General features: G+C 38.0%; 93 protein-coding genes, 1 tRNA gene, 1 riboswitch and 1 other annotated feature. Of the genes, 21 read left to right on the top strand and 73 right to left on the bottom strand.

Annotated features, from left to right (window positions below; all coding sequences use genetic code 11):
- Positions 1–548: 548 nt before the first annotated feature.
- The 4 genes from J7E67_RS02695 to J7E67_RS02680 all read left to right on the top strand — a co-directional run bounded on the left by J7E67_RS02695 (position 549) and on the right by J7E67_RS02680 (position 3,606).
- Positions 549–1,244 (top strand): MgtC/SapB family protein, encoded by a 696-nt coding sequence (locus J7E67_RS02695; RefSeq protein ID WP_214716594.1) that lies wholly within the window; start codon positions 549–551, stop codon positions 1,242–1,244.
- 80 nt (positions 1,245–1,324) lie between these two features.
- Positions 1,325–1,397, top strand: a tRNA-Ala gene (locus tag J7E67_RS02690).
- Positions 1,398–1,741: 344 nt separating this feature from the next.
- Positions 1,742–2,068 carry a DUF485 domain-containing protein gene (locus J7E67_RS02685; protein ID WP_214716593.1) on the top strand — a complete coding sequence of 109 codons (327 nt, stop codon included), beginning with the start codon at positions 1,742–1,744 and terminating at the stop codon, positions 2,066–2,068.
- On the top strand, positions 2,068–3,606 hold the full coding sequence (locus J7E67_RS02680; protein WP_214716592.1) for a solute symporter family protein: 1,539 nt from the start codon (positions 2,068–2,070) through the stop codon (positions 3,604–3,606). The genes J7E67_RS02685 and J7E67_RS02680 overlap by 1 nt, the downstream gene beginning before the upstream one ends.
- 53 nt (positions 3,607–3,659) lie before the next feature.
- Here the strand turns inward: J7E67_RS02680 and J7E67_RS02675 are convergent, their stop codons facing one another.
- The gene (locus J7E67_RS02675) at positions 3,660–5,018 is read right to left on the bottom strand and encodes a DEAD/DEAH box helicase (RefSeq protein ID WP_251026526.1); all 1,359 of its coding nucleotides are present in this window, start codon (positions 5,016–5,018) and stop codon (positions 3,660–3,662) included.
- A 193-nt stretch (positions 5,019–5,211) separates the two neighbouring features.
- On the opposite strand from J7E67_RS02675, the gene J7E67_RS02670 reads away from it, so the two are divergent.
- Complete coding sequence (locus J7E67_RS02670; protein WP_214730905.1) at positions 5,212–5,784, top strand: RBBP9/YdeN family alpha/beta hydrolase; 573 nt, start codon at positions 5,212–5,214, stop codon at positions 5,782–5,784.
- 136 nt (positions 5,785–5,920) lie between these two features.
- The gene (locus tag J7E67_RS02665) at positions 5,921–6,832 is read left to right on the top strand and encodes a selenium metabolism-associated LysR family transcriptional regulator (RefSeq protein ID WP_214730903.1); all 912 of its coding nucleotides are present in this window, start codon (positions 5,921–5,923) and stop codon (positions 6,830–6,832) included.
- A gap of 37 nt (positions 6,833–6,869) precedes the next feature.
- Here the strand turns inward: J7E67_RS02665 and J7E67_RS02660 are convergent, their stop codons facing one another.
- From J7E67_RS02660 to J7E67_RS02650, 3 genes are read right to left on the bottom strand one after another with little or no spacing between them, the layout of a single operon-like run.
- On the bottom strand, positions 6,870–8,006 hold the full coding sequence (locus J7E67_RS02660; protein ID WP_214730900.1) for a zinc-dependent alcohol dehydrogenase: 1,137 nt from the start codon (positions 8,004–8,006) through the stop codon (positions 6,870–6,872).
- Between the two features lie 18 nt (positions 8,007–8,024).
- On the bottom strand, positions 8,025–8,384 hold the full coding sequence (locus J7E67_RS02655; protein ID WP_214730899.1) for a spore coat protein: 360 nt from the start codon (positions 8,382–8,384) through the stop codon (positions 8,025–8,027).
- A gap of 14 nt (positions 8,385–8,398) precedes the next feature.
- Positions 8,399–8,608: a spore coat protein gene (locus tag J7E67_RS02650; RefSeq protein ID WP_168245424.1), complete on the bottom strand. Its 210-nt coding sequence runs from the start codon at positions 8,606–8,608 to the stop codon at positions 8,399–8,401.
- 138 nt (positions 8,609–8,746) lie between these two features.
- On the opposite strand from J7E67_RS02650, the gene J7E67_RS02645 reads away from it, so the two are divergent.
- Together J7E67_RS02645 and J7E67_RS02640 are read left to right on the top strand one after the other, a co-directional pair.
- Positions 8,747–8,953: a hypothetical protein gene (locus J7E67_RS02645; RefSeq protein ID WP_168245425.1), complete on the top strand. Its 207-nt coding sequence runs from the start codon at positions 8,747–8,749 to the stop codon at positions 8,951–8,953.
- Positions 8,950–9,273, top strand: coding sequence for a spore coat protein (locus tag J7E67_RS02640; protein ID WP_214716586.1), 324 nt, complete (start codon positions 8,950–8,952; stop codon positions 9,271–9,273). Before J7E67_RS02645 ends, J7E67_RS02640 begins: the two co-directional genes overlap by 4 nt.
- Positions 9,274–9,301: 28 nt before the next feature.
- On the opposite strand, the gene J7E67_RS02635 is transcribed toward J7E67_RS02640, so the two are convergent.
- The 10 genes from J7E67_RS02635 to J7E67_RS02590 form a co-directional block, all read right to left on the bottom strand.
- On the bottom strand, positions 9,302–10,801 hold the full coding sequence (locus J7E67_RS02635) for an acyl-CoA synthetase (RefSeq protein WP_214730898.1): 1,500 nt from the start codon (positions 10,799–10,801) through the stop codon (positions 9,302–9,304).
- A 156-nt stretch (positions 10,802–10,957) separates the two neighbouring features.
- The gene (gene phaZ, locus J7E67_RS02630) at positions 10,958–11,854 is read right to left on the bottom strand and encodes an intracellular short-chain-length polyhydroxyalkanoate depolymerase (protein ID WP_214730897.1); all 897 of its coding nucleotides are present in this window, start codon (positions 11,852–11,854) and stop codon (positions 10,958–10,960) included.
- Entirely contained in the window at positions 11,847–12,869 is a 1,023-nt protein-coding gene (locus J7E67_RS02625) for a 3-oxoacyl-ACP synthase (RefSeq protein ID WP_214730896.1), read from the bottom strand. The genes phaZ and J7E67_RS02625 overlap by 8 nt, the downstream gene beginning before the upstream one ends.
- Positions 12,870–12,887: 18 nt before the next feature.
- The gene (locus J7E67_RS02620; RefSeq protein WP_088089358.1) at positions 12,888–13,067 is read right to left on the bottom strand and encodes a hypothetical protein; all 180 of its coding nucleotides are present in this window, start codon (positions 13,065–13,067) and stop codon (positions 12,888–12,890) included.
- Between the two features lie 12 nt (positions 13,068–13,079).
- Positions 13,080–14,078, bottom strand: a complete 999-nt coding sequence (locus tag J7E67_RS02615; RefSeq protein ID WP_374102991.1) for a branched-chain amino acid ABC transporter permease — start codon at positions 14,076–14,078, stop codon at positions 13,080–13,082.
- Between the two features lie 7 nt (positions 14,079–14,085).
- Positions 14,086–14,946, bottom strand: a complete 861-nt coding sequence (locus J7E67_RS02610) for a branched-chain amino acid ABC transporter permease (RefSeq protein ID WP_168245429.1) — start codon at positions 14,944–14,946, stop codon at positions 14,086–14,088.
- A gap of 18 nt (positions 14,947–14,964) precedes the next feature.
- Positions 14,965–15,672 (bottom strand): ABC transporter ATP-binding protein, encoded by a 708-nt coding sequence (locus tag J7E67_RS02605; protein ID WP_214730895.1) that lies wholly within the window; start codon positions 15,670–15,672, stop codon positions 14,965–14,967.
- Entirely contained in the window at positions 15,650–16,423 is a 774-nt protein-coding gene (locus J7E67_RS02600) for an ABC transporter ATP-binding protein (RefSeq protein ID WP_214730894.1), read from the bottom strand. Before J7E67_RS02600 ends, J7E67_RS02605 begins: the two co-directional genes overlap by 23 nt.
- A 104-nt stretch (positions 16,424–16,527) precedes the next feature.
- Positions 16,528–17,709, bottom strand: a complete 1,182-nt coding sequence (locus J7E67_RS02595; RefSeq protein WP_214716609.1) for a substrate-binding domain-containing protein — start codon at positions 17,707–17,709, stop codon at positions 16,528–16,530.
- A 155-nt stretch (positions 17,710–17,864) separates the two neighbouring features.
- Positions 17,865–21,113, bottom strand: a complete 3,249-nt coding sequence (locus J7E67_RS02590; protein ID WP_214730893.1) for a winged helix-turn-helix domain-containing protein — start codon at positions 21,111–21,113, stop codon at positions 17,865–17,867.
- Positions 21,114–21,298: 185 nt separating this feature from the next.
- Between J7E67_RS02590 and J7E67_RS02585 the strand changes: the two genes are divergently transcribed.
- Positions 21,299–21,442: a hypothetical protein gene (locus tag J7E67_RS02585; RefSeq protein WP_214716579.1), complete on the top strand. Its 144-nt coding sequence runs from the start codon at positions 21,299–21,301 to the stop codon at positions 21,440–21,442.
- A 92-nt stretch (positions 21,443–21,534) separates the two neighbouring features.
- Complete coding sequence (locus J7E67_RS02580) at positions 21,535–24,084, top strand: EAL domain-containing protein (RefSeq protein ID WP_214730891.1); 2,550 nt, start codon at positions 21,535–21,537, stop codon at positions 24,082–24,084.
- Here J7E67_RS02580 and thrB read toward each other — a convergent pair.
- Both thrB and J7E67_RS02570 read right to left on the bottom strand, forming a co-directional pair.
- The gene (thrB, locus tag J7E67_RS02575) at positions 24,077–24,994 is read right to left on the bottom strand and encodes a homoserine kinase (RefSeq protein WP_214730889.1); all 918 of its coding nucleotides are present in this window, start codon (positions 24,992–24,994) and stop codon (positions 24,077–24,079) included. The genes J7E67_RS02580 and thrB overlap by 8 nt on opposite strands.
- A 98-nt stretch (positions 24,995–25,092) precedes the next feature.
- Positions 25,093–26,388, bottom strand: a complete 1,296-nt coding sequence (locus tag J7E67_RS02570; protein WP_214716576.1) for a homoserine dehydrogenase — start codon at positions 26,386–26,388, stop codon at positions 25,093–25,095.
- Positions 26,389–26,676: 288 nt separating this feature from the next.
- Positions 26,677–26,889 (top strand) — a binding site (T-box leader).
- Between the two features lie 63 nt (positions 26,890–26,952).
- On the opposite strand from J7E67_RS02570, the gene serA reads away from it, so the two are divergent.
- Positions 26,953–28,596 carry a phosphoglycerate dehydrogenase gene (gene serA, locus J7E67_RS02565; RefSeq protein ID WP_214716575.1) on the top strand — a complete coding sequence of 548 codons (1,644 nt, stop codon included), beginning with the start codon at positions 26,953–26,955 and terminating at the stop codon, positions 28,594–28,596.
- Positions 28,597–28,641: 45 nt separating this feature from the next.
- Here serA and J7E67_RS02560 read toward each other — a convergent pair whose 3' ends face one another.
- The 11 genes from J7E67_RS02560 to J7E67_RS02510 all read right to left on the bottom strand — a co-directional run bounded on the left by J7E67_RS02560 (position 28,642) and on the right by J7E67_RS02510 (position 42,759).
- Positions 28,642–29,766, bottom strand: a complete 1,125-nt coding sequence (locus tag J7E67_RS02560) for an HAD family hydrolase (protein ID WP_214730887.1) — start codon at positions 29,764–29,766, stop codon at positions 28,642–28,644.
- A 322-nt stretch (positions 29,767–30,088) separates the two neighbouring features.
- Positions 30,089–31,510 carry an NAD-dependent succinate-semialdehyde dehydrogenase gene (locus J7E67_RS02555; protein WP_214730912.1) on the bottom strand — a complete coding sequence of 474 codons (1,422 nt, stop codon included), beginning with the start codon at positions 31,508–31,510 and terminating at the stop codon, positions 30,089–30,091.
- Positions 31,511–31,549: 39 nt separating this feature from the next.
- A complete protein-coding gene (gabT, locus tag J7E67_RS02550; protein WP_308161334.1) occupies positions 31,550–32,920 on the bottom strand; it encodes a 4-aminobutyrate--2-oxoglutarate transaminase in 1,371 nt (456 codons plus the stop codon).
- 28 nt (positions 32,921–32,948) lie between these two features.
- Positions 32,949–34,322 (bottom strand): putrescine aminotransferase, encoded by a 1,374-nt coding sequence (locus J7E67_RS02545; RefSeq protein WP_214716572.1) that lies wholly within the window; start codon positions 34,320–34,322, stop codon positions 32,949–32,951.
- A 25-nt stretch (positions 34,323–34,347) separates the two neighbouring features.
- Positions 34,348–35,841: an aldehyde dehydrogenase family protein gene (locus J7E67_RS02540; RefSeq protein ID WP_214730883.1), complete on the bottom strand. Its 1,494-nt coding sequence runs from the start codon at positions 35,839–35,841 to the stop codon at positions 34,348–34,350.
- A gap of 249 nt (positions 35,842–36,090) precedes the next feature.
- Positions 36,091–38,214, bottom strand: coding sequence for a sigma 54-interacting transcriptional regulator (locus tag J7E67_RS02535; protein WP_214730881.1), 2,124 nt, complete (start codon positions 38,212–38,214; stop codon positions 36,091–36,093).
- Positions 38,215–38,330: 116 nt separating this feature from the next.
- A complete protein-coding gene (locus J7E67_RS02530; protein WP_214716569.1) occupies positions 38,331–38,579 on the bottom strand; it encodes a biotin/lipoyl attachment domain-containing protein in 249 nt (82 codons plus the stop codon).
- 22 nt (positions 38,580–38,601) lie between these two features.
- Positions 38,602–38,892, bottom strand: coding sequence for an SAV0927 family protein (locus J7E67_RS02525; RefSeq protein ID WP_214716568.1), 291 nt, complete (start codon positions 38,890–38,892; stop codon positions 38,602–38,604).
- Positions 38,893–38,924: 32 nt separating this feature from the next.
- Complete coding sequence (locus tag J7E67_RS02520; RefSeq protein WP_214716567.1) at positions 38,925–40,211, bottom strand: Glu/Leu/Phe/Val family dehydrogenase; 1,287 nt, start codon at positions 40,209–40,211, stop codon at positions 38,925–38,927.
- Between the two features lie 206 nt (positions 40,212–40,417).
- Positions 40,418–41,779, bottom strand: a complete 1,362-nt coding sequence (locus tag J7E67_RS02515; protein ID WP_214716566.1) for an APC family permease — start codon at positions 41,777–41,779, stop codon at positions 40,418–40,420.
- A gap of 377 nt (positions 41,780–42,156) precedes the next feature.
- Positions 42,157–42,759 (bottom strand): cell wall hydrolase, encoded by a 603-nt coding sequence (locus J7E67_RS02510; protein WP_214730879.1) that lies wholly within the window; start codon positions 42,757–42,759, stop codon positions 42,157–42,159.
- 361 nt (positions 42,760–43,120) lie between these two features.
- Between J7E67_RS02510 and J7E67_RS02505 the strand changes: the two genes are divergently transcribed.
- Positions 43,121–43,567, top strand: coding sequence for a Dps family protein (locus tag J7E67_RS02505; protein ID WP_214730877.1), 447 nt, complete (start codon positions 43,121–43,123; stop codon positions 43,565–43,567).
- Positions 43,568–43,706: 139 nt separating this feature from the next.
- Positions 43,707–44,972, top strand: coding sequence for an FAD-dependent oxidoreductase (locus tag J7E67_RS02500; protein ID WP_214730875.1), 1,266 nt, complete (start codon positions 43,707–43,709; stop codon positions 44,970–44,972).
- 49 nt (positions 44,973–45,021) lie between these two features.
- Here the strand turns inward: J7E67_RS02500 and J7E67_RS02495 are convergent, their stop codons facing one another.
- Entirely contained in the window at positions 45,022–46,005 is a 984-nt protein-coding gene (locus tag J7E67_RS02495; RefSeq protein WP_214730873.1) for a 2-hydroxyacid dehydrogenase family protein, read from the bottom strand.
- A gap of 232 nt (positions 46,006–46,237) precedes the next feature.
- Here J7E67_RS02495 and J7E67_RS02490 point away from each other — a divergent pair, with 232 nt between their 5' ends.
- A complete protein-coding gene (locus J7E67_RS02490; RefSeq protein WP_214730871.1) occupies positions 46,238–46,327 on the top strand; it encodes a YjcZ family sporulation protein in 90 nt (29 codons plus the stop codon).
- 73 nt (positions 46,328–46,400) lie between these two features.
- Here the strand turns inward: J7E67_RS02490 and J7E67_RS02485 are convergent, their stop codons facing one another.
- The 10 genes from J7E67_RS02485 to J7E67_RS02440 form a co-directional block, all read right to left on the bottom strand.
- A complete protein-coding gene (locus tag J7E67_RS02485) occupies positions 46,401–46,805 on the bottom strand; it encodes a disulfide oxidoreductase (protein ID WP_214716561.1) in 405 nt (134 codons plus the stop codon).
- 2 nt (positions 46,806–46,807) lie between these two features.
- A complete protein-coding gene (locus tag J7E67_RS02480) occupies positions 46,808–47,512 on the bottom strand; it encodes a DsbA family protein (RefSeq protein ID WP_214730870.1) in 705 nt (234 codons plus the stop codon).
- A 277-nt stretch (positions 47,513–47,789) separates the two neighbouring features.
- On the bottom strand, positions 47,790–48,416 hold the full coding sequence (locus tag J7E67_RS02475) for a YesL family protein (protein WP_214730869.1): 627 nt from the start codon (positions 48,414–48,416) through the stop codon (positions 47,790–47,792).
- Between the two features lie 58 nt (positions 48,417–48,474).
- Positions 48,475–49,491 (bottom strand): Gfo/Idh/MocA family protein, encoded by a 1,017-nt coding sequence (locus J7E67_RS02470; RefSeq protein WP_214730868.1) that lies wholly within the window; start codon positions 49,489–49,491, stop codon positions 48,475–48,477.
- A gap of 59 nt (positions 49,492–49,550) precedes the next feature.
- Complete coding sequence (locus J7E67_RS02465; protein WP_214730867.1) at positions 49,551–50,546, bottom strand: LacI family DNA-binding transcriptional regulator; 996 nt, start codon at positions 50,544–50,546, stop codon at positions 49,551–49,553.
- 51 nt (positions 50,547–50,597) lie between these two features.
- Positions 50,598–52,877, bottom strand: coding sequence for a glycoside hydrolase family 127 protein (locus J7E67_RS02460; protein WP_214730866.1), 2,280 nt, complete (start codon positions 52,875–52,877; stop codon positions 50,598–50,600).
- 92 nt (positions 52,878–52,969) lie between these two features.
- Positions 52,970–53,872 carry a carbohydrate ABC transporter permease gene (locus J7E67_RS02455; protein WP_214730865.1) on the bottom strand — a complete coding sequence of 301 codons (903 nt, stop codon included), beginning with the start codon at positions 53,870–53,872 and terminating at the stop codon, positions 52,970–52,972.
- 58 nt (positions 53,873–53,930) lie between these two features.
- The gene (locus J7E67_RS02450) at positions 53,931–54,788 is read right to left on the bottom strand and encodes an ABC transporter permease (protein WP_214730910.1); all 858 of its coding nucleotides are present in this window, start codon (positions 54,786–54,788) and stop codon (positions 53,931–53,933) included.
- Positions 54,789–54,984: 196 nt separating this feature from the next.
- Positions 54,985–56,622, bottom strand: coding sequence for an extracellular solute-binding protein (locus J7E67_RS02445; protein WP_214730863.1), 1,638 nt, complete (start codon positions 56,620–56,622; stop codon positions 54,985–54,987).
- A 573-nt stretch (positions 56,623–57,195) separates the two neighbouring features.
- Positions 57,196–58,137, bottom strand: coding sequence for an arabinan endo-1,5-alpha-L-arabinosidase (locus J7E67_RS02440; RefSeq protein WP_214730861.1), 942 nt, complete (start codon positions 58,135–58,137; stop codon positions 57,196–57,198).
- A 351-nt stretch (positions 58,138–58,488) separates the two neighbouring features.
- On the opposite strand from J7E67_RS02440, the gene J7E67_RS02435 reads away from it, so the two are divergent.
- A complete protein-coding gene (locus tag J7E67_RS02435; RefSeq protein ID WP_214730859.1) occupies positions 58,489–61,044 on the top strand; it encodes a LamG-like jellyroll fold domain-containing protein in 2,556 nt (851 codons plus the stop codon).
- A 154-nt stretch (positions 61,045–61,198) separates the two neighbouring features.
- Here J7E67_RS02435 and J7E67_RS02430 read toward each other — a convergent pair whose 3' ends face one another.
- From J7E67_RS02430 to J7E67_RS02420, 3 genes are all read right to left on the bottom strand, one after another.
- Positions 61,199–62,125: an ArsR/SmtB family transcription factor gene (locus J7E67_RS02430; protein WP_214730857.1), complete on the bottom strand. Its 927-nt coding sequence runs from the start codon at positions 62,123–62,125 to the stop codon at positions 61,199–61,201.
- 242 nt (positions 62,126–62,367) lie between these two features.
- A complete protein-coding gene (locus tag J7E67_RS02425) occupies positions 62,368–64,149 on the bottom strand; it encodes an ABC transporter ATP-binding protein (protein ID WP_214730855.1) in 1,782 nt (593 codons plus the stop codon).
- Positions 64,136–65,905 carry an ABC transporter ATP-binding protein gene (locus J7E67_RS02420; protein WP_214730853.1) on the bottom strand — a complete coding sequence of 590 codons (1,770 nt, stop codon included), beginning with the start codon at positions 65,903–65,905 and terminating at the stop codon, positions 64,136–64,138. Before J7E67_RS02420 ends, J7E67_RS02425 begins: the two co-directional genes overlap by 14 nt.
- Before the next feature lie 248 nt (positions 65,906–66,153).
- Here J7E67_RS02420 and J7E67_RS02415 point away from each other — a divergent pair, with 248 nt between their 5' ends.
- Positions 66,154–67,041, top strand: coding sequence for a helix-turn-helix transcriptional regulator (locus J7E67_RS02415; RefSeq protein ID WP_214716549.1), 888 nt, complete (start codon positions 66,154–66,156; stop codon positions 67,039–67,041).
- A gap of 103 nt (positions 67,042–67,144) precedes the next feature.
- Here the strand turns inward: J7E67_RS02415 and J7E67_RS02410 are convergent, their stop codons facing one another.
- The 16 genes from J7E67_RS02410 to J7E67_RS02335 all read right to left on the bottom strand — a co-directional run bounded on the left by J7E67_RS02410 (position 67,145) and on the right by J7E67_RS02335 (position 86,969).
- A complete protein-coding gene (locus J7E67_RS02410; protein WP_214716548.1) occupies positions 67,145–68,119 on the bottom strand; it encodes an aldo/keto reductase family protein in 975 nt (324 codons plus the stop codon).
- Positions 68,120–68,152: 33 nt separating this feature from the next.
- Positions 68,153–69,529: an MATE family efflux transporter gene (locus J7E67_RS02405; RefSeq protein ID WP_214730851.1), complete on the bottom strand. Its 1,377-nt coding sequence runs from the start codon at positions 69,527–69,529 to the stop codon at positions 68,153–68,155.
- Between the two features lie 101 nt (positions 69,530–69,630).
- The gene (locus tag J7E67_RS02400; protein WP_214716544.1) at positions 69,631–70,596 is read right to left on the bottom strand and encodes a glycoside hydrolase family 43 protein; all 966 of its coding nucleotides are present in this window, start codon (positions 70,594–70,596) and stop codon (positions 69,631–69,633) included.
- A gap of 38 nt (positions 70,597–70,634) precedes the next feature.
- Positions 70,635–71,585, bottom strand: a complete 951-nt coding sequence (locus tag J7E67_RS02395) for a glycoside hydrolase family 43 protein (RefSeq protein WP_214716542.1) — start codon at positions 71,583–71,585, stop codon at positions 70,635–70,637.
- 19 nt (positions 71,586–71,604) lie between these two features.
- Positions 71,605–72,849 carry a sn-glycerol-1-phosphate dehydrogenase gene (locus tag J7E67_RS02390; RefSeq protein ID WP_214716540.1) on the bottom strand — a complete coding sequence of 415 codons (1,245 nt, stop codon included), beginning with the start codon at positions 72,847–72,849 and terminating at the stop codon, positions 71,605–71,607.
- Between the two features lie 48 nt (positions 72,850–72,897).
- Positions 72,898–73,950 carry an aldose epimerase family protein gene (locus tag J7E67_RS02385; protein ID WP_214716604.1) on the bottom strand — a complete coding sequence of 351 codons (1,053 nt, stop codon included), beginning with the start codon at positions 73,948–73,950 and terminating at the stop codon, positions 72,898–72,900.
- A 113-nt stretch (positions 73,951–74,063) separates the two neighbouring features.
- Entirely contained in the window at positions 74,064–75,575 is a 1,512-nt protein-coding gene (gene arfA, locus J7E67_RS02380; protein ID WP_214730850.1) for an arabinosylfuranosidase ArfA, read from the bottom strand.
- Between the two features lie 88 nt (positions 75,576–75,663).
- Positions 75,664–75,936: a DUF6171 family protein gene (locus tag J7E67_RS02375; RefSeq protein ID WP_214716536.1), complete on the bottom strand. Its 273-nt coding sequence runs from the start codon at positions 75,934–75,936 to the stop codon at positions 75,664–75,666.
- A 21-nt stretch (positions 75,937–75,957) separates the two neighbouring features.
- Positions 75,958–77,448 carry an alpha-N-arabinofuranosidase gene (locus J7E67_RS02370; protein WP_251026524.1) on the bottom strand — a complete coding sequence of 497 codons (1,491 nt, stop codon included), beginning with the start codon at positions 77,446–77,448 and terminating at the stop codon, positions 75,958–75,960.
- Positions 77,449–77,684: 236 nt separating this feature from the next.
- A complete protein-coding gene (araA, locus tag J7E67_RS02365) occupies positions 77,685–79,169 on the bottom strand; it encodes an L-arabinose isomerase (RefSeq protein ID WP_214716534.1) in 1,485 nt (494 codons plus the stop codon).
- 114 nt (positions 79,170–79,283) lie between these two features.
- Entirely contained in the window at positions 79,284–79,979 is a 696-nt protein-coding gene (araD, locus tag J7E67_RS02360) for an L-ribulose-5-phosphate 4-epimerase (RefSeq protein ID WP_214716532.1), read from the bottom strand.
- The gene (gene araB / locus J7E67_RS02355) at positions 79,973–81,670 is read right to left on the bottom strand and encodes a ribulokinase (protein ID WP_214716530.1); all 1,698 of its coding nucleotides are present in this window, start codon (positions 81,668–81,670) and stop codon (positions 79,973–79,975) included. Before araB ends, araD begins: the two co-directional genes overlap by 7 nt.
- A gap of 369 nt (positions 81,671–82,039) precedes the next feature.
- Positions 82,040–83,503, bottom strand: coding sequence for an arabinan endo-1,5-alpha-L-arabinosidase (locus tag J7E67_RS02350; protein ID WP_214716528.1), 1,464 nt, complete (start codon positions 83,501–83,503; stop codon positions 82,040–82,042).
- 167 nt (positions 83,504–83,670) lie between these two features.
- Positions 83,671–84,513, bottom strand: a complete 843-nt coding sequence (locus tag J7E67_RS02345; RefSeq protein ID WP_214716602.1) for a carbohydrate ABC transporter permease — start codon at positions 84,511–84,513, stop codon at positions 83,671–83,673.
- A gap of 84 nt (positions 84,514–84,597) precedes the next feature.
- A complete protein-coding gene (locus J7E67_RS02340) occupies positions 84,598–85,488 on the bottom strand; it encodes a carbohydrate ABC transporter permease (protein ID WP_214716526.1) in 891 nt (296 codons plus the stop codon).
- 146 nt (positions 85,489–85,634) lie between these two features.
- Positions 85,635–86,969 (bottom strand): ABC transporter substrate-binding protein, encoded by a 1,335-nt coding sequence (locus J7E67_RS02335; protein ID WP_214716601.1) that lies wholly within the window; start codon positions 86,967–86,969, stop codon positions 85,635–85,637.
- A 696-nt stretch (positions 86,970–87,665) separates the two neighbouring features.
- On the opposite strand from J7E67_RS02335, the gene J7E67_RS02330 reads away from it, so the two are divergent.
- Entirely contained in the window at positions 87,666–88,784 is a 1,119-nt protein-coding gene (locus J7E67_RS02330) for a GntR family transcriptional regulator (RefSeq protein ID WP_214716525.1), read from the top strand.
- 135 nt (positions 88,785–88,919) lie between these two features.
- On the opposite strand, the gene J7E67_RS02325 is transcribed toward J7E67_RS02330, so the two are convergent.
- Together J7E67_RS02325 and J7E67_RS02320 are read right to left on the bottom strand one after the other, a co-directional pair.
- Positions 88,920–90,200 (bottom strand): glycoside hydrolase family 27 protein, encoded by a 1,281-nt coding sequence (locus J7E67_RS02325; protein ID WP_214716524.1) that lies wholly within the window; start codon positions 90,198–90,200, stop codon positions 88,920–88,922.
- Positions 90,201–90,317: 117 nt separating this feature from the next.
- Positions 90,318–91,196 (bottom strand): AraC family transcriptional regulator, encoded by an 879-nt coding sequence (locus J7E67_RS02320; protein ID WP_214716523.1) that lies wholly within the window; start codon positions 91,194–91,196, stop codon positions 90,318–90,320.
- 478 nt (positions 91,197–91,674) lie between these two features.
- Between J7E67_RS02320 and J7E67_RS32210 the strand changes: the two genes are divergently transcribed.
- Positions 91,675–92,271 carry a YesL family protein gene (locus J7E67_RS32210; protein WP_214716522.1) on the top strand — a complete coding sequence of 199 codons (597 nt, stop codon included), beginning with the start codon at positions 91,675–91,677 and terminating at the stop codon, positions 92,269–92,271.
- 120 nt (positions 92,272–92,391) lie between these two features.
- Here the strand turns inward: J7E67_RS32210 and mgrA are convergent, their stop codons facing one another.
- From mgrA to J7E67_RS02255, 12 genes are all read right to left on the bottom strand, one after another.
- Positions 92,392–93,384, bottom strand: a complete 993-nt coding sequence (gene mgrA / locus J7E67_RS02310) for an L-glyceraldehyde 3-phosphate reductase (RefSeq protein ID WP_214716521.1) — start codon at positions 93,382–93,384, stop codon at positions 92,392–92,394.
- Positions 93,385–93,638: 254 nt separating this feature from the next.
- The gene (locus J7E67_RS02305) at positions 93,639–94,967 is read right to left on the bottom strand and encodes a glycoside hydrolase family 30 protein (protein ID WP_214716520.1); all 1,329 of its coding nucleotides are present in this window, start codon (positions 94,965–94,967) and stop codon (positions 93,639–93,641) included.
- Positions 94,964–97,000, bottom strand: coding sequence for a beta-galactosidase (locus tag J7E67_RS02300; RefSeq protein WP_214716518.1), 2,037 nt, complete (start codon positions 96,998–97,000; stop codon positions 94,964–94,966). The genes J7E67_RS02305 and J7E67_RS02300 overlap by 4 nt, the downstream gene beginning before the upstream one ends.
- Before the next feature lie 46 nt (positions 97,001–97,046).
- The gene (locus J7E67_RS02295) at positions 97,047–97,868 is read right to left on the bottom strand and encodes a carbohydrate ABC transporter permease (protein WP_214716517.1); all 822 of its coding nucleotides are present in this window, start codon (positions 97,866–97,868) and stop codon (positions 97,047–97,049) included.
- Positions 97,868–98,827 (bottom strand): carbohydrate ABC transporter permease, encoded by a 960-nt coding sequence (locus J7E67_RS02290; RefSeq protein WP_374197148.1) that lies wholly within the window; start codon positions 98,825–98,827, stop codon positions 97,868–97,870. Before J7E67_RS02290 ends, J7E67_RS02295 begins: the two co-directional genes overlap by 1 nt.
- 85 nt (positions 98,828–98,912) lie before the next feature.
- Entirely contained in the window at positions 98,913–100,190 is a 1,278-nt protein-coding gene (locus J7E67_RS02285) for an ABC transporter substrate-binding protein (protein ID WP_214730848.1), read from the bottom strand.
- A 101-nt stretch (positions 100,191–100,291) separates the two neighbouring features.
- Positions 100,292–101,365 (bottom strand): response regulator, encoded by a 1,074-nt coding sequence (locus tag J7E67_RS02280; protein ID WP_214716515.1) that lies wholly within the window; start codon positions 101,363–101,365, stop codon positions 100,292–100,294.
- Entirely contained in the window at positions 101,362–103,176 is a 1,815-nt protein-coding gene (locus J7E67_RS02275) for a sensor histidine kinase (protein ID WP_214716514.1), read from the bottom strand. Before J7E67_RS02275 ends, J7E67_RS02280 begins: the two co-directional genes overlap by 4 nt.
- A gap of 218 nt (positions 103,177–103,394) precedes the next feature.
- Positions 103,395–105,707 (bottom strand): alpha-xylosidase, encoded by a 2,313-nt coding sequence (gene yicI, locus J7E67_RS02270; RefSeq protein ID WP_214716512.1) that lies wholly within the window; start codon positions 105,705–105,707, stop codon positions 103,395–103,397.
- An 89-nt stretch (positions 105,708–105,796) separates the two neighbouring features.
- A complete protein-coding gene (locus tag J7E67_RS02265) occupies positions 105,797–106,621 on the bottom strand; it encodes a carbohydrate ABC transporter permease (protein WP_251026523.1) in 825 nt (274 codons plus the stop codon).
- Positions 106,621–107,493, bottom strand: a complete 873-nt coding sequence (locus J7E67_RS02260; protein WP_214716511.1) for a carbohydrate ABC transporter permease — start codon at positions 107,491–107,493, stop codon at positions 106,621–106,623. The genes J7E67_RS02265 and J7E67_RS02260 overlap by 1 nt, the downstream gene beginning before the upstream one ends.
- A gap of 151 nt (positions 107,494–107,644) precedes the next feature.
- Entirely contained in the window at positions 107,645–108,958 is a 1,314-nt protein-coding gene (locus J7E67_RS02255; protein WP_214716510.1) for an ABC transporter substrate-binding protein, read from the bottom strand.
- Between the two features lie 153 nt (positions 108,959–109,111).
- Here J7E67_RS02255 and J7E67_RS02250 point away from each other — a divergent pair, with 153 nt between their 5' ends.
- A complete protein-coding gene (locus J7E67_RS02250) occupies positions 109,112–110,959 on the top strand; it encodes a sensor histidine kinase (RefSeq protein WP_214716509.1) in 1,848 nt (615 codons plus the stop codon).
- A 23-nt stretch (positions 110,960–110,982) separates the two neighbouring features.
- Complete coding sequence (locus J7E67_RS32020) at positions 110,983–111,756, top strand: response regulator transcription factor (RefSeq protein WP_214716508.1); 774 nt, start codon at positions 110,983–110,985, stop codon at positions 111,754–111,756.
- Positions 111,757–111,827: 71 nt separating this feature from the next.
- Here J7E67_RS32020 and manA read toward each other — a convergent pair whose 3' ends face one another.
- On the bottom strand, positions 111,828–112,775 hold the full coding sequence (manA, locus tag J7E67_RS02240) for a mannose-6-phosphate isomerase, class I (RefSeq protein ID WP_214716598.1): 948 nt from the start codon (positions 112,773–112,775) through the stop codon (positions 111,828–111,830).
- A gap of 202 nt (positions 112,776–112,977) precedes the next feature.
- On the opposite strand from manA, the gene J7E67_RS02235 reads away from it, so the two are divergent.
- Positions 112,978–114,036, top strand: coding sequence for a lactonase family protein (locus J7E67_RS02235; RefSeq protein WP_214716507.1), 1,059 nt, complete (start codon positions 112,978–112,980; stop codon positions 114,034–114,036).
- 314 nt (positions 114,037–114,350) lie between these two features.
- Here J7E67_RS02235 and J7E67_RS02230 read toward each other — a convergent pair whose 3' ends face one another.
- Positions 114,351–114,470: an anti-repressor SinI family protein gene (locus J7E67_RS02230; RefSeq protein ID WP_214716505.1), complete on the bottom strand. Its 120-nt coding sequence runs from the start codon at positions 114,468–114,470 to the stop codon at positions 114,351–114,353.
- Between the two features lie 28 nt (positions 114,471–114,498).
- Positions 114,499–114,582, bottom strand: a riboswitch (cyclic di-GMP riboswitch).
- Positions 114,583–114,992: the final 410 nt, after the last annotated feature.

The following is a 114,992-nucleotide window of genomic DNA, read 5'->3' as shown; positions in this document are numbered from 1 at the left end:
TTACGTTGGCTTAGTTTCTTAATTGAAACTAAAAATTTTGTTTGTTTGCACGATTTTGTTTGTTTAGTTTTCAAAGATCAATTTCTCATTCGCTCGTAAGCGACTTTATTAATTTATCATATCCAACACCTTAATGTCAACAACTTTTTTAAAATCTTTTTTTTCGTTGGTTGACTCTCTCGATGAGGACGAGATTTAATATAACATGATAAATAAATGTTTGCAATATAATTTTAAAAGTTTTTTTGAAAAGCTCATTCTTATTACTAAGGTAAGGACCATATAAAAAACAGGGAAATGTAAAACTAATTGTTATAGCCTTTTTTGATCCTTCTTATCATATAATAAATAGACAGTTATTGATTAATAGTGAATAATTTCCATAATTTATAAAAATATAAGTTCCCACTTGTTCTTCCATTAGATACTCGTTTATGTGTAGAATCAACATAGGAAAACCTTTAATTTTTTCCAATGCTCTATATTTTCTACCACCACAACAAACAAAACTTCAGTCAACAGACTGTGTAATTGGACGTGAACCTTAGATGAGTAGTATCGATATCCATATATTAATTAAGTTAGGTGTTTCTGCTGTTTTTGGCCTTATTATCGGCCTAGAACGAGAATTAAAAAGGAAACCAGTTGGACTTAAGACAAGTCTGGTTATCTCGGTTGTGAGTTGTTTGCTTACAATTGTATCGATTGAATCGGCGTATATGTTTCCTAATTCGGATAATGTCAAAATTACAATGGACCCTCTTCGCTTAGCAGCACAGATTGTTTCAGGAATTGGTTTCTTAGGTGCGGGTGTTATCCTAAGACGGGGCAATGATAGTATTTCAGGATTAACTACTGCTGCCATGATATGGGGAGCCGCAGGAATTGGCATAGCTGTCGGAGCTGGTTTTTTCATAGAGGCATTTGTTGGTGTTGCACTACTTATGATTAGTGTGGAATTTGTTCCATTTTTAATGAAGATCATTGGTCCGAAACAATTACGGGAAAAAGAAGTCATGTTGCACTTGTTTATTAGAGATCAAAATCAAATTGATAAAGCCATTTCTTTCTTATTAGATAAAAATTATATTGTTCGTAGACTTAAGATTAAAGATTTAGACAACGGGGACCATCTTGTTCAAATCTTAGTTGCAGTGGATTACCGTGAAAAGACAACCGATGTGTATTCCTCTGTATCGAATTTAGAAGGTGTTCAGAAAGTTGAAATCGAAAGTATTGGCTAGAAAAAAATTTATGTTAAATCAAAATTTTCTCTTGCAAGATAATAGCAATACAGATATAATTTTTCTTGTACCAATAAACTGGGGGATTAGCTCAGCTGGGAGAGCGCTTGCATGGCATGCAAGAGGTCAGGGGTTCGAGCCCCCTATTCTCCATATTTCGAAAACCTTTGCGCTGCAAGGGTTTTTTTTATTTCTCTGATTTACAAAATAACATCCAACCCTCTCAATTATTTCTCCTAATAAATATTTTATGGGTATTTTTACCTTTTTTAAAAATTTCCTATTGCAAATTCCCTTCTCAATATAATAAAATCGAAAATGTAATTTAAAAATTTAGAAAAATCTGTATTTAAAGGAGTGAATTGTAAAAAAATTAATTTCTTCCGGTATAATTACCGCCACGATCTATTTTTCCTCAACAAATGACCAATCAGCATTGTCTTTTATTTGACCTCAGATTTGAACAAAGGGTTTTTATATGAGAGGGGGAACTACCATTGGAGGCAAAAAAAACTAAGGTTAATTCTGAAAGCGATTACACTGCAATTGTTCAATCATCATCATTTCAAAAATTACTCTCCGAAAAGAAAAAATTCATCGTGCCAATCACCATATTCTTTTTTTGTTTTTATTTTGCATTGCCTATATTAACTTCCTATTCGACAGTGTTAAATCATAAGTTTATCGGAAGTATAACATGGGCATGGGTCTTTGCTTTCTTACAATTCGTCATGACATGGGTTTTATGTATGCTTTACTCGAAAAAAGCAGCAAGATTTGATGAATTAGCTAATAAAGTCATCCAAGAAGGGGGGACTAACTAATGAATACAGCTGCATTTACTATGTTTCTATGTATCGTTTTTGTCACGTTAGTGATTACATACTACGCTTCAAAACGGACGAAAAATGCAAGTGAGTTCTACACGGCTGGCGGAGGTCTTACTGGCTGGCAAAATGGACTTGCCATCGCTGGGGATTATATGTCCGCTGCATCCTTCCTTGGAATTGCAGGGGCAGTCGCCTTAACGGGATTTGATGGCTTCTTTTATAGCATTGGTTTCCTAGTTGCCTATCTTGTTGTACTTTATTTGGTAGCTGAACCTCTAAGAAACCTCGGAAAATATACCTTTGCAGATATGATTGCTGCAAGATTTGATGCAAAAAAAGTGCGTGGTTTTGCCGCCATGAACACGGTAACCATTTCGATTTTTTACATGATTGCTCAGCTAGTTGGTGCAGGTGCACTTATCAAATTATTATTAGGCTTAGAATATACCACATCCGTTTTAATTGTTGGCGTACTAATGACTGTATACGTTATTTTTGGAGGAATGCATGCAACAAGCTGGGTCCAAATCATTAAAGCCGTTCTATTAATGGGTGGTACCTTAGTCATTTCTATTATTGTCTTTGCCAAATTTAACTGGAGTATTACCGATATGTTTGCACAAATGAAAACTGCAACACCGTTAAAGGAGACCTTCTTAAATCCTGGCGTAAAATACAAAATTGGCCTTGATACGATTTCGTTAAACATGGGACTAGTTCTAGGAACAGCTGGTCTGCCCCATATTCTTGTTCGTTTCTTTACAGTAAAGGATGCCAAAACTGCTCGTTCCTCAGTCGTTTATGCCACATGGATCATTGGGATTTTTTACGTTATGACCATTTTTCTTGGTTTCGGCGCGGCAGCTTTTGTAGGTAACAGTACAATTGTTGCAGCTAATCCGGCAGGAAATATGGCTGCTCCGCTTTTAGCCCAAGCTCTTGGTGGAAATATGTTATTTGCTTTTATTTCAGCAGTCGCTTTTGCAACTATTCTGGCTGTTGTTGCTGGCCTTGTTCTAACAGCTGCCTCAGCGTTTGCCCATGATTTCTATAACGTTATCCTTAAAAAGGGAAAAGCAACAGAAAAGCAGCAAGTGGGTATGGCACGCTGGGCAGCAGTTGGAGTTTCTGTCATATCTATTATACTTGCGTTAGGTGCACAAACTCTTAATGTCGCCTTCTTAGTTTCACTTGCCTTTGCCGTCGCAGCGAGTGCAAATTTACCTGTTATCCTGTATACAATTTACTGGAAACGCTTTAACACAACGGGTGCCGTTTGGGCTATGGTGGTTGGGCTTATTTCAGCAATCGGCTTAGTGCTAGTCAGCCCGAATGTATTCAGCCCTGAAATTGGAAAAGCTATTTTTGTAGGTGAGCCTTGGTTCCCGTATACAACTCCAGGAATTGTTTCTATTCCACTCGGATTTATTGCGGGCTATCTTGGAACTATTTTCTCAAGCCAAAAAGCCGATGTAAAAAGATATGAGGAAGTACTGGTTAAATCGAATACTGGCATTAGAATTGGTAGTTAAATAAGCGAATGGGACTGAATCATTTTCAGTCCCATTTGTTTTAAAAATGTATATTATCTTGGTCCTTTTCTTCCTGGACCTGTTTTCGTACTATTTCTTCCTGACGTAACGGTTTGGGACCTTCTTTCAGAGCTGCCTTTTCCTCCAGACCTATTTTCCCTTCTACCTGTATCGTTTCGATTTCGTGATGTCCTTGATCCTGCTTTAATCATTCCACGTTTATCTTTATGAACTGTATTACGTTCTTTTTTAACGTCTTCTGTTTCGGATTTCTCTTCGCTATTACTCATATTTTGTTTTGGAATAATGATGTTTAACTCTTGTTCAATCGTTTCGAGCATAGGCCTGTCCGCCGAAGAATAAAAGGTAATTGCAAGGCCTGTCATTCCAGCTCTGCCTGTTCGGCCAATTCGATGAACATAACTGTCAGAATCTTCTGGGATATCATAATTAAACACATGCGTGACGCCTTCAACATCAAGTCCTCTCGCCGCCACATCTGTAGCAATTAACAATTGCACTTCGGCATCCCTAAAACGCTTCATCACTCGTTCTCTCTTCGCTTGAGACAAATCACCATGCAATTCATCGCAAGAAAAGCCATTTGCTTTCAGGACATCAAAAAGTTTACTTACTCTTCGTTTCGTCCGACAAAAAACTACTGCTAAATAGGGACGATACATTTCCACTAATTGAATAAGCGTGGCTTGTTTAGCACGATCCGTTGTATGAATCGCAATCTGCTTAACATTTTCAGCGGGTCCTTGTGTTTTTTCTACTTGAATATATTCAGGCTCACGCATATGCTTTTTTGCTAGTTTGCGAATTTCAGGCGGCATTGTTGCTGAAAACAGCATCGTTTGCCTGCTTGCTGGAGTTTCTCTAATAATATCCTCCACTTCATTAAGAAAGCCTATATGGAGCATTTGGTCTGCTTCGTCTAAAACAAGGAAGGATATTTCCGATAAACGGATGGTTTCTCTTCTAATATGATCTAAAAGTCGGCCAGGAGTCCCAACAACAATCTGCATTCCCCTCTTTAATTTTTTTAACTGTTTATCGACATCCTGCCCGCCGTAGACAGCCAGGACATCTACACCGTTAATGTCTGCTATCAATTTTTCAATTTCATCTGTAATTTGCAGTGCTAATTCTCTGGTTGGAGTCACGATAAGCGCTTGAACCTGTTCTGCATCATGATTAATTTTTTCAAGTATCGGTAGAATAAAAGCAAACGTCTTCCCTGTTCCCGTTTGCGCCTGTGCAATTATATCGTTACCATTCATCACAAATGGAATCGCTTGTTCTTGAATTGGTGTCGGTTTTGCTATACCGTGGCCGCGTAATTTATTCACTAATGTTTCTGAAATACCCAATTTTAAAAAATCCGACAAAAAAACCCCTACTTTCATTTTTAACCTATCCATTTATTTTGATTGTTTATCATTCCAATTGCAAATATACTTTTCCTGTCGTTATTCAAAAAAATATATAAATGTTTAGACATTAGTTGCCTTTTTCTTTTAAAACAACTATAATTTTTGTATTACAATACAATACCAACTTATTTCATCGGAATAGTAAACTTTGGAGGTGGAGAATATTATGAACCAAAACAGTTTTCTCATCATGCATGGCCTAGGCGGGAGCGGCCCCGATCATTGGCAAACATGGCTGGCTCAAGAATTAACACAAAGGAATCATCATGTTTGTTACCCAACTTTCTCTAACTTTGATTCACCTAATAAGAATGTCTGGTTGGAGGAACTGTCCGCTACGATGAAGACGATTCCTGAGGAAAATAAATTAACGATTATCACACACAGTCTAGGATGCTTGCTATGGCTTCATTATGCCTCTACTCTAAACAAACAAATTGCCAAACAAGTTATACTCGTTGCACCGCCATCTCCATCACATATTCTCACTGAAGCGAAATCCTTCTATCCGGTACCGCTGGATGGAAACCATTTAATGCGAACATCTGTGGAAACATTATTTGTCCATTCATCCAATGATCCCTATTGCAGTTTGGACGATTCAAAAAACTATTTAAATCTCGGGCTGCCTTCCGTTACCATACCAAATGCTGGTCATATTAATACGAAGTCCGGACACGGGGAATGGCCATGGATCTTAGATTTATGTCTTTCTCGTAAAGAAATTGTTCAATATTGATAAAAAGAAGGAGTGAGACATCACTCCTTCTTTTTATTGACGTTACTTCTATTCTAAGCCATTATATAAATTAATTTTATCTGTTTTATCAATCAAAATTAATCGATTATATAAATATTTCAAGGAGGAAATACATTTGGATTTGCATCAGTTGTATGTTTTTACAAAAGTGGTTGAACACAAAAGCTTTTCAAAAGCAGCAGATGATATTTTTTTAAGCCAATCAACCGTTAGCTCTCACATCCAAGCATTAGAAAAGATGTTAAATATGAATCTTTTTGATCGTGTCGGAAGAGAAAGTATTCTTACTCCTCAAGGGGAACGCTTATATCAGTGGGCACTCAAGCTTTTGCTCATTAAGGACCAAGCATTGCTTGACCTAAAAGAGGGGATAACAGACCTCCGTGGAATGATAAGGATCGCAGCGAGCTCTGTTCCTGGGCAATTTATGGTTCCGCGAATGGTCAAGCAATTTAGAGTACAGTATCCTGAAGCGACGTTTCATATCAATCAATCTTCCTCAAAAATTGTGGCCGAAAAGGTTTTAAATGGATCTGTTGATGTTGGGATACTGGGTGATAAATACGAAAACGATAAACTTCACTATATTCCTTTATTAAAAGAAAAATTAGTCTTAATTACATCGAACCAAAACGAGATTGTGGGACCTGTCAATATCGAGGAAATTTTAGATTATCCATTTGTGATGCGTAATTCTAGCTCAGGAACGAATGCTCTTTTGGAACGTTTCCTTAAGAAAAGTAAGATTCATAAGGACAAATTAAATATCATTGCTTATATAGAAAGCGGTCAGAGTTTAATGCAATTTGTCCTACAGGATATTGGCATTTCGATTATATCTGAAATTGCTGCAAGCGAATATTCCTCTAAAAATATGCTTAAGATGCATGTTATAAATGGCTTTGATGACGAAAGATATTTTTATCTTGTTTACAACATTAATAAAACGCAATCACTCCTATCAAAATTATTTATTGAAGGTGCCTTGGATATGGTTGGCGGTGACCACACAAAGTGGGCTGAGTAAATACTCAGCCTATTTTATTTTATCAAGGAACAGGGTATTACGGTTTCAGGATAACTTTAATACAATCTTCCATTTTTGTATCAAATACTTCATACCCATGTTTTGCTTGGTCCAAGGGCAGTACATGGGTGATAATGTCCCCAGGGTCAAGCTTTCCTCCATTTATCATATCGTATAGGAACGGCATATAAGGAATAACTGGGGCCTGTCCAGTCTTAATATCCACGTTTCGTTGGAAAATATCTCCTAGCGGAAAAGCATTATATCGACCGCCATATGCACCTGTTATTTGAATGGTTCCGCATTTTCGGACTGCTTGACTAGCAATGACAATCGCGCCCATCGACCCACCATGAAGTTTCATGCCCGAAGCAAGAAATTCAAGCGGTGTCCATTTTCCATCCATTCCGACTGCATCAATCACGATGTCTGCCCCGCCTTGGGTAATTTCCTTTAGATATTCTCCAGTGTTAGCATGTTGTTCAAAATTAACAATTTCCACCTTATTTGTTCGTTTGGCATGCTGCAAACGGTAATCAATATAATCAACTGCAATCACTCGTTTTGCACCATTTAACCATGCAAATTTTTGGGCTAGCAATCCCACCGGACCGCAGCCAAGAATAATAACCGTATCACCATCTTTTACACCAGCATGATCAACACTCCAATAAGCAGTTGGAGCTGCATCAGCAAGTAACGCTAGTTTTTCATCTTCCACCTCACAATTTTCTGGAATCTTAAATGGGGTGAAATTCCCATATGGGACGCGCATGTATTCAGCCTGTCCCCCTGCATAACCACCGGTTAATTCAGAATAACCGAAGAAACCTCCAATTTCTCCATGAGGATTGGAATTATCACATTGACTTGTTAGGTCATTAGTACAATACCAACAATGACCGCAACTAACATTGAATGGAATTATCACTCGGTCACCTTTTTTAAGTTTAGTAACTTCTGGGCCAACCTCTTCGACTACTCCCATCGGCTCGTGACCAATAACATAGTCTGTTGGCAAGCTTGGAATCATCGCATGAATTAAATGTAAATCGGAACCGCATATCGCTGAAGAAGTAATTTTCACAATGATATCATCAGCATTTTTTATTTCTGGATCTTTGACCTCTTTTACTTGAACATTTTTTATGCCTTGGTATGTAACTGCCTTCATTCAGTTTTCTCCCTCCTATTATTTGTTTGGCGTCGCGAACATGCCAAGGCGGTCCGTATCGTTAGGGAAAAGGTTTAATTGGGCAATTTGCACGGCTGTTTCAGCAGACTTCAAATCAATCGGGAATTGTTCCTTTAGATTATGAGGATGAAGCCAGCCCTTTTTAACCATTAAGTCAGAAATTTCCGTGTGCAAATCAATCGCTGCTTCCATTTGTTTATGTAAAGCCCTTCTAAGTTCAGGATTGGCGGTTTCGGTTATCGCAAAACCGTAGTTGCGTATTCCTGTTTTCACGGCCAGTAAAAAGTCCATGGCAAAAGCTGAATCTGCCAAGTCCGGCATTCCTTCTGCGTTCCTTGGATCTAAATAGTCCTCCAATTTTTCCACCTCACTTATTGTAGTAGTTGGCTTTGTTTATAGAAACCGATAAGTTCATTAATATCTTTAATCGTTTGCTGTACATCTTTTTGCATCAGTGCTTTTAGTTCATTATCGAAACAGATTCCTTGCATTAATTTTGATTTAAGCAAGCAAACCGTTTTAAAGTTTAGAATTTCATGGGTTTCCATCGTCTCATGTAAACCCAAGCTACCCTCCTCCATATAAACACCTCCAGTTTCTTAACATATGTATTTTCCCCTTTTGTCGTTTCCTTTTATGCAGATGATAAGGTGAATAAACTGGGATTATCTAAGAAAATATAATGAGGATAAAGTATGTTCGTGTTGGAGGGAACAAAAATGACAAAGTATTTAGGCCTTCATGAAACATTAGACCTTCATGAATTGTTATCATTTAAAAATCTTTGCTTAACTAAGGCGACAACGATGAGTGTTTTGGCCCAAGACGAGGAACTGAAGACAATACTTTCAGGGGATGTCACTACAGGTACCCAGCATATACAACAGCTACAGCAGTTTTTGAGAGATCGGAGGGAAAAGCAGTGAATCATTTCATTCAAAACATGATGGGAATGGGCGGAATGACTGACCAAGTCATTGCAACTGACTTTCTCATTTCCGCAAAGGCCGGTGTGAGAAATTATGCTGTTGCGATTACGGAAACCGCTACACCAGAATTGAAAGCAGCCTTACGAGCACAATTAAATGACGCCATTGCTACACATGAAAAAATAACCAACTTTATGGTAGCAAAGGGTTTTTATCATCCACATGATCTAAGTGAGCAGCTGCAGGTGGACCTAACAGTGTCAGATACGGCATTAAATCTTGCACAAAAGAAGGAAAATGCCTCGATTAGATTATAAGAAAAAGGGAGAACGCTTTGTTCTCCCTTTAAATGATCGTGCACATTTCCTTTAATTTCTTTTTATCTATTTTTCCCACATGGGTTTTTGGCAGTTCTTCTAAGAAAATGAATTGCTTTGGAATTTTGTATCGACCTAATTTATGCTCGCAATAAGGTCTCAATTCTTCCTCTCCTACAGTTGAAGAGTCTTTTAACACAATAAAAGCGGTTACAATTTCGCCCCATTTTTTATCCGGCAATCCGAGGACTGCGACCTCATCTATGTCTGGGTGTTCCGCGAGCCATTGCTCTATTTCAAGCGGATATACATTCTCTCCGCCTGTGATAATCATATCTTTCTTCCGGCCGACAATATAATAGAAGCCTTCTTCATCCCTTTTGGCTAAATCCCCTGTATGAATCCAGCCCTCCATCAACGTTTCCGATGTTGCTTGTTCATTATTCCAATAAAACGAAAAAGCATGCTTCCCTTTAATTAATAGTTCACCAACCTCATTGTTTTCTGCTTCTTGGCCATCTGGTTTTACTAATTTTATCGAATTAAACAGCATCGGTTTACCGACAGACCCACGTTTTATTTGGGCATCTTCCGGGCTAATATAAAAATTATTCGGCCCTGCTTCCGTTAACCCATACCCCTCTTTAAAGGCTAACCCCTTTTTTTGAAAAGCCTCATATATTTGTAGAGGACAGGGCGCAGCACCTGATAAAAAGATTTTCATTGTCGGAAAATCGCTGCCTTGAAAGTCATCGGTTTGAATGAGCAAATGATACATGGTAGGCACCAAGAGAATTATCGTACAGCGATGACGATTGATGGATTCCACTGCCTTTTGTCCGGTAAATTGATCGCCTATAACAACAGTTCCACCAATCATAAGGACAGGGATACTAAGCGCATTTATTCCACCCGTATGAAACATCGGTAAATAATTTACCGTAACATCCTCAGCTGTTAAGCTCCAACTTATTATTGTGTTCATTGCATTCCATAAGATTGACTGATGACTTAACACTACACCCTTAGGTTTACCGGTTGTTCCCCCTGTATAAATCATCGCCAACGGGTCGGTTTCAATGATATCTTCTGTAAAACTATCTCTAATTGGATACGAAGAAATTTCAAGATAATTTTCCGCTCTAATTAAAAAGGAATTCGGGCAAACGTTGGTTAATTGTTCGTAGATCGTCTCAAATTGCTGATGAATACCAATAAACACGGGTGTACAATCCTGCAGTATTTCGCTGATCTCCTGCTGCGATAATCGCCAATTCAGAGGAACCAAGATGGCTCCCAATTTTCCACAGGCAAATAATAAATCAAAATAGCTAATATCATTAGGTGATAAAAGGGCAACCCGATCGCCTTTTCTAACACCTTGGGACAGAAGCCAGCTTGCTACAGACTTTGCACGTTCATTTACTTCTTTAAACGTCCAAGCTTGGTTTGTTTTTTCATCTATAATTGCATCCTTTTCCGGAGATAATCTTGCTCTATTATCAAGCCAATCCAGTTCCCACCTCACCGAATAATCGCTCCTTCACTACTAGATGCAACTATCTTACTGATTTCCAGTTACAAGGGAGTTACATAATCAGACTTTATTATCGGATAAGAAAGGTTATCGACTCATTTTTGAAGGATATCTACAAATTGCTCACGTGTAACCCTCTTCTTATCTTTATAATTCATTATCTAAAAATTGTGTAATTGCGTTTACTAGCTGTGGAAGATCATCCACCAATGGGGAGTGACCACAATTCTTTAACTCAATAAACCTAGCTTTTTCCCCTAGGTCCTCTAGTAATTCCTTCGTCATGTCTCCAGTTACCACAAAATCACGGTCTCCGCTTAGCACCAGTACTGGTACCGTAATATCATCCACTTTCCCATTTCCTTCAACTAGTCCATTATGATGGTGGCTGATATTAAACGTGTTATTGGAATGATGAACCTCAGCTAAGTTCCGCTGGGTTCTCATATCTTGAACATACGCATCATAAAGTTCAGGTGCAGGCTGATTGTGAGTATAGATAACAGCGTTCCAAATGAGCTTCAATAATTCAGTGTTATTCGTGTCATAAGCGGTTTGGACAGGTATTGTTTTCGTAACATCCCTTTTGATCTCTTCATGTAACGCAAATCTCCGCGGCTCATCATTTTCATTTAATTTCCCGTCAAATGGATAGCCACGGGTGGATTCGGATGCTAATAAAATAAGTTTGTTTGCATACCCAGGGTAATCCGCCACAAACTGCATAGCAACCGCACCACCGGTTGACCATCCAACAACCGCAAAATCCTTTAAGCCTATTTCATCAACAAACAGCTTTACATCATCTGAAAAATCTTTTATAGACATTACTAGTTGGTTATAGGTTGAACCGCCAAATCCTCGTAAGTCAACCGCATATAGTTTATATTTGGCATCCAAATTCTCAAGCACCAAATCCCAGTGCTTCGAAGAAGTCATATTTCCGTGGATTAACAAAACTTTTATTTCTCCTCCATCCCTTTCCCGATAAGTAAGTGTTTCGCCATTTGTAAGTTTAGCTTCCTTTAATGTCACATTAACCATCCAGATCAACCTTCCCCCATTTAATAGTAGTAGCTCCCCACGCATAGCCAATTCCAGCACTAACTAAAACGACAACATCGCCTTCTTTTACTTTTCCATCTGATAAGGCCAACTCCAAGGACAATATCTGATCAATTTGCCCGATATGACCATAATCTTCTAGATAAATAGACTGCTCTTCGGACAAACCCAGTTCTTTTAAAACATATTCATGTGCGGACTTTTTCATGTGAAGGATACCAAGATAAGAAATATCCTTCTCGCTAAACCCACTTTTCCTTAAAGATTCACGAATGACCTTTAGAAAATTATTCATTGATTTCTGTTCGAGGCGCTCCTTCATACCTTCTGGATCGAGAACATCGAGCTTATTAAGCCGCTGAGCAATAGCCTCTTTTGTAATGGGGTTCTTAGTCCCTCCGGAAACAACGACGACGTCATCTGAAAAAGAACCATCAGTAATTATTTCCGTTTCCATTAATAGGTTTTCGTTATGCCCTTTTTTTAAAAGTATCGCTCCACCGCCAGCACCGAGATTAAACATGAAACGGGTCCTTGGATTGTCGTAATCAATGAAATCCACATTCCGATACCCACCTGCAAGAAGAACCGTTTCAATACCTGGATCAGCAATCATCATAGATTTTGCTACTTTTAATGCCATGACAGTTGTTCCGCATCTTAAGGCAACATCAAATGCCCATGCATTCAAAGCTCCAACTGCTTCTTGAAGTTTAATACCAGCGGTCCACAGAGGGTATTCCTTATGTTCCTCACCAATATAAATGACAAGGTCAATCTCCATTGGATCGATTCCTGCTTTAGCAATAGCTTGTTTGGCAGCGACGATCCCCATTTCACACGTATGGTCTTCTGGTCCTGGGATATACTTTTTCTTTATGCCCATTTTTTCTTCAACAACTGAAACAGGGATATCGGCCATTTCTACAATTTCTTTTCCAGTCAAAAATTGTTCAGGCAAATAAATGCCCGTGCTCAGGATCCCGATTTGCAAACCTAATCACCTACCTCTCTATGCTTTTTCCGCCATTGCCTTCATAAAAATCAGCGCTTCTTCAATCGATTCAAATAATGTTTCTCTGTCCTCTTGAACATGGGTAACTTTTATTCTCCATTGTTTCTCGCCTGTTTCCTTCTCAAAAGCGGCCAACTGAAACCGAACAACAAAAGAAGCAATTTGATTTAACTCCATTCCTTCCTCCTTCTATCCCGCCAGTTTCCCCTCTTTTTTTGCGGATGGTTGTTTTTTTCTTTTCCATGAAAGCGTACTTAACGTACCAACAATTCCACGAGGGAAAAACATCACCACCAAGATATAAATTATCCCGAAGAAGATTATCCAACGCTCAAAAATCCAATGCTCTTTCGCTAATTCTGTCAGCCAATCATGAGCAAATTCAATTAATCCTGCCCCGATAATTGCCCCAATTAATGTTCCAACCCCGCCAATGATCGTCATTAATAAGGCATCTAAGGTGATATCCATTGAGAACACACTCGTATTCACAAATCGGAGCGAAATCGCATATAAAATCCCTGCAACACCCGCCAGTACTCCAGATACAACACTTGCGGCAATTTTATAATGAAGAACATGATACCCTAATGATTCCGTTCTCTGCTCATTTTCTCTAATTGCCTGTAACACGCGTCCCAACGGTGAATTGGTAAATCGCTTCAGGATGAGAAAAACGGCAACCATAACAATAAGACTGAGGAGATAAAAATTAGTTCGGTCAATAAACAATTCTGGGACCCGAAAAGTGAACCCATCATTTCCATAGGTCAAGGTCCGCCACTTTTCCGCTAGGACGAGGAAAAGGCCAGATAAAGATAGGGTTAGCATTGCGTAAAAATGACTTTTCAAACGTAGTGTAAGCAACCCAACAATGAAGCTGACCACAGCTGTAAGCACAATTGTTGTTAAGACTGCCAGTAAAAAGAAAATAAGCGTTGGTTCAAATCGTTTCATAAAAATGCCCATTGAATAAGCTCCAATTCCAAAAAACATGGCATGCCCAAATGAGACGATTCCCGTAAAGCCCAATAAGAGGTCATAGCTCATCGCAAAAATTGAAAACACAAACACTTGTGTTAACAAAATCAATAGATTTCTAGATTCATAAACAAAAGGTAATAGCAGCAGAAAAGCGGCGACGACTAAAAATATCGCTGTCATTCTATTCCCTTGAATAAATCTCAATGTATTTTCACCCCTTCGCTCCAAATAAACCCTGCGGCCGAATAATAAGGACAATTGCCATTAGGAGCATATTAACTGCCAGTGAGAGGTCCGGGACATAATAGGCCATAAAAGAACCGGAAAGCCCTACTAAGATGGCGGCTAAAACGGAGCCCTTAAAATTGCCCATCCCCCCAATGACGACAACAATGAACGCTAAAATGGCAAACTCCATTCCCATACCCGCATGGATTACTCCCGAATATGGTCCAAGGAGGACACCACCTAGAGCAGCCATTCCGGCACCAATCATAAACACAAACATAAATACCCTTTGAATATTGATTCCAAGCGCCTGAACCATTTCTTTATTCATGACGCCAGCTCGGACCACTAGACCAATTTTGGTCTTTTTGAGTAAAAATTGAACGCCGGTAAAAATGAGAAATCCCACAAAAATGATAAAGACTCGATACTTAATAATAATGACACCGCCAAGCTCCCAGCTTCCTTTTAAATAATCGGGGGGCGATGCGGTTATTTGATTAGGACCCCAAATGACTTTCAGCATTTCGGATAAAACCAGCATTAAACCAAGAGTAATTAATATTTGCTGGACATGATTTCCATACACCGGTTTAATGATCCACTTTTCGGTAATAATCCCTAACAGAAATCCTGTTAGGATGGCGCCAATAATTCCAATCATAAAGCTGCCTGTTTTCGAGTAAATCCAAAGACCACTATAAGCTCCCCAGGCAAATAACCCGCCATGAGCAAAATTCAGCACGTCCATCAAACCAAAAATGAGGGTTAAACCGGCGGCTAATAAAAAAATCAGCATCCCTGTTGCCAAGCCATTTAAGGTTAAATTCATGAGTAATTCCACAAAGATGTTCCCCCTTCCTTACGCAATCCCTAAATATTTTCGTTTCATTTCTTCATCTTCTTTTAATTGCTTCATTGTTCCCTGACTTACAGTTCTTCCATCATCGATAATGTAAAAACAATCACCAATCGTGCTTGCCATCATGAAATTTTGTTCCACTAACACAATGGTGGTTTGATCTTTCATTTGTAAAATAGATTCCATCACCTTCTCAACCACGATGGGGGCCAAGCCTTTACTAGGCTCGTCAATTAACAAGAGCTCGTTTTCATTTACATAGGCTCTGGCAATCGAAAGCATTTGTTTTTGCCCGCCGCTTAAAAGGCCGCCTGGTTTTTTCCAAAACTTTTTCAAGTCTGGAAACAACTCTAAAATCGAATCCATCCTTTTAGCCGTTTCTTCATTTTCTTTCTGAATTGCCACGCGCATATTTTCCTCTACGGTTAAACCTGCAAAAATCCCTTGATCTTCGGGGACATAGCCGATACCCTTTTTAGCAATGGTATAGGTGGGAAGTGTTTGTATTGTTTCTCCTTTAAAAGCAATACTTCCCTTCGAAGCTGGATTTAGTCCCATAATGGTTCGTAATGTCGTCGTTTTTCCTGCTCCATTTCTTCCAAGCAGTACCGTTACTTCGCCTTTTTTCACCTCAAAGGAAACACCTTGTAGAATATGGTATTGACCAATATGCGTTTCTACTTGATCAAGCTTCAACAGGTCGTTCATCAAAATGACCTCCTAAATAGGCAGACTGAACGGTTTCATTTTTCATGATTTCTTCAGGAGTTCCGTCTGCTAGCAGTCTTCCATTAAATAACACCATCACTGAATCTGATAGATCCAAAATCATATCCATTTTGTGTTCAATCAGGACAATCGTCCGGTTCGCTTGTTCTTTTATTTTCTTAATAACTTCTAATATCGCTGGAACTTCTTCAAGCGACATCCCCGCTGTTGGCTCATCTAATAAAAGTACCTCAGTTTCAAGAGCCAGCAGCATCGCAATCTCAAGCTTCCGCTTTTCCCCATGCGCGAGGTTACTTGCTAGTGAATTCTTTTTTTCATCTAATAGGACCAATTTCAACCACTCAAGAGCCTTTTCTTCAAATACCCGGTACTTTTTATAGTGGAACAACATTTGGTAACGAATTCCTGCTTGCGATTGAACGGCTAACCTGACATTTTCTAAGACTGTTAGATTTGGAAAGACATTAGTGATTTGAAAAGAACGGCCGATTCCCACCCTTGTTCGATTCGTAGATGAAAATCTCGTAATATCTTTGCCGCGATAATATATTTTTCCTTTAGTAGGAGTTAATTGTCCGCTTAACAGGTTGAAAAAGGTTGTTTTCCCGGCCCCATTTGGGCCAATAATTGACTTGAAGTGTTTTTCAGGAACGGAAATACTGACGGAATCCACTGCAGTATGACCGCCAAACGTAATTGATAAATCATCGGTTTCAATAAGTGTAGACATTCGTTTCACCACCTAAGTTCTTAGCGTAAAATAAGGAAGAGGGTGACCAGCAATTTATGTCGGTCAAACCCTCGTCATTTTTTATCAGTTGAGATGACTTTAACTTATTTATTCCGTATTGGTGGTGCAGTTTCTTCAGGAGATAGCTCCCTGATCAGTACTGGGACTGGGTATGGAACACCATCTTTCTTCTCCAGCTTAATTGCATACAAGGTTTGCAGTGCCTGGTGATCCTCTGGTCGGTAAGTCATCTTTCCTTTCGGTGTTTCAAAGCTCATACCTTCCATGGTTTCGATTAATTTATCAGCATCTGCAGAACCTTCCGTTTTCTTCAATGCCTCTACAATCGAAATAGCAGCACTCATCCCCCCTGGGGTAAATAAATCAGGAACTTCGTTGTTAAATCTCTTCTTATGTTCCGCTACGAGCCAGTCGTTAATTTTATTTTTCGGCAGGTCATGATAATAAACAGTAAAACCTTCCATCCCAATCAACGGCTCCATTGTTGATAAAGCAGCAATATCCGGGGCTCCAGTCGAAATTTTGATTCCTTTTTCTTGAACCTTCATATCGGACAACTGTTTCCAAGGGGAGTTTGCTCCAGCCCATACCACAAATAAGTAATCAGGTTTTGCGTCAACTATTTTTTGAATATTAGAAGTAAAATCTGTCGCTGCTGGATCCGCATATTCTTCCTTCACGATTTCAGCACCCAGCTTTTGGGCGGCTTTCTTAAAAGCAGCAACACCATCACGACCAAACGAATAATCCGGAGCAAGTGTCGCTATTTTCACTCCCTTTTTTGCAATCGTTGCAGCACCTGCTACGGCATCTTGAGAAGAGTTACGTGCTGAATGGAACATATACTTATTAAACTCTGAACCTGTAATGCTATCAGCTGCTGCAGGTTCAACCACCATTATCTTTTGATATTCTTCAGCGAGCGGTAAGACGGCCAAGGTATCCGCAGAACTGGAGGATCCAACAAGGAAATCTACCTTATCTTCCTCTAATAGCTTTGTTGCTTTTTGCACAGCTACTTCCGGCTTCGTTTCTGTGTCTTCCACAATGAATTCAATTTTTCTGCCAGCAACCTCCAATTTACCTTCGGTTGCATAATCAAGGCCTAGCTCAAAACCTCTTAAGGTTTGCTTTCCGTAGGCTTCTAAAGCCCCAGTTTTGGAGGCAAGCACGCCAATTTTGATTGGATCTTTATTTTCCGAACCACCATTGTCTTTCGAGTCTGATGATGATTGATCTGAGCTGCATGCACTGGCAAACATCATCACAAAAATAAGTAAACCTAAAATTGCCCATTTCCCTCTATTACCCTTCACTCTTTTTCCCCCTTAAAATGTTTAATATCAAAATGGCATAGCTTTGATTTTATGATAGGAGATGGAAGTTACAAACTAGTTACAAAAATAGAAGCAGCCTCTTATTAAGGCTGCTTCATTGGATGGACGACTTTTTCTGATTCAATGATCATCTGATACATATGCTTAGTCGGTTCTAACGGAGTTACTCCTAGTTCTTCCTCTAATACATCTGTACATTTTTGATACCATTTCATCGCTTGAGGACGGTTATTTTTCCGGTAATAACAATACATGAGCAAACGATACGCTTCTTCCCATGTTCGGTCGCGTTCAAGGATTTTTTCACACCAGAATATAGCCGTCTCGTAATTTTCCTTGCGGACCATTAACTGGGCCATTTTCTCGGCCCCTCGTAAAAAATAAACGAGCATGCTCTCTCTTTTGTTAATACACCAATCATCATAACGGCGGTCAGGTAAGTATTCTCCTTGATAAAGTTGCAAGCCCTTTTCTAAAAAGTTAATGACTTTATCAGGATCAGATTCTTGTAATCCTTCTAGAATCCATGTTTGAAATTGGGTCGTATCTAATTCAATCACAGCATTCGGATTTAGCCCATAGAACAAGCCTTCCCTTATTATAAAAAATGGTGCAGCTCTCGCCTTCCGTAATGGTTCCAGCACATTTTGCAGACTATTTAAGGCCACTTTAAAATCACGGTCCGCACTTTTTTTATCTTGATAGGGCCAAAGGATTTGAATGATTTCATCCTTGGCAATCGATTCACTTACTGTAATTAATAACTGAAACAACTCCTTGGCTTTTTCTCTTTGCCACTCCTTCTCCCTAACTTCCTTCTCACCGAGCCATAGTTTGAATTGACCAAGAGTTTGAACCCGAATTGTGTAACCAGGATGTGCTTCAAACATGGCCACTCCCATTTCCCGAAGGATTTTCTCGACATATGGTTTTTGAATTTCCTCTTTCTTGCATTCAATTAACAAAGGTACAAACACTTGCAAATCCTTTGGACTAAATACAGATCTCTTCTGAAAAAAGAATTCAAAATCGTGAACTTGGACGGAACGTAAGAATTCAGTCATCGTTTTCATAAATAAATCTGTTTCTTTCTGTAAATAATAAATATAGGAAAACCAGAACTTGCTTAACATTAGCCCAAATGAATCTTCACATTGTTCGAATAAAGAATTGGCTTTTTCTAAAAACAGATAGGCCTTAGGCAGCCGTTGATTATAAATACAGGCGATCCCCATGCAAAGGGTAATTAAAGCAGAAAGCCAGACATCATGGACTTTCTCTGTCTCTTGAAGAGCTTTTTCGCCTGCATCTAAGGCCCGTTGGAGTTCTCCACTCGTTCCATATAAAATACAGAGACCCATTAGTGGTTCCGCTTTCCCTCTGTCGACATTCAATTGATCCATAATTTCTAAAGCAGTCTGGTAGCAGTTTTCAGCTAAGTTTAATTCATATTTATTTAGAATCTGTACGGAATGACCCATGCGAATCCAGCCACATGCCTCAACAAATGGGGCCTTTAGGCTTATTCCTTGCTGAATTCCCGCTTGTGCAAGTTCTTTTGCCTTTAATCCCTCGCCCGTAAACGCTTCAATTAATGATAGTAATAAATTGGTTTCACGGTGTGCTTGCGGCAGGGACGTAACCTTAGCCCCGTTCTTTTCCTCTTGAAACAGATAAAGCAATTTCTTCGCCTCATCAAAACGCCCGGTTCTTAAATACAATCTTGCTTGTAAATTTCCGTTCGGACTTGAAGACTTCGATTCCTGTGTCTTTTTGATCCATTTTTCTGCCTCAGATGATTTACCCGAGTTTAGCAGATTCTCCGATAGCAATTGATAAAGTTTACCCTTTTCCTCAACTGAACCATTGGTTTTTTCTCGATAGGTTATTGCCTCATATAAATACCTCTCAGCATGCTGCGGCTGAATTGTATCTAGATAAATTTTGGCTTTCCCTTCTAATGCTTTACTCATCCCAAGATAATCTTGCCTTTTTTCTGCCATAGAATAGGTCCGATTATAACAATCCTCTGCCTCTGTATAGTGGGAACGATAGCGATGGACTTCTGCTTTTAAATACCAAAGATGGTAATAAACATCCATATCTGAATCAGGAATCATCGTTAACTGATCATATAAGCTTTCCAATTTTCCGCTTTCAAGCATCGTTAAGCCATTCAATTGTAAGATGGAGGCAATCGCTTGATAGTGATTGATTTTTTTATAATGATGGAGTGCTGCCTCCCACAGTTTCCTTTTCTCATAAAAACGAGCACATTTTTCGTGGAGTCTAGCATAGTTTCCCGGGTTATTTTTTTGAAAAATATTTTCGAGAAACTCTTTAAATAAGGCATGATAACGGTAGTGAGTTAATCCAATCTTTTGGATAAATAAATTTCGGTCTTTTAGCTGTTCAAGCATACTGGAGGCTCCATGAATCCCAATTACCTCATCACATATTTCTTCCTCTATCTCTTCAAAGATTGAAGTTTGTTCTAGAAACTGCTGGATTATTAGGGGCTGCTTTGAAAAGACTTCCATTACTAAATACTGAAAAAAGTCTTGAAGGGAATGCGAAGAGTGTTCAAAAAGCTCAGATATATCATTCTTTAGTGGAATCTGAGTGGCAATCATGCACAAAGCTATAACCCAGCCTTCTGTCATTTGGTAGATGGTTTGGAGGTGTTGAGATTCAACTTCTAATCCGTAAAGATCTGTTAATAACAGGTCCATCTCTTCAATCGTAAGGACTAGGTCATCTCTTGTAATCTCTAATAATTGCCCACAGACCTTCATTTTCGTCAGATGCTTCCATCCTGGACAGCTCCGGCTTGAAATAACTAAATGAAAATTGGCAGGGATGTGTTCAAGTAATTTTTCAATCCAGCTATTGATGGCATAGGAATGTTCAATTTGATGGAAGTCATCGAGGATTAAAGTAATCTCTTCATTTATCGATAAGATTTCATTAATAAACAGGGAACACAAAACACCTAATTCCTCATCGCGAATATAACGATCCATTGATTCGATGTATGTAACTAGTTCGGTTCCAAAGTCAGGAGTAATTCCGCGAATGGAATGGATGATATAGGTGAGAAAAGGAAGGATATCATCATCGATCGATGAAATGGAGTACCAGCAGCCTGGAATTTTTTCATCCCTCATAAATAAAGCAAGTGCCGTACTTTTCCCAAAACCAGCCCCAGAATGAATAAGGGTCAAAGGGTATTCAGGGATTTTCTTCATTTTCTGAGTAAGCTTAGCCCTTCTGATAAAGTCATCTTTTACAACTGGAATGCGCAGCTTTGTTTGAATGATCGGCAGATTCAAATGATCGGCCCCCTTTCCATTTTCGCAATATTTACACTATTTTACCATATTGGGAGTAATAAGTGTACGAGTAGGAAGGAAAACACAATCAATTGTTAATTTAAACATAAGTGGGGATTTTTTCTATGTAATTAAAAATAAATAATGGAAAAAACTATAGAAATAAGAACTAAGGAGGGGTTTCTATGCTTGAAAAATGTTTTTATTGTACCACTGAGATTGAAGAAAGACAGTTGCACTATGTCTCATTTGTATCCTCAAACCAGGAAAGAAATGAATCACTTTGTGATGAATGTTATAAAGAATGGTTGGAAGGTTTGAAAGGTTAAAATCCTATTTGGTAGTGAAGTTATAACAAAACAGCTGTGACTCCTCCCCTATAAAAATGGGTGGGTCACAGTTTAATTGGAGTGTTGCGTCATTGTCCATCAAAAAAAAGATGCCATTGATTTTTTGCTTGTTGGTTTTTTTGATTTTATTAACCAATAATGCCTTTCATTATATTCGTTCAAAAAACCAGCTGCTCGAAACTAATGAAAGAGAAATTGAAATGATCACTCAAGAAGTGTCATTCCAAGTTGAGAATATAAGAGAAGGCACATTGTATGTTGAAGATATTCATGCCAGAGAATTAAGGACAGCATCGTTAGCGATAAAACATGCACTGCCACCTAACTATCAAGATATTACAAATGAGCAACTAAAGAAACTTGCCCAAGAAGTAATGGTATCGCATATAACCCTTTTAGCGAAAACTGCAGATGATATTATTGGTGTTCGGTCATCAGACCATAAGGAAATTAATATGTCTACCAAGGGATGGGGATATTGGTATGATGCCTTTCACCAATTGTTTGCGTTAACGCCTGTTTCTGTTGGAAAAGGTTTAACCTTGCCTTACTTTTGGTCTGGGCCGATTGAGATTGCTTCTTCCAATCCCAAGCATACGGATAAATGGGGCTATTATTTTGATGGCACGACCAACTATATTATCAATCCTTATTTTCGTGACAATGAAGTATTAGAGTATGAACGACGATTTGGACCTGGGGAAGTAATAAAAGGTTTTACAAAAGAACGAGGCATCTTAGAACTGACAGTGTTCAATCCAAAGAACTTCGGTAAAAAGAAAGAAGTTGTCACTTTAAACGGTAATAGTTATATTCGTATTTCTGCCAAACCAGTATGGTACGGATCATATAGATATAAAAACTATCAAGTTGATGCAAAATTTATTAAACAGGCGATAAATTCAAAACAAGTGCAATCCTACAGGGATGATCTTAATGGTAAAGATATAATGAAAACCTTTGTACCAGTTTTCTCCACACCCTCTGAACCATTTGTCATCGGCCTTGTTTATAATTATGGGCTCATTGAGAAAGAACTCACTCATGAACTTTTTGTTCATATTTTACTTTCCTTCTTTATTATGATTATCGTATTTATTATCAGTTTGATTTTTTCCCGTTCGATTACACAGCCAATCGGTTATATAGTTGAGCAAATGAATGAAATTGCACAAGGTAACTTTAATAATAAATTACACTTAAAACGAAAAGATGAATTAGGCCTGCTTACGGAAAATGTGAATGCCTTATCTAATGATTTGCAGAACTATGTGAATGATTTGAATAAGAGCAAAGAATTAATTGAATACCAGGCATATCATGATCCATTAACTGGTTTGTCTAACAGAAGATATTTTTCAGAAAAATTAAAACCTACTATCGAACACGCAAAAGAAACCGGTGAAACGGTTTCGGTTTTATTCATTGATATGGATCGTTTTAAACAGGTGAATGACTCCTTTGGACATAACAAAGGGGATGAAATACTGAAAATCGTTGCCGAGCGGATTACTGCGTGTTTGCCTAGTGATAATAGTATCATTACTAGACAAGGCGGTGATGAATTTATTATTTTGCTAATGAATCTTGACCTCTCAGCAACAAAAGCTACAGCAGAAAAAGTTGTCAATACTCTTAAAAAAACCTATCTATTAGATGGCAACGACATTTATCTCAGTGCAAGCTGTGGTATTAGCTTATTTCCAGAGCATACAAAAAATATGGAAGCGCTCGTTGTTTATGCTGACGTTGCAATGTACTCTGCGAAAAAGCAAGGTGGTAACAAAGTCATCGTTTATACCGAGAAATTAATAGAGTCGAACATTGAAAGACCAAAACTTGAAGCTAGGTTACGGAAGGCCATTGAAAATGGCAAGGTAGAAGTTTATTATCAACCGAAGGTTACTGTTGATTCCGGTAAAATTTATGGAGCTGAGGCACTATTAAGATGGAATGATGATGAACTCGGATTTGTCTCACCCGAACTGTTTATTCCGATTGCTGAAGATATTGGCTTAATCCATCCTTTATGGGAATTTGTTATGAAGGAAGCTTGTCATCAGGTGTGCAAGTGGAATCGTAACCGTCCTAACCCGATATCAGTTTCAGTTAATTTCTCGGCCCATCAATTTCATGAACCTTTTAGCATGGTAAAACATGTCACAGAGATTCTGAAGGAAAGTCAATTGGGTTCTAATAATTTTGAAATAGAAATTACCGAAAGCATTCTCTTGAATAATTCAACGGAAATTATTCAATCACTTAAATTGCTTAAAAGCATGGGCATTGCTATTTCGATTGATGATTTTGGAACAGGATATTCTTCCTTAAGCTATTTGAGAAATTTACCAATCGATACCTTGAAAATTGATAAATCATTCATTCAAGATATCCATGAAGATTATGCAAATTCAGAGATCCCAGAGGCGATTATTAACCTTGCTCGAAGTCTCCATCTCAATGTAATCGCAGAGGGCGTCGAAAAAGAGTATCAAAGAGATTTTTTACTATCGAAAAATTGCATTCAAATGCAGGGCTATTTATTCAGCAAACCGTTAAACACAGAGGAGTTTGAGCAATACCTTCGAAAGGATCAAAATAAAAGTGGAGAGATTATTTAATAAATCTCTCCACCATATTAACCCTGCTTCCTCTATAATCTATATTTAGTATCTTCGCTGACATAGTTGAAAATGCACTTTGGATTCCTTGTGCGAGCTGGTTTCCTTTTCCCTTCTCCGTAAAACAAAGAACAGTTGGTCCTGCACCGCTTAGTGCCACTCCGAATGCACCATTGGATTTAGCATAATCTACTATTTCTTGATAGAAGTTAATCAATGGTTTTCGGTACGGTTGGTGAAAAAGGTCCTGCTCCATCATTTTCCCTGCCATCTCCCAGTTTTGAGTTAATAGGGCCGCTACCAAAAGATTTGCAGTAGAAGAAGCTTGAATGGCCTCTTCACGAGAAAAAGCTGCTGGAAGCACCCCGCGTGAGTCCTTTGTTAAGAGGATCTCATCTGGAATAACTGCTACCATCTCAAAAGAAATATTAGAAAAGCTTAATATATCTACTTCGTTTTGTTTATATGAGCCGATGACCAGTCCACCGAAAAGAGAAGCACCCACATTATCTGGATGACCCTCAATCTCTGTTGCGATTAGTAGCTTTTCTTGCTGTGTTAGACCTAGCCTTCCTACCGTATCCGCTAGTTCAATCCCCGCAACTATCGCTGCTGCACTTGAACCAAGCCCACGTGCTAGCGGAATATCACTTTCGACTTTTATTTTGCAAGGATGTAATTCGATGCCATAGTTAGATGCCGTTTTAATAGCAATCTGACAGATAAAATGGGTCTCATCAGTTGGGAGGGATTTCAATTCATCACAAGCAGACTGAATATCCCACTTTTGGCTCTCCTCCACCTCTAACGTCAAATACAAATCAACAGCTAGTCCCATTGAATCAAAGCCTGGGCCTAGATTTGCTGTACTTGCAGGTACATTGATGGTAAAACGATCATTTAATGTCACTATAGACAACTCCTCGAATATGTTCAGTCACTGCCTTTTCATCATTTGGTAATGGGATTGGCTTACTCGTATATATTCTTCTAATAATCCTGGCCAGCTTATAACGATTTCCTCACTACCCGATACGCACTTTTTATTTCCTTAACTGCCTGGAGATCATTTAATTCTTGTAAAATTTGATCATAATTAGTTAATGATGCTCGATGTGTCACTAAAACAATTTCTGATGTTTCGTTTTTCTTAACAGGCAGCTGTAAGATCTTTTCAAAGCTGACTCCATATTTTGCAAAGATGGTGGTGATATCAGCGAAAACACCAACCTCATCTTGCACATGAATCCTTAAGAAATATTTAGAGTATTTCTCCCCATTATCTTTTAATTGCTTTGGATATTGAGGTGTCACAGCACTTCGTCCATTTACCCCAAGCCTTAGATTTTTGATTACCGCGACTAAGTCCGAAACGATTGCAGTTGCAGTTGGCAAGCTTCCAGCACCTGGTCCATAAAACATAGTTTCACCAACCGATTCACCATAAACGTAAACGGCATTATATTCATTTTGTACCGAAGCAAGTGGATGATTATTTGATAAGAACGTAGGGGCCACACTTACCTCGACTTTTTCCCCTTCACGATGGGCATAGCCAATTAGTTTCATCGTATATCCTAATTGTTTTCCATAGCGCAAATCTTCATCGGTTACCTTCGAAATACCGGACACCTGTACATCTTCCAAATCAATATGCATCGAAAAGCCTAATGTCGCTAAGATTGTCATTTTACGGGCGGCATCTAGTCCTTCTACATCCGAGGTAGGATCTGCTTCGGCAAACCCAAGGTCCTGTGCTTCCTTGAGGACCTCTTCATAGGAACGGCCTTCGTCGCTCATTTTGGTTAGTATATAATTGGTTGTTCCATTTACAATTCCCATCAGCTGCTTAATTCGGTCAGAGGCAAGTCCATCGACTAATCCTCGCAGAATGGGGATCCCTCCGGCAACACTTGCTTCATAAAACAAATCACAGCCGTGTTCAGAAGCTACGGTTAACAGTTCCGAACCATGCAAGGCCATTAGATCCTTATTCGCTGTAACAACATGCTTACCTTGACGAAGGGCAGTGATTAAATAATCTTTTGTATCTTGTACTCCGCCCATTACCTCGATTACAACATCAATTTCCTCATCGAAAAGGATTTCTTCCGTGTTTGAGGTTAAAACCTTAGCATCTATTTCAACTGGTCTAATTTTATGTATATCTTGGACAAGTATCTTTTTTATTACAACCGGGCAGCCCACCTGGTGGATTAATTTATCTTGATTTTTTTCAATAATTTTTACTACCCCACAACCTACAGTGCCTAAACCCAATAACCCAATCGAGATTGCTTTCATGTTTTACCCTCCTACTTATTTGTCCACTCAAGGCATACAATTGTTTCTCTGTTGTAGACATTATATGATTCTCTTTATTTTTTTACAATAGGTTTGTTTCTAGTAATTATAGTGTAACCGCTTACTACCGTATTATAAAGGGATTACTATTATTGAGCAAAATTTTTCAGCAAAATCTGAAATATTTTTTCTCTTTTATCCCTTTACAATATTGAAGGTATGGTTGTAGAATAATCACTATATTCAGTTATTTTTTGAAATTTCAATCTTTTAGAGATCTTCCATAAATGAAAAGTGATGACGAAGACGGTATTAAGAAAATGCTTCAGAGAGCTGGTGCTTGCTGCGAACCAGTGCAGTTTTCTTAAGATGCCCAGCCCTTCTGAACTGGCCGCCGAAAGTTTTAGTAGGCGGTGCCCGGTTGAAACCGTTAACTTGTTGAGGCTGCTTTTATTTTGCAGCAAAAGAGGGTGGCACCACGCGTTTATTCACGTCCCTCATAACAAGACAATTCTGTCTGTTATGAGGGACGTTTTTTATTAGAAATTAAAGGAGGATTCAAAAATGTTTAAAGTCCTTGTTACCGATGGAATTAGCAATACGGGGTTGAAAAGCTTAATAGATCATCCTAATTTTACGGTAGACCGACAGCCAACACTTCCGACAGACGAGTTAAAAACCATCATTGGCGAATACGATGCTCTTATTGTCCGGAGCCAAACGAAAGTAAGTGAAGAACTGCTCAAAGCAGCTGGCCGTCTCCGTGTGATCGCTAGAGCAGGTGTCGGGGTCGATAACATTGATGTGAATGCGGCAACTAGAAAAGGGATTATTGTCATCAATGCACCTGGTGCTAATACAATTGCAGCAACCGAGCATACCTTGGCAATGATGTTATCATTAGCAAGAAAAATTCCCCAAGCCCATCAGAAAACGACCTCCGGCGAATGGGACCGTAACTCCTTTAAAGGGGTGGAATTATATAAGAAAACACTTGGCGTAATTGGCATGGGTAAAATTGGAACTGAAGTGGCGAAACGAGCAAAAAGCTTTGGGATGAACATTTTAGGGTTTGATCCCTATCTAACTGATGAGCGCGCAAAGAAACTGGGCATGACGAAAGCCAGTCTCGATTTAATTGCTCAAGAATCAGATTTTATTACGATTCATACACCTCTAACCAATGACACAAGAGGACTTATTAATGATGACTATTTGCGAAAAACCAAAAAAGGGGTCCGTTTTGTCAATTGTGCGCGCGGCGGTGTTATCGACGAAAAGGCACTAGTTAGAGCCATTCAGACAGGGCATGTGGCTGGAGCAGCCCTTGATGTTTTTGAAAAAGAGCCTGTTGCCGACCCAGAATTACTGCAAAATCCAAATATTATTGTAACACCGCATCTAGGGGCTTCCACGGTTGAAGCTCAAGAAAAAGTTGCCCAAGAGGTAAGTGCAGAAATCATTGAGATTTTCGAATCTCAATCCATTCAAAACGCGGTTAATATGCCGCAAATGTCAGGGGAAACACAGGCGAAACTGCAGCCATACTTACTGCTTGGTGATCAAATGGGGCAGCTTGTCATTCAATTATTAAACAAACAGGCACCTACTAAAATTGAAATTAATTATTATGGCGAATTAATCGGTGAAGATACAGAATTGTTAACTCGTACGATGCTTAAAGGTGTCCTATCTTATCATTTAAGCGATTCGGTCAATTTAATTAATGCTCTTCACCTGTTGAAGGAACAAGGAGTTTCCTATAATGTTGTAAAAAATGCTTCGAATAAAGGCTTTGCAAATTATATGGAACTGAGTGTTACCAATAATTTTGAGACGGCCAAAATTGGTGCTACGGTCTTAAATGGCTACGGAGCTAGAATTCTAAAAATCAATCAATACCGGATTGATGTCAAACCAGAAAAATACCTGTTATATATTAAGCATCGTGACGTACCAGGGATGGTTGGTAAGGTCGGTTCTCTATTGGGTGATCACCAAATCAATATTGGAACAATGCAGGTTGGTCGAACAGAGGTCGGCGGCGAAGCTATCATGGTTTTAACCCTGGATAAGACATTAAATGCTAATGTCATTCACGCCTTAAAATTAATTGATGGACTAGAGGAAGCACAAGTCTTGGAGTTATCAAATGTGGATTCTTTTGAACCGGGACGTATGGAAATAGAAAAAGTAGAAAGTATCTAGGCAGGGGAAGAGGGATTGCGATCAAGCAATCCCTCCTTTTTGCACCTATAATATCCCTTTCAAATCGAGCACCGTATCAAGAATATATTCTGCTTCATGCTTTTCAAAATCACTTCTCGCATCTTTTCCTGACAGACCAGTTAACACCGCGGCAAACGGGCAGCCCAGTTGTCGAGCCGCTAACAAATCCGCCAATGAGTCGCCAACCACTAGAACGGTCTCCGCATTTTCAAGCGGCAAACGCGTATTTAAACAATCCTGAACTGATGCTTCTTTTCCGAGAAGTCCCATGATATATGTAAATGGATGCGGCTTCGACAGCGACTTCCTTTCGGGCAGCTCTTTTTCCGCCATTAGCACTTCATCAGCGGTGACGATCCGATTCACTTCAAAATGCTTTAACCAATCTAAATGCTGGAACGGCTGAATTGTTTCTAATTCAGGCCTGCCTGTCCCGATTCCAATCGTGAAACCTGATGAATTTAAGAATTGAAATAACTCATCAATTTCCTGCCTCGGGGCTAATGTGGTTTCATTTGCCAGAAAGCCCTTTTTCCCCTTTTGAACCGAGGGTCTTCCCGTAGAGGCAAGAACATGTTCATCCCCCACATACCATTCTTGGGATACATGCTCACAAACGGACCAAAGTTCTCCCTTTTTAAAAATAGAAGTTTCGACCCCAAGTTTCTCCTTCGCCAACTCATTCAAATAACTAAACAATTCCTGCTTCGTTGCTTCTGAGCGTGAAAACTCTTCCACAAACAAACTGAAATTCATCTTTACACGATAATTACTCAACACCCTGCCAATCTCCAATAATGTTTCTCTATTGATTGGTGCCTGACACCATTTAGTGATTTTCTCAAATTCAGTATCCTTAATTTGTGACAACAGGTGGATAAGTTGGTGGCAGAATGATAGATAGATCATGTCCCAGTTGGCGTTTAAGCCGCGTGATTTCATAAACTTGAGAACTTTATCGTTTTCAAATACTAACTCTCTTATTTCCTTGATTTCATCTTCACTATAATCCGTTATAAACTGCTCTGGTTCAAGTCCCAAGTAATTACAGCTAATCAACATCTCCCAAACGGTTAAGGCGGAAGCATCAAAATAATGCTCCTCGCTTAAAAGTACCCCATCTACGTCAAACAAAATTGTTTTAATCACTTATCCCACCCTCATTTCCCAGTTTGCTTTTATACGCTATCGTAACACAGTAGGACAATCAATTTGAAGTAAATTGTTTAATAAAACTGATAATAATCTTAAATTTCATCAAATTAAAATAAAAAGAACAAGCCGTGTATGAGGTTCTCAAAATGCACGGCTTATTCCTATTAAAATAGATCTACCCTTTAATTAAACTTTCTTCAAGCGGCCAAGGTGGTAGCATTCTACTTAATGGTTTGTCCTCGCGATACCCGAGCGCATACTCCCCTTGCATGATTGTAGCTTTTAGTCGTGGTTTCTCTCGAAGAAAAAATGACTCCTATAAATCCAAACCTATCGATATATATTTTACTTCTAAAAACTCTTCGATGCCGTAATGTCCACCTTCTCGTCCAAGACCACTCTCTTTAAATCCCCCGAATGGTGCTTGAACGACTGAAGGCAGGGCATCATTCAGGCCAATGATTCCGTATTCCAGTTGTTCCGTGATTCTAAAGGAACGGCTTAAATTTTCTGTATACACATAGGCAGCTAATCCGTAACAAGAATTGTTTGCTCGTTCAATAACTTCCTCTTCCGTTTTAAAGGTCGAAATCGGAGCGAGTGGTCCAAAGATTTCATCCTTCATGCATTCCATTTCGTCATTAATATTGGTCAAAATTGTTGGAGCATAGAAATAGCCGTTGTCTTCCGCAGGCTTGAGCCCGCTATAAGTGACTTTTCCACCCTTTTCAACTGCATCCTTGACCAGTCCTTCTACTTTTTTATAAGCGGCTTGATCGATTAGTGGACCGATATCTGTTCCCTCTTCCAGTCCGTTGCCGACTTTAAGCTTTTCTAATTCTGCTTGAAAAAGCTTAATAAATTTGTCTGCTATCCCTTCTTGCACAAATACTCGGTTAGTACAAATACAAGTCTGACCTGCATTACGAAATTTTGATTGCACAAGTCCTTCAGCGGCTTTCGCTAAATTTGCATCATCCATCACAATAAATGGGGCATTCCCGCCAAGTTCGAGCGAAACCTTTTTGACTGTTTCAGCGGCACCTCGCATCAACGTTTTTCCAACTTCTGTTGATCCTGTAAAGGTAATTTTTGTCACGCGTGGGTCCTTCAGCCACGATTCGCCAATTTCTGACGACCTTCCAGTTATTACGTTCAAAACCCCTGCAGGAATTCCGGCTTCATGGGCAAGCTCAGCCATTTTTAATGCTGTGAGCGGTGTTTGATTAGCTGGTTTTACAACGGCTGTACAGCCTGCTGCAAGTGCCGGCGCTACTTTTCTCGTAATCATTGCCGCCGGGAAGTTCCACGGGGTAATCGCCGCTATCACACCAACTGGTTCCTTTCTAACTAGGATTCTTTTATTTGGATGCGATGCCGGAATCGTTTCACCGTACACCCGTTTTCCCTCTTCGGCATACCAAGAGATGAAGCCATTTGCATACTGAACCTCTCCAAGTGCTTCTTTTAGCGGTTTACCCTGCTCAATTGTCATAATCCGTGCAATATCATGCTTGTTTTCTTCAATTAAATTGAACCATTTCATCAGCAACTTGTAACGCTCTTCCGAAGTTTTCTTCGACCAGATTTTGAAGGCTTTATGGGCTGCATTGACAGCCTTTTCTGCTTCATATGCGCCGCCTGTTGGCACGGCACCAATTACTTCATTTGTTGCAGGATTAATAATTTCTGTTATTACCTCATAATCACTTCCAACCCATTCTCCGTTAAGATACATGGGATAAATTTGATAATTTTTCTTTACAGTATCCATATTTTATTCCCCTCCAACGTATATGGCAGGATCATTTTTATAAACTGCTTCCATTGCTTCTTCAAGAATTTGTAGTCCTTCTTCCAGTTGGTCATCAGGGATCGTTATGGGCATGAGCAGGCGAATAACATTGCTATAAATCCCCGCGCTAAGTAACATCAAGCCACGTTCCCCTGCAGCTTTCACAATTTTTCCAACCGCTTCTTTATCGGGTGTTTTCGATTGTCTATCCTTGACGATTTCCATCGCACACATGGCACCTAGGCCCCGCACATCACCAATTCCTTCGAAACGTTCCGCAAGGAGGTGCATTTTTTCGAGCACGCGGTCTCCTATATTTCTGGCCCGGTCATTCAGTTGTTCACTTTCAATAATATCTAATACTGTCAGCGCTGCCCGGCATCCGAGCGGACTTCCCGCATAGGTTCCGCCGATTTCGCCAACTTCAGCGGTATTCATAATATCTGCCCTGCCAATCACGCCACTGATCGGAACACCAGCCCCCATTGATTTCGATATCGTAATTAAATCAGGCACGACTCCAAAATGATCGATGGCAAAGTACTTTCCGGTCCGCGCGAACCCGGTTTGGATTTCATCGGCAATAAACAAGATTCCATACTGTGTGCAAATTTCTCTTACACGCTTAACAAAGGCAGTGTCAGGGACGATAAAGCCGCCTTCTCCTTGCACTGGTTCCATTACGACAGCTGCAATCGTTTCAGGAGCAACTTCCGCCAGTAAAAACTGTTCAAATTGTTCAATAATCATATCGCTATATTGCTGCTCATTCATTCCTTCAGGGCGGCGGTACCCATAGGGATATGGCGCCTTGTAAACCTCTGGTGCGAATGGTCCAAAGCCATATTTATACGGCTTCACTTTACTTGTCATCGTCATTGTCATTAACGTCCGTCCATGGAACCCTCTTGTAAACGAAACAATTCCCTGGCGCTTTGTATATTTCCTGGCAATCTTTACAGCATTCTCAACCGCTTCTGCACCACTGTTAAAAAAAGCCGCCTGCTTGTCAAAATCACCCGGGGCAAGCTGGCAAAGCCGCTCGGCTAAAGTTATATACGATTCATACATCATCACATTAAAGCCCGTGTGGATAAATTGACTAGCTTGTTCTTGAAGAGCTCTAACCACTCTTGGATGTGAATGGCCAACATTTATCGTTCCAATAGCGCCAGCAAAATCAATATAACAATTACCGTCCACATCTTCGACCAGGGCTCCTTGCGCTTTTTTTACAAAGGAATGGCAGTTATTGCTGATTCCTTTTGGGACATATTTATTTCTCCGCTCCAAAATTTCCATTGATTTCGGCCCAGGTATCTCTGTTTGGAGCTTAACATATTTCTTTTCCACCTCTGTGCTCCCCCTTCTTAAAAAATCGTTAGACATCTAAATGTTCTAATACATCTTTAAAGGTGCTAACCACTTTATTTACCTCTTCATAACTAATGGTCAAAGCCGGCTCGATACGAATGGTTTTTGAATTAATCAAAGTCCCTGCTACTAGGATTCCTCTGTCAAACATCCCTTTTGAGACCTCGTAGCCGATTTCATCTTGATGGAATTCAATGCCAATCATTAAGCCTTGACCACGGATCTCTTGAATCTTATCTTCATGGTCTTTTGCTGCCTTTTTCAGTTCTGCAAGGAAATAGGCCCCCACTTCCGCTGCTCTTTCTGGTAACTTTTCTTCAATTAACACCCCAATCGTCGCAATCGCTGCCGCACATGCTAACGGATTACCGCCGAAGGTTGTTGTATGCATAAATGGATTATCAAACCAGCTCTTGAAAACATTTTCGGTGGCTACAACGGCACCTGCTGGCATCACTCCGCCGCCAAAGGCTTTTGCTAGACAGATAATATCTGGTACAACCTCATACAGTTCAGCAGCAAACATTTTTCCAGTTCGGCCCATTCCTGTTTGCACTTCATCAAATATGAGCAAGGAGCCATATTGATCACAAAGCTCACGAACTTGTTTTAAATAGTTTTCCGGTGGAAGGATGATTCCTCCTTCACCTTGAATCGGCTCTAAAATAACTGCAGCCACATCTTCTCCAACAGAAGCACAGACTTCAAACGTTTTTCTCATCATGTCTATATCGCCAAAAGGCACATGACGGAAGCCTGGTATTAACGGTAAGAATGGTTTACGGAACATCCCTTTTGCCGTTCCTGACAACGAGCCTAAACTTTTCCCGTGGAATGCACGAGTAGTAGAAATAAATGTTGTCCGCTCGCTGTACATTTTCGCGAGCTTTAAGGCTGCTTCCACACTTTCTGTCCCGCTGTTGGTAAAAAAGGCATACTTTAAATTGCCTGGAGTGATATCGGCTAAGATTTTTGCTAACATCGCACGAAGCGGGTCGAGCAAATCCTGACTATGAAGCGCCTGACGTTTTAATTGGTCAGTTACCGCCTTAACCACCTTAGGATTTCGATGACCGACATTATAGATGCCAAAGCCGCCAAGACAATCAATATATTCCTTACCATTAACATCCTTAAAGCATGATCCATTATCAGACCATTCCACTGCCGCAAATTGGCCGCCTTCAGTAACTGTTTTGCGGTATTCTAGGAAGCCTGGATTTACGTTCTCACGGAATCCGTCAACGGTTTCTTTCGTAATCCAAGCCGCTTCCGCTTCATTAATTTCCTCTTTTTCTATTAAACTTAGAACCTTATTAATATATTCACTAACATTTTTATTTTGCTCACTTTTTAATTCTTGTTTTAAATCGATACTCATAATTTATATTCCTCCTAGTAGTGAATTAGTTTGAAAACCAGCCAACCGGCTCAACCTGTAAATTGATATTAATCTGTTTTATTTCTTGAAATTCTTCAAGCCCAAACGTTCCCAGGCTTCGCCCAATCCCACTTTGCTTATAGCCTCCCCATGGTGCTTCGTTATAAGTAGGATGGTAGGAATTTACCCAAGTAATCCCTGCACGCAGCTTTTTTATGACCCGCAAACCCTTTGCACCATTATTGGTAAACACACCACCGGCTAACCCATACACCGTACCATTTGCAAGTTTTATAGCTTCCGCTTCGTCCTTGAACTTCTGAATCACAACAACAGGACCGAAGATTTCCTCTTGGACAATTCTCATCTCTTGGTTCACATCGACAAAAACGGTGGGTTCAACAAAATAACCTTTTTCTAACCCGTTGCTGACGATTCGATTTCCCCCGCAAGCAACTGTAGCACCTTCCTGTTTGCCTAATTCAATATAAGAAAGAACTTTTTCTAAGTGCTCCTGACTGACAAGCGGACCCATCTCTGTTCCAGATGCATTACCTGGTCCTACTTGAATTCGCTTAGCCCGTTCGACAAAACGCTGGACGAATTGATCATGGATGCTTTCTTCGACAAGGATTCTTGAACCAGCTGAGCATACTTGACCGGACCCTGCGAAGATACCAAATAAGGCATAATCGACTGCTGTTTCAAAGTCAGCATCAGCAAAAATAATATTGGGCGATTTACCGCCTAATTCTAATGAAACTTTTTTCATCGTATCAGCTGCTGTTTTCATAATGTGCTTGCCCGTTTTCGTACCGCCGGTAAACGAAATCATATCAACCTCAGGATGGGAAGCGATTTCATTTCCAACAACCGCTCCAGCGCCCATTACCATATTAGCCACCCCTTTTGGCAAACCAACTTCTTCAAAAATTTCAAATAGCTTTTTCGGGGTTACTGGCGTCACTTCAGACGGTTTAAAGACAATTGTATTTCCCGCTGCTAAGGCAGGGGCAATTTTCCAAACACTCATTAACAACGGATAGTTCCACGGAACAATTAAGCCACAAACACCTACCGGCTCGCGGACAACCATAGCCTGCATAGGATCGGCGACATGGTAGGTCTGTCCATCAGGCTTTGTAATCAGGCCGGCATAATAGCGGAAACAGGCGGCCGCATCCCCGACATCAAAGCCTGCTTCTCTTAATGGTTTCCCGTTATCCATTGTTTCCAACTGGGTTAATTCATCGGTATATTCATCAATTTTGTCAGCAATTTTTAATAAATAGGAGGCTCGTTCCTGAGCAGAAATCCCTGACCAAACACCTTCTTCGAAAGCTCTCCGTGCTGCATAAATTGCAGTACGAGCATCAGCAGTCGTTCCTTCAGGTGCATATGAAATAACCTCACCAGTTGCAGGATTAATAACTGGGCGTGTTTCTTGATTTTCGGCATCCTTCCACTCACCATCAATAAACATCTTCAGGTTTACAACTCGGTTTTTTACCTCGACCATTTAAATTCCTCCTTTATTCACCCTCACTAACATTAATGCAAGAAGCGTGCCAATGCCTATTGACTATCGAAATAGGTTTCTTTCAAAATATCTGAATAAATAGTATGCAACTTTGCATAACCTAGTTTATTTTGCATAATCAAAAAGCGGAAGCCCTTTTTCAAGGGCTTATGACCCCGAGCCCCTAGGCGCTGGAGCTGGACATAAAAAAAGCTGCTTCAGATCATCGAGATCTAAAACAGCTTTGCATTAAAAGGTAGATAAGTTTTCGATTTTAATATTTTTCTCTGTTAATATTTTTTGATACTTTCTGCTAACGGATGATTGGCTGATACCTAATGCTTTGGCTGCTTTTGTGGTGGTTTTGAATTGGTTCATCGCCATCACTATTAACTGCTCCTCGACATGATCAATGGCCTCCTGCAATGGAATGACCCTTTTAATTACAGGCTTCATCTTTTTATGTTCCAAGCCGATTGATAAAAATTGGCTGACGAATTCAGCATCAATCGTAGGGTGTTCGGCAGTGACTACTAATCTTTCAATAATGTTTTGAAGTTCCCTGACGTTACCCGGCCATGGATAAAACTCTAATACATTAATAGCATCAGGGGTTAGATGATAATTCCGCTCATATTTCTCATTCAATTGCTGAAGGAAATGAAAGGCGAGCAGCGAAATATCCTCTGTCCGTTCTCTTAATGGCGGAATGTGGATCGGAATGACATTCAAGCGATAGAACAAATCCTCGCGGAAGGTACCCTCCTCAACCATTTTCTCTAATTTTTTATTGGTGGCCGCGATAATCTGCACATCCACCTTTATTGGTGTTGTAGTTCCAATCGGAATTACTTCCTGCTCCTGCAGTACGCGTAACAATTTTACCTGTAGATGGATTGCCATCTCACCGATTTCGTCCAGAAACAAAATACCGCCATCAGCCTGTTTAAAGTATCCTTCTTTTCCATTCTTATCCGCTCCGGTAAATGACCCTTTCGCATAACCGAATAGTTCACTTTCAAGTAAATTTTCTGGGATCGCCCCGCAGTTTAATTTAAGAAATGGCTTTGTCGAGCGTCTGCCTAATTGATGGATCGCCTGAGCAATTACTTCTTTTCCAACTCCAGATTCCCCGTTAAGAAGTACTGTCGAAGAAAAGTCAGCAATTTTCTTGGCTTGATTGATAATCTTCTCCATTTTCGGACTACAGTAAATAAGCTTTTTCAAAAAGCGGTCCTTACTTTTAAAATCGTCTAATTCCTTCTTATATTGTTCTGATATCTTTTTAATTTCTTGCAGTTCACTTTTTAATCGTGTAGTTTCGGTAATATCGCGTGATGCAATGATAATTCGGTCGAGTTCATTTTTTTCATTAAAGACCGGATTTCCGACGGCAAGAATTTTTCTTCCAGCTTTTGTTTCTTGAACAACAGAGACCTTCTTTCCTTTTTCTAAAACAAGTCTTGTGACCGAAGGTGTAAACAGCCCTTGGTCCTCAAGTTCGAGAATATTCTTACCAATCAGTTCTTTTAAATCTACTTTCCAGAAATCTTGAATGATGTTTTCACTGAACCTAATTAGTTCCCCTTTGTCATTCACCACGAGGATTTCATCATATATACTAGACAAAATCGCATGAAGGTCCTTATTTAAATCCTTAATATATTCAATTTCCATGGCCATTTCTTCGACCATAGGCAAATCCTGGGCAACAATGATGATGCCATCGACTTCATTCTCATAGTTTAAGATGGGGCTATAATCGACAAGAATCCCGATTTCATTTTTGATTACCAGATGATTAAGAAGCGTCTTACCGGTTGTAAATACCTGATCAAGATGGGTACGGCTAAAAATGTCTCCTGCGGGAAGATTCATAACCTTATCTGCTGTTGATCTAATCATTTTTAATCCGGCTTCATTATAATTAATAATTCGTTTTTCCTTATCCAATACAAAAATCCCCATCGGAATCGAAGTTAGAATAATTTTAAGTAAGTCGACACTTTTATTTTCCTGCTTAAAAAGCTCCGCTAGAACGTCCTCTCTGCGAATATAACCTGCTGGAATACCATCTTCACCTCTAATGATGGCAAAGGGTTCGCCTATAATTTGGAACAAAGCAGGCAAGGAAATTTGTTCGCTAAGATGGCAGATGCTATCTAGCGATTTCGCTTGATTAAGTAGAAATGCAATCGAAGCATGCTCTTTTTTATGGTTTTCAAGCAGTACATAAGCAAATAAGTGATTTTGTCTTTTTAAAAACAAAAAGGGTTCCTTAAGGTTATTTAAGGTAGATCGAAAAACTTCTTCACTTTCATCCACGTCTACTGAAATAATCGGTTTCACTTTTTCTTTGGCAACGGAAAACATCGTTTACTTCCCCCTTAAAACCTTATCTACCTTATATTATCACTTTATTCTAAATGTTTTAAATTAAATTTAGCACAAAAAAAGAAGATGTCCGTCCCATCTTCTTTTTCTAGCAATTAATCACTACCAGTAACAAATAAATCTTCTTTAATATAAGCGAGGACCATCCCTGGAATAACTTTATCACCTTCCTGCACTTCAAGCGATTCGACTTCGCCGCTCAAACTAGTCTGAACCGTTTCTAATTTGCCTGATTCTGATTTAATCATAAATAAGGTTTCCCATTCATAAATTCTTGACTCGCCTTTAATCGAAATCCTTGCCACCTTCCCATAACACGGGCTAAGAACTACACCATAATACATGAACATCGCTCTCCTTTTTCGTTTAATACTGCTCCTGAAAAGGCCGTGTCTGTAATACTAAACCGAAGAACTCTTGAAATTCAGGGATATCCTCTGTTTCGATTCCCAGTCTTTCTGCCCAATGATGGTCTGAATAGGTGTCCTCTTGGCAAAGTAACACCATTTTCCCAGACTGAATCGAAGTGACCATCGCTTTCCCAAAAAACTGCTCTGAATAACCAATCGTCAAATCATAGCGATGGTTATTTGATATTAAACAAAAGTAATGGAACAACTGCTGTTCTTTTTGTTCGGCTAATATCTCTAACTTCATAAAAATGTCCTCCTCTTTTTTCAGTTCATTTTTTAATATTTCAACCACCCTCGAAGCCTCGAAGCCTCTGCCAGCTTTTGAATTCCTTCAATATAAGCAGCGATTTTCATATTTACACCATACCTTTTGGAGGTATGAAAAACCTTTAAAAAGCTGGCAGTCATTTTTTCCTTGAGCCGCTCATCTACGGTTTCCTCTGTCCAGTAATAGCCTTGATTGTTCTGACACCATTCAAAATAGGAGACAATGACGCCGCCGGAATTGGCAAGAATATCAGGGACAACAAGGATTTCCCGTTCATCTAGTATTTTTAACGCATCTTTTGTGGTAGGACCATTGGCTGCTTCAATGATAATATTACAGTTAAGTTTACTGGCATTATATTTATTGATTACCCCGGAAATTGCTGCTGGAATAAGGACATCACATTCCTTTTCTAATAAATCCTGGTTTGAAATTGAACTATTAAAGCGATTTGACACAATGCCAAATGAATCTCTATTTTCCAAGAGATATGGTATTTCTAACCCCTTTTCGTCATATAAACCGCCGAGCATATCTCCAATCCCAATTACTTTTGCGCCAATCTCATATAAATACTGGGCAAGGAAACTGCCAACATTTCCAAACCCTTGAATGATGACACGGGTATCTTTTAACTGTAATTTCCTTAATTCACAGACCATTTGCAGCGTATATAAAACACCTTTTGATGTCGCTGTTTCCCTCCCCTTCGAACCCCCAAGTGCAATTGGCTTTCCCGTGATAAAACCAGGGGAGTCGAATTCACGGATATGGTCATATTCATCGAGCATCCACGCCATAATTTGCGAGTTCGTATACATATCAGGCGCTGGAATATCCTTTGTTGGACCGACCAGCTGGCTAACTGCTCTTACGTAACCCCGGCTCAACTTTTCCAATTCATCTAAACTCATTTTACGAGGGTCGCAGATAATCCCGCCTTTAGCACCGCCATAAGGAAGGTCGGTAATCCCGCACTTTAAGCTCATCCAGCCAGCCAATGCTTTTACCTCATCAGCCGTGACGTCTGGATGAAACCGGATTCCTCCTTTGGTTGGACCTGATGCATCATTATGTTGAGCCCGGTACCCCTGAAATATTTCTGTTTGTCCGTTGTCCATTCGAACAGGGATACTCACTTCTAAAAATCTCATCGGCTTCTTTAGAAATTCGAATACTTGGGGTGGGTAGTTCAGGATATTCACAGCTTCTTTTAACGTTTCTTGAAACTCAAGAAGGGAATTATCCTGTTCTCTTCCTTTCGTATTCTTCGTGTCTAGAGATTTGACTGCCATTCTAACACCTCATTTTTTATTGTTACTTAAATTAAAGCAAGTTTCGTGCCAACTAATAAATAGCGGTTACTATACGGTGATCTAGTAAAACGGAGCTATACGCTATGAAAAAATGATTGAATTATTCATTTCTGCATACCTTTAAAACCACTATCCTAATAAAATAAAAAGCCAGGCGATTAGCCTGGCTCAGGTAACTTCCTTTGTTAAAGGGAAGAGGTCTTTTCTGCGTCATCAATATTTAAATCAGCAATTTTGATTTTAAAGAATCTTGTTTGGAAAAGCATATAAATCACACCAATTCCGATCCAGACAATCCCGCCAATGAGTGCATCAAATTGTAAGTTCACCCACAAAATTCCCGTTAATCCAGCTCCAATGATCGGCATAATTAAATAGGAGAAAATATCCTTAGCTGTTTTATATCTCTTCTGGCGAAAAACGAAATGAGCAATGACTGATAAATTGACGAATGTAAAAGCAATTAACGCGCCAAAGTTAATAAAGGAGGAAATCAACTCAAGACTTGGGGCAATCGCTAGCAGTGAAACAACACCGACTAAGATGACATTAAAAACCGGTGTCCGGAATTTTGGATGGACATAACCGAATGCCTTTTTAGGCAGAACCCCATTTCGTCCCATAACGTACAAAAGCCTTGATACACTTGCGTGTGAGGCAAGTCCGGAAGCTACCGTTGCAGCAAAGGCACCTGAAAGGAAAATCAGTTTAAACAGTGTTCCACCCACAAACAATCCGATTTCAGGTAATGTATCATCAGTTACTTTGAAACCTGAAACATCTGGAAATAAGGCTTGGGCGAAATAGCTACAGACGAAAAAGATGGCGCCGCCAATGAAGACCGTCAACATAATCGCTCTCGGCATCGTTTTTTGGTCAATTGCTTCCTCTGCATACATAGTTACGGCATCAAATCCGATAAAGGAGAAACAAACCACTGTTGCCCCTGTCAAAATTGCTCCGAGGTGGATATCTGAATGGAAAAGCGGTGTTGTTGTTAAAATCGTTCCTTGCCCCATTCCTTTGGAAAGCTGGACAATAGCAAGGACAATAAATGCTGCAATTAAGACAACTTCAAAAATAACGAGCAGGGCATTTAAATTCGAGGTTTTCCCCATACTCCAAGCATTAATCGCAGTGATGATCGCAACATAAACGACAACCCAAATCCATGCTGGAACACTAGGAAATACAGATACCATATAAATACGAATAATCAATGCATTCACCATCGGAAGCAATATATAATCAAGCAACGCTGCCCAGCCGACTATGAATCCGAGATGCGGACTCATGGTCTCTCGGGTATACGTATAGGCCGAACCAGCACTTGGAAAAACCCGTACCATTTTCCCGTAACTTATAGCAGTAAATACCATAACAACCAATGCTGCTAGGTATGCTAGTGGGACCACACCATTTGTTTCTACAGAGACAATTCCAAATGTATCAAACACTATGGTTGGTGTCATATAACCCAATCCGAGCATAACGATTGCCCATAGTCCAAGCGAGCGCTTAAGAGTAGTATTCTCCAATTTAACCATCTCTCCTTTTATATCCGGATATTTGTTTATTAATAAGAAATCGTAAGCATTTACATTTTGTTTCAAGCGAAGATGGTGTAATGAATTAAAACAAATTAACTCAGAAAGGTTCCTCCTTTCATTTTACCTAAAGAGTCTAACTATTTAAAATAATTGCAATTTTCGTGCCAACTATGATTAATCGAGTTTGTCTGCCGAAACTCCTAGTTTGCACTTTTTAATTTCGTTTTTATAAAAAACACAACTTGGATATTATGAAATTTTGCATAACCTACTCTAATTTGCATAACGAAAAAGCAGTGAATCCATTTTTAGGAATTCACTGCTTCTCTGATTATATTATTATGTTCATGACATACTAGAATTACACAAGATAATTATTTTGCAAAACGGTGGTTACCGATGGTTACTGTTACTGGACGAGAATAGATCCACTTACTTACCGCTGTTTTGGGATTATAGAAAAATAACGATCCTTTGCCCTGGCCTCTAAAGGCAAGTGCTTCATTTACTGCCTTTTTTGAAGCAGTATCGGCTGCTTGGTTAATCGTACCATTTTGGACAGGCGTGAAGGCATAATAGCCATTAGACTTTTCATAAATAACACCATTAACGGTATTTGGGAAATCAGGGCTAGATACGCGGTTAAGAATGACTGTGGCTACTGCTACTTTCCCTGCATAGGGCTCACCTACTGCCTCAGCATGAACAAGGCGGCCCATTAAGTCTTTTTCTGCTGCAGTAATCGAAGAGTTCGGGATTACTAGATTTGATCCTGCATAAAGAAGACTGCTAGTTTTATTGTTTGCTTTTAATAGACTATTAACCGTTACACCATACTTAGTTGCAATTTTCCAATAAGTTTCTCCATATTGTACTTTATGTGTGGTCGTGGCCGCTTCTGTTGTTCCATTTAATGTAAAAGCTGACATGGACAAGATTAGGCCAGTCGCAATCATTAGTTTTTTAAATTTATTCATTTTATTACCTCCAATATTTGACTCGCGTCTCTACTATTAAGGCTAACAGTTGTAACATTCCAATTCATTACCCAAAATGTGGTAACATACGAACGGCTTAAGTAGCGCCCTGCATGAAAGCTTTCATCTATCAATTGGAAGTAATAACCATTACTCATTTATTTCCTAAAAATAACTCTCTTGGACAGTTTAGGAACGATTATTACATCCTGTATCAGGAATGTAACACTAAAAAGGCCTAGAAAGACCGTCGATATCACAAAAACTTCACCAAATTGACAACAAATCCCTTTAATTTGGACAGGATTTAACATCAAAGTTTGGTAATAATAAAGAGAGGATAAAAAGGAGGCTATTTTATATGGAAAATCAGTTAGTCAGCATACTTAACAAACAAATTGCAAACTGGTCTGTCTTGTATACGAAGTTACATAACTATCATTGGTATGTAAAAGGTGGACAATTTTTCACATTACATGTCAAATTTGAAGAGTTTTATAATGAAGCTGGCCTGCATGTTGACGAATTAGCCGAACGATTGCTAGCAATCGGTGGAAAACCGGCAGCTACGATGAAAGAGTACTTAGAAATTTCATCTATTAAGGAAGCAACAGATAATGAAACTGCTGATGAAATGGTTGAATCAGTCATCAATGACTTCTCTATTATCATTGGCGAACTTAAAGAAGGCATGAGCTTTGCGGAGGAGAAGAACGATGAAACAACTGGAGACATGCTGCTTGCGATTCATTCGGGGCTTGAGAAGCATGTATGGATGCTAACTGCATTCTTAGGCAGATCCATTTAATTTTCATATGAGAAGCAAACAGTCCAACAATTTGTTGGACTGTTTTGTTATTTATAATAATTATTAAAAAGTATTGACTTTTATTTAGGATTTCTACTATTATTAAATTAAAGATACTTACAAATTGGAGGTTTCCTAAATGTCAACACCCGAAATTATCGTTTATAGCAGCACCGGCTGCCCCTATTGTGAAAAAGTAAAAACATTCCTAAAAGATCAAGGCTTTGCATATGAAGAGCGAAATGCTTCCATACATAAGGAATATTTTGATCAATTAAAGGAACGGAAAATTTATGGAACTCCTGCAACACTCATTAATGGAAAGCTAGTCCTTGGCTTTCAAGAGAAAAAATTTAACAAGCTGCTTGGATTATCAGAAGACTCTGCTCCCGCGGTAAGCAATTCAAAACCAGAAACTAGTGAGGAAAGTGCAGATACTATTTTCCAATCAGTTAATGAAAAAATTCTTGAAGACGTATATGATTTTGTCACCATCGGCGGCGGACCTGCAGGTGCTTCTGCTGCTGTTTATGCTGCACGTGGGAAATTAAAGACACTTGTCATTGATAAAGCTCCAAAAGCAGGCACCCTAGCAATTACTCATAAAATTGCGAACTACCCAGGTGTGCGCGAAGAAGTTACAGGCCTTGAACTGTTAACAAGAATGCAAGCACAAGCAAAGGATTTTGGCGCAGACTTCATTCGTTCCACCGTTCTATCGGTTGATTTTTCAGATGAAATCAAAAAAATTGAATTAGCCGAAGGTACCATCAAAGCTAAAAGTGTCTTCATTGGCGTTGGCGCAAAAGCTCCTTCTGGCAAGATTAAAGGCGAAGAGGAATTTACTGGACGGGGTGTAAGCTATTGTTCAACCTGCGATGCCGCCTTTTATCAAGACCGAGTTGTCGCGGTTGTTGGAGATAATGATGAAGCGATCCACGAGGCCGAAACATTAGCCAAGTATTGTAAAACAGTGAAATTGTTAATTCCAACTGAACTAAAAGGGGACGTGGATCTTTCTCAATTAGAAAATAACTCAAAAGTTGAAATTTATAAACGTCACCGTGTAAGAGAAATTATTGGGACTGATAGTGTTGAGAAAATTGTCGTCCTTACTAATAAAAAGGAAGAACAGGTATGGGATGTGGATGGAATATTCTTATACCTCGGCGGGATGATGCCAGGAACCGACTTCTTAAAAGGGGCAGTTATGCGCGATGAAGAAGGCTATGTGATCGTAGATGAGTACCTGCGTACCAATGTTGACGGCGTCTTTGCAGGCGGTGACGCAAGAAGAACACCGATTAAACAAGCAGTTATTTCAGCAGCTGATGGGGCGATTGCGGCTTTAAGTGCCGAGCAGCACGTCAATAAACGCACGAAACTTCGTCCCCAATATAGTTAATCTTTCAGGAAAAAGACGGCGGCTGCCGTCTTTTTTTTGCCCGATATAATTAGACTAGAATTGTTTCTTTAATAACTCCATTGATAACATAAGAAGGTGCTTCGCCGTTTAATACCTTAACAATGTTTCCCGCTGCCATATTCGCCATGGCATCTCGTGCTTCAAAGGTAGCATTACCGATGTGAGGAGTTAATACAACGTTTTTCAGATTTTTCAATCCCTCACTAATTTCAGGTTCAAATTCAAATACGTCAATCCCTGCTCCTTCAATCTGTTTCTCTTCTAACGCTTTTATAAGTGCGGCTTCATCAACGATTGGGCCTCGTGCACAGTTAATTAAATAAGCTGTTGATTTCATCATTTCAAATTGACTTGTGCTAAACATGTGTTTCATGGTTGGATTATAGGAACAATTTATGGTAATGAAATCAGATTCAGCAACTAATTCATCAAAAGATACATATGTCGCATTTAGTGCATTCTCAACTTGAGGACTTTTTCGACTTGGACTCGTATATAGAACCTTCATGTCAAAAGCAGCGGCTCTTTTCGCAACAGCTTGGCCAATTTGACCAAATCCGACAATCCCGATTGTTTTTCCAGATACTTCACGACCGCGAAAATAAAGAGGTGCCCATCCATTGAAGCCAACAGTACGGCATACTTCATCTCCTTCAACCACTCTTCTTGCTGATGCTAATAAAAGGGAAAACGTTAGGTCAGCGGTAGCCGCTGTCGATGCCATTGATGTATTGGTGGTTGGTATTCCTTTGGATGCGGCATAATCAAAATCAATATTATTAAATCCCGCTCCATAGTTCGCAATGATTTTTAAATGGGGTGCTTGGTCAATTACATCCTTCGTAACAGAGGTAGATAATAAACTTAGAAGGGCATCCTTATCTTTGATGCGCTCTTTTAATTCCGCTTCAGTAATCAATTTCTCTCCTGTAAATACTTCAACCAAGTGATCCTTCGATAATAGTTCTAATCCCTTGTGGGGAATCTCACCTGCTACTAAAATTTTTGCCATTGCCTATCACCACTCCTGAGTAAAATGACTGCCTTTTCCAATAATCCAAATAACTGTATATTATTATACTACAATAAAAAGTCCTATAAAATTATTTATTTATTAAAATTCTGCTAACAAGCTATGCGATATTAAATTAACCCATCATTTTTTCTAATAGTCAACGTTTGTCCATTTCACTTCAACCCCTTCAAGCATACATTGTAATAATTAGGAAGAGGAGGTGATTTTTATGGGACATGGTGGAAGTAGCAGCAGCTTTGCGTTAATTGTTGTGTTGTTTATTTTATTGATCATTGTTGGAGCATCTTTTATGTACTAATTGCAGCTAAGCTATCAACAGAAAAGAGCGGCAAACCTATTGGTTTCACCGCTCTTTTTTATTGATAAATTCTTTACTTTTTGTCGCGAGAAATAATGATTAAGCAGACAGTAATAATCGTAAAGGCCATGAAAGCTAATAACGGAATGGTAATAAAGCCAAGCCAGTTAATATAATCCTTTGAGCAAGGCACTCCGCTTGTACACATTTCAAACTGTTGTAAATAGGGGATTTTTTGTAATAACGTATGGTATCCAGCGATCAGCAGACCGATGATGGATAACGGTAGCGCATATTTATAGATGCCTTTATCATTCCGGTAAACCGCCACTCCAAGGATGATGGCTAGTGGGTACATGAATATCCTTTGGTACCAACAAAGTGTACAAGGAATGTAGTGCATAACCTCACTAAAATACAGACTGCCTAGTGTGGCAATGATGGCAGCAATCCAAGAGAGAACTAAGGATTTATTCATACTTATTCACCTTTTGAGGCTTTCTCAACCATGTCTTTTAAGTCATCAATAGTTTGTCCATCAAACTTTTCTCCGTTAACGAATATCGTCGGGGTTCCTGTAACACCAAGTTTTTCAGCATAATCCATATCCTTGTTCCAAGCATTATCGGATTTCTTAGCTTGGAAGTTTTTTACAACCTTATCGACGTCACTACCGCTAGCAACTTCCTTCAATGTATCTACTAGGAAGTCCTCAGTAAACAAATCGATTTTTTCATACTTAGTGTCTTCAGGCTGTTTTTCGAATAAAAGATCATGGAATTTCCAAAACGTTTCATTTCCAAGCTCTTGGAGTACTGATTCCGCAAATTTCGCAGATCGAGTCGAGTCCACGTTAATAAACGAATCATTCATAAAGTAAAATTTTGCTTTGCCAGTATCCACAAGTTCCTGTTGGATAATTGGTACGACATCCTTGGCGAAGTTTTTGCAATTTGGGCATTTATAATCACCGAATTCAATGATCGAAACAGGGGCTGATTCCTTACCTTTGAATGGCTGATTGCTATAATCAATTTTTGTAGTAGTGGTTTTATCCTGTTGTTTGGAGTGATTGCCTAAAAAAATGAATGCTAAAATAAAAACTGCAACCAATCCAATCATCCAAAAAGTAAAGGTAGATGATGATTTTGCTTCTTTTTTCTTATTTTTATTATTATTTGCCATAATAGTCTCCTTTAAATGAATTAATGCTAATTAATAAATTTAGTTAATGATTTTGTTGTTCATTGATATATTAAATTTTACTAAACTTATTCTGTAATGCAAATAGAAAGTCTTTTGACTTCTTAATGCCGATTAAATTTGAGTAGTTAAGGACATTGTTTCAATTAAAACAATACTTATATTTAACGATTTAGAAAAACAAAAACATTCGTCAATAGAATGTGACGAATGCTAATTCTTTCAAAAAGTTACTATTAAATTATATATTTTTCTTCTATTAATTAATTTCCATAATTTTATTATTATTGATTGCAAATTGTTCATTTTTATGAAAAACACGATTACATAGAGAAAAATTAATGTATGCACCAACACTAAAAATGATTAAAGACGTTGCTGGCACATATATTATGATAACAGTAAGTAAAGCTAGAAAACCAAGAATGAGTATTGTAGACGGGAAATTTACTATAGCCAAAAGAAATGAATTTTTAATAGCACCTTTCCAAGTGGCGTTATAATGAGTCATTACTGGAAACAAAAAAGTAGAAATAATTAAAAACACTACACTTATTATTATAAGTGGTATTATCATCAGAAACTTTAACCCAGATTGATCTTGATTTAGGTAGAAATAGTTAAAATAAAGTAATACCGCTAGCAACATCCAAATGATTCCTATTAAAAAACTCTGTTTAAAATTTTCTTTAAAATATCGAAAGTAGTTTCTTACCACACTTGTATCTTGATTTAATTTCCATTGTCTTACAACGCTATACATCGCAGAAGTAGCTGGTGCAATCGTTACGATTGGAAGGCAAGAGATAATCCAAAAAAGATTAAGGATAAAAAAATTAGAAAGTCTATCAACTACTGCGTAAAATCTACTATCTAAAATGGTCATTTTTTCACCAAATTTCTGAAAGTTATAATATAAAGTCCCTAAGATTTTGTGAAATTTGTTATAAAATGATTTTCTTCATTTTTTTTCCGCTCTCAATCGCTCCAAATACCATTGACATACTTTTAATATTGTCACGGCAATCCGTTTCAGCCATGCGATTCTCCTCAAGGGATGAAAACATCTCATCAAAACAACCCCAGTGACCTTCTTGGCCTTCCCATTTAAATGGGACTTCGATCGATTTAACCTTACTTATGAAATCTTTTGGTTGGGATTCATCGATTACTTCGCAGATTGGTAGATTTATTCCATCCCAACGAATACTACCTTTACTCCCTGTTACTCTCCAATCTGCTTCCCATGAGGTATTTAACCCTTCTGCGCACCACGATCCCCGATAAGTGAAAACGATACCATTACTCATTTCAAATATACACATAGCAGACGCATTTCCTTTATACCAAGAGCCAGGTGGATTATATTCATGACAATAGACAGATACAGGGTCTGATCCAATAATTAAGCGTGCTTGGTCGAATGTGTGGATGGCCATATCCAATATTAATGGGTTATCCATCACATCACGGAACCCCCCAAAATGAGGGCCCAGGAAAAAGTCTGCATGAACAGAACCTACTGTTCCTATTGCATTGTTTGCTAATAAATTTTGTAATGCCCGAATCTTTTTTAAGTATCTACGATTTTGCATAACGGTATAATTCTTGCCATAGTATCGAGCATACTGTAACACATCTCTTGCATCTTCCATGGATTCTGCCATTGGTTTTTCACCGAAAACATGACAACCAGCTTTGATTGCAGTCGTAACAATCTCTTTATGTGCTGATGGAATTGTCACATCAAACACAAGATTGGCTTTGGTTTCAAAAATAGCTTGTGATAAATCATTATATGCTGGGACTCTTAGGCCCTTTCGTTTTGCCATCGCTTTGGCTGCATCAATATTCACATCGACAAACCCGACAATTTCTGTATTATCACGCTTACTTGCATAATCTATCCACGTATTCGACATTTCTCCACAACCTGCCACAACAATGCGATGTTTCATCATCATCATTCACCTTCTTATGGATTATTAGAATAAGAGTATTACTTTTTATTCTGGATTAGTTAAGTCGATTCTCCCACAATAATCCTATAGTCAATCGATGGGGTTATTTCGCTAAAAAATCCCCCATCTTCTATTTTATTTACCAATCTTTCGACGGCCCTAAATCCAATCTGTTCAACTGGATATTCAACTGTTGTTAGCTTAGGAGAAATGTATTTTAGTACATCAATATTATCAAACCCCATCAGTCCGACCTCTTCTGGGATTTTTATATCCTTATTCTTTAAAAAATTCATGACTTCAAGTGCGTACAAATCACAGGAACAGACGATGGCTGTCTTATTATTTTTCTCAAACGTTACTTCTTCCAGCTCACTTAAATAACCATTATGTTTTATAATTAATGGAACTTCATTGATGCCTTTTATTGATAATCCATCTAAAAATCCTTTTAATCTTTCTTCTTGTGTATAAATATTTGTTTTTCCTTGGTACGTCAATGGAGGGCAAATATAGATGAATTTCTTATATCCTTTATCAACAATGTGACCCACTCCATCTATCATTGCTTCTTTTTCTTTAATTCCAACATAATCCCAGTTTTCTGACAAATAATTAAAGATAGTGATAACTGGTATGGAAAACCCTTGTAAATAGTCCTCAAACTCTTTACCTTGATTGACTGTAAATAGGATAATTCCATCCACTTTATGATTTGCTAAGTACTCAATACATAGCTTTTCGTTTTCTGGATCTTTATCTGATAATGCAATATAAATAAAGTACCCATTCTCTCTTGCCTTATATTCCACTGCATTTAACAATTGTGCAAAAGATCGGTTATATAAATCAAATAAAACAATACCTAAAGTCATCGTTTTACCTTTTACAAGACTCCTGGCTGTAAAATCGGGACGGTAGTTTAACTCGCGAGCTGCTTCTAAAACAAGCTTCTTTGTCTTTTCTTTTATTCCTGGACGATTATTTAATGCTCTATCCACCGTACCCGATGAAACACCACAATATTTCGCTAAATCCTTTATCGTAACCCGCATAGTGAGTGCCTCCACTATTTCACAACATGATATTTCTGAAAGCTTAAGACCTCATTTACTTAAGGAATTTATTACTCTTACCTCATACACACCGCCTGCTGCCTTACCTTCGCCAGACTGAAATTTCACTTCAACCTGTTGTTTCCCTTCAGTTACTGTTAACGGAATCTCATAATAAATATTAAAAAGACCGTCAGAATGATTTCCCTCAAGTTTTTGAGTGGCAACCAGTTGTCCATCAATCACAATTTCAAAGTCGCGTTCATATTTTTTCCCATCTGCAAAAAGTGTCTTATCCCCGCCAAAATAAGTTACTTGTAAGTACATTTTCTTATCAGGCTCCACTAACATTTCATAACTGAAAAAGCCTTCCCCGCGACTATCACGCCACGATTTTTCCACCACATTAAAATAACCTGTTTGAGAGTTCTTGCTATTAACTCCGTGCTCTATCTCAGGCTGCTGTTCACCTGGTTGTACAACGTCAACGGTGATAACTCTTAACTTTTCAAGCTCCTCTTTCTCTTTATCTACAAACGTTTTGTAGGCCTCTTCATCCATCAGATTCCAATATAATGTATAGCGCTGGTGATGCAAGTTGTAAAATGGAACGAGGGTAATTTTTTGATTGCCAGGCTGCCCAACTTTGTCTGTTTCAAATGTCAATGGAAAGCCTTCAACAGGTTTAATCCATTGATTAAGTTCTACTTTGTCAGCTACAAAGCTAGGAACATCAATAAGTGGATAATTGTTTAATTTTAAATGATCTTCGAGAATATCACTTTCCGGAAAATTCTCCTTACCAAGTGCTCCTGCCAAAACAACAGGTCCATACATAAAGCCAACTTTTCTAGGATTATCTTTAGCTGTATAGGTATGGAGATCCATGGGAAGGGTAAATTCTATTGTATCCCCGCCGCTCCAGTTCCTGCCGATAGTTACATAACCATTTTCTGAAATCGAATTGGTTTTTACACCATTTACAAAAACAGTTAGAGCTCCAGAAACCCAATATGGTACACGGATATGTACGTTTAAGAATTCAGCTGCCGCTTCTTCAAAGTATAATCGGACTTTATTAGACCTTGGAAAATCGGTTTCTTGCCTTAACTTTATTTTCTTTTCATCCATGATTAATTCAGAAGCAATAAATAAATTAACAAACAAATCTTCCTGTTCTTGATAATAAATGTTTCTTGTATATCGGGCAGGATTCTCCATCCCAGTCCCCGTACAGCACCAGAAAGAATTGTCCGGTGAACAGTAGATTTTAAAGTGGCCTGGCTGCGTCGAAACAAAATATGTTTTCATGCCTGAATCTGGATCCTGTGATGCTAGAATATGATTGTAGAGTGCTCTTTCATAGTAATCTATATATTCAGCCTTATGATTCCATTGGAACAAATGCTCAGTCAGCTTCAGCATATTATATGTATTACAAGTCTCCGCGGTTGTGATGCCTAATGTTTCTTTATTTACTGGTCCAAAATGTTCTCCTATACTATTTCCGCCAATAATATAGGAACGGTTTTTCGTTACTTCATTCCAGAAGAAAACCGCCATATTCTTGTAATCCTCATTCCCAGTAATCTCATATAGCTTAGCTGCCCCGATGACCTTCGGTATCTGTGTATTCGCATGTTTTCCCTCAAGTTCGTCGATCCCTTTAGAAAGAGGATCGAGTATGGCATGATGGCAAAATCTGATGGCCAGCTTCAAATAATCTTCATTATTTGTAATGGTATATAGATCGGCCATTGCTTCGTTCATTCCGCCATGTTCACAAATCAGCATCCTTTGAAACTGCTCATCATTCAGATTGTCTGTTCCTTTTTTTGCCCAGTCAGAAAGTTTTGTGACAACCTCTAATGCTTTATTGTTTCCAGTAAGGGAATAGACATCAATAAGACCTGCAAAAATTTTATGAATACTGTACCAAGGAACCCATCCGCCTGCGAGACTGAAATTTTCAACCTCGAAATCTCCTGTAAAAACCTTGTCAAAATATGTACGAGGGAAGCCGCTGACATAGCCATCCTCATCGAAGCTTTGGACAAGAGCTAGTTCGTTAACAGCATATTCAATTTTGTTCAGTAATTCTTCATCTTTCGTAACCGTATACATAGCAGAAGCAGCTGAAAGCCAATGACCAATCGAATGTCCACTGATGGGAGTTGATTCCCACCCGCCGTACCGAACTTTCTTTGGTGTTTGCGAAACTGCTTCATAACATGGTGCAATAAGTCTATCAATATCTAAATAAATCAAATATTCTTTTCCCTTTTCTTGCGATTCTTTAAAAATACCATCTAATAACGTAACGTTTTCCATTACGTCCCCTCCTTCTGTTTAGATTTCTATAGCTATCGATTTAATTGAATCGATAGCTAAACATACCGGATCAGGAATATACATTTCTTGGATCATCCCTTTACAGACCCGATCATAACGCCCTTTTCAAAGTATTTTTGGATAAATGGATAAACAATTAAAATTGGCAAAGTAGATACAATGATAACTCCGTACTTGATTTGATCTGCGTATTTTTGTGCGTAACCCCCGGATGCCCCTCCAGAACCTGCTCCTTCAGCAAATACTTGATTGGAAAGAAGAATGTCTCTTAAAACGATTTGCAGAGGTTGTAAACTATAGTCGCGAATGTAAATTAAACCTGTGAAGAAGTCGTTCCAGTGCCCTACCAAGTAATAGAGCCCTACAACTGATATAACCGCTTTTGAAAGTGGCAGCACCACTTTCCCAAAAAATTGAAAATGTGTGCAGCCATCCATTTGTGCTGCCTCAAACAATTCTTTAGGTATAGAGCTTTCAAAAAATGTCCGTGTAATAATGAGGTTAAATACATTTATAGAAAAAGGAATGATGAAAACCCACATATTATTTGTGAGATTTAAATCTTTCATTAATAGATAAGTTGGAATTAAACCTCCGTTAAAAAACATGGTAAAGACAAATACAAACATTAATAATCGTCTTGCTTTAAACTCATGTCTTGATAGAACATAGGCTGCCGGCAAGGTAAGCAGTAAATTGATAAACGTACCTAAAAGTGTGTATATAATAGTATTTTTGTAACCCACCCAAATTCTTGTATCTTTAAAAATTTCCGTATATCCGAATAGGCTGAACCCTTTTGGATACAGTAGAACTTTCCCAGTAGACACCAGAGTGGAGTCACTGACAGATGCAATAATGACAAAGTACAAAGGATAGGCAACAATTAAAAAGATAAACAGACAAAATACAAAAATAATAAAATCGAAAATTATATCTGAAGTAGTTTTTCCTTTCCGATTAAAAAGCACCATGACTTTACCTCCTTGCATGGTTGAGATTCATCCTAGCAAAACCCTTATTTTTATATATTTACCATAAACTAATATTTGAAAATCTCTTCGCAATAAAATTCATAGCTAATAAGAAAATAAAATTGATGAGTGTATTAAATAAACCAATGGCAGCAGAGTAGCTAAATTGACTTGAAATAATACCGATCTTATATACATATGTGGCAATAACCTCAGAAACCGGAAGATTCAATGGGTTTTGCATTAAGAATATTTTTTCAAATCCTGTATTTAAGATATTTCCCATACTAAGAATAAAGAGGATAATCATCGTAGGAACGATGGCTGGTAAATCAACATACCGAATCGTTTGCCATCTGCTTGCGCCATCAATTTTTGCAGAATCATATAATTGCGGATCTACGCTTGCCAGCGCCGCTAAATAAATGATGCTATTCCATCCGGCATGCTGCCATATATCAGAAAGAACATATACTGGGACAAAGGTTTTTTCGGAAGCCAACAGGTTGATGTCCCCGAGCCCTAGCAATTTCATGACATGGCCGACAATTCCTGTTTCTGGTGATAATAAGACATTTAACAAACCAACCATAACAACCATGGAGATAAAGTGTGGCAAGTAAACAGTTGTTTGTAACGTTTTCTTCCATCTTTTCCCAAAAACTTGATTGATTATCAGCGCCATAATAATCGGTGCCGGAAATCCTAGTATAATCGTTGTTAAACTGATGGTGACTGTATTGGTCATTAAATCTTTGAACATATAGTTAGTAACAAATTGTTCAAAATACTTGATCCCAACCCATTCTCCCCCGGTAAGCCCCTTGGTAAAATCAAATTCGCGGAAAGCCAACTGGATGCCATACATCGGTATGTAGTTGAAAATAACAATAACAACAATAGCAGGCAAGATCATGAGCCACAATTGATAGTCACGTTTAAAGGTGTTTAATATTGTTGCTTTCTTTACTGTTTTGGCACCAGGTGTACTTGATAAATTTCTGTTTAATTTATTGGTTTCCGTGTTTATAAAGGCCACAAAAAGTACCTCCTTTATTTTAAGAAGATGCTATACCACTTCAAGATGGTATAGCATCCTCCAGAATGATATGTTATTTCTGATTTTTCTTGTAATCGTCATAATACTTTTGCATAACCTTTAGGTTTTCAGGCAGGCCGGTTTTCTCGGCATTTTTCACATAGGCATTCCATACTTTGTCAATGCCGCCTTTTGTGATCCACTGCGAGTATTTTGGCATCGCCAAATTCATAAGGTTTGTATCGTTTAAGCTTAATTTCGAATTGTCCTCTCTGCTGTATTTAATAAACATACCAGGGTAAACGTCTTTATCCTCATCTACAGCATTTAGTGCACCCATTAGCGGTTCGGTTTGCTTGCCAACTGATTGCATATCCGTACCAAGCTCAAGCTTTAAATCATCAGCAATATACATAGGTCCGTTATCGGCCCAAGTAGAAGTCCATTTCCATGTGCCTGGGTCCATTTTCGCATCCGCCGGAGGCAATACCTTGTAGCTGCCGTCTCCGTTATCCGCGATATTGGTACCCATTGAACCAAACAGTACTTGCATACTGACTTTTGGATCGTACAATTCATTGATAAATTTCATGGCAGCTTCTTTGTTTTTACTTTGAGCTGACAATGTAATCATATTGGCACCATAGTTTAGTGCGTTATAATCGTAGGTCCAGGATAATTTTGTGGTTGAGTCAGCTGACTGCTTTAATGGAGCCAACGTTGTATATTGCGGAGCCAGTGTGTTTCCGAATCTGTCTGTTACTTCCCAGCCATACGTATAACCAACCTTTGCAACATCACCATTTCCGCGGGCAACAGATTGGTATTTTGTGTAATCCTGAGTAAATACTTCTTTGCTGATTAACCCGGCTTTATAGCACTTATTCAAGAATTTAATAAATTCTTTATAACGATCGTCTGTTAAGAAGTTTTTCACTTTCCCATCTTCAACAAAATAGCCTTGGCCGCTGCCTTCAGCTAAAGTAATCCCAGTGCTTCCCAAAAGAACTGTCGGATGGAAGAAACCAAAGCCTCCTGTTCCAGTTGGAGCAAAGTCCATCGGAATTTCATCATTAGGATCGCCGTTGCCGTTAGCATCCTTTTCTTTAAAAGCTACTAAAACATCATACAATTCATCCCAATTCGTCGGCGCTTTTAACCCTAGATTGTCTAACCATTTTTGGTTGATAAATTGTCTTGTTGCTGTCGCCGGCCAAAACCGTTGATATTTAGGCAGTCCGTAGATTTTTCCGTCAAGCTGTGTGGCAATTCCCTTTGTTTCCGGTTTTGCTTCAAACATCTTTTTTACATTTGGCAATTTGTTGTCAATATCGTCAGATAAATCTTCAAACAAACCTTGGTATTGTACCTGATCTGCATCTGTAATAGCGTTTGGTCCAATAATTAAATCTGGAACATCACCGCTGGCAAGCATTGCACCCTTTTTCTGATCCCAGTCCGCAGTAACCTCTTGCCATTTAATTGTTACGCCTGCACGTTTTTCTACTTCTTTTAACCATTCCATTTTTGAAAGATCTTGTGTTAACGGATGTTTTGTAATAAGGGCAGTTATTTGTGCCTTGCCATCCTTTGTCTTGCCGCCACTTGCCGCATTTTCTTCGTTAGATGCCTTATCGTTAGAACAAGCAGCTAATATTGAGGCAGATAAAGATAGTGCCAGTAAACTCCTTAAAACCTTTTTCTTTTTCATCTGATTTCCCCCATTTTTACAATTTTTGAAAAAACATTTCCTTCAGAAGAAAAACACAATCTTTCTCTGTTCACCCCTTTTAAGAAATGGAAGTATATGTAACGTGAACGTACACAAAAAGAAAAAGATAACGTTCACGAGATACAACGAAAGTAAGTTATTTATTTTTGATACAGGCCAGGTAAAAAAAAAGTTCGTGTACGTTAACAAAAAAACAGGTGAAGTTCTTCAGTCAGATTGACTATTATCTAGAAAATCTTATCTAATAGGTAAAATTGACAGATTCTTGAGGTGTTAATTTAGTTAATAAAAATATTAATCTATTAACTAAATATTTTGAGGATATTTAAATGATAACGCTTACTTATATTTCGGTCAATTACTTTTTTATTTATTAATTAACAATAATATTAACCTTAAGTAACAATCGAAAAGATTACTAAGGTTGTTGAGGTAAATAAAATGACAATCTCTCCATTTATCGGAACAGTTTTTTAACATCTTTCAATTCATCAGCTAAGAGGCCCTCCATATACGTCCTTAGATGGAGGGCCTTTTTTTATATTCGCTCCTCTATAAATGCGGCCAGCCGTCTCCGTCCCAATACAAAGGTCTTATTTGCAAAGTAGGTTTCCCTTTTTTCAAGGCATCGTAGGCATGATTAACGAGGATGCTCGAATTACCGGAAAAGAAAACGGCACAATGCCCCGGTCCAATCCAGCGTTCATCTCCTGCATCAATCAACGTACCGCCTCCTTCCATCATTGAAACCCCATTCTTATCCATATAAGGCCCGCTTATCTCTTTTGCCCGGCCCACGACAATCTTATAGGTGCTTTCAATGCCGCGGCAGCAAAAATCAAACGATACAAACTGGTAATAATACCCGTCTCGATATACAATAAACGGCGCTTCAATTGTATTTGGTTCTTCGTTCCGTGTTGAGATGGAAATCAGTTCAGCTCCCGGAGCAGGCTTCATAGTTGCCGGATCTAATTGGATCAGCTTCATCCCCGACCAAAAGGAACCGAAATTTAACCAAGGCTGGCCTTCTTGATCAAAAATTAAATTAGGATCAATCGCATTGTAGTTATCTGCTGCAGTCGAGTGGATAACATACCCCAAGTCCTTCCATTCATAATCGGGATTTTCCGGATCAAGGGTGGTATTGGTCGTTAACCCTATAGCCGAGGTGTTCTTCCCGAAGGTTGAGACAGAATAATATAAAGAATAAACTCCATTATGAAAATAGATGTCTGGAGCCCATAAACTATCTTCCTCTTTCTCAGGAACATACTCCTTACTCCATTCCGGTAACGATGGAAATATTTGTCCTGCCTGCTTCCAAGTGACCCCATCTTCAGATGTTTTCATTTGAACGCCGTTTCCCGTATGAAAAACGTACCAGAGGTTTCCCTCCTTTGCGATTACCGGATCATGGGCCCATAAATCCCCCTTCAAATTCCATTCCATATCGTAAAAGTTAACTCCGCCAAAGTTATTCGAGTTACTCATCTTGTTCACCAATCCTTTTTAATAGTTTAAGTCATGATTTCCTCAAATTCTATCAAATATTAATAATTAGATTAATACATTAATAATAATATTAACAAAATAACAAAACAAAACGAAGACTTTCTTTCAAAATTCATTAAACATTATGTCTTTCAGTAAATAACAAGACTATATACCCATGAGTATTTAATTCACTCATAGTATTATTAATCCATTAATATTTATATTAATTATTTTAGTTCGTAAGCGCTTTATTGATGGTAAGAAAATCTAACTATAGGAGGGATTTCTAGTTTTAGCAGATTGGATGTATTTTCATATGGATTTGAAAAAAGAGAGGAGAACAACCTAATGAGGAAATGTTTGATACGAAGTTTTTCACTTGTTTTGCTAATGCTTATCTTAATTATCCCAACTACTGCACTTGGTACAGAAAATCCTATTAGTCCGCCAAGCGAAAATAATAATAAGCCACACCTTGACCATCAAGGTGAAACGCCTGATTTTCAAAATGTATCTGTTCACGACCCTTCTATTGTAAAAGATGGTAACACTTTTTACGTATTCGGCTCTCATATTGAAGCTGCTAAATCAACTGATTTAATCAATTGGCAAACATTTACCAATGGCTATACAACGCCTGGGAATAAGATATACGGTGATTTATCTAAAAATATAGCTGGTTCTTTTAAATGGGCCGGTGAAAATGATTCGGACAGCAAGGGCGGTTTTGCCGTTTGGGCTCCGGACGTTTTCTATAATAAAGACTATGTTAATGAGGATGGAACAAAGGGTGCCTATATGATTTATTATAGTGCATCATCTACTTATATCCGTTCTGCTATTGGCTATGCTGTATCGCAAAATGTTGAAGGTCCATATAAGTATGTGGATACTATCGTTTATTCTGGTTTTACTAGAGATGAAGCTTACGATGCAAATAGCACTGTAAATAAGAAATGGGATAATACTAATATTAAAAATCTTATTGATGAAGGTAAATTAGAAGGTCCAAGGTCTGGCTGGTTTAATGGTAATGGTTCTTTTAATAATAGTAACTTTCCCAATGCAATCGATTCTACTGTGTTTTATGACAAGGATGGCAAGCTGTGGATGACCTATGGTTCTTGGTCCGGAGGAATTTATGTACTTGAGATTGATAAGGCCACTGGTAAAGCGATCTATCCTGGTAAAGACGGGAAAACATCTGACGGAAGACTAATTGACCGTTATTTTGGAACCAAAATAGCCGGCGGTTATTATAAATCTGGCGAAGGCCCTTACGTTATCTATGATAAAAATACTGGCTACTATTATTTATATGTAACGTATGGCTGGTTAGGCGCTGACGGCGGTTATAATATGAGACAGTTCCGCTCAACTAGCCCTGATGGTCCTTATGTAGATGCTGCAGGACAAAATGCTGTTCTTCCAGGCAATGTTCAAAATACTCCATACGGAAATAAGATCATGGGTAACTTCTTGTTCGAAAGAAAAGTAGGAGATCCTGGAACAGGAATTGGAGTAGGTTATCTTTCCCCAGGACATAATTCAGTTTACTTGGATTCTAAGTCTGGGCAGCAATTTTTAGTTTTCCATAGCCGCTTCCCACAAAAAGGTGAGTATCATGAAGTCCACGTTCACCAAATGTTTATGAACAAAGATGGCTGGCCTGTGGTTGCTCCTTACCGCTATGCAGGTGAAACACTTGATAAGGTGAACAGACAAGACCTAATTGGTGAATATAAATTTATTAACCAAGGCAAAGAATATTCTGCAGCTATTCATAAATCAGTCTTCATTCGTTTAAATAAAGACAATACGATTACTGGCGATGTGACTGGTACATGGGAAAAGGACAGCCAAAATCAAGTAATACTAGTAATAGATGGCATAACTTATAATGGGGTATTTGTCCGTCAATGGGATCCAACTTCAGAACGCTACGTGATGACATTTACTGCCTTATCAAATGAAGGTGTATCTGTTTGGGGAAGTAAATTGGCAGATAAAACAGATGAAGAAGTCGTAGCAGCTGTTGTCAATGATTTGAAACTTGGTGATACAACAAAAGTCATTTCCAATTTGGCACTTCCTACTGAGGGAACTCGACATACAACGATTTCATGGTCATCATCAGACGAATCAGTTGTTTCTAACACTGGAAAAATAAATCGACCAGAAGCTGGTTCAGAAGCTTTGACTGCAACCCTTACTGCAACAATTACGAAAGGTAATGTCACAGCAACCAAAACCTTTGAAATTACTGTGTTACCATGGACAAACGCTGTGTTAACAGCATATTATGGATTTGATAATAATTTAAGTGACATTAATGGAAAATTTGCTGATGGTAATTTAACCGGAAATAGAATCGATAATACAGGCGGCAGCATTACTTATGCTGCCGGAAAAAATGGCCAAGCCGCCGTATTTAACGGAGCATCTGGCGTTCGCTTACCAGACGGGCTCATAAAAAGCAACCAGTATTCTGTATCGCTTTGGTTAAAACCTGAACAATTAACCACATACACTACAACTTTCTTTGGAGCAAAAGATCCTAATAACTGGGTGAGCCTTCTTCCGCAAGGACCGGCAGCCAATAACACCATGGTCTGGTCAGGCAGCGCAAGATGGTATGATGCCCCTATCGGTTCAACCATCAAAACTGGTGAATGGACACATTTGGCTTTCTCAGTTGATAATGGCACGATTAAAGTTTATGTAAATGGTGTTGAAAAGTATACAGGATCAGACTTCTCCAATATCTTTACGAGTTCCGATGGCAAATTTAGCCTAGCTGTCAACTGGTGGGATACTCCATATAAGGGTTTAATGGATGACTTACGGATTTATGAAGGTGCATTAACACCGTCACAACTTGCGGAATTAGCAAAGACAAACTAATAAAATTTAAAAAATCGTATGGTTGATCCATACGATTTTTTCTTTTAAGCTTTGTTAATTATTGTTTTTAGAGTTACTTGACCGATTACTCTGGATCAGCCACTTTCCAGTCACGTAGACCACTGATTTCCAGCAGTTTACCTAACAAAACCTTCTATTCAGCTCTAGTTAATTCTTTGTCACTGTAATAGAGCCGAAAAAGAATATCCTGATTATAATTCCCAAATCCTGCACCAAATAGTGTTACTCCACCGACATTTTCACTGTCTTCATGGACGGCAATCCGAAACGTCCATTGCTTGTCATGGATGTTTACATCGTCAAGACTCACATCTGATATCCTTATTCCATCCATATATGTTCCCTCAGAAGTAATTCTCAGGCGTTTTAGCAAGCCGTATTGATTGATCTCTGATGGCCACCAGTTAGGCGTATATTTCCCGCGGCTGTCACCAAAATCTCCCGGACTTGTCCACTTACCCAATAAAGTATTATTTAGGGAAAAATAAATATCAGATGGCCAATTGTTATTAGTAAAAGGAGCCTCTGATGATATTTCTAGTGATATTTCTAGTTCGTTAGGTTCCTGATTTCCGAGCAGAAAATTAGGTATTTTATACTCAATAAATCCTTTACTATACCACAACACTTTTGCATTCATGCGGTCAGAGTGAAGAAAGTAACGAGGATCATCAAACTCTCCTATAATTTTTTCTGCGGTTGCCAAACCGCATGTAGGTTCGACATAAAAATCGGTATAATGACCCACTGACACTTCTGTTGCATGGAATTTCTTTATTTCACGCTCTTTCGAAGGGAAAACAATTTCTAACCTCTCAACATTCAGAAAACACCTTTTTTGTAGTCCACCTTTGCCGCGAATTAATTCCGAATGGATGATTTCAGCTTTTTCTAATTTATTGACATGCATGGTCATGATTGCGCTGCTAAGTTCTAGACTTTCAGCCAATTCCTTTACATTTCGCGGGTGCTCAGCCAGGAGATGAATAATTTTTATCCTTACCTTGCTGGCAAGTGCCTCAAAAACAGGCAATGAATGTTCCGTAATATCTAAATTCATTTCTACTTCTCCACCTTAAAAACCATTAATAAATATATTAACAATAATACATTACTACTATAAAGAGGCCTATACAAGACTATATGACAAACTTTCTTTCTTTTTCTAGTACAAAAAAAAGCATACAGGCATCTGTATACTCTTCTCATTTTATGAATTATTAATTATTTATGATAAATAAATCTTTCACCCGGAACCATCATATGGAACTTTTGAGTTGGATAATTCTCTTCTTCTGCAGCTTACCCCACTTCTAAAGATTTATGCTGTGATTGATGCAGCTTCCAATAGTAACTCTTTCGATCCATTAATTCTTGATGAGAGCCTTCCTCAATAATTCTGCCCTTATCGATCACAAGGATGCGTGTTGCATTTTGAATCGTGGAAAGGCGATGCGCAATTATAAAGGAAGTTCTGCCCGCCAGTAAAGTCTCAAGTCCTTTTTGCAAGGCAAGCTCGGTTTCCGTATCGATTGATGATGTAGCCTCATCCAGGATTAAAATTTTCGGATCAGCTAACAGTGCACGGGCAAAGGAGATGAGTTGTCTCTGACCAGTGGAAAGCCTTGTGCCTCTTTCGTTTACCTCTGTTTGATATCTATCTGACAATCCGCTAATAAATGGATGTGCTTGAACCGCTTTCGCCGCTTCGATTACTTCTTCATCTGTAGCATCAAGCCGTCCATACCGAATATTATCCATAATTGTGCCTGAAAAAATAAACGGATCTTGAAGCATGACACCCATTTGCTTCCTGAGAGATGGAATAGTGACCGTGTTAATATCGATATCGTCAATTTCAATTCGTCCTCTGCTTACATCATAAAAACGGCTTAGCAAACTGACGATCGTTGTCTTACCCGAACCAGTTGCCCCGACTAGAGCTATCGTTTCACCCGGATTGACAGAGAAATTAATGTTCTTTAGGATTTGTTCCCCATCTTCATATCCAAAAATAACATCTTTAAATTCTACTTTTCCTTTGATTAAAGGAAGTTCTACAGCATTCGGACGATCTTTGACCGTTGGTTGTTCATCAATCATTTCAAAAATTCGTTCCAAATAGGCTGTTGCATTAATAATCGCATTATAGAAATTCCCGATATTTGCAATTGGTGCCCAAAACATTCCGATATAGCCGACAAATGCCACCAAAGCCCCAACTGATACGCCATTACCAATCAGCGATATACCAACAACATATATTAATGAGGTTGTCAGTATTGAAATGTTTTCAATCGAAGGCCATAACAGAAACTGAATTCGTACTGCCTTCATCCATGAGCTGCGATAACCTTCAGATACATTATTAAAAATGCGTTTATTTTCTTCTTCTCTCGTAAAAGCTTGAGTCACTTTAATTCCATTGATACTTTCATGAATATAAGCATTCATATTGGATTGTTTGTTACTTAACGTTTGCCATGCCTTTCGCTGGGCATTTTTTATAAGGAGGATTACTGCTGCAAGGATTGGAAAACCCAGCATGGCCATAAGCGTTAACTTTACATCAATGGCTAACATAAAACCGATAATCACGAAAAGACTGAAAAGGTCAGTAATCAAATTAATTAGTCCATTAGATAATAGATCACTTAATGAGTTTACGTAGTTTATGACTCTTACTAAAATCTTCCCATGCGGCCGGCTGTCATAAAATGAGAAGGATAGCTTTTGCAAATGGGTAAACAAATCTTTCCTAATATGAAGGATGACACTTTGCCCAATCTGAGACATCATTCTAATCTTAAATTTCATGCAAATTCCGGTTATAAAGAGGGCGATTAAGTAAATTCCGGCCAGACCCCATAAACCAGCAACATCGTTATTTGGAATCTTCTCGTCAATGGCTTTTTTAATCAAATAAGGACCAATTAAATTGGCGGAGCTAGCAATCAGCATGATAAAAACGATTAAAAGGATCTTTTTTCTGTAAGGTTTTAAATAAGCAAACATCCGCTTAAGATGAATAAAACTAAACGGGGACTCCAATTCTTCATCTACATCAAATTTATTGCGCGCCATTGAGATATATCACATCCTCACCATCGTGCTTACCATCAAAATTCCCATTTTGGTTCCTAAACACTTTATAGTAATACCCTTTTTTCGCAAGCAGTTCTTTATGCTTTCCTCTTTCAATTATCGTGCCATTTTCCATTACCAGAATTATATCTGCCTCTTTTACAGATGAAATCCGATGAGCGATAATAAAACAGGTTTTCTCCTTTAAAATGGACTTTAATGTTCGTTGGATACGTAGCTCTGTCTCCATATCCACAGCTGATGTTGTATCATCCAGGATCAGGATGGATGGATTTTTTAGAATCGCCCGGGCTAACGCAATCCTTTGTCTTTGACCTCCGGAAAGACCTACCCCCCGTTCCCCAATAATGGTGTCGTATCCTTCTGGGAGCTTGGAAATAAAATCATCGGCCTCTGCCATTTTGGCAGCAGATTGTACTGCGTCTAAGGTAGCTTCTGGGTTCCCGTAGGCAATATTTCCTTCAATTGTATCTGAAAAAAGAAAGACATCCTGCATTACCATTGCCAAGCTATCCCTTAATTTAGCGATATCCCATTCTTTTACATTAAGACCATCGACTCTTACTTCCCCGCTTGTTGTATCATAAAATCTGCTTAAAAGATTGACTAATGTGGATTTTCCTGCACCGGTTGGTCCGATAATACCAACCGTTTGTCCTGGCATCACTTTAAAGCTGATATCCTTTAAAACCGGTTCGTCACCATAGCTAAACGAAACCTGATTAAAATCCACTACCCCATTGATGTGCTTTACATTAAATCTTTTTCCTTCATTTTTGATCTCTGGTTTTGTATTTAACAAATCTTCCACTTTTTCAGCTGAAGCAATAAACCTCTGAACATCATTGATTAACCATCCAGCCATACGCATTGGATTATTTAATGCCCAAATCAGGGAATTAAAAGTCACTAATTCACCTAAAGTAAGGGAATGATTAATGACCATAGTGCCTCCCACTAAAATCATGACAACCGTTAATACTCCCGCTAGTGAATCGAGGACGGGCAGATACTTCTCCCAAACTCTTGCGGAGGCAAGGTTCTTCTCCTTAAAGGCCTCATTTTCTACTGAAAACTTTTCAATCTCGTAATCTTCCTTCGCAAAGGCCTTAACGACTCGATTCCCGCTAATGTTTTCCTGCACTACTGAATTCAGCCTGGCAAACTGGCTCCTGATCGCCGAAAAAGTAGGTTTAACGGTAAAGGATAAACGCGTAGCAAAAAAGCCGATAATTGGTGTGACTGCCAGCATGGCCAATGCTAATAGCGGGTTAATATAAAACATAAACCCAATCGCAAATAGTAAAATGGTAAGGTTTTCAAAAATCATATAAATAACCCAAGCCGTAAAATGCCTTACAGCTTCCATATCACCGGTCATTCGGGCCATAATATCTCCCGTTTTGGTCCGGTCATAAAAACTGAAATCCAACTGGTTAAGCCGGTCATACATCTGCCCTCTTATCGTTAATATGACACCTTGAGAAATAACTTCAAAAATCAATTGATAATTATAGCGGATAATGGTTTTAACTAGAGTTACTATGATCATTGACCCCAAAAGATACCATAATAGACCGTTCTGATGTCCATAAATGACCTTATCAATGATTTTACCCGCGATATATGGATTGATCATATTTAATACGGAAACAACAAGAGCCAAAAAAAGACCAAAAAATAATCTAACACGAGAATTCCTTATATACCCCCATGCCCAACGCATGCTTTGCATGATCGACTTCCTCCTCCCCGAAGAGCTTTTAAACATAAATACATCATATTATTGGATTTTCCATTATATGTATGGACATAAGTATATTAGGTCCATAGCAAGAGTTTGTTTATTTTTCACCCATGTTTCTTTCACCTCAATTATAAAAATAAAAACATTCATTAACCTATTATAGTGTTATAATCAAAGAATAAAATGTATAATCATAACAAAAAATTGCACAATCCTAACATTTGAGGAGAAAGAAAATGCTCCAATTACTAGCCCCGCCTTTGCCGACTCTTCTAGCGGCAGGTGAACATACCTTCGATATTGGTGAATCACATATAAACCGGAACAACATTGGTGTTTTTGATTTATTAGTGGTTACAAAAGGACAATTACACATGGGTGAAGACTATCATAAATTTCAGGTTTGTGAAGGAAAGACCCTTATCCTCTCCCCAGATCGGCATCATTTTTCAATCTCACCGTGTGATCAAGTTACCCATTTTTTTTGGTTTCATTTCATTACATCGAAAGGATGGAAGGATCTTACCATCTCTAAACCTTTTCATAACAATGAGAAAAAAGCTTTAGAATGCAGAAACGTCTTTTCTGAAAACCCTTTCGGAATAACACTACCTAAATTTTGTCAATTATCCAATCCCGAAGCTGTTGAAAGGCTGTGCTCAAAAATTATTACATCCGAAAATGAATCGATTTACTCCGGGGAATGGCAGCGACAAATACTCTTTCAACAATTGCTTCAGGAACTTTCAAATCATTTGCACTTAGCTAACTCTATGCCTGCCTTGGCTGTTGCAGAAAAAGCTGCCGTTTATTTGAGAAAGAATTATGCAAAAAAGATTACATATGAGGATCTTGGTCATGCGCTTCGATTCCATCCAAACCATATTGCAAGATGCATGATTCAGGCATTGGGCTGCACACCGATTGAATATGTTAATAAAATTCGAATGGATCAAGCAAAGATCTTACTAGTTTCAACCGATTGGAATATTGATAGAATTTCAGAAAGCTGTGGGTTTACTCAATCCGCCTATTTTAGTAGAACCTTTAAAAAACTAGAGGGTTTATCACCTAATCAATTTCGAAAACAATATATAGGAAAAATCCCGATAAATAACTCATGATAGTAGAAAAAAAGCAATCGTCCGATTTAGCTTCATATTTATAATACTTTAATAAAAAAAGCACCATTATGATCAAGAAAATGATCATAATGGGCTTTCCAAACTACCTTAAAGGAGCAAAATCCTTTATTTCTCCAAGAATTTGTTCAATTTCCAGTAAAACGTCATTACTTAATTCAATATCAACCGCTTTAACATTTTCCTCAATTTGCTGTGGCCGGCTGGCTCCGATAATAGCCGAACTAATACTCGGAAGACGAAGAATCCAAGCAAGTGATAACTGACTTAACGTAACTCCCAATTCACTAGCCAGCTCATTCAACTTTTGCACAGATTCAAGTACATCATTCCTAAAATAGCTATTGATAACCCAGTTGGTCGCATCATTAGCTGCCCGGCTATCTTCTGGTTTTTCAGTATTTGATTTATATTTCCCCGTTAATATCCCCTGAGCTAATGGTGAAAAGACGATTTGCCCCAGTCCTTTTTCGGTACAAACCGGCAGTATCTCGTTTTCTATATATCTCTCAAGCATATTATAGATGGGCTGATTAGATATTATTGGTCTTAAATAATTGGCCTTTCCAATCCCCACCGCGTTTTCAATTTGTGAGGCACTCCATTCACTTACACCGGCATATAATATTTTCCCTTGCCTGATTAAATCATCTAAAGCATATAAGGTTTCCTCAACGGGCACCTCCGGATCAAAACGGTGACATTGATAAAGATCAATATAATCCAACCCTAAACGTTTTAGGCTGGCATCACATTGTTCCAAGATATGCTTTCTGGAAAGTCCGCGTTCGTTTGGCCCAGCTCCCATTGGGAAAAATAGTTTGGTTGCTACGACGTAACTGCTTCTCGGATAAGCTTTTAATGCCTCGCCCAGCACCTCTTCTGCTTTTCCCCCTTCATACGCGTTAGCAGTATCAAAAAAGTTGATGCCTAGTTCATAGGCTTTATGAATACAATCATATGCGGTTTGGTTGTTAACAGCCTTTCCGTAGGTTAACCAGCTGCCTAAACCAATTTCACTAATCTTTAAACCACTATTTCCAAGTTTTCGATATTTCATTTATCCTTCCTCCTTCTTTAGTTGTTTCATATATTAGGAACTTACAGCTGCAGCTTTTTTATTTACGACTAATACCTTTTTCTCCCATGCCCTGCTCTTCCATCTAAAATACATGACAATCCCTCTAAACCACTCATCTACGATAAAGGCAATCCATACTCCCGCTAAGCCCAGACCAAAATGAATTCCTAAGATATAAGATATTGGAACAGCAAGCCCCCACATGGAGAGAACTCCCATTTTTACGGAAAAAGCGGCATCCCCAGCTGCCCTCAGTGAATTTACTACGATTAAATTGAAGGTCCTGCCTGGTTCAAGAATTAAACATAATAATAATAAAGTACTGCCTGTATGAATAATTTCTTTATTATTTGTAAACAGACTCATTAAGTCTTCTCTGAAAAAAGAAACTAAAATGGAAACTAAAATGGAAATAACAAAACTGGATTTAAGGCTCTTAAATAATTGACGATACGCTCCTTCATAGTCTCCCGCTCCAACACGGTATCCTATTAGGATTTGTGTCCCCTGTCCCATCGCTAATCCAAACAGCATAATAAAGGACATAATATCCCAAGTATAAACACGAGTAGATAAGGCAGCTGCTCCAAGTATAGCTGTAATGGCTGTCATGGCCATTTGGCTGGTATTGTAACTGATTTGTTCCCCGGCAGCTGGGATACCAACTTTTAGGATTTTTTTAATAAGCGGTAAATCGAAATGAAAATAATCTTCTCGTTTAATTCTTATTGGGAGCCGCTTATACATAAGAATAAAGGCAATAATGAGAGCTGACGCCCTGCTAAAAGCAGTTGAAAGGGCTACCCCTTTTACTCCCATTTCAGGGAATCCGAATAAGCCGTAAATAACCAAACTGTTTCCCGCTAAATGGATCACATTCATCATAATCGATACAAACATGGCTTCTCTAGTAAATCCATTTGCCCTAAGAATAGAAGAAACAGTAATTAAGATGGCCTGTAAAAATAAGGTTCCGCCGACAATCGATAGATACTCATAACCTATCGCGGCAATATCATCTTTAAGGTGGAATAACTCTAATAGCTGGCCTTTAAAAATGACCATTAAACAGCTTACAACTAAGCCAATTACCAAATTGATCGATACTGAGACAGCAGCCGCTTGTTTAGCACCTTCCCTCAAGCCGGCCCCTAAATATTGTGAAATAAGTACAGCCGTCCCAGTTGCAGTAAAACTAAATATTAGAATACCAAAAAAGACAAGTTGATTTGCCACTCCGACAGCGGCCACAATATCATCAGAAATATGCGACAGCATGATGGTGTCGGTGCTCCCCATGATCATTTGAAGCAGCAATTCAATAAAAATTGGCCAGGTAATGGCAAGTAAAGTTATTTTTCTATTATTTTGATCAATTGAATTTCCCATTTTTTATCTTCACCTCCTACAGAAAAAGATTCATATCAAAAAGATGATATGAATCTTTTTCTCTCTTTTTTGTAAATGCACTGAATGTCCGTTTTATTTAATTACTTAGGAAGCCCAAGGTTTGGAGTTCCATCCGGATTCCAGGTAAACTCTTTCGCACATGTGTGCCGATTCGGATCATAGAGCGGGTCTCCAACAATCTCTGTATAGTTTCTCACGTGGTAGACAAGGATATCCTTGCTTCCGTCTTCAGAAACTGTAAAGCTGTTATGACCAGGACCGTACTGGCCTGCTTCATAGTTAGTTTTGAATACAGGTTCTGTAGATTTACTCCAGGAGTTTGGATTCATTACATCACTGTTTTCATCCGCAGTTAGTAGTCCCATGCAATAATTTTCGTCGGTAGCACTTCCCGAATAAGAAATGAATATTTTACCGTTTCTCTTTAAAACCGCTGGTCCTTCATTTACCCAGAAGCCAATCGTTTCCCAATCATATTCTGGTTTTGCAATCATCACTTGCGGTCCTATGATGGTCCAAGGGTTTTCTAATGGTGCAATGTATAGATTGGAATTACCTCTGATGTTAGGATCCTTTTGAGCCCAAACAAGATATTGCTGACCATTATGCTCAAAAGAAGTAGAATCTAGGGCAAATGATTCCCAATCGGCATTGATTTGCCCCTTTTCTTCCCATTTTCCTTCTAGCGGGTTAGCAGATTTATTTTCAATTACGAACATGCGGTGTTGGAAAAGTCCATCAATAATTTCCTTTGATGGCGCAGCCGCGTAATATATATACCAGCTGCCATTAATGTAATGAATCTCCGGTGCCCAAATCAGTGCGCTCATTGGTCCTGTTTCATGCTTTCTCCAAGCAACCGCGGTTTCTGCATCCGCTATGCCTTGGATTGTTTTTGAACGTCTAACCTCGATACGGTCATATTCAGGAACAGATGCAGTAAAGTAATAGTATCCGTCCGTATGTTTATATACCCATGGATCCGCTCTTTGCTCGATAATCAGATCCTTTGATGTTTTGGCTTCTTCGATTGTTACTTTTACCATGATAATCTCCCCTATAACAAGATGTCAGCTATTCTAAATTATTTTGCATCTGCTACCGGAACGCCAAAATTCGGTGTACCATCTTCGTTCCAAGTAAAAATCTGAGCCCGAGTATGGCGGTTTGGATCCCATAACGGGTCACCCTCAATATTCTGATAATTACGCGCATGATAGATAAGAATATCTTGGCTTCCATCTTCAGAGACCGTGAAGCTGTTATGTCCTGGTCCATATTGGCTTGTTTCTTCATTTGTTTGAAACACAGGTGTTTCTGATTTTTTCCAAGATGTTGGGTCTAATAAATTATTATTTTCATCTGCAGACAGGAGACCCATGCAATAATTGTAATCTGTGGCACTCGCAGAATAGGCGATGAATATTTTTCCGTTTCTCTTTAAGACCGCTGCACCTTCGTTCACTAAAAAGCCGATGGTCTCCCAATCATACTCAGGTTTTGTAATCATTACTTGAGGACCTTCAATCGTCCACGGAGTCACCATTTTAGCGATGTAAAGATTTGAGTTTCCAACAATTTCAGGGTCTCTTTGTGCCCAAACATAATATCTTTGCCCCTTATGCTCAAAGGTAGTAGCATCAAGTGAAAAGGACTCCCAATCTGTTTTCACTTGCCCCTTTTCTACCCAAGATCCTTCAAGCGGGTTCTCGGAATCATTTTCAATCACATACATACGATGGTCAAAAATCTCGTCTGCTCTAGCAGCCGCATAATAGATATACCATTTTCCGTCGATGTAATGAATCTCAGGTGCCCAAATATTGGCGCTCATCGGGCCCTCTTCATGCTTTCTCCAAGCAACTATAGGTTCGGCTTCGCCTAATCCCTGAATTGTTGCCGCCCTTCTGACTTCAAGCCGGTCATATTCTGGGACCGATGCTGTGAAATAGTAGTAACCATCTGTATGTTTATATACCCATGGATCGGCACGCTGCTCGACAATGGGATTATTTAATGTTTCAGCCTTTGGCATAATTGATCACCTTTTCCGTTTAATTTCTAACTTTAACTTGATGACTAACTTTGACTACTTCATTTAGAAACTTTAGAGCGGTGAAACGGTCTCTTAGCTGATGAGCTTCGGTTAAACTACGCACCACAAGATCTTCGTCAATTCCCAATTGTCCCGGCATTGTTTCGCCTCCAACTTGTTCTATAAGCTCACGTAGTTGAGAAGCTTTTGGAATAGCCCCGTATACAGCTCTAATTTCTTGAATGTTTTCTTTAATATTTTTCACGATACTATCATCATCAGTTGTTTTAATATTATCCTCTAATTTTGTAAATTCCGAAATTAGTTGGATAAAGTCCCTTTCATATACATCCGCTAGGAGAGAAACCGCCACCCCTACCTTTGCCCCATGAAGGACTTGAGGGCGGTTTTGTCGTAAAAATTCCATCTCCCAATAGTGTGAAAGGTGATGTTCCCCTCCAGAAGCAGGATGGGATTGGCCAAATAATAACATGGCTAAACCGGATTTAATGAGGGCCTCAATGAGGATACGAATGCCTTCTTCATCTACAGCGGCAATTTTATCTGCTTTTTCAACGCATATATCAAGTGCTTCTCTTGTAATTTTTGCAACTAGCGGGCAATATGGCTCACCGACAGTGAGATTTCCAAAATTCCAATCTGCCAGGGATGTATATTTGGCTAACATATCCCCCAATCCTGCTGCAATCATTTTCTTTGGTGCATTTCGTAATACGTGTAAATCAGCAAATACCGCAATTGGCGCCATCATTTGAAAAGTTTGCTTTATTCCTCTAACAATTAATGGTGCTCCCATTGATGTAAAGCCATCGACAGAAGGAGCAGTAGGGACAGAAATGAACGGAATTTTTATCTTAGTACTTGTAAAGCGAGCGATATCATGGATGGTACCAGAACCTACAGCTATAATGACATCAGTATCTTGAGAAGTATCTAACAATGCTTGCACTAAAGACTTTTCGTCCGCCACTACATCATTATTCTCGTCAGGCTTTAATAAACAGGTAGAATAACCAACCTTAGTTGCTGATAAATATTTGGTTAGGTCTGCTCCAGCAACACGAAAAGTATGTTCGTCTGCAATGATGACTGCCTTTTTAAAAGCTTTTCTTTCTAAGTAGACTGCTGCTTCCCTTAATACATTGTTGCCAACTAAAATTGTCTCAATCGGTATCCCATTATGATGATTGCCGCAGTCACAACTGTTTGCTAGACTGATAATTTCTGTTATTACTCTTTCCATTATTGTTCCTCCTGCTCCTTCAAAAATTTACCCTCATTCTTGCTTTACTTAATTGGCTGTTAGCCCGAATTTATACTTTGTTACAGATGTGTACACTTGGTCTTTTTCTAAGACCCAAGAAGGAAAATTAGGATGGTGGATGGCATCTGGCAGCCCCTGGGTTTCTAAACAAATGCCAAGGTATTTACGGGAAGGAACACCATAAATCTCACCTTCTGACTTTATTTGGTTTCCAGAGTAAACGACTACTCCAGGCTCATCTGTTTCAATTGTCAATGTACGGCCACTCTCGGAATCTTTAAGAATAATTTCCTGGTCATGGTTTGATGTTAGTAAAAAGGGATGATCATACCCATTGCCGGCTAATTGATTTTGAGGATAATTGGAGTCAACCCCGGATTGAATGAATCTATCACTAGTAAAATTAAATGGTGTGCCTTCAACGTCCAGTAGTTTTCCGGTTGGAAGTAATTCATCATTTAATTCTAGGAACTTATCACTCTTAATAGATAGAGAATGGTTGAGAATGTCCCGTTTAATATTTCCACTTAGGTTAAAATAGGAATGATTGGTCATATTTAATAGTGTACTTTCATCCGATAATCCAGAATATTGGATGGTTAGTTCATTATTATTATTGACTGTATAGGTTACCTTTACGTTTAAATTTCCAGGGTAACCTTCCTCTCCATCCGGACTTAGGTATGAAAATTGAACACTTACTTCTTCGTCATTCTCGGTAACGGAGGCATCCCAAATAACTTTATCAAACCCTTTATTCCCCCCATGGAGGTGGTTGTTGTTTTCGTTTTTTGCCAGGGTATATGTTTTTCCATCAAGATCAAATGATCCACCCTTTATCCGGCCAGCCACACGTCCTACAACCGTTCCAAAAAAATAACTTCCATTTTGATATTCTTGTAACGTGTCATAGCCTAAAACAATATTTTCATAGTTTCCTTCTTTATCAGGAGTGATGATTTTAGTAATAATACAACCATAATTGATGCATGTTAGTTCCATACCGTGGTCGTTTACAAGTGTAAATGAATTAACGGTTTGATTGTTTATTTGACCAACCTTCTCTTGGATAGCTTTCATATCAATCCTGCCTTTCATTCTTCTATGTTCGCTCGTATTGATAACATTTAAATACAAAAATAGTTCCATCTCCTTTCAATCAGGGGATCAAAAGGAGATGGAATAAGCATGAGTTACTTGCGTTTAGCTAAACGGATTACATTCCAAGATAATTTAGGCAGTACAGCTGTTACTCCGCCATTATCAGCCTTAGCATTTCCGTTAGAATGAGGTGCAACAGGTGTACCTTTAGCGGAATTGGTTTGCTTGATATCATCATTTTCAAGTACGATATGCTCTACTACTTGGTAACCTTCGAAGTTACGGATGTCGACAGCTAACTCTAAACCTTCTTGAAGGTGACGGTTTACAGCAAAGATGGTTAATGTTTCATGTTCTTCGTTGTAAACAGCAGTTGACTCTAAATATGGAACATCAGTGAAATCTTTACTATCATACTTAGGGCTTGAAATGATTGGATTTAATGATACACCACGGCCAAAAACAGAAGTATGCATATAAGGATAGAAAATCGTTTGCTTCCAAGCCGGCCCGTTGTCTTCGGTCATAATTGGCGCAATAACATTAACCAATTGTGCAAGACAGGCAATTTTCACCCGATCTGCATGCTTTAACATAGTAATAAGCATACATCCTACTAATAAAGCATCTTCAAAGTTATAGAGATCTTCTAATTGTGGTGGTGCAATACTCCAAGGTTCAATTAGTTTATCCTGCTCTCTGCTGTGATACCAAACATTCCATTCATCAAATGAAAGATTTATATTCTTTTTGCCTCGTTTTTTAGCTTTAATATAGTCGGCAATGGAAATGACAGATTTAATAAAGTCATCCATTTCTAAAGAAAGAGCTAAATAGTTAGAAATTTCATTATCATGGTTGCCGTAATATTGGTGAAGCGAAATAAATTCGACATGATCATAGGTATGGTCAAGGACAGTTGCTTCCCAATCTGCAAATGTCGGCATATTTCGGTGCGAACTTCCACATGCAACAAGCTCGATTGTAGGATCAACCCACTTCATTACTTTTGCCGCTTCTTGGGCAAGGCGGCCATATTCAGCAGCCGTCTTGTGACCGATTTGCCATGGACCATCCATTTCGTTACCTAAACACCAGGTCTTAATGTTATAAGGATCGTTTACTCCATGGGATTTTCGTAGATCGCTATAGTAAGAGCCGCCGGGATGGTTACAATACTCAACTAAATTTCGAGCAGCATCAATCCCGCGTGTTCCGAGGTTAACGGCCATGTTTACATCCGCGTTTACCAGCTGGGCCCATTTCATAAACTCATTTGTTCCCATTTCGTTAGTTTCGGTTGTACGCCAAGCCAATTCTAATAGACGTGGGCGATTTTCAAGAGGACCTACTCCATCTTCCCAGTTATAGCCTGAAACAAAATTTCCGCCTGGGTAGCGAACAAGGGGAACCTGAAGTTCTTTTACCATTTCAATTACATCTTGACGGAATCCATTTTCGTCGGCTTGAGGATGTCCTGGCTCATAAATCCCGCCATATACTGCACGACCCAAATGTTCAATAAAAGAGCCATATATACGATTATCAATCTCGGATACTTTAAAATCTTTCTCTAAGATCATCTTTGCCTTTTTGGCAGCCATTGTTATTCTTCCTCTCATATCCTGCTACATACAATCATGCAAGTAAATAGATATATTATCAAAATAATTTAATAGTAGAGATTACCGACTAACTAACCTTTTCCCATTTCGGTTTACCAGCAAATGGACAGCTTTTGTTTTTAAACTTGGCTCGATAGCGGACAATACATCCACTATGAGCGCAAGTCGTACCGTATTGAAAGGAAGGACAGTTTTCACAAATTTTTAATCTTGCTTCGTAGACTTCATCCGATACAATAACAGAGCCATCTTCCTCAGCCTCTTTTACGAGTTCATCGATGACATCTTCTGTTACAATTACACTTTCGATGCAGCCTTTGCATAGACTTTTTTCACTCACTGTAATTTCCCGCCTTCTTAGTTATTCAATAACTAATGTAACAACAGACATTGCTGGAAGTTTGATCGCCAATTTGTTGTTTTCCACAGTTACATCCGTAAATTCAACTGGCTTAACCACTTCTGGCTGTTCAAATGTATTGTGAGCATTCATATTGTCGGCTGTAATAATCGTACCTGAAACGTTTGTCACTGCTGCCTGAACGCCGCGAAGATCTAGATCCAAAACAGCTTCATTTTGGTGATCAATATTACAAAAGCTGATATGAACCTTACCTTCAGTATTTTTTGATGCAGATACAGTTACTTGTGGTAATGTTTCTCCATTGTACTCATATGAGCCAAATGAAGAATCAACAGCCAAAAGTTCTGCGTCCTGGTGGACCTTGTACATATCAAATACATGATAGGTAGGAGTAAGAATCATTTTTTCGCCTTCTGTTAAAATCATGGCCTGAAGTACATTGACAGTTTGGGCAATGTTCGTCATCTGAACACGGTCACTATGATTATGGAAGATGTTAAAGTGCAATCCTGCCACTAACGCATCACGGATTGTATTTTGTTGATATAAGAATCCTGGATTTGTTCCTGGCTCTACATCAAACCATGTTCCCCATTCATCTATTATCATGCCGATACGTTTTTGAGGATCATATTTATCCATGATAGTGCTGTGTTTTGTGATTAACTCATCCATATGAAGTGCTTTTTTCATGGTAATAAACCATTCATCTTCCGGAAAATTAATAGCAGATCCTTTACCCAGCCAGAAATCTCCTGGAATGGTGTAATAGTGAAGGCTTAGCCCATCCATTAACCAGTGGGCATTTTTCATTAACACTTCTGTCCAATTATAATCATCGACATTGGCTCCGCCGGCAATTTTATAAATTTTATTATCACCATAGTTTCTTACATATGTTTGATAACGACGATATAGGTCGGCATAATATTCAGGTCGCATGTTACCACCGCAGCCCCAGTTTTCGTTACCTACGCCGAAATATTTTAATTCCCATGGCTCATCATGACCATTCTCACGGCGCCAGTTAGCCATTGGTGATTCGCCTTCAAATGTCATGTATTCAACCCATTCGGACATCTCTTGAACAGTACCACTCCCCACATTTCCGCAAATATAAGGCTCACACTCTAGCAATTCACAAAGAAGCATAAATTCGTGGGTTCCAAAGTGGTTGTTTTCTACAACGCCGCCCCAGTGTGTATTAACCATGCGCTTGCGGTTTTCCTTAGGACCAATGCCATCCTTCCAGTGGTATTCATCGGCGAAACATCCGCCCGGCCAGCGGAGGACTGGAACCATAATGTTCTTTAATGCTGCTAACACATCATTACGAATACCCTTTGTATTTGGGATGGAAGAATCTTCACCAACCCAAATGCCTTCATAAATGCATCTTCCAAGGTGTTCTGCAAAATGGCCATAGATATTTTTATTGATTTTTCCTTTTTGAATATCCGTGTTGATAATTACATTATTCGCCAACATTAACGCCTCCATTTTTTAGATTGATAGAATTTAAAAGGAGTCCACAACTCTTGTATTATTGGTTTATTAAAAGAAATTTATAGACGGTCTTTGATTTTGTTTATGATGCTATCAGGGGTAAATCCATATTCTTTAGCAATCCTAGAAATGTATGTGTCAACTTAATAGCAGGGCTATTATTTTACTAATAGCCCTGCTTATTATAGTTAAAAAGATTACTTAATTAGTGCCACTTATTAACGAAAAATAACGTCATTCCAACGGATTTCGTTATTGAATGCATGAGTGTTTGTGTCTTTATTAATAACTAGGTACTCGATTCCAGCTAGTTCAGCAAAATCTCTAAGCTGCTCAGTTGTTACATTATAAGAGAAGCCAGTATGGTGCGCCCCGCCCGCTTGGATCCAGTTTTCAACCGCTTGGCTTAATGATGGCTGAGTCTCCCATAATACCCGTGCAACAGGAAGTTTTGGCATATCTTTTTCCGGCTGTACAGCATCCACTTCATTAACAAGCAGACGGAAACGGTGTCCAAGGTCAACAATGGTTGCATTTAGGGCAGAGCCGCCTCTTCCATCAAACACGATTCGAGCAGGATCTTCCTTACCGCCAATTCCAAGTGGATGAACCTCGATTTTTGGACGTGTTGCTGAAATGGTTGGGCAAACCTCAAGCATATGGGCACCAAGGACCATTTCTTTACCTGGCTCAAAATGATACGTGTAATCTTCCATGAAGGAAGTTCCTTCATTACCCGCAATAATTTTCATCAGCCTAACAAGAGCAGCTGTTTTCCAGTCACCTTCACCAGCAAAACCATAGCCCTGTTCCATTAAACGCTGTACAGCTAAACCAGGTAGCTGACGCATACCATGTAAATCTTCAAAAGTAGTTGTGAATGCAGTATAACCGCCTTCAGTTAAGAATGCTTTCATACCAAGTTCAACTCTAGCTTGATAACGGATGGAATCCCGAACTGGACCATCAGTAAGTCCTTCTTGAGTAATATCGTATTGCTCTTCGTATTCAGCCATTAACTGGTCAATTTCTTGTTCAGTTACATCGTTCATGCGTTGAACGAGGTCACCTACTCCGTAACCGTTTACTGTCCAGCCAAACTTGATTTGCGCTTCTACCTTATCACCATCTGTTACCGCTACTTGGCGCATATTATCACCAAATCTTGCAACCTTAAGGTTTTTGCTTTCCTCAAATGCTACTGCTGTTCTCATCCAGCTACCAACACGTTCTCTTACTTCTGGATTTTCCCAATGACCAACTACAACCTTACGTTTTACATTCATTCGTGCTGCGATGAATCCATGTTCACGGTCACCATGTGCAGCCTGATTCAAGTTCATGAAATCCATATCGATTGAATCCCAAGGAATATCACGATTAAATTGTGTAGCTAAATGCAGATAAGGCTTTTGTAGTGCAGAAAGACCTGCAATCCACATTTTTGATGGTGAGAATGTGTGCATCCAAGTAATGATACCCGCACAATTTTCATCAGCATTTGCTTCTAGAATCAATTTGCGAATTGAATCAGAATCTTTTACTACTGATTTAAAAATCAACTTATAAGTTACTGCAGAATCATCAGCCAACCCGTTTACGATGGTTTTTGAGTTTTCCTCAACTTGACGTAGTACATCTTCTCCGTATAATAATTGACTTCCTGTTACAAACCAGAATTCATAAGCTTTTGTTGTTAACAAGATAATTCCTCCTAAGTAAATGCAAGATATTTTTATAGCAATAATTAATTAGTAATCTATAACCAGTTATCCGTACAAGTTATGTCTGATTAAAGCGGTTGCTTTCCTCTAAGTCTACTTTTGTCCGTAATAGGCATTTGCACCATGCTTGCGAAGATAATGTTTATCAAGCAAGAATTGGTCAATAGGTTTAATTTGTGGGTTTAGGATATAAGTGTTTAACGCCATTTTGGCCACTTCTTCTAAAACTACAGCATTGTGAACGGCTTGGTTTGCGTTTGTCCCCCAGCTAAATGGAGCATGACCTGATAATAAAATTCCAGGCATTGCAACAGGGTCAAGTCCTTCTTTTTCAAATGTTTCTATAATGACATTTCCTGTTTCAAGCTCGTATCCCCGTTCAATTTCCTCTTTAGTCAGGGTGCGTGTACATGGAACTTCTCCGTAAAAATAATCCGCATGTGTTGTTCCAAGTGCTGGAATTGGACGTCCTGCTTGAGCCCAGCTTGTAGCCCCTGGAGAATGTGTATGAACAATTCCGCCGATTAGCGGGAGTGCCCGATATAAAGCAAGATGTGTTGGTGTATCTGAAGAAGGTCTTAATGACCCTTCAACAATATTTCCATCTAAATCTAAGACAACAAGATCATCAATTTGTAACTCATCATACGGAACACCACTTGGTTTGATAACCACAAGACCTGTTTCACGGTCAATCCCGCTCACATTTCCCCAAGTAAAAGTAACCAAACCATGTTCTGGAAGTTGTAAATTAGCTTCCAATACTTCTCTTTTCAATCTTTCTAACATACTGTTTCTTCCTCCTTCTTCTCTAAGGAGCTTTCCTTTTTAATCTTTTTCAACGTTTTCATGACATTGTTTTCGCCACGGCCAAAGTAGTCGTAAAGGCGTGCATATTCATTGAAAAGTTGATCGTAAGCCCCTGCATAATCTTTAATTGGCTGATAGATATAATCTTTTACTCTTCCCATATCTTTGGCTGCATCTATAATATGATCGTAACCGCCGCGCTCTTTTCCAGCTGCAACTGCTCCGAACATCGCAGAACCAAGGGCTGGAGTCTGTGAAGAAGCTGAGATTTTAATATCCATATTTAATACATCCGCATAAATTTGCATCATCATCGCATTTTTCTCAGCAATTCCGCCTGCAGCGTATACCTCATTTACTGGTACACCATTGTTACGGAAGGTCTCAACGATCATCCGGGTACCATAAGCAGTTGCTTCAATTAATGCACGATAGATTTCTTCTGGCTTTGTTAAAAGAGTAGCACCAAGAAGAACACCAGTTAGATCCGCATCTACAAGGGTTGAGCGATTGCCGTTCCACCAATCTAACGCAAGAAGACCGCTTTCACCAACTTGTAATTGGCTTGCCTTATCTGTTAATAGTTGATGAATGTTAACCCCTTTTTCTTTTGCTTCTTCATGATAGCTCGCTGGAACACAATTCTCAGTTAACCATTCGAAGTGGTCACCCACACAAGATTGACCTGCCTCATAACCCATAAACCCAGGGATTACACCATCCTCAACTACACCACACATACCTGGAACAATTTTCTCTTCTTCTCCCAACAAAATGTGACAAGTAGAGGTTCCCATGATCATTAATAATTTACCGGGTTCCGTGATCCCAACGGCAGGAACAGCTACGTGTGCGTCAACATTAGCAACTGCAACGGCTGTACCAGGATTTAAACCGGTTAGCTTTGCAGCCTTTTCAGTGATTTCCCCTGCTTTTGATCCAATTGGAACAATCTTTGTGGAGAGTTTATCTTCCACCACATTTTCCAATCGTGGGTCAAGTGCTTTGAAAAATTCATTGGATGGATAACCATCTTGCTTATGCCAAATCGCTTTATAGCCAGCCGTACAACTATTTCTATTAATCGCTCCAGTTAACTCAGAGATAACCCAATCAGTCGCCTCTAAGATTTGGTTTGCAGCATCGTATATTTCAGGTGCTTCATTTAAGATTTGCCATACTTTTGGGAAAAGCCATTCAGAAGAAATCTTGCCGCCATAACGCTGTAAGAACTGTTCTCCGCGGGCTTCAGCGATTTCATTTAAGCGATTTGCTTCATCTTGTGCCGCGTGATGTTTCCAAAGTTTCACATAACTATGAGGGTGGTTGCTAAACTCCTCTTTGAAGCATAATGGTGTACCATTAGCATCAATTGGCAGGACCGTACAAGCAGTAAAATCAATTCCTAATCCAATAACATCATCTTTAGAAACTTGTGCTTGCTTTAATACTTCTGGAATAGTAATCGCTAAAACTTCAAGATAGTCTGCCGGATGCTGTAATGCCCAGTCATGCTCTAACTTTGTTGTTCCATTCGGTAAGAATTCATCCATTACACCATGGGTATAGGGTTTTACAGCAGTCGCTACTTCTTTGCCTGTTCCTACTTCAACAAGTACAGCTCTTCCTGATTGTGTACCATAGTCGACACCAATCGAATACTTAGCCATCAAAATCACCTGTCCTTTATAAGAATACGTTTACAAAAACTAATTTAAAGGGCTTTCATTTTACGATTTAATTCAATGAAAATATTATTCTTTTTTAAGTATTTATCATACGTACAAGATTGCGACGAATTGATGATAATATTATCATTAATACTTACAAGTTATTCGAATAACTCTAACTTGTACGTATAACCTTAATTAGATTTTACCATCTATCTTATTTTTTTCAATGGTATTTTAAAAATTAATTCAAGTTTTCTGGTCCACTAGTAATACGGACACGATTAAGATCAAATACTTGTACCTTCATGTTATTATCTCGTTCCAATTAGTCATAAACTAAATTACTTTTAAGACATTCCTATTAAACTATTTTTCAATCCGTTTTTTTCCCCAAATTACGGTACCCTCTTGATTCATCCCAGTGAACACCAAACTTCCATTCCAATTCTCCCAATCCCAGCCTGGAATAACCTTTACCGTATATTTCCAAAAATCTTTCGGGGCCACTCCGGGGTCATAGATTGACAGTTCTAAGGTGTTCTTTCCTGTTAACTTCCAACTACTTTTATCATTATGTCCCTTTATTTTTCCATTTGGTAATAGGTGAAGCTCCTCGGAATTTTGCATACCTTCATCAAAACGGTTGAAAATAATTTGCTCCCAGTTTCCAATGATATTGGACTCTGTGATTTTTTGCTCTGTTTCTCCTGCATACCGTTCAGGAGAAACAACAGGCCAGCCATCCTCTGTCCAGAACATTTTTCTTACATGTAAATGGGACCAATACTTATCCTCACCAGCCCTGGCATTGTGAATGAGGTAAAAATCATCGCCATCTTGCAGCAAGCCATTGTGTCCCGTTCCGATCCAGCCAGGATCTTTCCCAAAGGAATAAGCACCAACAAGTTTATTACCAGTATCAAAGGAATCATCACCAATGTCGATCATGTTGTTTTCGTTATAATCTAAAAAGGGTCCTGTTATGCTTTTAGATCGAGCGACTCTTACATTGTACGAATCTTCTAACCAATCATAAGAAACAGTTAAATAATAATAACCAGTATTTTGGTTATAGATGATTTCAGGCCCTTCAATACCAAAATTCATGTCCTTTCTTTGGGCGATCAGCGTACCTTCATCATCAGGATTTGCTAATTTTCCCGTATTCTTATCGACCTTTGTAATGAAAATTCCGCCGAAATAAGAACCATATACCATCCATGGCTGTCCCTGTTCATCAAATGTAAGATCTGGATCGATCGCATTGACGGTATTGGCATCACCTTCTTTTGATTTAAAAACAGCACCCTCGTCCTTCCATAGTCCTTCAATTGTGTCACTTGTCGCAAGTCCAATGTAAGAGTTCCTTTTCCCCACTTCAGAGACAGAATAATATAAATAATATTTATTGTTCATCTCAACCACGGTGGGTGCCCAGAAGGTAGTCCCATGTGTCCACTCCCACGCCTCTTTAGAAACTTGGTCAAAAACACGGCCAACAAATTCCCAATGGATTAAATCCTTGGATTTTCTAATTTGGATTCCGGGAATAGGAGGTGCCCCCACCATATAATCCGTTGAAAACACATAATACCAGTCATCGGTCTTTAAAATGGCCCCATCATGAGTAAAATTAGTTGTCCACTCCTTTTCTTTATACATGACATCACTATTAACATTTTTAATCGGTGATGTTGCAGGCGGAGTTGGCAAATCAATCCCTATTAAATCACCATTCCGTTGTTGTAAGTGTTGATAACTTAAGCTAGCTAGGATCATAACCACCAATAGAAGTGAACCTATCAGTATAAATTTTGTCTTCTTTTTCATTATTTTTTCTCCTAGATTGATTGAACCAAATAAGTAATCTTAAAATTCATTTATACCTATAACAAAAGGCACTTATCAGAAAAATATGATGATAAGTGCCTTTACTCATTCGTTCTATTAAACTATAAAAATGAATTATAAATGCACCAGTAATTGATTTAGTTGTATTATCCTTTTACTCCAGAGATGGCAATTGATTCGATAATTTGCTTTTGGAATACAATAAATACAATTAACATCGGCAATAATGCAATCATCGATGCTGCCATAATAAGAGGATAATCACTCTGAATGGCATATGATGCATTAAAGTTTGCAATAACGAGTTGCAATGTTTGTTTCTCTGGTGAGTTCAAATAAAGAATTGGACCGAGGTAGTCATTCCAAATTCCCATGAACCATAAAATTAACTGGGCAGCAACTGCCGGTTTTATGAGCGGAAAGATAATCTTGTAAAAGATTTGAAAATACGAACATCCATCAATCTTGGCCGCTTCAATAATTGAATTTGGTATACTGCTTAAAAATTGTCGTAAAAAGAAAATCATAAATATGTTACCAAACAGTCCCGGTACGATTAGAGGTAGTAAACTATCAATCCAGCCGATTTTCGAAAACATGATGAATTGCGGAATCATAACAACTGGGTAAGGAATCATAACCGATGCAAACAATAGCATGAAGATTTTATTCTTACCATTAAACTGTAATTTTGCGAAAGCAAAGGCTGCTAAGCTGGATGTAAATGTTCCAATCACAGTAACAGTGATTGCGACAATTAAACTATTTCCAATACCAGATAGCAGTGGGCCCATACTCCAAATTTCGGAGTATTTATTAAATGAAATTTCATTAGGAATCCATACTGGCGGTAAGGCAAATACATCTTCTTTCGTCTTAATAGATGTTGAAAACATCCATAACAATGGTGCTACCATAAAGATTGCACCTAGACTTAGTAAGGCAAATACTACTGTATTAGTAATTCGATTTTTTTTCTTTTCAGACATAGGTTCTGATTTAACCGACTTTTTATTTGCAACTGCAACTTCCATTTTTCAAGCCCCTTTCTATTACTCTGATATTCACCTATATTAATCCAAATCAAATGAATTTTTTTCATTTATCTTAAACTGGATTAGGGTAATAATAAAGATGAAAAGTCCCAGTACCAAGGCCATTGCAGATGCATAACCTAATTGGAAGTTACCAAATGCTTTTTGCCAAATGTAGAATACAACAGATGCTGAGCTATATTCAGGTCCACCAGTAGGTGTCATGACGTTAATCTCAGTAAAGATTTGGGCACCGCCAATAATATTCGTTACAATAATAAAGAAGGTTACTGGTTTCACCATTGGCAGGGTGATATGCCAAAATGCTTGGAATGCGTTCGCGCCATCCAATTTAGCTGCTTCATAAAAGGATTTCGGCACACTTTGAAGTGCTGCTAAATAGAGCAACATCGTATATCCTAGTCCCTTCCAGACAGCCATAATGATCAAGGCAGGTTTGACAGTAGATGTATTTTGGAGCCAGTTAGGACCTTCAATGCCAATAAGGCCTAAAAATTGGTTAACTAATCCATAATCACCATTGTAAGCCCATTGCCATAAAATGGAGATCGCAGCAATCGATGAAATAACCGGAATGTAGTAGATAACTCTAAATGTATTGGTTCCAGGGATTCCTTTATTTAACGCTAATGCTAGTAATAACGCTAGGACAATCCCGATTGGAATTCCAATCATCATAAAAATCGTGTTATACATTGATTTATAAAAATATTCATCTTGGAATAAATTCTTAAAGTTTTCTAGACCAATAAAGTTCATTTGTCCCAGACCGTTCCAGTCGGTAAAGGCTCCATAAAGCGAATAAAGTAAAGGAACCATTGCGAACAAGAGGAATCCTATAACTGGCGCTGCAATAAATAGGTACGCATATCTCTGTTCAGTTCGATAGAGCTTCGATGTCGTTTTCAACTTCCCCCACCCTTTCAATAAGCATTTAAATACTACATTTCCCTTTCTCTAAATTTCTTTTTACAAAAAAGTTAGATAAAAGGAATAAATGGCGCTAGATTCTTTTTAATAAACTAGCACCATTTACACTATGTCTGAGAGTTTTTTTATTTCTTAGTTGATTGTTTTTCTTGTTGGATTGCTGCGTCTAAAAGCTTTTGCATTTTTGGTTTTTCTTTTTTTACAAACTCAGCAGCAGTTTGCTTGCCGTCAAGTACAGGTTGAATATTCTTATAGAATTCATCATACCATTCACCAGTATAGGTAGATTCTGCAGGCCAGTCTCGGCCATAATCATTGATGATTTCTAAGAATTCTTGTTTATTTGCTGGCTTAATAGAAGAATCATTAGCCCATTCTTCAGCAACTTTTACACTATTTGGAAGCTGCACTTGTGCATCAACTAATGCTTGTTGTCCTTCTTGGTCAGCAGATAGGTACATTGCTAATTCAGCAGCTTCTTTCGGATGCTTTGTAGTAGCGCCTACACCAATTCCAAGTGAACCGATCCATGCAGATGTTTTTCCAGTTGAACCAGCTGGCCATGGTATTAAATCATAGTCAAACTTTAATTGTTCTGCATATGTTGCCATATCCCAAGGACCAACAGGGAAGAAAGCTAATTCACCCTTCATCCATCTTTGATACGTATCAAGAGTTTGTGCTTCAGAAATAGATGGAGTAATTTTGTGTACGTTTTGTTGATCTGCAAACCATTGTAATGCTTCAATGAATTTAGGATCATCTATAGCAACTTTTGTTTTTGTTTCATCCAACCAATCTGCTCCATTACTCCAAACAAATGGTGCTAATGACCATTGAACGTTAAAACCAGTAGCAAATTGATCAGATTTTCCATCGCCATTTGTATCTTGAGTTAATTTTTTCGATACATCAATAAATTCATCCCAAGTATATGGTTTATCTTTGTCAGGTAGTGGAATACCTGCTTTTTCAAACATGTCTTTATTGTAACCTAGTGCAAATCCACTAAGATCTTTTGGTAATCCATAGATAGCACCTTTACCATTTGTTTTACCATCATAACGGTATTTATTAATACCTTTTTCCCAAATATCCTCTAATTTAACATCTTTTGAGCCTTCAACATATTTTGTGATATCTTGTAGAATACCAGAGTTTACATATGCTTTTACTTGAGCTGGATTATAGAAGAAAACATCTGGAATTTTGTGTCCTGCAATCGCTGCCTTTAATTTCGTATCATATTGGTCAGGAGCAACAGAGACAACATTAACTTTTACATCCTTATGAGATTGTTCGAATTTCTTAACAGTAGCTTTATAAGCGTCCAGCTCTTTAGGCTGACCACGGAACATAAAGGTAAGTTCAGTTTTACCGCCGCTCTTTCCATCGCCTGAGCTTGAGTTTGAACAACCTGCGAGAATTGAACTGATTACCATAATCGCAAGCAACATCATTGTACCTAGCTTTTTAGATGCTTTAAACAAGTAAATCCCTCCAATAAAATTGATATACTAACTTAGAAGAGCAATTAAACAGAAGCATTGTAAGCGCAAACAGTTTACTAAAAAAATTAAAACATAATTGCAGTGATTGGTAAGTAATTCTATTAACCTATTTAGTTTAGATGTACGGATATGTCTGCGATTACATAAAAATCCCTCCTAAAAAAACTCAATTATTTAAATTAACCAAGTCTCGTCTATAATTTCTGGGTCTTTTTTCTCATTTCCAGTGAAAATTTGAAAGCGTATTCTCTATAGTTCAAATAGTAATATACCTGTTCGTACATGTCAATCATTTTAATGTTAAAAAATAAATTTATGTACGGACGTGTCTTAAATCTTATTTTGGTATAGGTACAAGTATAGTTCAAAATTTTGGTACAACTTTTATACAGTCGTTCAAATATCTTCTATAATATTTAGCGTGGCTAATAAAACACCTATATCCAGCTATTTTTCCAGTTGGTTTGTTAAAATTCCTAATTAATTGTCCACAATTTGGATGTGTCGCTAATAATTAATTTAAAATAGAAAAATATTAATAATATCTTATAGTCTTTTTTAACTTTTTTTGTTACCCTAGTCTTATTAAAGTTGTTGTACGTATAAGTTGTTAAAGTTGCATACAAGTTGAAAGTGGTGGTACCAATGGCACAAAAGACCAAATATACGATTGTAAAGGAACAAATAACGGAATGGATCACTAGTGGTAAGGTGAAACCCGGAGAAAAAATCTATTCTGAAAATGAACTGGTTAAAATGTTCGGAGTTAGCAGACATACAGTGCGCCAAGCGGTCGGGGATTTAGTACACGAAGGCTGGCTATATAGAGAGCAAGGGGCAGGAACTTTCTGTTCCAATAAAATGTCGGAACCGTTGGCCGAATCTCAAACTCAAGTACAAACTTTGAACACCACTGGGAAAAACATTGGGGTAATAACAACCTATATTTCAGATTATATTTTTCCTTCTATTATTAAAGGTATAGAATCCTATTTGACTGTACAGGGATATTCGTTAACGTTTGCTTGTACAGATAATGAGGTGGAAAAAGAGAAACAATGTTTACAAACCATGTTAAGCCGGAATATTAATGGGCTGATCGTAGAGCCGACTAGAAGTAGTAATTACAATCCTAACATTAATTACTATCTAGAGCTTGAGCAAAACAATATCCCTTACTTAATGATTAACCAATTCTACTCCCAACTAATGCCGCCGCACATCATTATGAATGATGAACATGGTGGTTATATTGCTACGGAACATTTAATTAATCTTGGCCATGAAAAAATAATCGGTCTTTTTAAAACCGATGACCTCCAAGGAGTAAATCGGATGCAAGGTTTTATCCGAGCTTTTAGGGAATACAATCTCACCTTTTTCCCAGAAATGGTTATTACTTATACAACCGATGACCCGGAATCTCAACTACTTGAACGGTTACAGCAATTTTTCATGACAGAAAAACAACCAACCGCAATTGTCTGTTATAATGATCAAATAGCCTTACAAGTTCTAAATATGTTAAGAAGTCTTGGCTTAAGTGTTCCAGACGACGTTTCCATTGTCGGCTATGATGATTCCTTCTTAGCAGAGGCAACCGATGTGAAACTAACATCTGTTACACACCCTAAAATGCAAATGGGGATTGAAGCGGCCAAATGGATTGTCTCTGCCGTTGAAAGTCGAGGAACCAATCCACCTTCTACTGTTTATGAACCAGAGTTAGTGATTCGAAAATCAACTGCAGCAGTGCACAAATAACTAGGCTAGCCAAGCCTACGTCAAAAATGATTGCGCCTACTTTTTCTTGCTAAAAAGGTGTCCCAAATAAACTTGGGACACCTTTTTTTTACACTATGTGAGTTTCTTAATACAATCTCCAGTAAACTTCCTTAATTAATACAATTTAATCAAAATGGAGCCGTGTGCCGGAAGAGTTTGTTTAATACTTTCGGCAACCACTCCAAGTTCCGCTTGTTTCCAAAGATCTCTTGCCGTTTTTTTCGAAGTGAGACCAAGCTGTTCCAATGAAACATCGACAACGGCTGTTTCTTCAGCGGCATTAAACAAGGCTACGTAAGTATGACCATCGTCACCTTTTGCGGTCCAGACAATTTTGTCATCCTTCCGATAAACCAAGCGATTACTGTGGCTGTATTGGTTTAGTTCCAAAACCTCTTTATTTGTAAGCAAGGAAAGCGTCCAGTCATCGTTATCCCTAAGTTCTCCCCCAAACATAAGCGGGGAGCGGAAGATCGACCATAATGTCATCATTGTTATTTGTTCATCTTTTGTAAATCGAGTCCAGCGGTCCGCCCCTCCGCCGTCAACTGAACGAATTCCAATATGGCCAAGAGGCAGCATATCACAGTCTGGCCAGTGCCCTGGTCCTACATGCCGGCTCCACTTTTCACACCTTTCAAACATGCCATATAACAGGCTCCAATGATCCCAAAAATCATCGGTCATTCTCCACATGTTAGCATTGTCAATTAAGGTTTCAGCAGATTCCAACGGTGCCGGACCAGGTGATAGACTGAGGACCATCTCTCTTCCACTGTTATCGATTGCCTTGCGAATTAACTTTATTTCATCTTGATGGATTTGATAAAGTCGGGAAGCTGCAATATCGTCCACCTTGACAAAATCCACTCCCCACTCGGAATACAATTGAAATAAAGAATTATAATATTCCTGTGCACCTTCTTTAGAAGCATCCACCCCATACATATCCGTATTCCAAGGACAAATGGAATTTGGATGTGCTATATCTCTTGCTCTCACATCAGTACCCAAAATTGGTGTATTTGCATGAACGGCTTGGCGTGGAATTCCCCGCATGATATGTATGCCAAACTTTAATCCAAGGTTATGTACATAATCCGCTAACGGTTTAAAACCCTTGCCCCCTTCTGAAGAAGGAAAACGATTAACTGCCGGTACCAACCTTGAGTATTCATCCATTTCAAGCGGAACAAATGGACGATACACTGATGATGTTGCCCCGGGTTCAGACCATTGAATATCAACCACAACATACTCCCAGCCATATGGTTTAAGATGTTCTGCCATATAATCAGCGTTCCCTACAATTTCCTCTTCCCTTACTGCCGCTCCATAACAATCCCAGCTATTCCAGCCTAATGGAGGTGTTTTTGTAAATGTGTGATGTCTCATTTTTCAATTCCTTTCTATTAAATTATTGCCCTTTAAACTAATAATAAGGAATTGAGACATCTACATCTATAATAAATTTTTGCTCTATATTGTAAAATATTGCTCTTTTGATAATACTTAATCGAATCTAAACTCATTTAAAAAGGCTAGATCTTTTCCTAACCGAAACTCCCCTGGAGAAAAACCTATCCATTCACGAAAGACCTTTATAAAGTAACTGCTATTGGAATAACCAATTTGTTTTGAAGTCTCTTCAATGGTCATATCTGTGTTCCTTAGGAGCTGGACCGCTTTTTCCATTCGGACCTTTGTTAAGTATTCCATTGGTGAAAGTCCAGTTGTTCGTTTGAAAAGACGGGTAAAATGAAATTTGGATAAGCCTACTCTTAGTGCAAGTACATCAAGACTTTGAATAGTACAGTAATCTTCCTCTAAAAAATGGACAGCTTGAATCACCTTTTCAGGCCAGATTTCTTTTTCCTTTTTATAAGCTGCAGTATATCGGTACAGCTCCATTACAAATTGATAAACAATCGTTGAAGCACGAAATCCATCAGTAATCTGCTGTTTGCTTGCAGCATAATAGGCATTTTTCAAGAAGGTAATGGGGGAGCTCAACTCTGAAATTTGAGAAACATTCCCCATTAATTTAATTAGTTCTGTCCATTCTTTTTGAAGATTTGTTGGTCTAAATAAGATAAAATAAAATTCCCAGTTCTCACTGTCTTGAGGCAAATAATAGCGATGATCACTTGGAATTTCTACCATAAATGCACTGCCTTCAGTAAGCTTGTGAACTACACCATCTAGCTCAATATTTCCACTGCCTGAAATGGTATATTGAAACAATAATAATGGACCATCTTTACGTTTTAATCCATCCCATTCATATGAAGTATCTTTTATATGCTGGTGCCCTACGGCAAAAAGCTGGTAGAAGGAACTATTTAAGGTATCTAAAAAGCGGAATCCATAAACTCCAAATTTACTAGACATGAGATTTCCCCTTAAATGATTGATTTTAGTGAGGTATTGTGAAAATGCATTACTCTGGAATTATTATTATTTTAGATTATTTATTGTATTGAAGACTAATGATAAACGCTGTATTTCATCCGCAGGTTTATGATCTGTCCCTGGCTGCCTTTTACGGTGATTATACCAAATGGACTGCCATCCTGCTTCCGATGGAGCAACAACAGCCTTTATTCATTATAGTCCCTAGTAATTCAGGCTCTTCTGGAAATATTTGAATATTATTCAACCTAAATGATTATGTAATGTATCATCTAAGTCAAAAAAAATCGCTTTAATACCCATTTAAATTTCCTCCAATTCGAATTAAGAATAACCTAAACATTAAAAAGGCAAAGCTTAGGTCAGCAAGATTACCAGTTTAATATTCCTTCTTTTTTAGCGGAATCTATGCTATTTTTATTGTACAGAAAAAAATTATGAAATCTTGGTGATATGGATGAAATTTAATAGTAAATTTTATAGATTACTTGAATTTGTTACAGCCTTTTTTCAGTTAAATATCCTATGGCTGTTGTTATGTTTACCGGTTTTAACCATTTTCCCTGCAACTGTTGCCATGTATTGCGTCACACGACAATGGATTTTACATAAGGACTATAGTGTTTTTCGTCCTTTCTTTAAATATTTCAAAGAAAATTTTAAAAAGAGTTTATTGTTAGGCATTTTATGGACTTTTTTTGGTAGTTTGTTTTATATTGATTTTACCTTAATGGATAATCTTGGTGATTTTCAATATATTCTATTACCGATACTGTCTTTATTAGGAATCATAGTTCTTACTACTTCGATCTTTATTTTTCCAACCATCGCTAACTTTGATATGAATTGGTGGGACACAATAAAAAATTCGGTGTTCTTTTCCATTAGATATCTTCCGACTACTCTTGTCGCGGTTATCTATATCGCTTTAATGACTTTTATTCTCTATACTTGGCCAGTAACATCATTATTTATTTTCAGTTTAGGTGCGTATAGTATATACTTTTTATGTAACAGAGTGTTTTCTAAAATTCAACAAGTTAATGCTTCTTAACATCAAAATACTGGTTTATATTTTTTAATGGATTAATTGCATTCCCCCAAAATAACAAGAGGGTCTCAAAAAGTTGTTTATTACAACCTTTGGGACCCTTTCTTTTTTAATGTTAGAACTCTAGCTTTTAAGAATATCCTCAATCCTTGCTAATTCTTGATCAGAAAACTCAAGGTTATTCAATACTGCAACATTTTCCTCAATTTGGCTCACTCTGCTCGCACCAATCAGGACTGTAGTAACCTTTCCACCACGCAAAACCCAGGCCAGCGCCATTTGTGATAGACTTTGACCACGCTCTATTGCAATTTCATTTAATTTTTGAACACGCTCAATAACTTCTGCTTTAACTTGATCTTCACTTAGAAACCCTGTTGATTTTGCTGCACGAGAATCGGCTGGAATCCCAGTTAAATACTTATTGGTTAACAAGCCTTGTGCTAACGGGCTAAACGCAATCGAACCGACTCCACTTTCCTGAAGCACATCCTGTAAGCCGTCCTCTATCCAGCGGTTAAACATGGAATACTTTGGTTGATGGATTAACAAAGGTGTTCCTAACTGATTCAAGATTTTAATCGCTTCAGCTGTTTGTTCTGCACTGTAGTTAGAAATTCCAACATATAACGCTTTACCCTGACGAACAATAGAATCTAATGCTCCCATGGTTTCCTCAATCGGTGTGTTTGGGTCTGGACGGTGCGAATAGAAAATATCAACATAATCAAGTCCCATTCGTTTTAGACTCTGGTCCAGACTTGATACTAAATATTTCCTTGAGCCCCAATCCCCATATGGTCCTGGCCACATCGTGTAGCCTGCTTTTGAAGAAATGATCATTTCTTCACGGTAAGGAGCAAAATCAGTCTTTAATATTCTACCGAACATTTCTTCAGCAGACCCCGGCGGCGGGCCATAATTGTTGGCTAAATCAAAATGGGTAATCCCTAAATCAAACGCTCTTCTCAGCATTGCCCGTCCATTTTCATATGTATCAACACCACCAAAATTGTGCCATAGTCCAAGCGAGACCGCAGGAAGCATTAATCCTGAACGGCCACTGCGATTATATTTCATTGATTCATAACGATTTTCTGCTGCTTGGTAAACCATATTTTTTTCCTCTTTTCTATATTTTTTGATGAGCAGCTAATACCACACAAACTAAGCATATCTTATAAATTAGAATAATGTGCAAATATTTTGAAGTCCCTTATTAAAGATAAAAACAAGGTAACCGAGCTACCTTGTTTTTATCTCTCTCACAGAGTCGCGATAAATGATATTCCTTTTAATAGGAACCCTACTGAATTTTCTTTATTTTTTACCATTTTAATAATAAATCATGCCGAGGTTCTCGCCATTAATTACCATACGAATGTATTAAATGAAGAAGGCTCTAACGTAACTTTATATTTTTCACTTCCTTCTCCAATACAAAGTTCACGTTGATTTTCAAACGGGTTTGAAATAACAACTACTTTAGAACCATCAGGATTTCTAAATGCAACTGCATTTCCAGTCCATGGACCATTTGTTTCAAACCTAACCGCACCAGGTTTAATAAAATGAGAGAAATGCTTCATCACATAAAACTCTGGGTTACAAATGACTTCCTTTGTTTCAGGATCTACGGTAATCATAGAATTTTGTTCCCATCCCCAAGTGCTTCGGCCAAACGGTTCCAAGACCATGTTCCAATAAACATAAGAGTTTGCACCATTCACAAAGTAATGTCGAAACAAATTATAGACGTATTGAGCATATTCCCACGTGTTTTTTCCATCTCCACATTCATTCTCTGTCTGCATGTAACGTAGTTCTGGATAGCTTTGGACTGTTTGCTGAATTGCATACTTTCCTGCCCATTGATAGCCGACACCTTTAATGTATTTATAAGCCTCAGGGTCACTTAGGACCGTATTTGCCAGTTGATCATAATCAGTTGCTGACTTTTGAAATAATTCATTGACAATTCCATTAATGGTTCCTAGCCATATTTCCGTGTCTAGTCCATGTCGTTCAAAAGCTGGACCTAAATAATCAGAAATGAATTCACGAAGCTGCTCGCCGGTCCAAACACATGAAGGGAATTTCTGATCAGCAACCACTTCGTTTTGCACATGGATTTGGTCAATCTTAATACCCTCTTGTTTGTAAGCCTCTACAAACTTTACAAAGTATAAAGCATACGCCTCCAAAACTTCCTTTTCCCAACGCAGTTTTCCATAGTTGTATGCTTTAGGGAACTTCATCCATGTTGGAGGGCTCCACGGAGATGCGAACAATTTTATGTTTGGATTACGTTTCAACGCTTCTTTTATAAATGGAATCAAATACTGTTGATCCCTTTCGATATTAAAATGCTCCATATGATAATCATTATCTACTTCGTTGTGACTATACCATTCTAGTGCGTAGTCACTTGCCCCAATTGGAAGCCTGCAGATTTCGAACTTACATTCACCATTTGGATCAAACAATGCATCATACACTTTATTTCTGTCTTCTTCTGTCAGGTGTTGGAGAGCTGTTAACCCCAGTTCATTAAAGCAGCCGCCAAAACCATCTATAGTCCGTCCAATCTGATCCGTCAAGGTCAAATTGAGTGAACCTGATTCGGTTTGAAAAACCGTCGTCTCTTTCCAACCACCTAGCTTTGTTGTTGAAAACCAATGAATTTGTTTGTTATTCATTTTAGTTGTTTCCTTTCTTCCGCAACTTGGTCTTCCTCGATAATGATAACTCCCCAAGGTTCTAAATCCATTGTTTGACCTATATTCACTGCTCTTTCTGTCAACAGTTCCAAACCTTTGTTTTGGGGATACTTAAAGACTTTCGTTTCATCAGAATAATTAAAGTAATAATGAAGCATCTTGCCATTTTGATTGATTCCAGATTTAATGATTAATGGAAAGGCTAAATCTTGGTCTACTCCCCATAAGCTAGCCTTTTTAACAGCCTGTTCTAGCACCTTTTTCATTATAGCTGCACTTGGTATACAACCAATGTAGGTTGCACTACCCATACCGTATTGATTTTCAGTAATGGCTGCATATTTACCCCATTGTGGGTGGTCATAGTAAGCAAGAACCTCTGCGGTTGTTGGCGTAATTAGCTCCATCCATGTTTCCACAAAATTATTTTCTTCGCCTACCTGAAAAGGATCATTTCTTAGTGAAACATTTTTCGGCTCAACAAACATATTGTAATAAATACCACAAGCTTCATTTATGATGCCTGGTTGATGTGAAGTTCTTACCTTAACATTTTCATCCGTAAAACCACTCTTAAAGGTATAAACAATATGTCCGCCGTTTTTAACAAATTCGTTTAATCGTTCTAATAGATTATTGGATGCAGTATACAATGCGGGTACCACTAACATTGAATAGTCCCCAAGATTTTCACTAGTGGGATTCACAAAATCGCAGCCAATATTCATTTTGTATAACTCATCATACATCAGTCGCACAATGTCATTGTAGTTCTTAGAGCTTGATTGAGTAAATTTAAACCAATTTAAAGCGGTTAACGACTCATTGCTTACTAGAATAGCAACTTTGTTCTTTTTCTTTAGATTAACTAAATGCGCAGAAAGCTTTTCGAAATCTTTACCAATTGTTTTCGCTTCATTGTATACAGGATTGGGTTCGAAATCATGACTTAGTAATCCTTTCCAATAAGTCTCAAAAGAGTTATGGATGGAATGCCAATGCCAATAAGCAACCATATTAGCCCCGGAGGCAAGATGACTAAATGCCTGCAATCTTAGTTGACCAGGGTATGGAGTCCAGTTAGTAAAAGCCTGAGCCTCTGTTTCTATTACTAAATAATTCTTACCCTTAGTGGATCTGGCAACATCTCCTCCAAACGATATTTCAATTCCCGTTAGGTCATCTTGTGAAGGATGATAGATATCCACTCCGGTTACATCGAAGGCTTTTGAAGCTTCAAAGTGATCTACATTCGGTTGGATACCGTAGGAATAACCTCTCCATTCAAAATCAAAGTTTTGTGTGACAAACTGACTGGAAAGCTTATATTCATTAACAATGGATACTTGCCAGCTAAGGAAATCAGTGACTAGCTTTCGTTGAAACTTAGAAAACTCCGATCCAAGGCTGCCATTAATAGTTCCAACAACGGAGGGAAAGTCCTCCCAGCTATTTATCCGGTTGCTCCAATAATCGAGGCCAAATTTCTCATTTAGACTTTCGAGTGTCTTGAATTTTTCCTTCATATATTTGACGAATAATAGTTGGACATTAGACCCTGCAGTATTGTAATGCTTCGTTTCATTATCTGTTTGGTACCCAATGATCGCAGGATGGTCTTTTACATGACCTATCAACTTTCGGATAATTCTTTCTGAATAAAAAAGATAGGCAGGGTTTGTAATATCCATAATCTGGCGTGCACCATATCGTCCTGGTCCATTTTGGGTTACTGCTAACACATCGGGATGTTCTTTGACCATCCAGGTTGGAACAGCATACGTAGGTGTTCCAACAATAACCTTAATTCCAGCTTCATGCATTGCATTAAGCACTCGGTCCACGGAAGTAAAATCGAAAACCCCGTTTTGTGGTTCATGGGTACTCCAGGTCGATTCGGCAATCCGAACTACATTGATTCCAGCATCCTTCATCATCTGAATATCTTTATCTAAGCGATCGTAGGGCATGTATTCATCATAATACGCCACCCCGTATAACAATTGTTGCATTAGGTAAACCCCTTCCAGTTAATCTATTAATCATTTGCTTTATTAATTATTTAATAGCTCCATCTGCAATTCCTTTAAGAATGTATTTTTGGAATATGGCATAAAAGACAATGACAGGAAGGGCCGTAATAATAAGCCCGGATAGAATTTTTGGCCAATCACTGTTATATTGACCGAATAACATGTTTACCGATAACATTAATGTATAATTATTTACATCCGTAAGCATAATCATCGGCAATAGGAAGTCGTTCCATAACCATAGGACATCTAAAATAAGGATGGTTGCAGTAATAGGTTTTAAAAGAGGGAATATGATTTTCGTGAATATCTGGAAGTCATTACACCCGTCAATTCTCGCCGCCTCCTCAAGTTCTTTCGGAATCGTTTTTACAAATCCGTGATATAGAAATATCGCCATGTTAACCCCGAGGCCAATATAAATTAGGCCCAATCCGAATGTTGATCCCTGTACGGACAACCCTTTTGCTACTTTTGTTAGCGTAATCATAATCGAGTGAAACGGAACAAGCATCGATGCTAGGAATAAGGTAAACAAGAAATTGCTTAATTTACCTTTTGTTCTCGCTAATTTATATCCAGCTAATGAACCGCAAATAACAATTCCTGCCAGACCGATAACTGTAACAATAATCGTATTCCAAGCACTATTGAATAAATCTAACTCTTCGAATATCCCTGTATAATTTTCAAAATGAAATTTTGTAGGGAGCTTCATAACAGATGTAAAAATCTCCCCTTGTGATTTAAATGAATTGATGACAGCCATGTATATTGGAAAAAATGAAATCGCCGCAAAAATTGCCAAAACTAAAGTTGTACCAACACCACCTAGTTTTTTTAGCATTACGCTTCCACCTCTTTCTTTTTCAATACTTTCACTTGAATCAGCGTGATGACCAAAACAATCAAGAAAAGAATCATTGCTTTAGCATTCGCATAGCCATATCTAAAATTATTTGAAAAAGCTTCTTCATAAATATTTAGTGCCATAACCTGTGTCGATCTTCCAGGTCCACCTGCAGTGAGTGCATAAACTACATCAAATACTTTAAATGCTCCATTCAATGTTAAGAAAGCGCAAATAGTTATTGCATGCATAATCATTGGAATCGTCACGTGGAAAAGTCTTTGAATAGGATTTGCACCATCAATCATAGCAGCTTCTTTTAGGTGTTGCGGAACTCCTTGAAGTGCAGCCATATAGATAACCATCATATAGCCAATTCCATGCCATAAGGACACGATAAGAATAGAGTAGAAGGAAATCTTCGCATCACCAATCCATGCTTGATCAAGAAAGGATAACATAGCTTTTTTTGATAATTCTGGAAGAACATTGGTGAAAATAAATGAAAACATGAATGCACTAATAATTAAACTCAACATATTAGGCATAAAGAAAATGGTTCGAAAAAAAGCTTTTGTTCTAACTCTAGTTTCAATGAATAGAGCCAGAAGTAATGCAATCACGTTTTGAAAAACAAACATGAACGCCGTATATTTTAACGTAAAGAAAAAGGACTGGCGAAAAGCAGGGTCATCTTTAAAAGCTTCTATATAATTGCTTAACCCAACAAAGTTATAAGTTTGGGATAGAGCAGTCCAATCTGTAAAACTATAGAATCCTGCTCCAATCATTGGTATCAATAAGAATACAGCATAAAATATAAATGCTGGAAGAACAAAAAGGATTAAACTAATGGAACCTTTATGTTTTTTCAGATCCAAAGCACTTTTAGACCTAATTTTAGGTTGTGCTTGTTCAATAACCATTTCACCGTTTTGCTTATTTAACTGTGACATTACCTAACACCTCACTGACGTTGTTGTATTGGATAATGATAAAGACAGCTGTAAGCTGCCTTTATCATGCACTGAATATAAAATTTTACTTATTATTTTTGTTGAATTGGTCCCAAGCACGGTCCAAACCTTTGATGACATCCTTATTAGATGCATCCCCTGCAAAATAACTTTGTAATAATTTTTGTGACTCATCTTTTACAGCAATCGGAATCGGAGGATCTTGATAAGCTTTTCCTTGTGAAACAAAATCAGTTGATTCCTTTAACCAAGGAAATGGTTCAAAGGTATGAACGCTAGAGACAGCATTAAATCCGAGGCTTTTATAAAATTCACTAGAATCTTTATCATCCAGAATATAATTGATTAAATCCTTTGCTACTTCTTTATGTTTGCTCATTTTTGATACCGCAAGTGATGTAGATGTAGAAAGGTTTATTCGCGTCGCTGCTGCATCTTCATTGATAGGAAGTGGAGCAACTCCAAATTCAAAGTTCTTGTTTGTTTTTAAGATTGAATCCGCCATCCATGGTCCTTGGATCCACATAGCCGCTTTACCATTAGCAAAGTCAGATGCCCCTTGATCTTGTCCAATCTCAAAGGCACGTTTTGTACCATTAGCGTTAGATAAATCCATAATATTAAACATATCTTTTAACTCTGAGAAAGATCCTTTTCCTTCATTCATGTTCTTAACAAAGTCAGGATTTTCCTTAGCTTGAGCCGCTCCTACTGCTAGCGGTAAAAATAATTGAGGAATATATGAATCTTTATAGGATAACAAAAATGGAGTAACATTTTTTTCTTTTAATGTCTTTACAACTTGTTCCATCTCTGAATACGTTTGTGGCAATTTTAAATTTAGGTCTTTAAAGATTTTCTTGTTGTACAGATATCCCCATTGAAGTGTCTCTAAAGGAACCGCTACAACCTTACCATTACTTGTAATAGATGGTTTGATAGTATCAAACACTTTTTCTGCGAAGGGTTCATTCGATAAATCTTCAAGATACCCAGCTTTATCGTAAATATGAATATCATTGATTGCATGCAGAGCGAACACGTCAGGGCTATCACCAGATGCCATCCTAGTTTTTAATAGTTGTGCTGCCTGATTAACACTTGGTAATTCCAATTTGATTTCTACATTAATACCTTTTTCCTTTTTCTCTTTAGCTACAAATTGATCAAGATATGTTTCATACTGCTGCTTAAAACGCGGTTGTCCAATAAATACTTTCAGTTCAACATCTTTTTCTGCCTTTGATCCACTATCGTTAGAAGCAGTTTCCTTAGTATTACAACCTGCTAACAAACCGAAAGCTAGAATAAAGATTAGCAATGATGATAACGCTTTCTTCATTTTTCGTGACCCCCCTGAATAATATTTAAAGCATACTTTTATATTAATCGCCCCTCTAGATTTTAAATATTGAAAATATTAACGCTTACATTTGGACTTTTTTAACCTTGTCTCATTTCACCTGGAGAAATTTTGAAATATTTCTTGAAGACTCGATAGAAGTAAGAAATATCTTCATAACCAACCATCTGGGCAATACTCTTGATTTGAAACTCATTACCTTGTAGTAATTTTTTTGCATATTCCATACGACGGCTGACGATAAATTCGGTAATATTGCATCCATGTACATTTTTAAATGTTTTACTCAAGTATTCTTTACTTACAAAAAACTTGTTGGCTAAGACCTCTAAAGATATATCAATATCTACAAAGTTCCGTTCAATATATTCTTTAATTTCTTCCAAGTTTAATCTGCTCTTCCGCTTATTTATATCAATCATATACTCGATATAGCGTTTTCCTAAATCCTGTTGTTTCTTCATAACTCTATCAAGGGAAAGGTCAAATTCACTAATTAGGTCACCATTATTTTCAAAAACCTCGTGAACATTAAAATTATTTTTTATCATTAGTGCTTCTAAAGTAAGAATAAATTCATGCTCAATCTTTGCAATTACATTACTGTCAACCCCAGTCACTTTCTTAAATTCATTAAAATAACGGTGAATGACATTTTCAAATCCCTCAATATTTAATTCGTGCAAAAATGAGGTAATTGTTTTTTTGTATTCCATAATTAAGGCCGAAATATCTTTGCTAGAAAAAGAGATTGGCATATAAAATTGTGACTGTGAATAACTTTTTATTTCGTTGATACACTTTTCTAGGGCTAGATTCAAATCTTGTGCATTGATTGGTTTCAGTAAATATTCATTAACCTTCGAACGGATCGCCTGGCGCATAAAGTTAAAATCGTCATACCCGCTTGCCACAATCAGTTGAACCTGCGGGAAACGGTCTGCCATGATTTGAAGCAACTCCATGCCATCAACTCCAGGCATCTTCATATCCGTGATGACAATATCAGGAGACCTCTGTTCAATTAACATTAATCCCTCTTGTCCATCCCCAGCTTCCCCGATTATTTCAATACCATATTGGTCCCATTTTCCAAATTGCTTAATCGTTTCTCTTGTCCATTTTTCATCGTCAACAATTAATATTTTAATCATGAAATACCCTCCATCGTTATCTTAGCGGGAATCCTAATTACCACCATTGTTCCTTTTCCCACGGTACTTGAAATATCAAGACCGTAATCATTACCGAAATACAACCGTATCCTTGCAGCAACGTTTTTAATACCTATACTTCCTTTTGTATTTAAAGAATAGGGAATTCCTTTCATTTGCTCCATAAGGTCAACTAATTTTTCCTCAGGAATTCCAACACCATTATCCGTAATGGTAATTTCAATATCGTCAAAAACTTTTTGAACATCAATCGATAGTTTCCATAATCCCTTTTTTTGTTCAAATCCATGATTAAAAACATTCTCTACTATTGGCTGAATCGTTAACATTGGAATCGTGTAACCCTCTGTACCTTCTTCAATATATAAATCAGTCTGTACCTTCCCCTCAAAACGCATGTTCTGAATATATAGGTAATTTTTAATATGTTCTATCTCACGGTCAATTAAAACCATGTTTCCTTGCTTTCCTGTTATATAGCGAAACATATCACTCAATGCACTTATAACAGAATAAATCTCCTCGGCTTTATGAGTCACTGCCATTCCGCCTACCAGCTGAAGGGTATTGTATAGAAAGTGAGGATTGATCTGTGCTTGCAATGCCATAAATTGTGCGTTTCGTGTTTCTATCTCACTTTTGTACTCTTTATTAATTAACTCATTAATTCGGTAAACCATCGATGAAAATCGTTTTTCGAGCAATCCAATTTCATCTATACGCTCTGTTTCAATACTAACATTAAGGTTGTTTTCTCCTACTTCATTCATAGCATGTACTAACTGAATGATCGGCTTTGTCGTGCTTAATGATATGAAAATAGATAAAATAATCGTTAGCAGGATCGAAAGAGCACTAATAATTATTCCAACGATAAGTGTTTTCGTAACTCCATTCAAAAGGATACTTTCAGGAACAACTTTTACAATGGCTACTTTATTGTTGAAAGCCCGCTTAAAAAAAACATAACCTTTGTTCATTTTTATATAGGATATATTTTTCTTACTATCATTCATTTGTTTGATGATTTTTTGAAAATCAAAGGAAGTTTTTTTAGCTAGATTAGGATTGTAAAGAATATGCCCCTGACGGTCTATCACAAAAACAGAACTTTCCGGTTCTGATTCTAGCATCTCAACAACACTATCGATTACATTCCAATTCATTTCCAAAGATATTCCACCAACAATTTTTCGATTCTCAAATCTTATGATACTTCTTGTAAGAGAAAAACCTTGATTCGGCAGTTTGCTTTCAAAACTATAATTCGGACGAACCCCTAAATTACTCCAAGCAGTCCCATTTAGTTGATTAATCTTGGATACTTTAAAATCTGCCTCTTTTAAGGAGTAGACTGTCTGGCTTTCTTTGGCATATATCGAAACAGCATTCACATGTTTATTCCCATAGTAAATAGAAAATAACTTATCCTGGATATAAGCCAGCGTACTAAAATTTAAAGGAATATTTTCATCATTAATCTGACTAATACTTGGTATTAATTTTTCATCTATTAAACTTGCAAACAAAATATTGTCACTTTCTGTTAACTTTTCATCCAAATATTTTCCTGCTAAATTAATTCTCGCCTCATTTGAATTTACTACTTCCTTTTCAAAATTACTTTGCGAAACATTTATTGAAAACATGATCAGAATTAGTAATGGTAAAATCATGACAGAAAGCATTAGGAGCATAAGTTTATAGCGGATATTACTTGCTATTTTACGAAAAAGATTTTGATGTATGTACATCCAAAAAGCATTTAGCGCCTTCATAATTTTCAGCATTTATTTTCTTTCCTTTTCAATAAATTTCTAACTTGTTTTATATGACCAACTTAACTTTCTAATAGAGGATTGTCAAAAGTATTTTAAAACCAGGTGTACTATACAACAAAAAAAGACAGAAGGAGCTTTAAACTTAATGCTCCTTCTGTCTTTTTTTAAATTAACGATATAACGTCGTTCCAGGGTACAGTAGATTAAGCTAAAATCTTGTTCTCCTCTTACGCCAATTCAATTTCCGCATATTCACTTGCTAGAGTGATTATCGTTCCTTCTGATGTTTGAGTTACACTACCATTTGAAACAGTTTGTATATTATTGATATTCCGCAGTAAAATATGGTATTGCCCGATTAGTCCGTTTGTTTTCACCGTAATAAGGTTACCATCTTTTACGGCAGTCACTTCACTTACTTTTTCACCCTGAGTATTGTAAATATCTGTGGCAGCAAGCTTCCCATCTTGTAGTTCAAAGAGATGAAGGGTAACATCCTTTGAATAATTGTATGATGCTTTATTTTCAATGGCACCCATTGCTATAATAGAATTTTCCCGAACCATTAACGGCAATGTCATATAACTATGTTCTTCTTGAATCCATTTTCCACCTTCGACTACTTGGTTGGTGATTAAATTTGTCCATTTCCCAACAGGCAAGTAGTATTTTACAGTACTTTGGTCATTAAGAATCGGTGCAACTAGTAAACTGTCACCTAGCATATATTGCTGATCTAAATACTGAGCAGTTGAATCCTCCTGAAACTCCAGAACCATTGGCCTCATCATTGGAACGCCGGTTTGAGAAGACTCACATGCGTTTCTGTACAAATATGGCATTAATTTTAATTTTAATTTTGTAAAATACCTAGAAACTTCGACGGCTTCTTCGCCATAATTCCAAGGCACCTTATACTCTCTACTTCCGTGATAGCGGCTATGTGAAGAAAGTAGACCGAATTGTGTCCATCGCTTATAAAGATCAGGTGTTGCCCCTGCTTCAAAGCCGCTTATATCATGGCTCCAATAAGAGAATCCAGACAAACTGAATGATAGTCCACCACGTAACGTTTCCGCCATGGAGGAATAATTTGACCAACTATCTCCACCCCAATGGACCGGGAATTTTTGCCCGCCAACAGTTGCGGACCGAGCAAAGACAACCGCTTCATTTTTACCAAATCTTCTTTCTAATAATTCATAAACTGTTTGGTTGTAAAGCTGAGTGTAATAATTATGCATCTTTTGTGGATTTGAATGATCATAGTAGACAACATCTGTTGGGATCCGTTCACCAAAATCTGTTTTAAAGCAATCCACACCCATATCCAACAACAATTCAAGTTTTTCTTGAAACCATTTGCATGCTTCGGGATTTGTGAAGTCCACAAGTCCCATGCCTGCTTGCCATTTATCCCACTGCCATACACTTCCGTCTGCACGCTTAACCAAATAGCCCTTTTCCATGCCCTCATCAAATAGTTCTGACTTTTGAGCTATATAAGGATTAATCCAAACACAAATTTTTAATCCTCTTTCTTTTAATCTATTTAGCATCCCTTCAGGGTCTGAGAACATACAATCATCCCATTTAAAATTACTCCATTCAAACTCCTTCATCCAGAAACAGTCAAAATGAAATACCTCTACAGGAATATCCCTCTGTTCCATTCCTTTTACAAAACTCGTTACTGTATCTTCATCATAATTGGTAGTGAAAGATGTACTAAGCCATAATCCGAATGACCATGCAGGTGGCAAACTCGGTTTTCCAGTCAGACTAGTATATCTTTCTAATACTTCTTTTATGGTTGGACCATTGATCACGAAGTATTCAATGGATTCGCCTTCCACACTGAATTGAACCTTCGATACTTTTTCTGAACCAATTTCAAAAGAAACCTTTTCAGGGTGATTAACAAATACACCGTAGCCTTTATTACTTACATAAAACGGAATATTTTTATACGCCTGTTCACTGCCTGTTCCACCATCTTCATTCCATACATCCACTGCTTGCCCGTTTTTAATAAAGGGGGTAAAACGTTCACCTAGTCCGTATATTAATTCTCCTACATCTAAAGTTAATTGTTCCCGCATATATGCTTCTTTGGTATCAGCTACTATATACGCTGTGGATCGATTATCAGATTCCGCAATTTTTTCATTTTTATGAGAGAAGGTTAAATTCCAATTTTCCTTATTAACCTCTGCTTTTAAATCGCCACTCATAAATGTAAGGGAATTTTCTTGGTCCTCAATAGAAGGATTCATATTCTCTTCAAATATTTCAAAATTAGGACCTTTGTTCAATGACCCTTTATGATGAAACACTTTAACTTTAATTACATCTATTATCGGGGAAGATAATTCAATGGTTAACATTCCACCGTCTAACGTATCTCCTCGATGTGAAACTTTGCGGCCAGGAGCATAAAGAATAGCTTTATTTTTCGTTACCTTTGTATCATTGACTTCCATGGGATGAATATATTGATATCCTTCTTTATTCAACCAACACCCATTACTGAATTTCATGTTTTCTCCACCTTTAGTAAAGATTAAAATTTATTTACGAAATTTTTATACAACTACAATCTATCCATCTGGAGATATATCAAAATGTGTTATCCTTTAACAGAACCAGAAGTGACGCCGCCAACGATATGTTTTTGACCTAGTAAAAACACGATTAGAACTGGGACAGATGTGAGTACAATATCCGCACTAACTAAATTCCATCTTGCACTAAATTGACCGAAGAAGTTATAGACTGCTAATGTCATTGGCCATTTATCAATTGAATTTAGCAGGTAAAGCGGCGCGGTAAATTCATTCCAGACACCTAGGAAATTAAGTACAAAGATGGTGACTAAAACAGGCTTTAATAATGGGACAATCACCCTAAAGAACAGTGAAAAACCATTACAACCATCCATAATAGCTGCCTCATCTAATTCTCTTGGAACATTGGAAACAAATGCATACGTGATAAAAAGTGAAATAGGAATTCCCATTGCTGTATAAAGTAAAACCATCCCTGTCTGGGTGTTAATCAAATGCAACGATTTCATAACACTCATTAAAGGTATATAATTCATCGGTAGGGTGATTCCCAAGATTAAAAATAAATATATAAATTTATTTAGCTTAGATTGGTTTCTAGATAAAACAAATGCCGCAAAGGCTACTACAATCACAAGAAGTACAGAGCTTACGACTGCGTATAACAAGCTATTTAGAAAGGAGGTAACTAAATGTCCTTGTTCGATAACGACCCGATAATTTTCGAATAAGAATTTTTTTGGTAAAGACAGATTTAAGACCGTAGATTCTGAATCGGATTTAAAGGAATTAAGAATGACGACTAAAAATGGAATAATCACAATCAAACTTAAAATCCAAGCAATCATATTCAAAATTAACGGTTTAATTAGCCTCATCATGCTCATTAATATTCCCCCTTTCTATTCATAATGCGAATAATAAAGACAGAAGCAATTGCCATGATAACGAACAGAATAGTGGAAAGTGCACTTCCCAGTCCCCAATATCCTTTAGCAAAAGCAGAATAAACAGCTGTATTAATAACATCAGTAGCAGAACCAGGTCCGCCATTAGTAAGAACATAGATGATATCAAAAACCCTTAAACCGTATGTAAGATTAAGTACGGTAGCAATCATTACGGTTGGAAAAAGCATGGGTAAAGTAATCCTAAATAACCGTTGAAAGAATCCTGCCCCATCCATTTCAGAAGCTTCATAAAGTTCTTTGGGAATCGCTAATAAACCTGCGATAAAGAGGACCATGATATAGCCCATGCCTTTCCATGTATCCACACCCATAACTGAGGGCATTGCCCATGTTAAAGAACCGAGCCAACTGTGTGCCATAAAGTCTAATCCTAACGACCTAAGGGTGGTGTTTACAAATCCATTGTTTGGATCAAGTAAGCTTTTGAACACTAAACCAACAATTAGAAAAGATAATACTTGTGGAGAAAAGATAATCATTCGATGAAGATTTGCAGCTTTAACACCACTAACTAGCAAGATGGCAAGAAATAGACCAAGTACAGTCTTAGCAAGAGTCGTAAAGATAGTGAAAATTAACGTGTTCTTAATGAATTCTAAATAAACATGGTCTCCAAATATGATATTTTTATAATTCTCAAGTCCGATGAAATTTTTATTTACATCGTAACTATTCCAATCGGTAAATGAGTAATAAATACCAATTAAAGATGGAACAACGATGAAGATTGTATACAAAACAATAGCACCTGATGAAAAATACCAGGGATAGATTTTATTGGTTTTCATATCTTATTACCTCTCAATCGTTAGTAGTGAGCATCTTTCATTTGGACTCTAACTTCTCCGGTGAAAGAGGTCGAACCACTTGAGGATCAATTAAGAAAAAAGAACCGAAGTCGTTAAGATTGCGGCTTCGGTTCTTTTTTATGCTGAAAATTTATTTTTCCCAGCTAGGATCCTTCTGAACTTTCGCTTGTTCTTCTCTTCTCTTGTCAATGTTCTCAAGTATTTGTTTAGGAGTAAGCGATCCAGCAAACATACCTGTTAAATCTTTACCGATATCCATCCATTGTGGATCGATATATTTAACAGCTGCCTGCATGACAGTTCCTTTTTCATGATTCTTCTCATAATCAATATAATCTTGTGTTAATTTAGAATCGATTTCTGGCCAGCAAATAGTTAAGTTTCCCTCTCCGCCATCAAGTACTCTTTGAAGATTTTCATGCTTCGTCATCCAACGGAAGAATTCTAGTATTTCTTTTTGGTGCTTAGAATGCTTGTTCCCAATCATTGCCGCAGACCCACCTGGGTTCACTCCAATGACCTGGTTATCACCAAATGGCATCGCAAAGAATCCCATTTTGTCTTTCATTTCCGGATGAGCCTTTGAAATGTCATTTTCAGTACCCGGAACCCTTAAAATCATAGCTGCCTTGCCTGTTCCAAACGAATCAAGTCCTGCCTCAACTGTGTTAGAGAGGAAGTCCTTTCCGTAGTAACCAAGGTCTGCAAACTCTTTTACCTGTTTTATAACATTTTCCAGTGGTTTTAAATCTTGGATTTTCATTTCATTATTATTTAACTTTTCATATACTCCTGGTACTAACTTTTCATAATTAGGTCCTGTTTCAAATAATGGAAGAACTTGATACCATCCACTTGCTGGTGCCATGTAGAATGGTGTAATTCCGGCTTTCTTAATTTTTTTACTTATAGCTTTAAATTCCTCATAATTTGTAGGTGGATTTATTCCTAGGTCATTAAATATTTTCTTATTATAGTAGACATACCAGATTTTTGTTGGCGCAAATGAAACACCATAAACCTTGTCCTTATAGCTGACAGAAGGAAGAATTTCTTTAGACATTCTACCTGCAAATTCCTCTTTTGTAAGATCGATTGCATTTTCCTCCGGTCTTATATTGCTATTTAAACTTAATGGGTCAACATCGACGTTAATAATATCTGGAGCTTCACCGGATGCAATTTTTGCTTTTACCAGGTCGCGCCATTGTGCATCAGGGACTACTTGGAAATCAACTTTTATACCAGATTCTTTCTCAAAGTCCTTTGCCATTTCTTGCATAATGCCTGTTCTTGGTATACCAGATTGATGTGTTCCAAAAGTCAAGGTTACCTTTGAGTCTTTGCCTGCATCAGAAGATGATTTATCCGAACTGCATCCAGCAGCAAGGACAATAGAAATAATTAGCAAAAGTGAAAGCGCTGTTAATTTAATTTTCTTCAAATGTTTACCCTCCTAGATTAATAGTTTATTATAAAAATATTGAATAACGCGGTACCGTTTATAAGTTAAAGAATACGCTTACATCCAGGTATCCTCAATAGACAAATTCGGCCACTTATTTGTAATTTTTAGACTAGAAAGAAGGAGACTGATTTGTTTCGCTTTAAGTTTAAAACACTTCAACAAAGCCTTTTTACCTATTATTCAGTGTTTTTTATTGTTTTTATAATCAGCATTGGTCTGCTTCTTTTTGCGTACTTTGCAAATTTTACGAAGAGTAATGTCTCAGAGCAACAAAAACAATTAAGTATTTCTATTGGTAGTTTTTTAGATCAAGAGATAACAAAAATAAACAATTTCTCTATGAATATTGTTTATTCGAACTTAGTGAGGGAACATTTTAATCATGACCTTGAACCAATTACCTATCAAAAAGGGAATCACAATTCTAGCACCCCTGAAATGTATACAAATGTTACTACACTAATTAATGTAATTCTGACAATCATCAGTAGTTCAGATACTGCAAGACAGGCTAATATTTATGACTTTAATGGGAATATGGTTGGAGCTGGAGATTTTAATGGAGAACTCTCTGTTGATTTAAAAAACGAGCCCTGGTATTCACAAACAGTAAAGAAAGATGGCTGGAAATACATCAGTATGCTCGACAATAATGATTTACCAGCAGAACTAAGGAATTCAAATAAGGATAAAAAGTATATCTCACTTACAAGGGTCTATAAGAACAACAACTATATTGGTCAAGGGATTGTCGAAATCCAGCAAGACTGCGACACAATGTTTAAATATTTAAATGAACAAACTAGAGGGAATCACAATCTAAAAATCTATGTCATTGATTCTAAGGGCAACTTTTTTTATCCATATAATAATGATAAAGATAAGAAGGCTGGATCCTACTACAAAAATTTAATAATGCTAAAACATTTGACACCAGAAAAAACACATCAAATCAAGAGTCCGATTAATAACTCAAAACAACTCATGACATACTCCATTTTAGAATCTACTGGCTGGACCATCATTGTAACCCAGAACCAAAAAGAATTATTTTCGTACTTGGATCAGCTGACAAGAGTATTTATTTTAATTACTTTTATTACCCTGTTACTAATCCTAATGATTTCATATTTCGTTTCCAAAAGAGTAACCTTTCCATTACAAAAGCTGCGGCGAGCAATTGGAAGAATGGATCTAGATGATCTTTCAAAAAACGATTTTCCAGTTGTAGATAAGGATAGTACTTCAATTGGTGAAATTGATGCACTCAATATAGCCTTTAATAAAATGAATCAAAAATTGTCGCATTCCTTTAATGAACTGCTCATTGCTAGGTCACAGGAATTGGATGCAAAGTTTCTTGCGCTTCAATCCCAGATGGACCCTCATTTTCTTTATAATAATTTGACCAACATCAGTGTAATGGCTGAGGAGGGGATGAATAAGCAAATCGTTACTTTATGTGAGAACGTATCCTTTATGTTAAGGTATATCTCCACTCAAAATAAAAAAGGTGTTCCACTAGCGTCAGAAATCATTTACACAAAAAGATATTTAGATTGTATGAAAATTCGCTATGAAGAAAATTTGACATTTCGCTTTGATATTCCAAAAGAAATGAACGATATTGTTGTCCCAATGCTAATTATTCAACCTATTATTGAAAACTCGATTAAATATGGTTTAAATAATTCTCCACCATGGAATATTTCTGTTTCTGGTAAAATCGAAAGTAATAAATGGCGGATTACAATAACTGATAATGGCCCTGGGTTTGATCCGATTGTCCTAGAAGAATTTAATCATTTCATAGAGACAGAGATTGATTTACTTCACATCCCCGACTTACAAATCAATGGGATGGGACTTAAAAATATTTATATCAGACTCAAGCTATTGTATCAGAATGCCACTTTCTTTGAATTACAAAACCATGGTGAAAAAGGGGTTTCTGTTACCATTGGAGGATTAGTTTAATTATAGAGGGGAAGTAATAATGCGTGAATCACACCTTTCAAATTAAAACAATTATTGTTGAGGATGAATCCCTTATTAGACGGAATATTTCCAAAAAAATATCCGAGTTAAATCCCAATTTTATTGTAATTGGTGAAGCCATGAACGGTCAGGAAGCCCTTAATATGATTGAGAAAGATATACCCCAACTAGTCATTACAGATATCCAGATGCCCATTATGAATGGTTTAGAATTAGCCAAAAGCATCTATTTTGCCTATCCAAATACAAAAACTGCTATTTTAAGCGGACATCATGAGTTTGAATACGCTCGTCAGGCAATCAATTACAAGGTAGAAGATTACTTGTTAAAGCCAGTTGTAAATGAAGATTTACGTTCATTATTAGCTAAAATCGAACTAAAGTTAAAAGGGGATTTAGACTCTCTTGCAAACATTGCTTTATCAATGTCAGATAAAATATCACCAGAAGAATTAGTTGAATCTGTCAAATTATTTATTAAAGAAAACTATAAAAAAGATTTATCCCTTAAAGAAATAGCTAATGAACTAAACTTCACGGTGGATTATTTAGGGAAGATTTTTAAAAAGTATACAAATGAAAGCCCTATTAAATATTTAACCCGATTAAGAATTAGCGAAGCCAAACACATTCTTTCTTCTGATTTGAATATGGAAATTAAAATGGTCGGAAAGGTAGTTGGCTATCCAGACCAGTATTATTTTAGCCGCGTATTTAAAACGAACACGGGTTACTATCCAAGTGAGTATAGGTCAATCATCCAATCAAGCAATTAAGAATGAATCAGACTCAAAATAATCCCTCACTATAAAAAATAGTGAGGGATTTTGGAGTCAGACCTTTTTTGTTATGTATGTGAGACAATTAATTGGCAATCTCCAGCTATCTCGAATTCCCCAAACCCAACCGGGATGATAAGGTGGGTGCCCTTGTCCAATTGATAGGCTTCCCCTTGATGAACAAGTGTGCCTTCGCCCTTTATCACACTCAAAAGCACGTAATGATTCTGCAAATCAAAGGTTGACTTTCCGTTTACATCCCATTTATATACGGAGAAGAAATCAGATTCAACATAGGAGGTAATTGTTGCATTTTCCTTTTTTTCAATTTTAGGAACAGTAACGTTCCCTTGATGTGGAACTGAAGTAACATCAATCGCTTTCTCCAAATGGAGATCTCGCAAATTGCCTTCTGCATCTCTGCGGTCATAATCATAGACGCGGTAGGTGGTATCCGAGCTTTGTTGTGTTTCTAATACCAGGGTTCCTTCACACAAAGCATGGATGGTCCCACTTGGTACATAGAAAAAATCCCCTGGCTTAATTTTAACCCTGCGAAGTAAATCCTCCCATCGCCCTTCCTTCGTTTGCTGGATCAATTCTTCTTTTGTCTTGGCGTTATGGCCAAAAATCATGTCCGCATCCTCTTTACAATCAATGATATACCAGCATTCTGTTTTCCCAAGTTCACCGTTTTCATGGATTTTTGCATAGGTATCACCTGGATGAACTTGAACGGATAAATCCATGTTCGCATCCAATATTTTTGTTAATAGAGGGAAAACGTCTTCCGTCGGATTTCCAAAAAGTTCAGGTTGTTCTTTCCAAAGTACGTCCAGAGTTTTTCCAGCAAATGGTCCATTTTCAATCATCGATGGACCGTTCGGATGTGCGGAAATCGCCCAGCATTCCCCTGTTTTATCGTTTGGTATCGAGTAACCAAATTCTTTTTGTAAGGCGGTTCCACCCCAAATTCGTTCTTTAAAAACGGGTTTTAAAAATAATGGCTGCAATATAATTCCCTCCGTAGTTCATATGTCTATTGGAATTTTCCCCTTTCAAATTTATCATAATCATTTTTTTATGGAAAGCTATTAATTTACGGCTGTTTCCATTAATTATTTCTAATCACAGCATTCATCCAAGGATTGCATTGTTTGAGTAATCATTGGAAATTTTGATAGAATAAACAGACTACATTTTTTAAGGAGAGATCAAATGACAAACAACCAAAAATATATCGGTTATATTGGAACATACACGAAGGGGGACAGTAAAGGAATCTATTCCTTCACACTTGATACTAACGAGGGAAGAATAGTGGATATTAACGAGGCGGCACAGTTAGAAAATCCTACATACCTAACGATCAGTAAGGACAATCGCTATCTATATTCCGTTGCAAAAAAAGGGGAAGAAGGTGGTGTCGTTGCTTTTTCAATAGAGGGTGATGGCACATTAACGGAGCAAAATCGTCAGATGCTTCCAGGCTCATCGCCATGTCATGTAAGTGTAGACAGCAAAAACCGCTATGCATTCAGTGCAAATTACCATAAAGGATCCGTAGAATCCTACTTAATTAACGAGGAGGATGGCACGGTCCAACCGGCTGCCTCAATCATTAAACATGAAGGTTCAGGCCCAGATCCAAGACAGGAAAAACCACATACTCATTATGCAGGAGTCACACCTGATGAGAACTATCTCGCAGTTGTAGAATTAGGAATTGATGCCCTTATTTCGTATCCGATTAACAGTGATGGCACACTTTCAAAAGCCAGCCTGTTACCTTTAAAAGCTGGGAGCGGACCAAGGCATTTGGTTTTTCATCCTAATGGCCAATATGCATATATCATGACCGAATTTAGTTCGGAGGTCATTGTATTAACCTATCATAAGGAAGATGGCCACTTTACCGAAAAACAATATATATCCACACTTCCAGCTGATTTTACAGATAATAACCAAGGCAGTGCGATTCATATTTCAGCTGATGGACGCTTTGTCTATGCCGGTAATCGCGGGCATAACAGTATAGCCGTTTTCCGTGTGGATATCGAAACGGGCGAGCTTAGCTTTGTTGAACATACATCGACTGAAGGTGATTGGCCAAGGGATTTTGAAATTGATCCTAGCGGGAAGTTTGTGGTTGCTTCGAATCAGGAGTCAGGCAATTTAGTATTGTTCTCAAGGGATGAGTTTTCGGGGAAATTGACGTTGATTGAGTCTGATATTACTGTGCCTTATGCGGTTTGTGTGAAGTTTTTAAATTATTAACCTATACCTAAAACAGCTTAACAAATTGCTCATTAATTTGTTAAGCTGTTTCAAATTTATAGAGCATTTTATTCACTTTAAAATTTTACTTAATAAAAATACGTTCTCTGTATAAGGGTATTTTATTATATTGCTTTTCCATAATATACAGACGAACAATAATAACCTGCTATAATCACCTGAGGTCTTATACTTTGCGCCCGCTGCTGTCCCAAAAATTGAATATTGCGAAAATTGTATAATCAATAACCCTCGTATTAATTATATACTCCACCTCAATAGTCTTTTTATCCAAGGGATAAATTAAATTGGCTCTAAAGGGAACGTTTTAGGAAATCTCTAATTTCATCAATGGAAAGTCCTATCTTTTTAGCTTCATTAATAAGTTCTAACCATTCTGTATCAAAATCTTTTTCATTGGTTAATGCAGACAAAATTCACCCTCCTAAAATGATTACTATTTCAGGTAACTCAGCCATCCTAGTTAAAAACTTTAGACCTGTAGCTTTGCGTCCCAATCTTTCGAAAGGTTTGCCTTTGTCGTTTATAGTATTAAAGTATTAAAGTATTAAAATATTATAGAATAAACTAATAGTACTATAGTCTTACGGGAAACTAAATGCAAATATTTCCAAAAATTTCGACACAATTTCGACAAAAAATATGTAAACCCATTAGTCATAATTTAGAAGTTTTAAAAAACAGTTCTCACAAGTTACCTGACCTAATTCAATAAATTTAATATTTCTAAGGGTCTTCCTTTTAATAATTCGATCCTTATTAAATTCTAGACCGCATGCACAATGATAGGAATCTTTCACAATGTGAATCTGGTTTCTTTCTTTTATTAGTGGATATATCATGGTTTCCCTTCTTTTCGTCTCTTCACCAGTTTCTGTGGTTTATACTCAATTCCAGAAATAAGTTAGCTAGATTGGTGCCCAATCTATGGTAAC

The sequence above is a fragment of the Bacillus sp. ISL-46 genome, from assembly GCF_018613205.1.
The sequence above is the reverse complement of the archived record's forward strand: the minus strand, read 5'-3'. Positions and strand labels throughout refer to the sequence as shown.

Coding starts and splice junctions, on each gene's coding strand:
- J7E67_RS02510 (WP_214730879.1), bottom strand. CDS start 42,759: ATGAATAAATTTAAAAAACTAATGATTGCGACTGGCCTAATCTTGTCC.
- J7E67_RS02600 (WP_214730894.1), bottom strand. CDS start 16,423: ATGTCTACACTTATTGAAACCGATGATTTATCAATTACGTTTGGCGGT.
- J7E67_RS02415 (WP_214716549.1), top strand. CDS start 66,154: ATGCTCCAATTACTAGCCCCGCCTTTGCCGACTCTTCTAGCGGCAGGT.
- J7E67_RS02605 (WP_214730895.1), bottom strand. CDS start 15,672: ATGAACGACCTGTTGAAGCTTGATCAAGTAGAAACGCATATTGGTCAA.
- J7E67_RS02455 (WP_214730865.1), bottom strand. CDS start 53,872: ATGGTGCTTTTTAATCGGAAAGGAAAAACTACTTCAGATATAATTTTC.
- J7E67_RS02335 (WP_214716601.1), bottom strand. CDS start 86,969: ATGATGTTGCTTGCGATTATGGTAATCAGTTCAATTCTCGCAGGTTGT.
- J7E67_RS02620 (WP_088089358.1), bottom strand. CDS start 13,067: ATGGAGTTAAATCAAATTGCTTCTTTTGTTGTTCGGTTTCAGTTGGCC.
- J7E67_RS02260 (WP_214716511.1), bottom strand. CDS start 107,493: ATGAAAACCAATAAAATCTATCCCTGGTATTTTTCATCAGGTGCTATT.
- J7E67_RS02305 (WP_214716520.1), bottom strand. CDS start 94,967: ATGAATAACAAACAAATTCATTGGTTTTCAACAACAAAGCTAGGTGGT.
- J7E67_RS02295 (WP_214716517.1), bottom strand. CDS start 97,868: ATGCTAAAAAAACTAGGTGGTGTTGGTACAACTTTAGTTTTGGCAATT.
- J7E67_RS02450 (WP_214730910.1), bottom strand. CDS start 54,788: ATGATCTTGCCTGCTATTGTTGTTATTGTTATTTTCAACTACATACCG.
- J7E67_RS02405 (WP_214730851.1), bottom strand. CDS start 69,529: ATGGGAAATTCAATTGATCAAAATAATAGAAAAATAACTTTACTTGCC.
- J7E67_RS02555 (WP_214730912.1), bottom strand. CDS start 31,510: ATGTATCTTAACGGAGAATGGGTTGGAAGTGATTATGAGGTAATAACA.
- J7E67_RS02395 (WP_214716542.1), bottom strand. CDS start 71,585: ATGCCAAAGGCTGAAACATTAAATAATCCCATTGTCGAGCAGCGTGCC.
- J7E67_RS02650 (WP_168245424.1), bottom strand. CDS start 8,608: ATGGAGGAGGGTAGCTTGGGTTTACATGAGACGATGGAAACCCATGAA.
- J7E67_RS02350 (WP_214716528.1), bottom strand. CDS start 83,503: ATGAAAAAGAAGACAAAATTTATACTGATAGGTTCACTTCTATTGGTG.
- J7E67_RS02235 (WP_214716507.1), top strand. CDS start 112,978: ATGACAAACAACCAAAAATATATCGGTTATATTGGAACATACACGAAG.
- J7E67_RS02285 (WP_214730848.1), bottom strand. CDS start 100,190: ATGAAGAAAGCGTTATCATCATTGCTAATCTTTATTCTAGCTTTCGGT.
- J7E67_RS02265 (WP_251026523.1), bottom strand. CDS start 106,621: ATGAGCATGATGAGGCTAATTAAACCGTTAATTTTGAATATGATTGCT.
- J7E67_RS02320 (WP_214716523.1), bottom strand. CDS start 91,196: ATGTCTAGTAAATTTGGAGTTTATGGATTCCGCTTTTTAGATACCTTA.
- J7E67_RS02585 (WP_214716579.1), top strand. CDS start 21,299: ATGCTTGAAAAATGTTTTTATTGTACCACTGAGATTGAAGAAAGACAG.
- J7E67_RS02530 (WP_214716569.1), bottom strand. CDS start 38,579: ATGTATTATGGTGTAGTTCTTAGCCCGTGTTATGGGAAGGTGGCAAGG.
- J7E67_RS02435 (WP_214730859.1), top strand. CDS start 58,489: ATGAGGAAATGTTTGATACGAAGTTTTTCACTTGTTTTGCTAATGCTT.
- araB (WP_214716530.1), bottom strand. CDS start 81,670: ATGGCTAAGTATTCGATTGGTGTCGACTATGGTACACAATCAGGAAGA.
- J7E67_RS02300 (WP_214716518.1), bottom strand. CDS start 97,000: ATGCAACAATTGTTATACGGGGTGGCGTATTATGATGAATACATGCCC.
- J7E67_RS02515 (WP_214716566.1), bottom strand. CDS start 41,779: ATGGTTAAATTGGAGAATACTACTCTTAAGCGCTCGCTTGGACTATGG.
- J7E67_RS02410 (WP_214716548.1), bottom strand. CDS start 68,119: ATGAAATATCGAAAACTTGGAAATAGTGGTTTAAAGATTAGTGAAATT.
- serA (WP_214716575.1), top strand. CDS start 26,953: ATGTTTAAAGTCCTTGTTACCGATGGAATTAGCAATACGGGGTTGAAA.
- arfA (WP_214730850.1), bottom strand. CDS start 75,575: ATGGCTGCCAAAAAGGCAAAGATGATCTTAGAGAAAGATTTTAAAGTA.
- J7E67_RS02500 (WP_214730875.1), top strand. CDS start 43,707: ATGTCAACACCCGAAATTATCGTTTATAGCAGCACCGGCTGCCCCTAT.
- J7E67_RS02645 (WP_168245425.1), top strand. CDS start 8,747: ATGACAAAGTATTTAGGCCTTCATGAAACATTAGACCTTCATGAATTG.
- J7E67_RS02490 (WP_214730871.1), top strand. CDS start 46,238: ATGGGACATGGTGGAAGTAGCAGCAGCTTTGCGTTAATTGTTGTGTTG.
- J7E67_RS02470 (WP_214730868.1), bottom strand. CDS start 49,491: ATGATGAAACATCGCATTGTTGTGGCAGGTTGTGGAGAAATGTCGAAT.
- J7E67_RS02370 (WP_251026524.1), bottom strand. CDS start 77,448: ATGTTGGCGAATAATGTAATTATCAACACGGATATTCAAAAAGGAAAA.
- J7E67_RS02485 (WP_214716561.1), bottom strand. CDS start 46,805: ATGAATAAATCCTTAGTTCTCTCTTGGATTGCTGCCATCATTGCCACA.
- J7E67_RS32210 (WP_214716522.1), top strand. CDS start 91,675: ATGAAATTTAATAGTAAATTTTATAGATTACTTGAATTTGTTACAGCC.
- J7E67_RS02420 (WP_214730853.1), bottom strand. CDS start 65,905: ATGCAAAGCATGCGTTGGGCATGGGGGTATATAAGGAATTCTCGTGTT.
- J7E67_RS02275 (WP_214716514.1), bottom strand. CDS start 103,176: ATGCTGAAAATTATGAAGGCGCTAAATGCTTTTTGGATGTACATACAT.
- J7E67_RS02680 (WP_214716592.1), top strand. CDS start 2,068: ATGAATACAGCTGCATTTACTATGTTTCTATGTATCGTTTTTGTCACG.
- J7E67_RS02465 (WP_214730867.1), bottom strand. CDS start 50,546: ATGCGGGTTACGATAAAGGATTTAGCGAAATATTGTGGTGTTTCATCG.
- J7E67_RS02330 (WP_214716525.1), top strand. CDS start 87,666: ATGGCACAAAAGACCAAATATACGATTGTAAAGGAACAAATAACGGAA.
- araD (WP_214716532.1), bottom strand. CDS start 79,979: ATGTTAGAAAGATTGAAAAGAGAAGTATTGGAAGCTAATTTACAACTT.
- J7E67_RS02570 (WP_214716576.1), bottom strand. CDS start 26,388: ATGAAAGCAATCTCGATTGGGTTATTGGGTTTAGGCACTGTAGGTTGT.
- J7E67_RS02440 (WP_214730861.1), bottom strand. CDS start 58,137: ATGAGTAACTCGAATAACTTTGGCGGAGTTAACTTTTACGATATGGAA.
- J7E67_RS02390 (WP_214716540.1), bottom strand. CDS start 72,849: ATGGAAAGAGTAATAACAGAAATTATCAGTCTAGCAAACAGTTGTGAC.
- J7E67_RS02475 (WP_214730869.1), bottom strand. CDS start 48,416: ATGACCATTTTAGATAGTAGATTTTACGCAGTAGTTGATAGACTTTCT.
- J7E67_RS02400 (WP_214716544.1), bottom strand. CDS start 70,596: ATGGTAAAAGTAACAATCGAAGAAGCCAAAACATCAAAGGATCTGATT.
- J7E67_RS02460 (WP_214730866.1), bottom strand. CDS start 52,877: ATGGAAAACGTTACGTTATTAGATGGTATTTTTAAAGAATCGCAAGAA.
- J7E67_RS02595 (WP_214716609.1), bottom strand. CDS start 17,709: ATGATGTTTGCCAGTGCATGCAGCTCAGATCAATCATCATCAGACTCG.
- J7E67_RS02325 (WP_214716524.1), bottom strand. CDS start 90,200: ATGAGACATCACACATTTACAAAAACACCTCCATTAGGCTGGAATAGC.
- J7E67_RS02525 (WP_214716568.1), bottom strand. CDS start 38,892: ATGAAGTTAGAGATATTAGCCGAACAAAAAGAACAGCAGTTGTTCCAT.
- J7E67_RS02545 (WP_214716572.1), bottom strand. CDS start 34,322: ATGAGTATCGATTTAAAACAAGAATTAAAAAGTGAGCAAAATAAAAAT.
- phaZ (WP_214730897.1), bottom strand. CDS start 11,854: ATGGTTAATGTGACATTAAAGGAAGCTAAACTTACAAATGGCGAAACA.
- J7E67_RS02495 (WP_214730873.1), bottom strand. CDS start 46,005: ATGGCAAAAATTTTAGTAGCAGGTGAGATTCCCCACAAGGGATTAGAA.
- J7E67_RS02675 (WP_251026526.1), bottom strand. CDS start 5,018: ATGAAAGTAGGGGTTTTTTTGTCGGATTTTTTAAAATTGGGTATTTCA.
- J7E67_RS02290 (WP_374197148.1), bottom strand. CDS start 98,827: ATGTCACAGTTAAATAAGCAAAACGGTGAAATGGTTATTGAACAAGCA.
- J7E67_RS02430 (WP_214730857.1), bottom strand. CDS start 62,125: ATGAATTTAGATATTACGGAACATTCATTGCCTGTTTTTGAGGCACTT.
- J7E67_RS02505 (WP_214730877.1), top strand. CDS start 43,121: ATGGAAAATCAGTTAGTCAGCATACTTAACAAACAAATTGCAAACTGG.
- J7E67_RS02660 (WP_214730900.1), bottom strand. CDS start 8,006: ATGAAGGCAGTTACATACCAAGGCATAAAAAATGTTCAAGTAAAAGAG.
- J7E67_RS02280 (WP_214716515.1), bottom strand. CDS start 101,365: ATGATTAAAATATTAATTGTTGACGATGAAAAATGGACAAGAGAAACG.
- J7E67_RS02670 (WP_214730905.1), top strand. CDS start 5,212: ATGAACCAAAACAGTTTTCTCATCATGCATGGCCTAGGCGGGAGCGGC.
- mgrA (WP_214716521.1), bottom strand. CDS start 93,384: ATGGTTTACCAAGCAGCAGAAAATCGTTATGAATCAATGAAATATAAT.
- J7E67_RS02385 (WP_214716604.1), bottom strand. CDS start 73,950: ATGAAAGCTATCCAAGAGAAGGTTGGTCAAATAAACAATCAAACCGTT.
- J7E67_RS02345 (WP_214716602.1), bottom strand. CDS start 84,513: ATGTCTGAAAAGAAAAAAAATCGAATTACTAATACAGTAGTATTTGCC.
- J7E67_RS02480 (WP_214730870.1), bottom strand. CDS start 47,512: ATGGCAAATAATAATAAAAATAAGAAAAAAGAAGCAAAATCATCATCT.
- yicI (WP_214716512.1), bottom strand. CDS start 105,707: ATGAAATTCAGTAATGGGTGTTGGTTGAATAAAGAAGGATATCAATAT.
- J7E67_RS02425 (WP_214730855.1), bottom strand. CDS start 64,149: ATGGCGCGCAATAAATTTGATGTAGATGAAGAATTGGAGTCCCCGTTT.
- J7E67_RS02520 (WP_214716567.1), bottom strand. CDS start 40,211: ATGGCAGTCAAATCTCTAGACACGAAGAATACGAAAGGAAGAGAACAG.
- J7E67_RS02535 (WP_214730881.1), bottom strand. CDS start 38,214: ATGTTTTCCGTTGCCAAAGAAAAAGTGAAACCGATTATTTCAGTAGAC.
- J7E67_RS02695 (WP_214716594.1), top strand. CDS start 549: ATGAGTAGTATCGATATCCATATATTAATTAAGTTAGGTGTTTCTGCT.
- J7E67_RS02445 (WP_214730863.1), bottom strand. CDS start 56,622: ATGAAAAAGAAAAAGGTTTTAAGGAGTTTACTGGCACTATCTTTATCT.
- J7E67_RS02540 (WP_214730883.1), bottom strand. CDS start 35,841: ATGGTCGAGGTAAAAAACCGAGTTGTAAACCTGAAGATGTTTATTGAT.